This is a genomic window from Mycolicibacterium duvalii (assembly GCF_010726645.1).
GTDB lineage: Bacteria > Actinomycetota > Actinomycetes > Mycobacteriales > Mycobacteriaceae > Mycobacterium > Mycobacterium duvalii.
Genome location: NZ_AP022563.1, coordinates 5172035 through 5284477, shown reverse-complemented (window position 1 = coordinate 5284477; position 112443 = coordinate 5172035). Strand labels below are relative to the sequence as shown.

Here is a 112443-nt window from a genome sequence, read left to right as displayed (position 1 = left end):
GTGGCGGTCGCCCGCTCCACGGTGTCTACCTGTTGGCTCAACCCAGACGTCACGGGGTCAGTTTAGCCAGCATGCCGATGCGACTCAGGCCACACAGAACGCGTTGCCCTCCGGGTCATTGAGCACCACCCACTCGAACTCGGGCCCGAAGTTGTGCCGACCGGCTTCCTTCGCGCCCAGTTCGACCAGTCGTGCCACCTCAGCTTCCCGGTCCTCGGCGTGAAAATCCAGGTGCACGCGGTTCTTGCCCGGCGTCGGATCGGGCACCCGCTGAAATCCCAGACTGGGGTCGCCGTCGCGCACCACCATCACGAACTCCCCTGGCGCGACAGCGTTCACGTCGCCGCCGAGGGCCGTGGCCCACCAGTCGGCGAGGCGGTCGGGATCGACACAATCGAAGGTCACCATCTCGGTTCTCAGCGGCATGGCTCGACCCTAGATCAGGCCGGTGACAGGAACGCCGCAAGCGCTGCCGAATAGGCCGCGACATCGGCCGCGCCCATCACCTCGCGCGCCGAGTGCATGGCGAGCTGCGCGGCGCCGACGTCGACGGTGGGGATGCCGGTGCGCGCCGCGGTCATCGGCCCGACGGTGGAGCCGCAGGGCAGGTCGGCGCGGTGTTCGTAGCGCTGCAGCGGGACCCCGGCTTGCTCGCAGGCCAGCGCGAACGCCGCGGCGGTGCGTCCGTCGGTCGCGTACCGGAGATTGGGCTGCACTTTGAGCACCGGCCCGCCGTTGACCTCGATGAGGTGACCCGGCTCGTGACGGTCCGGGTAGTTCGGGTGGGTGGCGTGGGCCATGTCGCCCGAGGCCACCATCGACGTCGCCAGCCGGCGCAGGAAGTCCTCGCGCCCGCCGCCGGCGGCCAGGGTGATGCGTTCCAGCACGGTCAGCAGCAGATCCGACTGGGCGCCGTGGTCGGACTGCGAGCCGACCTCCTCGTGGTCGAACAGCACCAGCACCGGTACGACCCTGGTGTCTGCGCCCGCTGCCAGGAAGGCCGCCAGCCCGGCGTAGCAGGTGGCCTGGTTGTCCAGCCGCGGGGCGCTGACCAGTTCGTTGTCGACACCGGCCAGCCGCGACGGCGTGAGGTCGTGGGTCATCAGGTCGAACCCGAGCACCGCGTCGGCGTCCACGCCCGCCCGCTCGGCGACGGACGCGAGGAAGGAGCGGCTGCCGCTGCCGACGCCCCAGACGGCGTTGACGTGGCGCTGCGGGTTCAGCTCGACGGCCTTGCGGTCCTCGGCGAGGTGGATGGCCAGCTGGGGCACCCGCAGGACCGGGTCGTCGACGCGGACCAGGATGTGCCGGACCGTGTTTCCGTCGCGGACCGACAACCGCCCACTGATTCCGAGGTCGCGGTCCAGCCACGAATTCAGCCACGCCCCGCCGTAGGGCTGCAGCGCGACCACCTGCCATCCCGACACGAACCGGTCCGGATGTTGCTTGACCCGCAGGTTCGGGCTGTCGGTGTGGGCTCCGACGATCCGAAACGGCGCCGTGGTGTCGGCACCGCCGCGCCAGGCGATCAGCGAGCCGGCACGGACCGCAAAGAAGTCGCCCGCCCCCGGCCACGGATCGCTCTCGGAGAGTTCGGTGAACCCGGCGGCCCGCAGGCGATCAGCGGCCGTGGCGACGGCATGAAACGGCGACGGCGATGCGTCGATGAACTCACAGAGCTGCTGCGCGGTGGCCGACATAATTTTCCATCATCGCCGATCAGCCGCGGCGCGGCTCAGCCCGGGGCCACCAGTCGTCTGGCCGCCCGGCCGTCGGTGAGCTCGACCCGATGGTCGGGGTGTTTCCAGTAGAACTGCATCAGTTCGCGCAGCGCCAGACCGCCCGGGGTATACCAGTCGGAGGTCAGCGTCCTCGTCCGGCCGTCGGCCGTCTTCACATAAGTGCTACCGGCCATCTGCAAAAAGTTCTCCTGGCGTGGCTGGTCCGACAACTCGGTCAGTTCGTCCCATCGGCGCTCGACGCGGGAGTAGGGGTCGACGTGCTCGACGCCATCAGGGGTGAGCCGCAGGTAGCCCATCCCGCGATGGCGGGCGATCCGCGCCAGGCTGGGCACTCCGATCACCACACCGATGGCACCGGCCAGCGCGAACCATTTCTGGTCGGCGACGCCTGGAAGCGCCACCGCGCCGACCGCCGCGCCGACCGCATAGAGCAGCAGGGTGGCGAAGGCGACCACGGCCCCCGTCATGGACAGTCGGTCCACCTTCAGGTCCGGCCGCAGAACCGTTCCGGTGGAGTCATACTCGATTCTCGGCCGGACGCTGCCGGTCGCCAGGATCACCCGCATCGCGAGACCTGCGAACGCGAACACCGCGAATCCCGCGACCACCAGCATGGATGGGTAGCGGCCCTGCTCGAAGAGCTTGAGAACCCAGACGATGCTGAACACTCCGAGCCCACCGAACAACAGAGCCACCGCGGCGACCGACGTCCTGGGTTTCATCTCGGGCACAACACCTCCCCTACCACCGAACCGACGTATCCGAACGCCCACGAACCGCCCAGGCTGCCGACGAACGCGCCGACCGGACCGAATAATGCACCACCCGCCGCTGCCGTCGCGATACCGCCCACCGTGCTGTACACGCCCGAGACACCGGCCACGCATGCGTCGTGCAGTGTCTCCGCGGAGACCATGTTGTAGGCCATCGTCGCCACACCGATCGCCGGCCCACCCCACTTGGCGCCGGTCTTGACCTTGTCCAGCTCTGCCGCGGTCAAGGCCGGTATCCCTTGACCGGCCTTGGTTTCCAGACCTGACAGCGCGCCCCCGACCAGCGTCGGGAAGGGGTCGGTGAAGAACTCGTCGGGCAACGGGCTCTCCCGCCCGTCGGCGGTGATGCAACTTCCGGTGCGCACACCGTCGGCCGTCTCGCTCATCGTGACAGTGGTGCCGTCGGACCAGTGCACGCTTGTCTTCACACCGCCGTCGTCGAGCGGGGTGGTCATGGTGTCCGAGATCCAGTTGCCGTGCTTGTCGGTATGCAGGACCCGCGTGGTCCCCGGCGGATAGACCTGCTGGCTCGGCAGCCCCTGATCGATGTACTCGGTGGCGACCTGGGTGCTGCCGTCCATCATCGTGTATGTCGTGACCCGGTTGCCGGTGAGGTCCTCGGTGTCGGTGATCTCGCGGACAGTGGTGGCCATGTCCTCGGCGCGGGCGACCTCCTGGAACTGTTCGCCCTCGGCGGTGGCGGGGCTGGGCACCTCGTCGACCGGGGCCGGGCCGGGCGCAACAGGCCCGGCGAGGTCGGAGTTGATGCCCTCCTCGGCCACGGTGGTGACGATCTTCATCGACGTGGTGTCGTCGGCCTGATCCACGGCTATCACGAGTGGGTTCAGTTCACCCTGGGCGATCTGCGCCAATATCTCCAGCTCGGCCACACGCTCGGCGGACATGCCCGCCGGGTCGATCAGCACCACCCATTGGTCGGTGACGTTCAACGGTCCGCTGTCGATCTGGGCTGCCATGGCGAGCGCGGCAGTCCGTGCCGTGCTGATGGCGCCGCTGCCGTCGGACAGCGCCGATGCAACCGCTTCGGCGTAGGTTTTGAAGGCTGACGATCGGTCAGTCGCCCGGCTGAACATGCCGGCGGCAGCGCGGTGGGCCGCCCCCTCCCATCCCCCGGTGCGGGGCATGCGATCGATCCGGTCGTCGAGGTCTCGGACGGCCTGGTAGACGGCCGCTCCCGCTGCCTGGATCGCCGCCGCAGCGGGCACCAACGACTCAGGGTTCCAGCTCTGCAGCCGAGAACGGGTGGGCAGCATGTCAGAACAACTTCGTGAACTGGCCTGCCAGGCTCTCGTCGGTCACCTCGTACCGGTCCCCCGCGCCGCGCACTGCGTCACCCATGGCGAAGATGTCGCCGAGCAGATCCGCTGCGATCCTGCCCAGCCGCTCGCCCACCTGCCGGGTCGCCCACTGCGTCGACGAACCCGGCAGCCCGTCGGCCGCCGTGGTGGCGGTGTGTCCGACGTCCAGACCGTTCAGCGCGCCCGCGGCAGCCTCCACCTGAGCGGCAAATGCCCGCAGCACATCCGGATCAACCAGCACACAGGAAACCTAACAGCGGCGCCGGAGGGGTCAGGACACCAAAACTGCGTCCAGCGCCGAGTAGAAGATGCCCAGGCCGTCGTCGGACGGACCGGTCAGCGGCTCGGTGGCATGCTCGGGGTGCGGCATCAGCCCGACGACGCGCCCGTTGGCCGAGCTGATCCCGGCGATGTCGCGCATCGAGCCGTTGAGGTTCTCCCGGTAGCGGAACACCACCCGGCCCTCGCCCTCCAGTTCGTCGAGCACGCGCTCGTCGGCGACGTAGCGGCCCTCACCGGACTTCAGCGGCACCAGCAGGTCGGCACCCTGCTCGTAGCGCGACGTCCACGCCGTCGTGTTGGCGGCCACCTCCAGCCAGGTGTCGCGGCAGATGAAGTGCAGCCCGACGTTGCGGGTCAGCGCGCCCGGCAGCAGGCCGGCCTCGCAGAGCACCTGGAAACCGTTGCAGATCCCGAGCACCGGCATGCCGCGTTGCGCGGCGGCGACCACCTCGCCCATCACCGGTGCGAACTTCGCGATGGCCCCGGCGCGCAGATAGTCGCCGTAGGAGAATCCGCCCGGAACCACGACCGCGTCGACCCCTTTGAGGTCGGCGTCGGCGTGCCAGAGGCTCACCGCCTCGCCACCGGCCAGCCGTACCGCGCGGGCGGCGTCGATGTCGTCCAGCGTCCCCGGAAATGTGATGACGCCCACGCGAGCGCTCACGCGTCGCCCCCCTCGCGGGTGATGGTCCAGTCTTCGATCACCGTGTTCGCCAGCAGCGACTCCGCGATCTCGGCCAGCTGGTCATCGCTGAGATCACCGTCGACTTCAAGCTCAAAGCGCTTGCCCTGCCGGACATCTGAGATGCCGTCGAAACCCAGCCGCGTGAGCGCGCCGACGATCGCCTGCCCCTGCGGATCCAGAATCTCGGCCTTCGGCATGACGTGTACCACCACTGTTGCCACGGCGACACTCTACCTGCGCGACAATGCGATCATGCAGCTCACTCACTTCGGCCACTCCTGCCTGCTGGCGAGCTTTCCCGGCGAATCGGGCGCCGGCACTGACCCTGGCACGACCGTGCTGTTCGACCCCGGGATCTTCAGTCACGGCTTCGAGGGGATCACCGGTCTGTCCGCGATCCTGATCACCCATCAACACCCCGATCACGCCGACCCGCAGCGGCTGCCCGCCCTGGTCGAGGCGAATCCGCAGGCGGCCTTGTACGCCGATCCGCAGACCGCGGCGCAGCTCGGCCGACCGTGGCAGGCGGTCCACGTCGGTGACGAACTGTCCATCGGGCACCTGACCGTGCGCGGTGCGGGCGGTCGGCACGCCGTGATCCACCCGGAACTCCCCGAGATCGACAATATCTCGTATCTGATCGGCGACGGCCGGCACCCGGCGAAGCTGATGCACCCGGGCGACGCGTTGTTCGTCCCCGGCGAACCGGTGGACGTGCTGGCCACCCCGGCCGCCGCGCCGTGGCTCAAGATCTCCGAGGCGGTGGACTATCTGCGTGCGGTGGCCCCGGCCCACGCGGTGCCGATCCACCAGGGCATCATCGCCGAGGCCGCCCGGCCGATCTTCTACGGCCGGCTGACCGAGATGACCGACACCGACTTCCAGGTGCTCGAACCGGAGTCGGCGACCGGTTTCTGAGCTCAGCCCACGTCGCGGGCCGCCGCCCGCCCGGCCGCGCGTCCCGAGAACACGCACCCGCCGAGGAATGTCCCCTCCAGTGAGCGGTAGCCGTGCAGGCCGCCCCCGCCGAACCCGGCGGCCTCGCCGGCGGCGTACAGACCGGGCAGCACCGAACCGTCGGCCCGCAGCGCCCGGGAGTCGAGATCGGTTTCCAAGCCGCCCAACGACTTTCGGGTCAAGATGTGCAACTTGACAGCGATGAGCGGGCCGGCCTTCGGCTCGGTGAGCCGGTGCGGCGCGACCACCCGGCTGATGCGGTCGGGCAGGTAGTTGCGGGCCGCGCGGACCGCGGTGATTTGGCTGTCCTTGGTGAACCGGTTGACCACCTCGCGGTCGCGGGCGGTCACCTCGGCTTCGACGACGGCGTAGTCCACGGGTTCGGTGTCGGGAACGGCGTTCATCGCGGTCACCAGGTCGCGCAGAGTGTTCGCGCTGACGAAGTCGACGCCCCTGTCGACGAACGCGTGCACCGGTGCGGGGCCGTTGCGGGACCGGTCGAGCACCCCGCGAAGACTGCGGCCGGTCAGGTCGGGGTTCTGTTCCTGCCCCGACAGCCCGAACTCCTTGTCGATGATCCGCTTGTTCAACACGAACCAGGTGTAGTCATGCCCGGTCCGCGCGATGTACTCCAGAGTGCCGAGCGTGTCGAAGCCGGGGTACAGCGGTGCGGGCAGGCGCTTGCCGTTGGCGTCGAGCCACAGCGACGACGGACCCGGCAGGATCCGGATGCCGTGCCGCGGCCAGATCGGGTCGTAGTTGGTGATGCCCTCGGTGTAGTGCCACATCCGGTCGCTGTTGATGACGTGCGCGCCCGCGGCCTCGGAGATCCCCAACATACGGCCGTCGACGTGCGCGGGCACGCCGCTGAGCAACTGCTCGGGCACGCGTCCCATCCGGGCCGGCCAGTTCTTGCGGACCAGGTCGTGGTTGCCGCCGATGCCGCCGCTGGCCACGATCACCGCCTGCGCGCGCAGCTCGAAGTCGCCGGCCACCTCGCGCGAGGACGCGACACCACGGGGCTCGGCACTGGGCTGCAGCACCGCACCGCGGACCCCGACGACCGCGCCGTTCTCGGTGAGCAGCTCGTCGACGCGGTGCCGGTGCGCGAACCGCACCCCCGGCCGGCCCGACAGGCGCCGCGCGAAGATGTCGACCAGCGCGGGCCCGGTGCCCCAGGTGATGTGAAACCGCGGCACCGAGTTGCCGTGCCCGCGCGCGTCGTACCCCCCGCGCTCGGCCCAGCCGACCAGCGCGAAGGTCTGCAGCCCGCGGTCGCGCAGCCAGCGTCGCTTCTCCCCGGCGGCGAAGTCGACATAGGCCTGGGCCCATTGCCGCGGCCAGTGGTCTTCGGCCCGATCGAATCCGGCGGTGCCCAACCAATCCTGCAGCGCCAGCTCGTGGCTGTCTCGGATGCCCAGACGACGTTGCTCGGGACTGTCGACGAAGAACAGGCCGCCGAACGACCAGTAGGCCTGACCGCCGATGTTCGCAGCGTTCTCCTGATCGACGATCAGGACGCTGCGGCCCCGGTCGGCGAGCTCGCACGCTGCGACCAGACCCGCCAGACCAGCACCGACCACGATGACATCAGCATCCGCCATCCCGCCAATGTAGTCCCGATTCCCGCGGCAGACCCCTACGCGGCAGCCGTCAGCTCAGGCCGGTCCCGCCACCGGTACACGGTGGGGGTGCAGCCGTGCATCAGTGCCAGGTCGACCGCGTCGAGCATCGCCTGCCGGGGTCCTGGCCGCCGCAGGTGGCGGGCGGCCACCGCGACCCGGACGACACCGCGCCGCCGTGCCGTGCGTTCGGCGGCCAGCACCAGCGTGCGACACCACCAGGGCTCGGCCAGGAATCCTTCGCCGATGCCGAGCACCCTGGCCCGCACCGCCTGCCCTCGGACCAGGTCGACCACCTCGTGCAGCCCCGCCGAGAGACGGAACCCGTTGCGACGCAATGCGGTCGCAGTCCCGTCGGAGCTGTTCCACTTGGGCCCGGCGAACAGACGGGTACGCAGCCCCAGGTGGTCGAGCACCCGGTCGGCGGCCATCAGACGCAGGTTCGCTTCGTGCGCAGGCGAAGTCGCCGCGCCCTCGAAGCCGTGCAGCACGATCGCGTCGCCGTCCCCGCGACGGTGGGTCAGCCAGTCGACGGTGCGTGGGTCGTGGTCGAGGCGATAGCCGTTCTTCCGGCGCGGCGCCACCAGAAGCGATGCGGGGACTCCGCGACCGGCCAGCAGACCCCGGAACGCGCTGACCTCGTCGAGCGTGCGGTTGTCGATACCCGAGATCGAGACGATCAGTTGTCCTGGCACACCGGCAGTGTCGCAGCCGCAAGTGTCGCCGAGGTGACGGACACGACGCCCGCAGGTGTACGTCGGCTAACGGGGCAGGACGGCTTCGATGGCCGAGATCACCTCGGGGGTGTCGGGTTCGGTGCGCGGGCGAAATCGCTTGGCTACGGTGCCGTCGGGGGCGACGAGGAACTTCTCGAAGTTCCACTGCACGTCGCCGGCCTGACCGCTGTCGTCGGCGGTCTCGGTGAGCTGCGTGTAGAGGGGGTGGCGGTCGGCGCCGTTGACGTCGGTCTTGGCCAGCAGCGGGAACGTCACCCCGTAGCTGGTGGAACAGAACGTCTGGATCTCTTCGGCGGTGCCGGGCTCCTGTCCCATGAACTGGTTGCACGGCACGCCGATCACCGTCAGTCCGCGGTCGCGGTAATCCTTGGCGAGTTGTTCGAGCGCCGAGTACTGCGGCGTCAGTCCACACTTGGAGGCCACGTTGACCACCAGCGCCGCACCGCCGGGGGCCAGCTCGGCCAACGTGGTGGCGTTGCCGTCGAGGGTGGTCAGCGGGATGTCGGTCAGCGCGGTATCGGTCATGGCACCGAACGCTACCGGGCGCCCGGTTCGGTGAACAGCATCCGGGCGACGCGCCGCGCAGTGTCCACCGGGTCGGCATCCCCGCCGACCACACCGTTGAGGTAGAGCATCACGAAGCCGTGTACCAGCGACCACGCGGCCAGACCCGCGGCTTGCGGGTCGTCGGCGGCGCGGGGGTCGTCCAGCGTCGCAACCCCAGCGGAGAGCTCGATGCCGGCGGCGGCACGCGCTTCGAGCAGCTCAGGGTCATCGGGATTGACCAGGGAACGGTTGAACATCACCGCATAGTGTCCGGGATTGGCGGTCGCGAAGCCTACGTAAGCTAAGGCTGCGGCGCTGAATTCCGGTCGCGCGGCGGCCAGCGCCGCGGCGAGCATCCGCCAGCCCTGCGCGGCCAGCGCGGTGAACAATCCGCGGCGATCGGTGAAATGGTGCGCCGGTGCGGCATGCGAAACACCTGCCGCACGGGCCAGTTCGCGCAAGGAAACGCCGTCTGCCCCGCGCTCGGCGACCAACGTCGCCGCCCGCGCCAGGATCACGGCCTTCAGATCGCCGTGGTGGTAACTGTCTCTGGCCATCGGACTAGCCGTCGCCGGAATCGGCCTTGGTCACGTCGAGCAGCCAGGCGTACTGGAAGGCGGTTTCCTTCCACCGCTCGTAGCGGCCGCTAATTCCGCCGTGCCCGGCGTTCATCTCGGTCTTGAGCAATACCTTGGCGCCATCGTCCGGGCTCTGCTGCACATGCCGCAGTGCGGCAACCCATTTCGCCGGCTCGACGTAGTACACGCGGGTATCGTTGAGCGACGTCATCGCCAGAATCGCGGGATAGTCGCGAGTGTCGACGTTCTCGTACGGCGAGTAGGACTTCATGTAGCGGTAGACCTCGGGGTCGTCGAGCGGGTTGCCCCACTCGTCCCACTCGGTGACCGTCAGCGGCAGTGACGGATCCAGGATGGTCGTGAGCGGGTCGACGAACGGCACCGCCGCGAGCACCCCGGCGAACAGGTCGGGTGCCATGTTGGTGACCGCACCGACCAGCAGCCCGCCGGCGCTACCGCCGTAGGCGGCCAGCCTGTCGGGCCGGGTGACCCCGGTATCGACGAGATGCCTTCCCACGGCGATGAAGTCGGTGAAGCTGTTGCGCTTCTCGAGCAGCTTGCCGTGCTCGTACCATGGCCGGCCGAGTTCTCCGCCGCCGCGGACGTGGGCGACGGCGAAGACCATGCCGCGGTCGAGCAGCGAGAGCCGGGCGATGGAGAACCGCGGGTCCTCGCACGATTCGTAGGCGCCGTACCCGTAGAGCAACATCGGCGCAGGCGCCTGCATGTCGGCACGGTGCACGATCGAGATCGGAACGCGTGCGCCGTCTTCGGCGATCGCCCAGTCCCGGCGCTCGATGTAGTCGTGCGGACTGTAGTCGCCCAGCACGGGTTGTTCCCGCAGCAGGGTGCGCTCCCCGGTAGCCAGGTCGAGGTCGTAGATGCGCACTGGTGTGACGAACGACGTCGCACCGATGCGCAGCTTGGGTGCGCTCCAGTTCGGATTGGCCGACAGACCCACCGACATCAGTTCCGAGTCGAACGTGATGTTGCGCATCGTGCCGTAGCCCGCACCGTCGACCGGCCAGAGCGCGATGCGCGGCAGTGCCTCGCTGCGGAAGCTGACCACCAGGTGGCCGTCGAATGCGTCCACCGAGTCCAAGCGGACATCATCGCGGTGTTCGATCAGCGTCCGGTGGGCGGTGGGGTCGTCGACGGGTGCGTCGACCAGCGTGAAGTTTTCGGCACCGTCGTTGTGCAGGATGAGGAACCGATCCTGCCCGCCGACCACCGCATGTTCGACCGCGTACTCGACGGATTCCCTTCGCTGCCAGATGGTTTGGAACGTCGCCTGCGGGTCCTCGGCAGGGCCGTAGCGCAGCTCCGAGGTCACCGCGCTGCCGGCGGCGATGATGATGTACTTGTTGCTGCGGGTGCGGCCCACCCCGACCCAGAATCGCTCGTCGGGTTCGTGGTAGACCCGTTCGTCGGAGTCCTGGGCGCCCAGACGATGTCGCCAGACGGTGTCAGGGCGCCACGCGTCGTCGACGGTGACGTAGTAGACGGTCGCGTTGTCGGCAGCCCACGTCACGCCGGCCCCGATTCCGGCGATCTCGTCGGGATACCGCTGCCCGGTACGCAGATCCTTGAAGCGCAGGGTGTAGCGTTCGTCGCCCTTGACGTCGACCGAGTAGGCCAGGATGTTGCCGTCGACGCTGACGCTGGCCGCACCGAGGGAGAAGAAGTCGTGTCCTTCGGCCTCGACGTTCTCGTCGAGCAGGATCTGCTCGCCGGGGATCTCGGTGTCCTCGTCGAGCTGCGGTGGTGTCCAGTCGTCGGGATCCTCGACCGGGCAACGGCATTGCACCCCGTACTGTTTGCCGGCGAAGCTGCGGCCGTAGTACCACCAGTCGCCCCGGCGGGTAGGCACCGACAGATCGGTCTCCTTGGTGCGGGCCTTGATCTCATCGAAGATCTGCTGTCGCAGCGGCGCCAGATCGGCCGTCACATGCTCGGTGTAGGCGTTCTCGGCCTCCAGGTAGTTCACCACGTCCTGGCTGGTCTTCTCGCGCAGCCACTCATAGTGGTCGACGAAGACGTCACCGTGGTGTTCGCGGCGGTGGCCGATCCGTTTGGCTACAGGGGCCTTCATGCGGGATCTCCGATCCAGTCGTCGAACCGTCGTCCGGAGATGCGTTCGTAGGCCTCGATATAGCGATCCCGGGTAGCCGCGACGATGTCAGCGGGCAGAGGTGGTGGAGGCTTTTCACCGGACCGGTCCCAACCGGAATCCGGGCCGGTCAACCAGTTGCGGACGAATTGCTTGTCGAAGCTGTTCTGCACGACCCCTTCGGTGTAGTCGTCGGCGGGCCAGTACCGGGACGAGTCGGGCGTGAACACCTCGTCGGCGAGCTTCAGTTCGCCATACGCGTCGAGACCGAATTCGAACTTGGTATCGGCGACGATGATGCCCTTGCTCAACGCATGCCCGGCACCCTTGGCATAGATCTGCAGCGTGCGCTCACGCAACTGCTGGGCACGGTGCGCTCCGACGAGGTCGACCACGTCGTCGAAGGAGATGTTGACGTCGTGCTCACCCAGGTCCGCCTTGGTGGCCGGGGTGAAAATCGGTTCGGCGAACCTGCTGGCCTCGACCAGTCCGGTCGGTAGCTCGATACCGCAGACCCTGCCGGTCTTCTCGTAGTCGAGCAGACCCGAGCCGGTGAGGTAGCCGCGCGCCACCGCCTCGACCGGAAGCATCTCCAACTGCTCCACGACCAAAGCGCGGCCGAGCAGGTCAGCCGGGATGCGTTCGTCGTCGGGCGGACCGGCCAGATGGTTGGGGGTCCCGAGCAGGTCGAAGAAGAACACGCTCATCGCCGTCAGGATGCGGCCCTTGTCCGGAATCTCGGATTCGAGGATGTGGTCGTAGGCCGAGATACGGTCGGACGCGATGAACAGCAGATGTCCGTCGTCGATGCGGTAGAGCTCTCGAACCTTGCCGCTGGCCACGTGTTGGTAGTCGGACAGATCGGGGCGCATCCGGCCAGCCTAACGGGGCCGTCCGAGCGGGCCGGTGTGCTGTGATCGAGGACATGAGATCGAGGTGGGTTCCGTACGCGTCGACGCCGGCCAGGCTGGTGTCGCAACTGGTCAGTGACATCGTGGTGGTGTTGTGGACGACGGTGTGGGTGTTCGTCGGGATGGCCGTGCACTCGGCGGTGGACACGATCGCCGACTTCGGGTTCCGGGTGGAAAGCGGCGCGAACGGCGTGGCGGGCAACCTGGACGACGCCGGCAACAGCGCCGACGACGTGCCACTGATCGGCGATGCCCTCGCCCGGCCGCTGGGCGCCGCCGGGGACGCGGCCCGTGAGATCGCCGGCGCCGGGCAGTCGCTGGGGGTGACCGCCGGATGGCTGGCGTGGCTGCTGGCACTGGCGGTGGCGGCCCCGCCGGTGCTGGCGCTGATGATGCCGTGGCTCTTCCTGCGCATCCGCTATTTCCGGCGCAAGTGGACGGCGGTGACGCTGGCTTCGACGCTGGCGGGTGAGCAGTTGTTGGCGTTGCGGGCACTGGCCAACCGGCCGCTGCCGAAGCTGGCCGCGATCAGCCCGGATCCGGTGGGGGCCTGGCGGGAGCAGGATCAGACCGCCATCCGCGGGTTGGCGGCGCTGGAGTTGCGGGCGTCCGGTATCCGCGCGGCGAACCTGCGCCGTGCGGCCTGACCATTACTTGAGCAGCCGCTTGAGCGACGTGCCGAACGGGTGCCGCGCGGTCACCGACCCGAAGCGCACCCGGCCCGCGACCACGACGTGCAGCCGCGACGACACCGGGCTGGTCGCCACCTTCACCGACGTCGAGGACGCGACGCCGGCCACACCGTTGAGATCGGCGGTCGCGCCGTCGGGCAGGATCAACTCGGTCGAGCTGAGGTAGTCGTCGAGATCGATGTGCACCACCGGGCTCTGCAGCAAGGCTGCCGTGAAATCCAGAGTCGTCGAACACATTCGGGTCCTCAGCCGCAAGCGTGGCGGCACGGTCCACTGGCCCTTGCGGGCGATGCTGGACATCCAGCTGCTCAGCACCTCCGGCGGGGTCTGGACGGGGTCACGCCGCACGTGCGGCAGGTCGGTGATCACCGTGTCGAGCTCACCGCGGGTGCGGGCGGCCAGAACGACGTCGACCCGCTCGGCGTACTCGTCGAGGCTCAACATCCCCTGTCCCACGGCGAGCTCCAGGATCCGGGTCACCGCCGCGCGGTCGGCGTCGGATGCGCGCATCTCGCTCATGGACTCACCTCCACGATCAGGTGCCGGATTCCCGTGTGCCGGTTGCTACGTGTCCATTCCACAGGTTCGGCCAAGCTCACCGACGCGTATCTGCCCAGCAGCTCCTCGAAGATCACCCGCAGCTCCAGGCGGGCCAGGTTCGCACCCAGGCAGTAGTGCACACCGTGCCCGAAGCCCAGATGCGGGTTGGGTTTCCGGGCGATGTCGAAGCGGTCCGCGTCGACGAAGACCGCCCCGTCGCGATTGGCCGACCCCTCCCAGACCAGCACCTTCTGTCCGGGCGCCACCGCGTGCCCGCCCAGCACCGCCGGCCGGGTCACGGTGCGCCGCTTGGACGGCGACGGTGAGGTCCAGCGCACCATCTCTTCGATGGCCGTCGGCAGCAGCCCGGGGTCGCCCCGCAACGCCCGCCACGCGGCGGGATTCTCGATCAGCGCAAGTAGTCCGCCGGCGATCGCATTGCGGGTGGTCTCGGCGCCGGCGCTGAACAACAGGTTGAAGAACAGGTAGCCCTCCAGATCCGACAGCGCAGGGTCGTCGGAATTCACCACGACCGACAGCATGTCGTCGGTCGGTTCGGCACGCTTGGCCGCGATCAGCTCCTGGCCGTAGGCGAACATCCGCGACCCGGCTTCCTCGACCGAGAGCCGGGTGATCGACGCTGTGCGTGATCCGCCGAAGTCGAAGCTGGGCTCGATGGCTTCGAACAGCCAATGCCGTTCGGCCTCGGGCACCCCCAGCAGGATGCAGATCATCTGCATCGGCACTTCGGCGGCGATGTCGGTGACGAAGTCGAAAGGTGTTCCCGCGTCGACGTCATCGAGCAGCCGGCCCACCCGGGCGCGCAGGTCGTCCTCGACCCGGCCGATCATCCGCGGGGTCAGCCCGGAGCTGACGAGTCGGCGCACGTCGGCGTGTCGCGGGTCGTCCATCATGTTCAGCAGTTGCCCGGCGATCGGCAGGTCCTGCAGCAGCGTGCCGCCGAAGGCCCGGTCCCCACCCGTCACCGACGAGTAGGTCTGCGGATCACGCAGCACGGCAAGGGTTTCAGCGTGACCGGCCACCGACCAGAACCCTTCGCCGTCGGGGGTGTGCTCGGTGGGCTCGTGCCAGTACACCGGCGCGAGTTCCCGGTGCAGGGCGAACAGGTCGTGCGGGAACCCGTCGGCGAAGTTGTCGAGATCGGTGAAATCGATCCGGCCCAGCTCCGCGATCGAAGTCACAGGATCGCGCCGGAGGTGTATCGGGCGGCGTCAGGGTGGCGGCCGAGCAGGTCGTCGACCGCGGCGACCACCCGGTCGACCTGGTCGCCGGCCGCGCCGGTGAACGCCTGCCGGTCGGCCAGCGCCGCGTCCAACGCGGGCCGGTCCAGCGGCAACCGCGGATCCCTGGCCAACCGATCGAGAAGATCGGGCTCGGCGCCGCGTTCGCGCATGTCCAGTGCGACGGCCACGGCGTGCTCCTTGATGACCTCATGGGCGGTCTCCCGGCCGACCCCGGCGCGCACCGCGGCGATCAAGATGCGGGTGGTGGCCAGGAACGGCAGATAACGATCGAGTTCCCGCTGGATCACCGCGGGGTAGGCGCCGAACTCGTCGAGGACGGTCAGGAATGTCTCGGTCTGCCCGTCGAGGGCGAAGAACGCGTCCGGCAGCGCGACGCGGCGCACCACCGAGCAGAACACGTCGCCCTCGTTCCACTGCGCGCCGGCCAGTTCGGCGGCCATCGACGCGTAGCCGCGCAGCACCACCTGCAGCCCGTTGACCCTTTCGCAGCTGCGGGTGTTCATCTTGTGCGGCATCGCCGAAGATCCGACCTGGCCGGGCGCGAAGCCCTCGGTGACCAACTCGTGGCCGGCCATCAGCCGGATGGTGTGCGCCAACGAGGACGGCCCCGCCCCGAGTTGGACCAGCGCAGAGACCACGTCGTGGTCCAGTGAGCGCGGGTAGACCTGGCCGACGCTGGTGAACATCTCGGTGAAGCCCAGGAACTGGGCCACCCGGCGCTCCAATTCGGCGAGGCGTTCGGTGTCGCCGTCGAACAGGTCGAGCATGTCCTGGGCGGTGCCCATCGGACCTTTGATCCCCCGCAGCGGGTAGCGGTCGATCAGCTCGATCACCCGGTGCAGCGCCACCAGGAGCTCCTCGGCCGCCGACGCGAACCTCTTGCCCAGCGTGGTGGCCTGCGCCGCGACGTTGTGACTGCGGCCGGCCATGACCAGGTCGCGGTAGAGCACGGCGCGCTCGGCCAGCCGTGCGACGACGGCGACCCCGTGGTCGCGGACCAGCTCCAGTGACCGGCGGATCTGCAGCTGCTCGACGTTTTCGGTCAGGTCACGGCTGGTCATGCCCTTGTGCACGTGCTCGTGCCCGGCCAGGGCGTTGAACTCCTCGATTCGCGCCTTGACGTCGTGGCGCGTCACCCGCTCTCGGGCCGAGATGGACGCCAGGTCGACGTCTTCCAGCACCCGCTCGTAGTCGTCGACGACACCGTCGGGCACGTCCACACCGAGCTCAGCCTGGGCTCTCAGCACCGCCAGCCACAGCCGCCGCTCGGCGACGACCTTGGCTTCCGGCGACCAGATCGCCGCCATCTCCTCACTGGCGTACCGGGTGGCCAGCACGTTGGGAATGCTCACGAACACACAGCCTACGAGGCGCGTCGGGCACAGTGGACACCGTGCACTTCATCGGTGTGGACCTGGCCTGGGGACAACGCAGACCCTCCGGGGTGGCGGTGGTCGATGACGCCGGCCGGCTGCTGCTGGCCACCGTCGCCACCGACGACGACAGCATCTGCGCCGCGCTTACGCCCTACGTGCAGGACGACTGCGTGGTCGGCTTCGATGCTCCGCTGATCGTGCGGAATCCGACCGGCCAGCGGCCCGCCGAGCGGGAGATCAACGCCGACTTCGCGCGCTTCCAGGCCGGGACGCATCCGTCCAACACCGGCCGACCCGAGTTTGCCGAAGGCACCCGGGCCGCGCGGCTGGCCGAAGCGCTCGACCTGGACATCGATGCCCGGTCGCCCACGCCGCGGCGAGCCCTCGAGGTGTACCCGCATGCGGCGACAGTGGCGTTGTTCCGGCTGGGCCGCACGCTGAAGTACAAGAGCAAGCCGGGCCGGGCTGTCGCCCAGATGCGCGCGGAGCTGCTGCGGCTGATGGAATTGGTCGAATCCCTGTCCAACGCCGACCCCGCGCTGCGGTGCAGTGTGAGCGAGGCCTGGGTGCGGCTGCGCCAGGCCGCCGAAAGCGCCACCCGGAAAAGCGAATTACGCCGGGTGGAGGACCCGGTCGACGCGGTGGTGTGTGCCTACGTGGCGATGTTCGCCGCGCGTCGGCCCGACGACGTGAGTTACTACGGCGACCGGGCGACCGGCTACATCGTCACCCCGGCATTGCCGGCCGATCTGGAGCCGGTACCGCCGGAGCCCACGCCGGGTGCGGTGCACGAGGCGGTGGCCACCTTCGCGGCGCGGCGCCCGCAGCTGGCCGAGGCGACCCGGCGGTACCTGACGGCGGTGACCGCTCTGCTCGACGACGCGGGCATCGACTACCTGAGCGTGACGGCGCGCACGAAGTCGGTGGCGTCGTTCGCGGCCAAGGCCGACCGCCACGTCGATGGCCGCCGTCTGTACACCGATCCGCTGTCGGAGATCACCGACCAGATCGGGCTGCGGGTGATCACATATCTGCGCGACGATGTCGCGGCGGTGGCCAACGTGCTGGCCGAGGAGATGCAGCTGCTCGACGACCGCGACATGGGTATGGAGACCGCCGCGGAGGGCCGCTGGGGATATGCGAGCAGGCACCTCCTGCTGGCGACCGGAGGGGAGCCGTGGCCCGCGTCGGTGCAGGTGCGCACGATCCTGCAACATGCCTGGGCGGAGTTCGAGCACGACGTGCGCTACAAGGGCTCGGTTCCCGAGGAGGACGCGCCGGATCTGAACCGCCGGTTCACGCTGGCCGCCGGTCTGCTCGAACTCGCCGATCGCGAGTTCTCGGCGATCCGGGAGCGGCTGCGCTCGACGACGCCGGCCGAACGGGCCCCGCAGAGTTCCGGCGCGCCGGGCATCGCGACGCCGGTGCTGGCCACCTACCTGGCCAATAGATTTCCCAGCGCCGGGTGGTCCCGCACCGAGCACTACGCGTGGATGGCCGGGCTGCTGCTCGATCTCGGCATCGACTCGACGGATGCGGTGGATGCGGTCCTCAGCGGCATCGACACCGATGTCGTCAACGCCGCGATGGACTACCGGTTCCCCGCCGGCGCGGTACGCCGCCTCGACGACGCACTACTGGCGGTGTTCGGGCCGCGATACATCGGTCTCGACGGCAACTCCCATCGGGTCTCGTTGCTGGAGAACCGGTTTGCCCGACTCACCGCCTCCCTGAACTCCTAATACGGTGGTGTGTTGTCGGGTTCGGTGAGGCCTTCGCCGTTGAGTCTGCGTAGGACGGTGAGGTAGCGGGTGTGGGCTTGGGCGCGGGTGAGTCGGCGTCGGGGCATCATGACGCCGCGTCGCTGGTCGGGGGTGGGGGTCGGGGGTGGGCCGTTGCTCCAGAGGGTGCCGGTGGGTGTGCACAGGGCGGGGAACAGCAGGGCGCTGCCGGGTTTGGTGAGGTAGGTGTGTCCGGTGGGGCTGGTCCATTCGACGGTGCCGTCGGGGTGTTGGCGGTCGTACCAGCCGTCGGGGCCGGTCCAGAACGTTTTCAGAAGATGGTGAAAGCGGCACAGGCACTTGAGGTTCGAGGCGTGGGTGGGTCCGCAGGGGTAGGGCACGGTGTGGTCGATGTCGGCGCGGGTGGCTGCGATGTCGCAGTGTGGGAAGCGGCAGGTCAGGTCGCGGCAGCGGATGAACTCGGCCAAAGCGCGTGAGGGCAGGTAGCGGGGTTCGGCGGGGCTGTCGCCGGGGTGGACGATCTCGCGGATGCGGGCGTTGTCGAGCAGCGGATGCAGCGCTGCGGGCGCGAGCACGCCCTTGCCGAACAGGAACGCCGGCTTGGCCGTAGGCGCGGGCGCCGGTGCGGGTGCGGGTGCGGGCTCAGGCACGACGTCGGGCTCAGCCTGTCCAGCCTCATCCCCGTCGGCATCGGCATCGGCCTTAGCCTCAGCCTCGGCATCGGCGGCGGGCTCAGCGGTGGTGGTGTCGGTGAGGACGTAGATGGTGGTGTTGGGTGCCGGGCGGGGGTGGCCGGCGGCGGCGCAGTCGGCCAGCCCGCAGCTGCAGGTCAGGGCGTCGAGGCCGTAGCCGATCGCGGCCAGGGCGTCGTTGCGGCGCTGCTCGAGTGTGCGCGGATCGGCCTCACAGACGGTGTGGGCGATGGTGTTGATGCGTTCGTGTAGCGCTGCGGCGTCCCCGGGGTGCATGCGCGCCCACATGCTGACCAATCCCACCGGATCAGACGGGCTGCCGAACTCCACAGCGCGGCCGGGGGTGTGGTCCTTGGCCGCGCGCAGCGCGCCCGGATCATGGGTGATGACCGTGGCGTCGATGGCCTGCTCGGTTTTGGTGCGCGACAACGCCCCCCAGAACCCGACCTGACGGGCCACCGCCTCGTCCACTGCGGCCATCGCACTCGGGTCGGTGATCAACTCGGTGCGGTAGACGATGGTGCGCACCAGCAGGTCACTGATCAGACCTTGGGCGAACAGGGCGGCCACCTTGGGTAGCCGGTCGCGCAGCGCCACCGCGCGGTGGGTCTGCACCAACGCCAGCGATTGGCTGATCCCCATCGCGGCGGCCAGCTCGGCGGCCACCGCGGCGTCGGGATCCAGCCACCAGCTGCTGCGCTCGGCCGCGCTGGCCAGCCCGGTGCGCCGGTCGAACAACTCGGCCAGCACCGCCAGCTTGCGGGCTGCGGCCATGTTCTCCGCCCGCGCGAAGTCACCGGCGGCGTCGATCAGCCCGGCCGCATCCAGCGACCCGACCACATCCACCCCCGGCATATCGAACATGTGTTCTATTGTGCCAACGCCCACCGACAATTGACTCCGCTAAACGGTTTCGGATGAGCCTGCTGGGTTGTCTTCCAATTGATTTGTCTCACCGGCGACGTGCGGGGAGCACGACCGACGGCCGCCCCTAATCCGGACCCGAGCCCAGGTGCGCCGGATCGGTGATGTGCCCGTCGCGGATACCGAGTTGACGGTTGATCGCCTGGGTCAGGAAGAACAGCAGGATCCCGATGACGACCAGTCCCCCGGCCACGATGTACTGCTGAGCGGGGCGGCCCGACAGCGGGGTCACCAGATACAGCGAGGCGAAGAATCCGATGACCGGCAGCGCCGTCGGCGTCCGGAAATGTCCGCCCTCCCGGCGCACGTCTCGTCGCAGCACCAACACCGCGACGTTGACCATCGCGAACACCGTCAGCAGCAGCAGGCTCGTGGTGCCGCCCAGCACCGCGATGGCGTTGCTGCTCGCGGCGGTGCTGACGTAGATGATCAACCCGAACGCGATGGCGGTGGTGAAGATGATGGCCACCCAAGGAGAACGGCGGGTCGGGTGCACATTGCCCAGCACCGGCGGCAGGACGTGCTGGCGGGCCATGCCGTAGATCAGTCGGCTGGCCATCAGCATGTTGATCAGCGCGGTGTTCGCCACCGCGAACATCGTGATGAACGGCAGGATCGCATCGATGGGCAGTCCGGGCGCGCCGGCCTTGACCACCTCGACGAGCGGGGTGTCACTGGCCTCGAGCACACCGACGGGCACCAATGCCACCGCGACGATGGAGATCAGCACGTAGACCACGCCGGCGATGCCCAAGCCGGACAACAGGATCTTCGGGAAGGTCCGGATCGGATCCTTGGTCTCCTCGGCCATGTTCACCGAGTCCTCGAAGCCCACCATTGCGAAGAAGGCCAGCGATGTCGCAGCCGTCACCGCCAGGAACGCGTTCTTCTCGTCCTCGGTCTCGAACGCGACCACCCGGGAGAAGTCGATGTCGGTGCCGCGGGTGAAGGCCCAGAAGCCGACCATCACCACGACCACCAGGCCGGTGATCTCGATGATGGTCAGGACGACGTTGAGCTTGACGCTCTCGCCGACACCGCGGTAGTTGATCGCGGCCAGCGCCGCCATGAAGCCCAACGCCAGCAGGGCGACGCCGACCTTCGACGTCTCGATCCCCGTGCCCTCGTAGAAGTTGGCCGCAAAGGCTCTGGAAGCCGTTGAGGCCGAGGTGATTCCCGAACACATCACAATGAACGCGACCAGAAAGGTGACGAAGTGGACGCCGAAAGCCTTGTGCGCGTAGAGCGCTGCGCCGGCGGCCTGGGGGTACTTGGTGACCAGCTCCAGGTAGCTGAACGCGGTGATCGTGGCGATGGCGAACGCGACCAGGAACGGCAGCCACGCGGCCCCTCCGACCTCACCGGCCACGTCACCGACCAGCGCGTAGACACCGGTGCCGAGGATGTCGCCGACGACGAACAGCAGCAGCAAGCCGGGACCCATCACCCGTTTCAATTGCGGCTGCTCGCTCCGCCCGCTCGCATCGGCCACCGATTCCCCCATCACGCCTCCCAGGTCGTTTCGCGTCGCACTAGTGGAATGGTGCGAGCACGTCGATGACGTCGATCAACGTGGCTCTGGCCGTCTCGCGTGGCCCGGTACCGTCGCCGACCATCGCCGCAACCACGGCGCCGTCGACGGCACACACTAATGCGGTCAGCATGTCGGCGCGCACCGAGCGCCCCGATCTCTCCACCACTTCGACCACGGCATCGGTGCGTTGCTTGAGAATCCGCCGCTGGATATCGCGCAAACTCGGCTGTCGAGCACACGCGATGTAGCGCTCGTACCGGGAAACCAACAGTTCGGTGGCGCGCTCCGGGCTGTCACCGACAAGCAGATCGACCAGGATGTCGGCGGTCGATTCGGCTCCGCGCCGCCGCCGCGACAACGCGGAGACCCGGTCTTTGAGCTGCTGGGCTTCACGCAGTCCGATGAGTTCGACGGCACTGGCGATCAATTCGTCCAGCGAAGAAAAGTAGTAGGTCGTGGAGGCCAGCGGCAGCCCGGCCCGACGCGCCACCGCGCGGTGCCGGACGGCGTCGAAACCACCCTCGCACAGCAGATCAGCAGCGGCGCTGACCAGCGCATATCGTCGACGCTCCCCTTTGGGAGTGACCGCTGCCGTCACATTGAGCATGGTGCCAGTCGGGGGCGGTCGGCATCGGGCTTTCGGCAATTCACCCACGCACTGCCTGGCCGCGCGGCTGGCATGATGACCGCCATGCCGATGCTGTGCCGCCGAGAACTCCTGTCCCTCGGTCTGCGGGTCGGTCTGGGTGCCGTGGCCGCCGCGGCGGTGACGGCCCCGCCGGCGGCTGCCGCACCCGCACCGACCTTCGCCTCCGGTGCGTTCCCCTCCGCGGCCCGCGGCGGCGTCGGCACCGGGTGGATGCTCGCGCGGCCACCCGGGCAGGACCGGCCGCTGCGCCCGGTGATCCTGCTGCACGGCAAGGACTCCACCGCCGCGGGCGTGATGTCGATGGGTGTCGAGCAGTTTCTCGCCGACGCCGTCGCCGCCGGATTGCCCCCGTTCGCGATGGCCGCCGTCGACGGCGGCAACGGGTACTGGCACCGCCGTGCCTCCGGTGACGACCCGGCCGCGATGGTGCTCGACGAGTTCCTGCCGCTGTTGGCCGACCAGGGCCTGGACACCTCGCGGGTGGCGTTTCTGGGCTGGTCGATGGGCGGCTACGGCGCGATGCTGCTGGGATCGCGGCTGGGCGCTGCCCGCACCGCGGCGATCTGCGCCGTCAGCCCGGCGTTGTGGACATCGCCGGCAGCAGCCGCCCCAGGTGCGTTCGACGGCGCGCAGGACTACGCCGCCAACAGCGTGTGGGGACTGGCCGAACTCGACCGCATACCGCTGCGCATCGACTGCGGCGACGACGACCCGTTCGCCGGCGCCACACGACAGTTCATCGATCAGCTGGCAACGCCACCGGCCGGCGGCTTCTCCCCCGGCGGGCACAACAGCGGGTACTGGTCCTCACAGCTGACATCGCAGATGAGCTGGATCGCGCCGCTACTGACCGCCTAGGCCGATCGCGCCGTCTGCCGCGGCCTGCCCGATGTCGCGGCGAAAGTGCCCGCCGGGCAAACGGATACCGTCGATGGTGGCGTAGGCACTGCGCCGGGCTTCGGCCAGATCCGCGCCGGTGCCCACCACCGACAGCACCCGTCCGCCGGAGGACACCAGCGCGCCGTCGTCGCGGCGCGCGGTCCCGGCGTGCAGCACCCCGTCGCGATCCGCGCCGGCGATGACGTCGCCGACCCGGGGACGGCCCGGATAGTTCTCGGCGGCCAGCACCACCGTCACGGCGGACCCGTCGCGCCACTGCAGCGGCGCTATGCCGGCCAGGTGCCCGGTGGCGGCGGCCAGCAGCACCTGCCCCAGCGGGGACTCCAGGAGCGCCAACACCGCCTGGGTCTCGGGATCGCCGAAGCGGCAGTTGAACTCGACGACCGCGGGACCGTCTGCGGTGATGGCCAGCCCGGCGTAGAGCAGACCGCTGAACGGGCAGTCGCGTCGGACGAGTTCGGACGCAACAGGTTTGACGATCTCGTCGACGATGCGCGCGGTCATGCCGGCAGACAGCCACGGCAGGGGCGTGTAGGCCCCCATGCCGCCGGTGTTTGGGCCGGTGTCGCCGTCGCCGACGCGCTTGAAGTCCTGCGCGGGCAGCAGCGGCACCACCGTCTCGCCGTCGACGACGCAGAACAGGGACACCTCCGGTCCGTCGAGGAACGATTCCAGCAGCACCGGGTGCCCCGCTTCGAGCAGGCCGGCAGCATGCGCCCTCGCGGCGTCACGGTCCGCACTGACCACCACGCCCTTGCCGGCGGCCAGCCCGTCGTCCTTGACCACCCACGCACGTTGGCCCGCGGCAGGCCCGAACCGGTCGAGTGCCGCGTCGAGGTGGGCGGGGTTGTCCACGATCTCGCTGCCGGCGGTCCGCACCCCGGCGGCGGTCATCACATCTTTGGCGAACGCCTTGGACCCTTCGATGCGCGCCGCGTCGCGGGTCGGCCCGAAGCAGGCGATCCCGGCGGCGCGCACCGCGTCGGCCACGCCGAGCACCAGGGGCACCTCGGGGCCGATGACGACGAGGTCGGCACCGACCCGTTGAGCCAGAGCGGTCACCGCGTCGCCGGAGGTGACGTCCACGTCGTACTGATCGGCGACGGCTGCGGTTCCGGCGTTGCCGGGCGCCACCGACAGGCCGTCGACCTGCGGGTCGCGCCGCAATGCCAGCAGCAGCGCATGTTCACGGGCTCCGGATCCGATTACCAGGACGTGCACAGGTGCACACCTTATCGGCTGTCGCCCCAGACCCCCGGACCATACACCTTGCTGTCAGAGTGTATGGTCATGGTGAGTGCTGTACGTCACACCCCGGGAGGACGCCATGACGACCCAGAGTTGCCCGTTCCTACCGAACGGCTACGACTTCACCGACCCGGACGTGCTGCTGCACGGCATCCCGGTCGCCGAGTTCGCCCAGCTACGTAAGACCGCACCGGTGTGGTGGAACGAGCAGGGCGAGTCGATCTTCGACGACGGCGGGTACTGGGTGATCTCGCGGCACGAGGACATCAAGGACATCTCCCGCAACAGCGCGCTGTGGTCCACCAACGCCAAAGGCGCGGTGATGCGGCTACCCGAGGGCGTCACCGCCGAGCAGTTGGATCTGACGAAAGCGCTGTTGATCAACCACGACGCGCCCGAGCACACCCGCCTGCGCAAGATCGTCTCGCGACTGTTCACGCCGCGGGCCATCGCGGGCATGGAGGCCAAGCTGGCGGGCGCCGCCCGTGACATCGTGGCCGCCGCGGCGGCGAAGGACTCCGGCAACTTCGTGGACGATGTCGCGATGATGCTGCCGTTGCAGGCGATCGCCGACCTGATCGGCGTGCCCGAGGCCGACCGGGAGAAGTTGTTCCACTGGACCAACTGCATCATGAACACCGACGACCCGGACTTCGATTCCGACCCCACGGTGGCCAACGCCGAGTTGATGGGCTACGCGTACGCGATGGCCGAGCAGCGGCGCCGCTGTCCGGCCGACGACATCGTGACCCGCCTGGTCCAGGCCGGCAGCGACGAGGAGGGCGGCGATGCGCTGGGCGAGGTCGAGTTCGCGTTCTTCGTGATCCTCCTCGCGGTGGCCGGCAACGAGACCACCCGCAACGCAATGACCCACGGCATGAACGCGTTTCTCGAAAACCCGGATCAATGGGAGCTTTTCAAGCGCGAGCGGCCCGATACCGCCGTCGACGAGATCATCCGCTGGGCCACCCCGGTGCACTGCTTCCAGCGCACCGCACTCGACGACGTCGAGATCGGCGGGGTGACCATCGCCAAGGGTCAGCGGGCGGGGCTCTTCTACAGTTCGGCGAACTTCGACGAGGACGTCTTCGACCGGCCCTTCCAGTTCGACATCCTGCGCAATCCGAACCCGCACCTGGCGTTCGGCGGCAACGGGGCGCACTTCTGCATCGGCGCCAATCTGGCCCGGATGGAGATCAAGTTGATGTTCGACGAGATCGCCGACCAGATTCCCGACATTCGCAAGCTGGGCGAACCGCAGCGGCTGCGGTCCGGGTGGATCAACGGCGTGAAGGACCTGCAGGTCGCCTACCACTAGAGTGCCTTCGTGCGCACTCATGGTTGGTCCGGGGCCAAGCCTGCCTCGGACGAGGAGGCCGTGGCGCGCATCCTGACCGCTGCCGGCCAGGTCATCGAGGACCACGGCGCGGACTTCAGCATCAGCGATGTGGCACGCGTCGTCGGAGTCACCCGTCAGACCGTCTATCGGTACTTTCCGAGCACCGAGGCGCTGTTGGTGGCGGCCGCGGTGCACGCGGTGGACGGCTTCCTGGACCGCCTGGCGGCCCACCTCGCCGGGGTGCACGACCCAGCCGAGGCGGTGACCGAAGCGGTCGCGACGGCGTTGGAGTGGCTGCCCCGGGAGAAGTACATGGGGCTGCTCGTGGTTCCCGGCCGCGCCCGGCACGTCGAATCCGTCACCTCCGATGTGGCGCTGCGGTTCGCCCGCACCATGGTCGACCGCCTCGACGTCGACTGGAACGAGGCAGGCCTGCGTGGCGACGATCTCGATCAACTGGCCGAGCATCTGTTGCGCATCATCCAGTCGTTCGTGCTCGATCCGGGCCGACCACCGCGCGACGGCGACGCACTGCGTGCGTATCTGCGCCGGTGGGTCGGCGACACAGTGAAAACCGACCGCGAAGGACGTGAGCAATGACGGTATTGGACCAGTTCCGCCTCGACGACAAAGTCGTCATCATCACCGGTGCCTCCTCGGGCCTCGGGGTGTCGTTCGCCGAAGCCTGCGCGCAAGCCGGCGCCGACGTCGTACTGGCCGCGCGTCGCGCCGACAAGCTCACCGATACGGCCGCGCTGGTCGAGCAGGCGGGTCGGCGCTGTTTGACGGTGCCGACCGATGTCGCCGATCCGGCACAGTGCACCGCGTTGGCCGAGGCCGCGATGAAGGAGTTCGGGCACGTCGACGTGCTGGTCAACAACGCCGGCGTGGGCACCGCGGTCCCGGCGCTGCGGGAATCTCCGGAGCAGTTCGAGAAGGTCATCGACATCAACCTGAACGGTTCTTATTGGGTTGCGCAGGCCTGTGGGCGCGTCATGGCGCCCGGCAGTTCGATCGTCAACATCGCCAGCATCCTGGGCATCACCACCGCGGGACTGCCCCAGGCCGCCTACGCCGCTTCAAAGGCCGCCGTGATCGGCTTGACGCGGGACCTGGCCCAGCAGTGGGGGCACCGAAAAGGTATCCGGGTCAACGCGATCGCGCCCGGGTTCTTCGAATCCGAGATGACCGATGAATATGCGCCGGGTTACATCGAGCGCATGCTGGAGGAGCGCGTCGTCCTCAAGCGCGTGGGCGCGCCGGCGGAGCTGTCGGCGACGTTGGTCTGGCTCGCCTCGGCCGCCGGCGGCTACGTCTGCGGGCAGACGATCGTCGTCGACGGCGGCGTGACCATCACCTAGAGCACCGTCACCTAGAGCACCGTCAGCGGCAACGACTTACGGTCCTGGAATTCCCAGGAGGCTCCGCCGCTGACCTTGGTCACCGAGACCTCGGGCAGTTCCGCTGCCGCCGTGTCGGTTTCGCCGAACCGCACGGTCCAGTCGGTCTCGGTTCCGGCCACCTCGGCGCGCAGATGCGGGTCGACGGCTGCGGCGATGGCCTGCAATGGAAGGTCGGCGACCGGGGACACGAGCGAGATCCAGGCACCGTCCTCGTGCGCCGGCGAGCGCCGCACGTGGATGTATCCGGGGTCGATGCCGGCGTGCACATAAGCCGCGGGGTTGAGCAGCGGGTGCAGTTCGAGTACCCGTAACGCTCCGGCGGGTCCGTCGGGCAGGTCGAGTGCCTTGTGGATTCGTTCGGCCGCGACTCCGGCGATGCCGATCAGTTGCTTGGTCCGGATCGAATCAGCCAGCGCTGCATCATCTTTGGCGCGGGCCTGGACCGCCAGGTTGAACGACAGCACCAGCAGGTGCATCTGCAGGCACACTTCGTCGGCGATACGTACCAGCGCCGAATGGGAGAATGCACCGAAATCCAGATCGGACAGCAGCGGGCCCGAGTAGTCGGCCATGCCGTCATCGTTCGGGTCGATCGGCGCGAGCTCGGTGTTATAGGCGCGGCTGGCGCCCACGATGTCGAGCTGGGGAATGAATCCGACCTCCGGGTGGGACTCGTCGATGGTCACCGTCCACCGGCAATGCGGGTGGCGGTCGGCGGGGTTACGGGGCGGCCGGTGGACGGGCCGCACCTGACACCTGCGGTTGGTCGCCAGCGCGGTGGCGTCGAAGGTCGGGTCTTCGATGTCGTGGCACATGCCGCGGACGTAGTCCTCGCCCATCGGCTCGACGTCGAGCAGCGCGCCACAGTGGTCGAGGTGGAACTCACCGTGCCAGCGGTCGTGCACGGTGTAGCGGAAGTCCATGAACTGCGGCGGAGCGCCGATATCCAGCTGCAGCCCTTTGAAGATGGTGATGACGTCGACGCCTTCGTAGTTCAGCGCCTTCTGCATCCGCTTCGTGTAGAGCGGGCTGGAGCCGGCCCACTCCTCGATGGCGATCTGCAGCATCTCCTCGCGCCCGAAGCTGGAGATACACCAGGCCATTCCGGAGCGGTCGATGAGCTGGCCGATCAGCAGCAACTCGGGGACCAGCGTCGCGAGCTCGCCGCGCGACAGCGCGGCGTACCTACTCATCATGGACCGTGCCTCCGGAGTGCATCCGGACCGCGGCATTGACGTTGGCCCGCTTGTCTTCGGCCGTGTCCTTCCCCGCGCCTTTCTCCGCAGCCTTCTGCCGCTGCTTGGCCACCTTCGAGACGGCCCCGTCGAGCTTGGAGCCCAGCGGGAAGCCGAGATAGTGGGTCAGGAAGACGGCCATCTCCTTGAGCTCGGAGACGGTGAGCTCCTCGTTGGCCAACGCGGCGTTGATCTGGATCTCGGCCAGGTCCGAGTTGCCCAGCGCGGTCACGGCGGTCAGGGTGAGCATCCGCTTGTCGCGCATCGACAGTCCGGGGCGGGTCCAGATGGTTCCGAAGAGGTGTTCCACCGTGAGGTCGAAGTACGGGTCGCCCTGGATGTCGGGCATCTCCCAGCCGTACACCTCGTTCATCTTCTCGAGGCCTTTGCGGCGCACGTCATCCATCGCGACTACTCCTTCGTGCTCGACGAGGTGTGGGGCACACCGAGTCCGGCGGCCAGGTCCCGCAGGGCGATCTCGGCAAGCGGCAGCGCTACGCCGGTGGCTTCGCCTAGTCCGAGTGCGAGTTTGAGATCCTTTTCGGCCAGGCCTCGGGTGTGGACGAACATGTCGTACAGGAAGTGGTCGGGCTCCAGGGGTTTCATGTCGTCGCGCACCATGATCGCGCCCGGTCCGCCGCTCTGCGCGTCGCTGTGGCGCACCACCCGTCCCAACTTCTGCAGGTCGATCCCTGCCGCCTCGGCCAGCCTCATCGCTTCGCATGCCGCCGTGAAGCCGATGAACGTCAACATGTTGCGTGCCAGCTTCATCCGGGTGCCAGCTCCGGGCTCGCCGGCCCGGACCACCAGCGACGCCCACTGCTTGAAGACCGGCTTGACCAACTCGTAGGCCTCGTCGTCCGCACCGACCATCACCGCGAGTTCACCCTTGTCGGCGGCGCCGGCGCCGCCGCTGACCGGGGCGTCGACAATGTGGATACCGTTGGGCCGCACCTGCTCGGCCAACTCGCCGGCGGTCTCGGGTTCGATCGTGGAGTGGATGGCGATGACGGTGCCCGGCTTGGCATGCGCCGCGAGCTCGCCGACGACGTCGCGCACCTGCGCATCGTTGAGCACGGTGACGCTGATGACGTCGGCGGTGGCGACATCAGCCACGCTGTCGGCGAGTGTCGCCCCCAGCTCGGCCAGCGGTGCCATCGCCTCGGCCCGCACATCGAACACCATCAGCCCACCGGGCCAGTCGGCCAGGCGTCTGGCCATCGGGGCGCCCTGGTTACCCAATCCGATGTAGCCGAGCTTGATGTCGGTCATCTGATGATCTGTCCGCCGTCGACGTTGAAGATCTGGCCGGTGATCCATTTGGCCTGATCGGAGAGCAGGAACAGCAGCATTCCCACGAGGTCCTCGGGCTCCCCCATGCGCGAGAGCGGAATTCCCTTGACGATCTCGGCGACCATCTCCTGCGGCGTGGTGGTGCGGTTGGCCTCGGTGTCGATGGGTCCCGGTGCGATCGCGTTGACGCGGATGTTCTGACCACCCAGCTCGGTGGCCAGCTGCTGGGTAAGGCCGTTGATCCCGACCTTGGCCAGCCCATAGAAGTTGGAGTAGAGCCACGCCGCGGTCGACGACTGGTTGACGATCGCGCCGCCACCCCGCTTGGCCATCTTCCTGTATACCGCTCGGGTACACACCAGCGCACCGTCGAGGTTCACGCTCATGAACTTCTTGTAGTACTCCCAGTCGACGGTGATCAGGAAGTCGAGCTTCATCCCGCCGAAGATCGCCGCATTGTTGACCAGGTAGTCGATCCCGCCGAACTCCGAGAGTGTCTGCGCAGCCATCTCTTTGGCAGAGTCGGGTTCGCTGACGTCCACGCGGACGGCCAGCGCGTTGCCGCCCTCGCCCGTGATGCCGTCGGCCACCTTCTGCGCGCCGTCGAGGTTGATGTCGGCGACGACGACGGCGGCCCCCTCACGGGCGAGCGCCTCGGCGTACGCCTGCCCGATGCCGCCGCCGGCACCGGTGACGATGGCCACCTTGTCCTTGAACTGATCTCCGTAAAGCCCCATTGCTATCCTCTCGTGCCGCCGAGTGTCGAGTTGTTGCACGCTTTTCGTCGGTAAGCGAGCCAAAACTCAACGTTCGGCGGGTTGGTCATTGTGCTGCCGTCGCGATCGCCTTGATCTCGAGGTACTCCTCGAAACCGGCGAGGCCCATCTCCCGGCCGATGCCGGATTGTTTGTAACCGCCGAACGGCATGTCCGCCGAATACCACACGCCGCCGTTGATGTTGACCGTGCCGACCCGCAGCCGGGCCGCGACGGCGTTGGCGCGATCGAGGTCCGGGGAGAAGACCGTGCCCGAGAGCCCGTACGGCGAGTCGTTGGCGATGCGCACCGCGTCGTCGTCGCCGTCGTGGGCGATCACGGTCAGTACCGGCCCGAAGATCTCCTCGCGCGAGACTTTGGCCGAGTTGTCCAGTCCGGCGATGACGGTGGGCTCGATGAAAAATCCGGTATCCCGGTCGGCCGGCCGACCGCCACCACAGGCGAACCGGCCGCCCTCGGCGATCGCCGAATCCAGGTAGCCCTGCACCCGGTCGCGCTGTCGCTCCGAGATCAACGGCCCGCAGATGGTTCCCGGGTCTGTCGGGTCCCCCGGCTTCAGCCCGGCCATGGTGGCCGCCGCGGCTTCCACGGCCTCGTCGTACCGGTCGCGCGGGACGACCAGCCGGGTGGTGATGGCACAGCCCTGACCGGCATGCATCGACACGGTGAAGCCCGCCATCGAGCAGGCGCCGGCCAGGTCGGCATCGTCGAGGACCAGGAATGCCGACTTACCGCCCAATTCGAGGAAGACCTTCTTCAGCGTCGCAGATCCGTCGGCCATCACCGCACGGCCGGTCGCCGTCGATCCGGTGAACGAAACCATGTCCACCCGAGGATCTTTCGACAACAGCGCACCCACACCGTGGTCGCTGGAGGTGACGATGTTCAGCACGCCGGCCGGGATGTCGGTGTGCTCACTGGCGAGTTCGCCGAGCACCGCGGCCGCCCACGGAGTGTCGGGTGCGGGCTTGAGCACCAGCGTGTTTCCGGCGGCCAGCGCCGGTCCGATCTTGGCGAGGTTGATCTGGTGCGGAAAATTCCACGGTGTGATCGCGCCGACCACCCCGACGGCTTCGCGGGCGATGCTGCGCCGGGTCTTGATGCCCATCGGCGAGGCGGTCCCGAGGTCGGTCGTCCACGGGTAGGACTCCGCGGTGTCGGCGCAGAAGCTCAGATCCTCCACCGGCCCTTCGAGCTGGGCCGCCGAGGTCAACATGCGGGGCGCGCCCACCTCGGCCATGGTCAGTTCGCGCAGCTCTTCGACGTGGTCCCGCATCGCCTGCTGGAGCTGGCGGATGCAGCGCACCCGCAGCTCGACGTCGGTCGACCAGTCGGTTTCGTCGAAGGCCCGCCGCGCGGCATCGATGGCCGCACTCATATCCGCGGTATCGGCGTCGGCGGCCACGCCGAGCGTTTCCTCGGTGGCGGGGTTGACGGTGGCGAAGGTCCCCGCACCGCCGGCGACGAGCTTGCCGTCGATGTACAGCTTGCTCTCACGATCGGCCAGGATTGCCATCCGACCTCCTGTTCTGGTTCTGGACAGCTGTCTGACTGGATTCCTTGAACCATAGCCCCCTACCCGAGACACAGGCAAGGACAGCCCGGTCCGGACCAGCCAATGCAGCACTATGAAAGGCGATTTCGCGGCCTCGCTTGCCGACGGCGACCCACTTCGGATACGTTGGACATGTGTCCAATGAAGCTGTTGCCGCCGTCACAGAGCAGGCACGGCAGACGCCGCGTAACCGCAGGCAGGAAGAGACCTTCCGCAAGGTGCTGGCCGCGGGCCAGGAAATGCTGCGCGAGACGTCGTACGCCGATCTGACGGTGCGGGCGGTCGCGGCACGCGCGAAGGTCGCCCCGGCGACGGCGTACACCTACTTCTCGTCGAAGAACCACCTGATCGCCGAGATCTACCTGAGCCTGGTGCAGCAGGTCGCGTACTACACCGACGTCAACGACAGCACGGTGGACCGGGTGGAGAAGACGCTGCGCAGCATGGCGCTCACGGTGGCCGATGAACCCGAGGTCGCGGCGGCGTGCACCACGGCGCTGCTGTCCGGCAACGATGCTGCGGTGCGGGCTGTCCGGGACCGGATCGGCGGCGAGATCCACCGACGCATCCGGGCTGCGGTCGGCCCCGACGCCGACCCGCGCACCCTGGCCGCGCTGGAGATGACCTTCTTCGGAGCGTTGGTCAACGCCGGCAGCGGCGTCTACACCTACCACCAGATCGCCGACCGCCTCAGCTACGTGGTCGGTCTCATCGTAGGAGACGACAGATAATGACGCTGAGCGAAGTGACGTTGGACCCCTACGACTACGACTTCCACGAGGATCCGTACCCGTACTATCAGCGGCTGCGCGACGAGGCGCCGCTGTACCGCAACGAGGAACTGGGTTTCTGGGCGTTGTCGCGGCACGCCGATGTGTTGCAGGGATTTCGCAACAGTTCGACGCTGTCGAACAAGTTCGGGGTGTCGCTGGACCCGGCGTCACGCGGCCCGCACGCGTCGAAGACCATGTCGTTCTTGGCCATGGACGACCCGGACCATCTGCGATTGCGGACCTTGGTGTCGAAGGGGTTCACGCCGCGGCGCATCCGGGAACTCGAACCGCGCGTCACCGAGATCGCCGTGGCTCACCTGGACACGATGTTGGAGAGCGCCGACGCAACCGTGGACTATGTCGACGAGTTCGCCGGCAAGCTGCCGATGGATGTCATCTCCGAGTTGATGGGCGTGCCGGAGGCCGATCGCGTTCAGGTCCGGGCCTGGGCGGATGCGGTGATGCACCGCGAGGAAGGCGTCACCGACGTTCCCGCCACGGCCATCGAAGCGTCGATCAACCTGTTCGTCTATTACCAGGAGATGGTCGCCGAGCGCCGCAAGAAGCTCACCGACGACCTGACCTCGGCGCTGCTGGAAGCCGAGATCGACGGCGACCGGCTGACCGACGACGAGATCATCGGTTTCATGTTCCTGATGGTGATCGCCGGGAACGAGACCACCACCAAACTCCTTGCCAATGCCGCTTTCTGGGGGCACCGAAACCCCGACCAGCTCACCCCGGTGTACGCCGACCTGGACCGGGTGTCCCTGTGGGTCGAGGAGACGCTGCGCTATGACACCTCGAGCCAGATCCTGGCGCGCACGGTCTCGGGCGAGCTGACGCTCTACGACACCCGCATCCCCGAAGGCGATGTGGTGCTGTTACTTCCGGGTTCGGCGCACCGTGACGAGCGCGCCTTCGAGAACCCCGACCAGTACCTCATCGGTCGCGAGATCGGCTCCAAACTCATGAGTTTCGGCAGTGGCGCCCACTTCTGCCTCGGCGCGCACCTGGCACGCATGGAGGCCCGGGTGGCGCTGACCGAGTTGTTCAAGCGAATCCGCGGATACGAGGTCGACGAGGCCAACGCCGTCCGCGTTCACTCCAGCAATGTCCGCGGGTTCGCTCATCTTCCGATTTCGGTGTCCCGCCGATGACGCCCGTGTCCGTCCAGAACCGCTGAAAGATTCTCTGATGCCCCGTTTTGACCCCCTGCCCGACCGGCGGCCCACCCTGGTCGCCGGCGCCTCGTCCGGAATCGGCGAGGCCACCGCGATCGAGATGGCGTCGCGCGGCTTTCCGGTCGCGCTCGGCGCCCGCCGCGTCGAGAAGTGCCAGGAGACTGTCGACAAGATTCGCGCCGACGGCGGTGAGGCCATTGCGGTGCACCTCGACGTCACCGATCCGCAGTCGGTGAAAGCCGCGGTGGCGGAGACGACGTCGCAACTCGGCGACATCGAGATCCTGGTCGCCGGGGCCGGTGACACCTACTTCGGCAAGTTGGACGCGATCAGCACCGAGGATTTCGAATCGCAGGTCCAGATCCACCTGATCGGTGCCAACCGCGTCGCCCGCGCCGTGATATCCGGAATGATCGAACGCCGGCGCGGGGATCTGATCTTCGTCGGATCCGATGTGGCGCTGCGGCAGCGGCCCCACATGGGTGCTTACGGGGCCGCCAAAGCGGGCCTGGTCGCGATGGTCACCAACTACCAGATGGAGCTCGAGGGCACCGGGGTCCGCGCATCGATCGTGCACCCGGGACCGACCAAGACCTCGATGGGCTGGAGCCTGCCGGCCGAGTTGATCGGGCCCGCGCTCGAGGACTGGGCCAAGTGGGGCCAGGCCCGCCACGACTATTTCCTGCGTGCCGCCGACCTGGCCCGCGCCATCACCTTCGTGGCCGAGACCCCGCGCGGCGGGTTCATCGCGAGCATGGAACTGCAGCCCGAGGCTCCGCTTGCGACGGTCACCGACCGCCAACAACTGAAGGTCGACGAGGAGGCGCTCAAGTCATGACCGCGATCAAGGAAGTGCAGCGGGTATCCGGTGGCGACGAGGAACACGGCCACCTCGAGGAGTTCCGCACCGACCCGATCGGTCTGATGAAACGGGTCCGCGAGGAGTGCGGGGACGTCGGCTGGTTCCAGCTCGCCGGCAAGCAGGTGGTGTTGCTCTCGGGCGCCGAGGCCAACGAGTTCTTCTTCCGGTCCACTGACAGCGAACTCAACCAGGCCGAGGCCTACCCGTTCATGACGCCGATCTTCGGGGAGGGCGTGGTTTTCGACGCCGACCCCGAACGCCGCGCCGAGATGCTGCACAACACCGCGCTGCGCGGCGAGCAGATGAAGGGCCACGCCGCCACCATCGAGGCCGAGGTCCGCAAGATGATCGCCGACTGGGGCGACGAAGGCGAGATCGAGCTGCTGGACTTCTTCTCCGAGCTGACGATCTACACCTCCACCGCGTGCCTGATCGGGCTGAAGTTCCGCGACCAGTTGGATTCGCGTTTCGCCAACTACTACCACCTCCTCGAGCGCGGTACCGACCCGCTCTGCTACGTCGACCCGTACCTGCCGATCGAGAGCTTCCGCATCCGCGACGAGGCCCGGGCCAGCCTGGTCGAGTTGGTCCAGGAGGTCATGCACGGGCGAATCGCCAACCCGCCCAGCGACAAGAGCGATCGCGACCTGCTCGACGTGCTGGTGTCGGTCAAGGACGACGACGGCAACCCGCGGTTCTCGGCCGACGAGGTCACCGGCATGTTCATCTCGTTGATGTTCGCCGGGCACCACACCAGCTCGGGCACCTCGTCCTGGACGCTGATCGAGTTGCTGCGGCACCCGGAGTTCTACGCCAAGGTCCAGCAGGAGCTCGATGACCTGTACGCAGACGGCCAGGAGGTGAGTTTCCATGCGCTGCGCCAGATCCCCCATCTGGACAATGCGCTCAAAGAGACGCTCCGCCTGCACCCACCGCTGATCATCCTGATGCGGGTGGCCCAGGACGAGTTCGAGGTCGCCGGGTATCCGATCCACAAGGGCCAGATGGTCGCGGCTTCTCCGGCCATCTCCAACCGGATTCCCGAGGACTTTCCCGAGCCGGACGCGTTCGACCCCGACCGCTACGAGAAACCGCGCCAGGAAGATCTGATCAACCGCTGGACCTGGATTCCGTTCGGAGCCGGCAAGCACCGCTGCGTCGGTGCCGCATTCGCGCAGATGCAGATCAAGGCGATCTTCTCGGTGCTTCTGCGCGAGTACGAGTTCGAGATGGCGCAGCCGCCCGAGAGCTATCGCAACGACCACTCGAAGATGGTCGTGCAGCTGGCACGGCCGGCGAAGGTGACGTACCGCAAACGGGTGAAAGACTGACGGGTTTTTCTGAAATGGGCTGCTACCGCATTGAACTCGACGAGGATCTGTGCCAGGGCCACGCCATGTGCGAGCTCGAAGCCCCCGAGGTGTTCCGAGTGCCCAAGCGCGGGGTCGTCGAGATCCTCGACCCGGAACCTGCCGACGAACTGCGCGCAGCCGTGGAACTGGCCGTCGACATGTGCCCGACCCGGGCACTGTCCATCACAGAAAAGGAATGACTATGGCAACCCGTGAGCAACTCGAGGACTGGGTCGAACGCTGGCTCAAGGCCAACCAGGACGCCGAAGCTGCCGGTGACTGGAAGCCGCTCGCGGAGTTCTACACCGACGATGCCACCTACGGCTGGAACATCGGCCCCAAGGAAGACGTCATGTGCGTCAATAAGGACGAGATCCGCGACATCGCTCTCGGCCTGGAGATGGAGGGCCTGGAGAACTGGGTGTACGAGTACCAGAAGGTGCTGATCGACGAGAAGCAGAACGAGATCGTCGGCTTCTGGAAGCAGATCGCCAACAAGAGCGACGGCACCCGCGATGAGATCTACGGCATCGGCGGCAGCTGGTTCCGCCTCGACGACCAACTGCTCATCGAGTGGCAGCGCGACTTCTTCGACTTCGGTCACGTGGCGAAGGGGTACGCCAAGCTCATCGAGTCCGGCGACCTGACCCCGGCCATGCAGAAGCGCATCGAACGGTCGCTGGCCGGGGAGAAACTGCCCGGGTACTACCCGCTCGGCGAGGCCCCCGTCCCGATCTGGTGAGCACACCACCAAGCGGTTGCTTGGGGGGCTTGTGATGTGGCTAACTAGAGCCTCTAGTCTGGTCACCAGAGGCTCTAGTCGAAAGCAGGAGATATGAAGACCAAAGGCGCTCTGATCTGGGAGTTCAACCAGCCGTGGTCGATCGAGGAGATCGAGATCGGCGACCCCGTCAAGGACGAGGTCAAGATCCAGATGGAAGCCTCGGGCATGTGCCATTCGGACCACCATCTGGTCACCGGAGACATCCCGATGGCGGGCTTCCCGGTCCTCGGCGGCCACGAGGGCGCCGGCATCGTCACCGAGGTCGGACCGGGTGTCGAGGGCCTCGAGCCCGGTGACCACGTGGTGCTGTCCTTCATCCCGTCGTGCGGGTCGTGCCCGTCCTGTCAGGCCGGCATGCGCAACCTGTGCGACCTGGGCGCGATGCTGCTGCAGGGCACCGCGGTGTCGGACAACACCCACCGCATCCACGCGGTCAAGGACGGCACCCCGGTCATCCCGATGACCCTGCTCGGCACCTTCAGCCCGTACATGGTCGTGCACAAGAGCTCGGTGGTGAAGATCGATCCGTCCATCCCGTTCGAGGTGGCCTGCCTCGTCGGCTGCGGTGTGACCACCGGCTACGGGTCGGCGGTTCGCAGCGCTGACGTCCGTCCGGGCGACGACGTCGTCATCGCCGGCATCGGCGGCGTCGGCATGGGCGCGTTGCAGGGGGCCCTCAACGCCGGCGCCCGCAACATCTTCGCGATCGACCCGGTCGAGTGGAAGCGCGACCAGGCGCTGAAGTTCGGCGCGACCCACGCCTACCCGGACATCGTCAGCGCGATGATGGGCGTCGGCGAGATCACCCAGGGCCGGATGGCGTCGAAGACCATCATCACGACCGGCGAGCTCAAGGGCGAGGAGATCGACAACTACCTCAACATCACGGCCAAGGGCGGTACGTGTGTGGTCACCGCCGTGGCCAACATGGCCAGCTCGGACGTGACGCTGAATCTGTCGATGCTGACGCTGCTGCAGAAGAACCTGCAGGGCACCATCTTCGGTGGCGGCAACCCGCACTTCGACATCCCGCAGCTGCTGTCGATGTACAAGGCCGGCAGGCTCAACCTCGACGACATGGTGACCCGGCAGTACAAGCTCGAGCAGATCAACGAGGGCTACCGGGACATGCTGGACGGCAAGAACATCCGCGGAGTCATCCGCTACACCGACGCCGACCGGTAACTCCTGTGACCGACACGGCGCAACTGAGCCCGGTGGTCGCGGCGTCACGGAATTCGTGGCGCTGCGTCCAAACCGGTGACCGCGAGGGCTGGCTGGCCCTGATGAGCGACGAGATCGTCATCGAGGACCCGATCGGTGAGGCCGTCACCAACCCCGACGGCACCGGCGTGCGCGGCAAGGAGGCCGTGGCGGCGTTCTATGACGCCAACATCGGCCCCAACCAGTTGCGGGTGACCTGCGAGGAGACGTTCCCGTCGAGCAGTCCGACGGAGATTGCCTACATCCTGGTACTGGAAACCACGTTCCCGAACGGCTTCGTGGCGACGGTGCGGGGCGTGTTCACCTACCGCGTCAACGACGAGGGCCTGATCACCAATCTGCGCGGCTACTGGAACATGGACGCGATGACGTTCAGCCAGCCCGACGGTGACCAGTAGCGACCTGCTGTCCGGCCGGGGTGCGGTCGTCGTCGGCGGCACCCGCGGAATCGGTCGCGCAGTCGCTGAACTGCTGGCCGCCCGAGGTGCCGGTGTGGTGGTCAACGGACGCGACGCCGACGCGGCCCGGGAAGCGGCCGAACGCATTCCGGGTGCGGTCGCCCATCCCGGATCCCCGTCGGAGCCCGCGGTCGCCGACGCCCTGATCGACGCCTGCGTCGGGGCGTTCGGTTCCATCGACATCCTGGTCAACTGCGCCGGCACCGCCGAGCCGGCCGGTTCGTCGATCCTCAACGTCACCACCGCGCAGTTCCAGGAACTTCTGAACGCCCACCTGGGCACGGTCTTCCAGACCTGTCGGGCAGCGGCACCGCGGATGGTGCGGCAGGGTTCCGGCGCGATCGTGAACACCAGTTCCTTTGCGTTCCTGGGAGATTACGGCGGCACCGGATATCCCGCCGGCAAAGGCGCGGTGAACAGCCTGACCCTGGCGATCGCCGCCGAACTCGCCGAGCACGGTGTGCGTGCCAACGTGGTGTGTCCCGGCGCCAAGACGCGGCTGTCCTCCGGAGCGGAGTACGAGGCGCACATCGCCGCGCTGCACCGACGCGGCCTGCTCGACGACGTCAGCTACCAGGGAGCGCGCGACGCCGCCCCGCCGGAGTACGCAGCCCCGACGTACACCTACCTGGTCAGCGATCTCGCCCGACACGTGACCGGTCAGATCTTCATCGCCGCCGGGGGTTTCGTCGGCCGTTTCGACCGGCAGACCCCGTCGCTCGTGGCCTACCGCAGTCACGACGACCAACCGCCGTGGACTGCCGAGGAGATCGCGGCCCAGGTCGGGTGAGCGCCGCTATTTGAGCATGCTGCCGGCGTCGACGGTGACCGGCAGACCCGTGATGTACCGGGCCTCGTCGGAGGCCAGGAACAGCACGGCGTTGCTGATGTCGACGGGCTCGACCCAGCCGACCGGCAGCACGTGCATGAACTGCGCGGCCACCGCCAGATCGTCGGGACCCGGGTTCTCCAGGTCGGGCCGGAACAGTTTCATCGTGCCTTCGTTCATGAACAGCGGCGTGTTCACGTTGGTCGGGCAGACCGCGTTGACCCGGATCGAGTGCTGGCCGAGTTCGACGGCGAAGGTGCGCATCAGGCCGATCACGCCGTGCTTGGCGGCGATGTAATGACCAGTGTGCGGATACGGCTTGAGCCCGCCGACCGAGCTCGTCAGAATGATAGATCCACCGCGTCCACCGGAAAGCAGATGCGGGACTGCAGCTTTAACCGACTTCCAGACGCCGGAGAGGTTGACGTCGATCATGTCGGTCCAGTCTTCTTCACTGGTGCGGTCCAGTGTCTGCCCGCCGTTGCCGATTCCGGCGTTGGCCACCACGATGTCGAGCCGGCCCAGGTGCTCCACGCCGGAGTCGACCGCGTTCTTGACGGCCGCGAAGTCGCGCACGTCGACCTCGGTAGCGACGATCCGCCGGCCCGTGCCCTTCACCAGGTCGACGGTCTGTGCCAGATCGTCCGGTGTGGCCGGCGGAATCTCGGTGTTGCTGCTGATCGGCCCGCAGACGTCGATCGCGATGATGTCCGCGCCCTCTTCGGCCAGGCGCACCGCATGGCTGCGCCCCTGCCCACGCGCCGCGCCCGTGATGAACGCGACCTTGCCGTCGACCCGACCACCCATATGCCACCTCACATCCAGCCCGACATCGACCGTTTGGTCGATCGATCAGGAGCGTGACACCGATCACCGAAGCTGTCAACCGTGGGTCGAGGAACCCAGCTGTCCGAGCAGGCGGTCGACGTAGGCGCGCATCTCGTCGTGGCCGAGGGTGACACCGACGGCGCTCTCGTTGCACAGGCTTCGGGCGATCTGGGCGATCAGCATCGAGATCACCACGGGCGGATGCTGTTGCAGATCAACGCCGTTGGCGCGCAGCGCGACCGTGACGGCTGCGGTCTCGATGTCGCGTACCCGCTCGGCGTAAGCCCTCAGCTCGACGCGGATCGCCTTGCGATGATTGGCCAGCGCCATGAACTCGGTGTTCAGCCCGGTCCGCTGGGCTTCGCTGTTGATCAGCCACAGCGCTCGCAGCGGATCGTCATTGGTCAGCGCCTTGCGCATGTGCTCGAGAGAGCTCTCCGCCCCGGTGCGCAGTACCTCGACGAACAAGTCGTCCATGGTCGGGAAGTAGTAGTAGACCAACGCCTGCTTGACGCCGGCCTCGGCGGCCACCCGCCGCGATGTCGCTGCGGCGTAACCCTCGTCGCGCATGACCTTCGCCGTGGCCTCGATGAGTCGCCGGCGTGCGTTGTTGCTTGACCGTGCCTCAGCCACCGTGGTAAGCATGGCGCAGTCTAGCAGCCTGATCGATCGATCAGGCAAGCGAAAGGACGGCTGCTCTGATGACCGACCTCGCATCGGTGGATTTCTTCTCCGACTACGCGCTGAGCCAGGATCCCTACGCCTACTGGGACAGCCTGCGCGAGCAGAACCCGGTGTACCGCGAACCGCACTACGGTGTCGTCGCCGTCACCGGATATCAGGAAGTCCTGGCCGCATTCAAGGACCATGACTCGTTCTCTGCGGTCAACGCGATCGGCGGGCCGTTCCCGCCGCTGCCGTTCATCCCGGAAGGGGATGACATCACCGAGCAGATCGAGGCGCACCGGCACCTGTTCCCGATCTACGAGCACATGGTGGTGATGGACCCGCCCGCCCATGAGCGGGCCCGGTCGCTGTTGAACAAGCTGTTGACGCCGCGGCGCCTCAAGGAGAACGAGGAATTCATGTGGCAGTTGGTCGACAGCCAGATCGACCGGGTGATCGGGAATGGCCGCTGCGAGTTCCTGTCGGAGTACGCCAAACCCTTTGCCACATCGGCGATCATCGACCTGCTGGGCGTCCCGGAGCAGGACCGGCCGGAGTTCCTGGCGGCTCTGGGCGCCGAGCAGCCGGACGGCGCGCGGGTGGGTGCACTCGACGGGGAGCCGGTGGGGTCGGACCCGCTGCAGTACCTCGACGACAAGTTCGCCGGCTATCTCGCCGAGCGCCGTCACGAGCCGCGCGGTGACGTGCTCTCGGGGATGGCGACCGCGGTGTACCCCGACGGTTCGACGCCCGAACTCATCGAGGTGGTCAAGCCCGCGACGTTCCTGTTCGCGGCGGGCCAGGAGACCGTCACCAAGCTGTTGAGCGCGGCCATCAAGACACTCGCCGAACAGCCTGAGCACCAGCGGCTTCTGCGTGAGCATCCGGACCGGATCCCGACGTTCATCGAAGAGTCGCTGCGGATGCACTCCCCCACCAAGGTGGACTTCCGGTTGGTGCGCAAGACCACCACGCTCGGTGGCGTGCACCTGAAGGCGGGGACCATCGTGATGTTGTGCCTCGGTGCAGCCAACAGGGATCCGCGCAAGTTCGACGATCCCCACACCTTCCGCCCGGAACGCGGCAACGTCCGCGAGCACATCGCGTTCGGCCGGGGCATCCACACCTGCGCGGGGGCGCCGCTGGCCCGGGTCGAGGGGCAGATCACCGTGCGGCGGTGGCTGGACCGCACCACCGAGATCCATCTCGACGAATCGGTGCACGGGCCCGCCGGAGCGCATCGCTTCGCCTACGACCCGACCTTCCTGCTACGGGGTCTGACCGAGTTGCAGATCGAATTCACCGCTGCCGGATGACATCTCGACGCGTCCTGATCACCGGCGCGGGCCAGGGCGTCGGCCGCGGGCTGGCGCTGGCGTTCGCGGAAGCCGGCGCCGAGGTCGTGGTCAACGATCTGCACCGGCAACGCGCCGAGCTGGTGGCCGACGAGATCGAGGCCGCCGGCGGCGCGGCGGTGCCGGTGGCGTTCGACGTGTGCGACTACGAGGCCGTGGTCGCCGCGGTCGCGCAGGCGGGTCCCGTCGACGTGCTGATCAACAACGCGGGCAACGCCGGCGCCGACGGTTTCGGCGGCCGGGCCATGTTCGCCGAGACCGACCCGGCGGATTGGGAGTCGTTTCTTCGCGTCAATCTCTACGGCGTGCTGCACTGCACCCGGGCCGTCCTGCCCGCCATGATCGCCAACGCGTGGGGCCGCATCCTGACCGTGGTCTCCGATGCCGGCCGCACCGGTGACCGCGGCGGGGCGGTCTACGGAGCCGCCAAGGCGGGCGCCGCAGGGCTGACGCGGTCCGTGGCGCTGGAGAACGGCCGGTTCAACATCACCGCCAACAACATCTCGCTCGGGACGATGCGGACCCCGTTGACCGAGCCGCTGTGGGCGCAGGCAGCCGAGTCACCACAGGCCAAGGAGATCCTGCGCAACTACGCGATCCGGCGGCCCGGTGTACCCGAAGACGTCGCCGAACTGGCCCTGATGCTCGCCGGGGAGGGCGGCTCGTGGATCACCGGCCAGACGATCTGCGTCAACGGCGGGTATTCGTTCGGGTTGTGACGCAGGGTTATTCGGGTGTACGCCACCGGTTCACATACGCATCGCGATCAGCGCCGGCGGGTCGGCGGCGTGCAATCATCGCCTCCTCCCGTTTGACGACCGAGCGCATCGTCAAGACGGTCAGCACCACCATGAGGATGGCGGGCACCGCAGACAACGGCGAGTTCAACAGCAGCTGACTCAATTCATAGGCATCCATGTGAGCACTTCGTAGCGACGGGCCCCTTGGATGGGACCGGTGCGGCCTGGAATGCTCGACGGCATGGCGACCGTTTTCACCAAGATCATCAACCGCGAGCTGCCCGGGCGCTTCGTCTACGAGGACGACGAGATCGTCGCGTTCCTGACCATCCAGCCGATGACCCAGGGGCACACCCTGGTGGTGCCGCGCGCCGAGATCGACAACTGGCAGGACATCGAGCCCGCGGTGTTCGCCCGCGTCATGCAGGTGTCCCAGCTGATCGGCAAGGCCGTCTGCAAGGCCTTCGACACCGAGCGGTCAGGCGTCATCATCGCCGGTCTGGAGGTGCCGCATCTGCACGTGCACGTCTTCCCGGCCCGGCATCTGTCGGACTTCGGGTTCGCCAACGTCGACCCGAACCCGACGCCGGAGTCGCTGGACGAGGCGCAGGCCAGGATCAAGGCCGCGCTAGCCGAGCTGACCTGAGCCGACGGGAACCGACGTCGGCGAGCTGGAATCCTTGATGCGGGGCAGCGTCACCCGGAACGTGCTGCCCTGACCGGGCGCGGTGGTGACGCTGACCCGTCCGCCGTGCGCCCAGACCAGCGAGTCGACTATGGACAGACCCAACCCCGTCCCACCGCTGGTCCGGGCTCGCGACGAGTCCGCCCGGTAGAACCGCTCGAACACGCGGTGCGCGTCCTCGGCACTCATCCCGGGCCCCTCGTCGCGGACCTCGAGGATCGCCGCGTCGTCCTCGGTGCCGACCCGAACGGTGACCGCGGCGGTCGCGGGCGTGTGCTGCAGCGCGTTGGCCACCAGGTTCGACAACACCTGCCGCAGCCGTGCCTCGTCGCCGAGCACCTCCGGGGTGCCGGGTCCGTCGAACACGTCCACGCGGATGGGGCGGTTCGGCGCCACGGACTGCGCGTCGTGCACGGCGTCGGTGGCCAACGTCAGGAGATCCACCCGGTGCTGCTCGAGGGGTCGCGCGGCATCCAGCCGGGCCAGCAGCAGTAGATCCTCGACGAGCAAACCCATTCGGCGCGACTCGCTTTCGATGCGACTCATCAGCATCTCGACGTCACGGGCGGCGCCCTGGCGGTACAACTCGGCGAAGCCGCGGATGGTGGTCAACGGTGTGCGAAGCTCGTGGCTGGCGTCGGTGATGAACCGCCGCATCCGGTCCTCGGAGGTCCGCGCCTGCTGCGCTGAGGCTTCCGACGACGCCAGCGCCCGTTGGATCTGGGCCAGCATCCCGTTGAGCGCCAGGGACAGTCGGCCGACCTCAGTGCGGGGGTCGCGTTCGGGAACGCGACGGTTCAGCTGTCCCGACGCGATCGCCGCGGCGGTCTGTTCGACCTCGGCCAGCGGGCGCAGGCTGCGGTGCACCACCGCGTAGGCCAGGACGCCGAGCACCGACAACACCGCCACCCCGATGCCCACCTGGGCGTAGACCAGCGAGCGCATCGTGGAGTTCACGTCGGCCAGATCCATGGCGACCGTCGTCAGCTCGCCGCCCGTGCCGCGCACCGTCATCGCGCGCCAGTGCAACTCGGGATGGTCCACCGAGCCCACGGTGACCGGCGCCCGACCGACGTCATTGCCGGGCAGGTCGGGCTCGGCCGAGCGGTCGTTGATCGCGACCCAGACCCGTCCCTCCGGGTCGACGGCGCGCACGTAGAAGTCCGACGGCGGGCGCGCCGGGTTCGGGTCCTCGATCGGGGTCCGCAGGGATTGCGCCGGCACCTGGGCCCAGCCCTGGGACGCGTCGAGCAGGGCGGCGTCGACCCGGTTCATCAGGCTGTGCTGCATGATCGTGGTGACCGCGACGCCCGAGGCGAGAAGCCCGCACGCCACCAGGAGCAGGGTGGCGGCCACCAGCGCCACCCGCAGCGGAATTCCCCGCCCGCGGCTCACTTCGGTTCGCGCAACACGTAGCCGACGCCACGCAGGGTGTGCAGCAACCGCTTGTCACCGGTGTCGATCTTGCGGCGCAGGTAGGAGACGTAGGACTCGACGACGTTGACGTCTCCGCCGAAGTCGTAGCGCCACACGTGGTCGAGGATCTTCGGCTTGGACAGCACCGTGCCGGCATTGACGATGAAGTAGCGCAGCAGCGTGAACTCGGTCGGCGAGAGCGCGACCGGCTCACCGGCCTTCCACACCTCGTGGGTGTCCTCGTCGAGTTCGATATCGGCGAAGGTCAGCCGTGAGGTCCGGGGGTCGGGGCTGGTCCGGCCGGACCGGCGCAGGATGACCCGCAACCGGGCCACCACCTCTTCCAGGCTGAACGGCTTGGTCACGTAGTCGTCGCCACCCAGCGTGAGACCGGCGATCTTGTCCTGCAGCGAGTCGCGCGCGGTCAGGAACAGTGCCGGTGCGTCGATGCCGTCGGCGCGCAACCGCCGCAGCAGCCCGAACCCGTCCATGCCGGGCATCATCACGTCGAGGATGATCGCGTCGGGGCGCACTTCGCGGGCCTTGTCGAGCGCCGCGTGCCCGTTCGTCGCGGTGTGCACCTCGAAACCCTGGAACTTCAAACTGACCGACAGCAGCTCGACGATGTTGGCCTCGTCGTCCACGACGAGGACGCGGGCATCGGGAACGCTGTCCTGGATCGGCATCGCCATCACTCCAGTGTCGTCGCGACGCCTGCGTGATTTCTGGAAGTTGGCTGTGCAGTTCCTGTGAGTCGACCTTGCACTGTCCATAGACTGGGGTGATGGACCTCGCCAAATCGCTCACCGACCTCGCGTTCGCGCCGGTGCGCGTGGGGCTGGCCGTCGCCGATGCCGGGATCGGGATGGCCACCAGTGCCCTGGATGTGGCACACCGGACGGTGAACGACAACGGGATGGCGCAACGGCCGACGTCGTTGGCGCAGATGCTGGGCATGCAGGAAGCGGTGGAACGGGCCAACCGGCTGGCCCGGCTGATGGACGAGGACCAGCCGCTGGGGCGCGCGCTGGCGCCGGGCGGCCCGCTGGATCGGCTGCTGCAACCGGGCGGCGTCGTCGACCGCATCACCGCCCCCGGCGGGGTGCTCGACCGGCTCACCGAAGAGGACGGCGGGTTGATGCGGGCCATCGAGCCCGGCGGTCTGGTCGATCAGCTGCTCGAAGAGGAAGGCCTGGTCGAAAGGTTGCTCGCCGAGGACGGTCTGGCCGACCGGCTGTTCGCCGACGGCGGCCTGGTTGAGAAGCTGACCGCACGCAACGGCCCGCTCGAGCAGCTCGCCGACGTCGCCGACACACTCAACCGGCTGGCCCCGGGCCTGGAGGCCCTCGAGCCGACCATCGAAGCGCTGCGGGAGGCGGTGATCGTGCTGAGCCAGGTGGTCAACCCGCTGAGCAACATCGCCGACCGGATTCCGCTGCCCGGCCGCCGGCTGCGCAGCCGAACCACCATCCGGCCGGTCTCCTCCCAGCGGGTTATCGATACCGGCGAGTGAGTCGATAGGATCTGGCACGTGCCGCCGCATGGCGGCCGGATACGCCTCCTTAGCTCAGTGGTAGAGCACCTGCCTTGTAAGCAGGATGTCGTCAGTTCAATCCTGACAGGAGGCTCGATCGCCAGGCCGATTGTCGGACGCTCGTCATAAGTTCCGAGCATGAGACAGTGCCGCGGCTGCGGCCAGGTAATGGTGAAGCGCAGCCAGAAAATCTACTGCAGCAACGCGTGTCAGGCGACACATCGGCGAACTACCGCGACGGAACGTTGGCTGCAGTCGGGCGAAGCCTGGGTCGACAGCCGACGAATTCACTACATCCGTCAGTTCCTGGCCGCGGCTCAGTCAGGTTGTTGTGCAATCTGCGGCAGGACCAATGTCTGGCTGGATCAGCCCCTTGCCTTCGTCGTCGACCACATCGATGGCGACCCGTCGAACAATCGACGGGAAAACCTCCGGCTCATCTGTCCGAACTGCGACTCCCAGCTGCCGACGTACAAGGGGCGCAACCGTGGCAAGGGTCGGTATTACCGTCGGCAGCGCTACGCCAACGGTCAGTCCTTCTGAGGTCGGGCACTAGTAGCGTCGACGCCATGGCTGAAGCTGGACTGTGGGTGGCGTGGGGCGTCCCGACCCCGGGACGGGAACGCAAGGCGCTGGCCCTGCTGATCGAGACGCAGGACTATCTGTCGGGGCTGACCGAGCAGGGGCGGATCGAGCGCTTCGACCGGGTGGTGCTCAAGCCGCAAAACATCGAACTGGGCGGGTTCATCCTCATCCAGGGCTCCAACGCGCAGATCGACGAGCTTCGCCGGGACGAGTCGTTCACGGTGTGGCTCAACCGCGTGCAACTGGTCGCCGACCAGGTCGGCATCGTCGACGCCTGGCTCGGTGACGGGATAGCCGAGGCCGTCGAACTCTACGAGAAGGCGCTGGAGACGCTCGAGTAGCTGCCGGCCGGTGTTTGCTGATGTTCGCCCCGTTCCGGCGCCTCCGCCTATATAGGTGTAGGTCACGGTAACGAAACGAATTTTGTGACGATTTAACCTTTTGCTCAGTCTGTCCCCTCGGTGCGATTGAATACTCACCGAGTCGGGAGACGCACAAAGGTTGGATCAAAGGGGTTTCATGGGTGCCGCAGCCTATGTCGGCCGGGTCGGCGGGTTGGCCGTCGCGCTGGGCGTCGGATCAGCAGTATTTGCAGGACACGGCGTGGCAGCCGCCGACGACACCGACTCGTCGGGCTCGCGTTCGTCGTCCTCAGCAACCACAGGTGGCAGCGAGAGCACCGGATCGGAACGCACCCGCCGCAACGAACGAACCACCGGTGAGCGGACGTCGTCGACGACCGACGCCGATCAGGACGGCGGTGCAGACGCCGAGCTCGACATCGAGTTGCCGGTCGACGACACGGCCGACGAGGCCGACGAAATCGTCTCCGACGAACCCGAGGCCCGCCCCGAGCGTCGGCGGGCAGCCGAGGCCACCACGTCCGAATCCACGGTGACCCCACCGGAGAAGACCCGGCGCACCGTCGACGCCGACGTCGCGGCGACCACACCCGCCGACGACCAGACCACCGAAGAATCCGCCGACGATCCAGCGGTCGCGCCGAAGGAGCCGACCAAGGTCGCGGTGTTCGCCTCGGCGACCGAGTTGGCCGAGGCCAGCACCGCCCGCTTCTCCCCCGACCTCACCGAGACGGACCTGTCGACGCCCGACGAGCAAACCGAGACCCGCAGGCCCAGCCTCGTCACCGCCGTCGTCAACGTCGTGCACAGCATGCTGGACTGGGCCCGCCAGCGCGCCGACGCGGACCCGGCCAGTTCCCCGCAGCCGCCGTTCCTGTGGGCACTGATGTCCTTCGCCCGCCGGGAACTGGAGAACCTGTTCGCCACCCGGAGCACGCTCAGCGCGGTCGACAAGGAGGCCCGCACCACCACCACCAGTCTCGCGCCGGCCGCCGAGGATCCCAGCGACGCGGCGGTATGGGTGCCGCCGTACTCCCCGTGGCTCAACCCTCAGGTGAGCCGCTCCACGAACTTCGTCAGCTGGGTCACCGGCAAGTACGTCTACAGCGACCGGCGGATGGCCAACACGGTGGCACGCTACGGCGTGTACGGCACCGACGTCGGGGTCATGTGGGACAACGGCATGAAGGACGACCCCGACACGCCGTACAACGAGAGCCAGGTGCTGATCGCCGTCGGCGACACCTTCAGCGGCCCGAACATGCAGGGCGGCTGGCGCTACAACACGTTGTTTCGCAGCGCCGACCGGGTGCTCTCCGACGGCATCGACATCCCCAACGGTGAGTGGAAGAACGGCAACATGTTCGGCGGCGCACCGCTGTCCGGCGAGTTCTATGCGCGGCCGATCATCAATCGGCCGTACTGGCTGCCCAACTCGGTCACCCTGATCCCGACCGCCGGGATCTCGGTGGAGACGCCCGACACGGAGTTCGGCGTCACGCAGTACGTCAGCTTCATGTCGGTGTCGCGGTGGGGATCGGCCGGGCGCTGGACCACGAACTACTCGGCGATCGCGTACTCGACCGACAACGGCGAGAACTTCACGATCGCACCGCAGAGCGTGCGCTACAACTCGATCTTCAGCGGTAACCGCAACTTCCAGCAGTCCGCGTTCGTCAAGGGCGACGACGGCTACGTCTACATGTACGGCACCCCCAACGGTCGCCAGGGTGCGGCCTACCTCGCCCGTGTCGCGCCCGAGGACATCCTCAACGCGTCGAAATACGAGTACTTCAAGAAGGAGTCGAGAGGCTGGTTCGGGACCTCGCCGGCCCGCTGGACCAGCAGCTCGTCGTCGGCCTCGGCGATCATCGGCAAGGACGGCGGCGCGTGCGGGGCCACCAAACCCGGCAACAGCGTCAGCGAAATGTCGGTGCAGTACAACGAGTATCTGGGCAAGTACATCGTGCTCTACGGCGACCAGTTCAACAACATCGTGATGCGCACCTCCGACACCCCCGAGGGGCAGTGGTCGGATGTGACGGTCCTGATGGGTCAGCAGAGCGGCGGCATCTACGCACCGATGCTGCACCCCTGGTCCCCGTCGACGAACGGCACCGGCTCCGAGCTGTACTGGAACCTGTCGCTGTGGTCGGACTACAACATCATGCTGATGCGTACCGACCTCGACAAGCTCTGAGGCGAAAGCGGGCTCCCGGCAGCGGCATACACTCACGCTCGTGCGTGACGTTCTCGACGAGCTCCTTGCGGTCTGGCGATCCGGCGGCACCGCCGGGCTGTCGACCGTGGTGCGCACCATGTCCTCGGCACCCCGCGAGCCCGGCGCCGCGATGGTGGTCGCGCCCGACGGCAGCGTCGCCGGATCGGTCTCGGGCGGCTGTGTCGAGGGTGCGGTGTACGAGACCGCCACCGACGTCGTCACGAGCGGGACACCGGAGTTGCAGCGCTACGGCGTCAGCGACGACGACGCCTTCTCGATCGGACTGACGTGCGGCGGCACCATCGACATCTTCACAGAACCGGTGTCCCGCAATACTTTTCCACAGCTTCAGGCCGTGGCCGACGACATCGCTGCCCATCGCGCTGTCGCGGTGGCTACCGTCATCGTGCACCCGGACGCGCGCCGGCTCGGCCACCGGCTGATCATCACGCCTGATTCGGTCGACGGCTCCGTGGGTTCACCGCGTGCCGACGCCGCCGTGCTCGACGACGCCCGCGGACTGCTGGCCGCCGGCCGCTCGGCGGTGCTGACCTACGGACCCGACGGCCAGCGCCAGGACGCGGGCATGGAGGTGTTCGTCGCCAGTCACGCGCCGCGGCCGCGCATGCTGGTGTTCGGTGCGATCGACTTCGCCTCGGCGCTGGCCCAGCAGGGCGCGTTCCTGGGTTACCGGGTAACGGTGTGCGACGCCCGGCCGGTCTTCGCCACCGCCGCGCGCTTCCCGGCCGCCGAGGACGTGGTCGTCGACTGGCCGCACCGCTACCTCACCGAACAGGCCGAGCAGGGTGCCATCGACGAGCGCACCGCGATCTGCGTGCTCACCCACGACCCCAAGTTCGACGTGCCGGTGCTGCAGGTCGCGTTGCGGCTGACCGGGCCCTCCGTGCCGGGCTACATCGGCGTGATGGGCTCGCGGCGCACCCACGACGACCGCATCGACCGCCTCAAGGAGGCCGGGGTGACCGAGGCTGAACTGGCGCGGCTGGCCAGCCCGATCGGCTTGGACCTGGGCGCGCGCACGCCGGAGGAGACCGCGGTGTCCATTGCGGCAGAGATCATCGCGCGGCGCTGGGGTGGCCGGGGCGAGCCGCTGTCGCGGACCGCGGGGCGCATCCACCACGAGGCATGAACCCGCGTGAGACACAAGTGGTGGAAATGTCGCTCTCGGATGCGATAACGTCACTCTTCAAGTCCTGAGGAGAGTGATCGAAGTGACCGACACCGCCGTCGAGTCCGTCACCGCGCGCTATGCCGGCCGGCGCATGGAACGCGTCGAAGACAGCCGCCTTCTCACTGGTCACGGCTCGTTCGTCGACGACATCAACCGCCCGGGCATGCTGCACGCCTGCTTCGTCCGCAGCCCGTTCGCGCGGGCCAGGATCGTGGGTTTCGACGCGTCCGCCGCGCTGGCGCACCCCGGCGTGCACGCCGTGCTCACCGCCGCCGACATCAACCCCGAGGTCCGGGAAGCCTGGCACGCGGTGGCCGGCAAGGACGTGCCCGACACACCTCGCCCTCCGCTGGCCGAAGGCGAGGTGCGCTTCGTCGGTGACCCGATCGCCGTCGTCATCGCCGAGAACCGCTACGTCGCCGAGGACGCCCTCGAACTGATCGACGTGGACTACGAACCGCTGCCGGCCGTCGCCGATTTCACCCGCGCGGTGGAGCTGGCCGAGACCGGCGCGGTGGTGCACGACGCCTACCCCGACAACCGCGCCGGCGGTATGGGCGGCGCGCCGCCGGACGAGGAGACGTTCGCCAATGCCGCCTACGTCGCCGCGGCGCACGTGTACCAGCAGATTCACGCACCGGTGCCGATCGAGACGCGCGGCCTGGTGGTCGAATGGCAGGCTGCGCCAGGCGAATTGACGGTCTGGGCGTCCACCCAGACTCCGCACGAATTGCGCGCGTTCGCTGCGCGGCTGCTGGGCATCCCCGCGCAGAAGGTCCGCGTGATCATGCGCGACACCGGAGGCGGCTTCGGTCAGAAGGTCGTACCGATGCGCGAGGACATGTGCATCCTGCTCGCCGCGCGCACGGTGTCGGCACCGCTGAAGTGGATCGAGGACCGACGGGAGAATCTGATGTCGGCGGGACAGGCCCGCCACGTCGACGGCGACGTGCGGATGGCCTTCGACGCCGACGGCAACATCCTGGCCGCCGACATCGACTTCATCCAGGATGTGGGCGCCTACCCCACCCCGTATCCGGTGCTCACGACCGCGGCGATCGGCATGTTCTTCCCCGGGCCCTACCGGGTGCCGAAGTCGAGCTTCAACTACCAGACGATCTTCTCCAACACCGCCGGCCTGGCCGCCTACCGCGGGCCGTGGCAGTACGAGACCCTCACGCGCGAGATCCTGCTCGACATCGCCGCGCGCGAGATGGGCGTCGACCCGCTGGAGTTGCGGCAGCGCAACATCCTGCGCCGCGACGAGATGCCGTACGTCAACCCCAACGGCATGCCCTATGACCATGTCGCCCCTGCCGACACCCTCGACCAGGCGGTCAAGATCCTCGACCACGAGGGCTTCCGCCGCGAACAGGCCGATGCGCTGGAAGAAGGCCGCTATCTGGGGCTGGGTTACTCCGCCTACATCGAGCCCACCGGCGCGGCCACCGGGCACCTGGCCACCGAGGGCGCCACGATCCGGATGGAGTCCACCGGCAAGATCAACGTCTACGTCAACGGCGGGTCGACCGGCAACAGCCTGGAGACCACCGTGGTGCAGCTGACCGCCGACGCCCTCGGCGCCGACATCGACGACGTGTCGACCATCCAGGGCGACACCGCGGTGACCCCCTACGGCGCGGGCACCCAAGGCAGCCGTAGCGGGCCGATGACCGCCGGTGCGGTCAACGAGGCCGCCGCGATCCTGCGCACCCAGATTCTCGCGATCGCCGCCAACCTGCTCGGCGCGGATGCCGACGACCTCGAACTGCGCGGGTCACGCGCCACGGTGCGCACCGACCCCGACCGCTCCGTCAGCTTCGCCGACATCGCCTACCGGTCCTATTACGAGCCGGCGATGCTGGCCGGCACCTCGCCGACGCTGGAGGCCACGGCCCGGTTCAACTCCGAGGCGATGATCCACTGGGCCAACGCCACTCATGCCTGCACCTGCGAGGTCGACATCAAGACCGGGCACGTCACGCTGACCCGCTACATCGTCAGCGAGGACGTCGGCCCGATGATCAACCCCAACGTGGTGGAGGGCCAGATCGCCGGCGGCACCGTGCAGGGCATCGGCGGCGCACTGCTCGAAGAGATGAACTACGACGACGACGGCAACCCCCTGTCGTCGACGTTCGTCGACTACCTGCTGCCCACCGCCACCGAGGTCCCGGCCATCGAGTACGGCCACGTCGAGATCCCGGGCCCCGGAGTCGGGGGCTACAAGGGCTGCGGAGAGGGCGGCGCGATCGGCTCGACCCCGGCGGTCATCAACGCGATCAACGACGCACTCGCCCCGTTGGGCGTCACCATCACCCGGCTGCCGGCGACCCCGGCCTCGATCGTCGAGGCGATCCGGAACAGCCAAGAACAAGCGACCAAGTAGAGGACGAACAGTGGAGCTAGTCAACGAGTTTCGCGTTCCCGTGCCCGCAGCGACGGCATGGGAGGTGCTGACCGACGTGCAGCGGGTGGCCCCCTGCATCCCGGGGGCCCAGCTGCTGTCGGTCGACGGCGACGACTTCACCGGGGCCGTCAAGGTCAAGGTCGGTCCCATCACGGTGTCCTACCAGGGCGAGGCGACGTTCACCGAGAAGGACGAGACCGCTCAGCGAGTGGTGATCAAGGCCAACGGCAAGGAGACCCGCGGCAGCGGGAACGCCTCAGCGCTGGTGACCGCACAGCTCAAGGACGAAGGTGACGCCACCGGCGTCGTCATCACCACCGACCTGACCATCTCCGGCAAGGCCGCACAGTTCGGACGTGGCGTGCTGTCCGATGTGGCCGGCAACCTCATCGCGCAGTTCGCCCAGCGGTTGGAGGCGGACGTGCTCGGCGGTGCCGCGCCGCGCTCCGCGCCGTCCGCCGAGGCCCAGACCGCCGCGCCGGCCGCGCAGATGGCCGATGACTCTGTCGATCTGTTCAAAGTCGTCGCGCTGCCGATCGCGAAGCGCTACGCACCGGTGGCGGCCGGGGTGGCTGCCGGCCTGGCGGTCGGTTTCCTGTTGGGGCGTCGTCGCCGCACCCAGACCCCTCCGGCGCTCGACGACCTGGTCGCTGCGCTGTCGCGGCTGATGTCATGAAGCCCGCGTCGTTCGCCTATCACCGTCCGGACACTCTCGCCGAGGCCGCCGAGCTGCTCGGCAACCTCGGCGACGACGCCAAGGTGCTGGCCGGCGGTCAGAGCCTGGTGCCGATGCTCAACATGCGGCTCACCCATTTCGAGAATCTCATCGACATCTCCCGCGTCGATGAACTGTGCGGCATCGACCTGGTCGACGGCGCGGTGCGCGTCGGGGCGACGACCTCCCATGCGCTGGTCGGCCTGGACGACGAGGTGGCCGATTCGGCGCCGCTGCTGACCATGGCCACCCCGCACATCGGTCACTTCCAGATCCGAACTCGGGGCACACTCGGCGGAGCCATCGCCCACGCCGACCCGGCAGCCGAATATGCCGCCGTCGCACTGGCACTCGATGCCGAGATGGAGGCGACCTCGTCCCGCGGCACCCGTACGGTACCCGCCGCCGACTTCTTCACCGGTCTCTGGGAGAACTCGCTGGCCGCCGATGAGATCCTCAGTGCGGTGCGCTTCCCGGTGTGGCAGGGCAGATGCGGTTACGCCGTCGAGGAGTTCGCACGCCGACACGGCGATTTCGCCATCGCCGGCGCTGTCGTGGCCGTCGAACTCGACGACTCCTCCCGAGTCGCGCGGTGCGGGATCGGCCTGCTCGGGCTGGGGTCGACACCGCTACGCGGCACGGCCGCCGAGGACGCAGTGCGTGGCCGCGCCGCCGCCGAACTCGACGAGGACGCGCTCGACGAGATCGGCCGAGTGGCGATGGATGCCATCGACGACATCCCCGCCGACCTGCAGGGCTCGGCGACCTACCGGGCCCGGGTCGGTTCGACCATGGTGGCGCGGGCGCTGACCAGGGCGCTGGCGTCGGCTCGCTCCCAGACACGAGGAAGCTGAGATGCACGAGACCCCTGTCGAGATGACCGTGAACGGCCACGCCGTCCGTCACGTCGTGGAACCGCGGCTGACGCTGGCCGACTACCTGCGTGAGAAGTGCGGGCTGACCGGAACGCATCTGGGGTGCGAGCACGGCGCCTGTGGTGCGTGCACGGTGCTGCTCGACGGCCAGGCGGTGCGCTCGTGCCTGATCTTCGCCGTGCAGGTCGACGGTCAGGAGGTCACGACGGTCGAGGGCGTCGGCGGCGAGGACGGCTCGCTGTCACCGGTGCAGGCCGCGCTGCGCGAGTGCCACGGTCTGCAATGTGGTTTCTGCACACCGGGTTTCGTCACCAGCATCACCGCGCTGCTGCAAGAGAACCCGTCCCCCTCCGACGAGGATATTCGCGAGGGCCTGTCGGGCAACTTCTGCCGGTGCACGGGATACCAGGGCATCATCAGCGCGGTGAAGCGCGCAGCCGGGGTGAATAATCCGACTGCATGAGGATCGGTTTCGTCGGGCTGGGCAACATGGGTGCGGCGATGGCCGCGAATCTGCTGGCCGCCGGCCATGAGCTGACGGTCTACAACAGATCCCCGGACAAGGTCGGCCCCCTCACCGCCCGCGGTGCGATCGCGGCCGCCTCACCCGCCCAGGCGTGCGACGCCGACGTCGTCGTCACCATGCTCGCCGACGACACCGCCACCGAGGCGGTCACGTTCGGCGAATCGGGCATCATCGAGTCGCTGCGCCACGGCGCCATCCATGTCTCCTGCAGCACCATCAGCGTCGCTTTGTCACAGCGGCTGGCCGACGCGCATACCGCGGCGGGCCAGGTCTTCGTCGCCGCACCGGTCTTCGGCAGACCCGAGGCCGCCACGGCGGCGAAGCTCTTCGTGGTGGCGGCCGGTCCGGCCCCGGCGATGGAGGCACTGGCGCCGCTGTTCGACGCGGTGGGGCAGCGGACCTTCGTGGTCTCCGACCGGGCCCGCATCGCTCACCTGGTCAAGTTGTCGGGCAACTTCCTGATCGCATCGGTGATCGAATCACTGGGCGAGGCAATGGCGTTGGTCGGCAAGGCCGGCGTCGACAAGCTCGAGTTCCTCGACCTGCTGACCTCCACCCTGTTCGACGCACCGGCCTACCGCACCTACGGCGGGCTGCTGGCACGCGAGGAGTTCGAGCCCGCCGGGTTCGCGGCGCGGCTCGGCCTCAAGGATGTCCGGCTGCTGCTGGCCGCCGCCGAGGACCTGCAGGTTCCCCTGCCCGTGGCCGGCCTGGTGCGCGACCGCTATCTCACGCTGCTCGCCGGTGGCGGCGGCGAGCTGGACTGGTCGGCGATGGGGGCGCTGGCGGCCTGGGAGGCCGGCGGTCCGAAACCGGGCGGCTGACCCGTCACTCCGGAACGACGCCGCGCAGACCGTCGGCGCCGAACACCGGCTCCAGCATCGACGAGAAGTCGGGTCCGCGGCGCAGCATCATGCCGCCGTCGACGTTGATCACCTGACCGGTGATGTAGCTCGACGCGTCGGACAGCAGGAACACCGCCGCGTCGGCGACGTCCTGCGCCTCACCGGGACGGGGCAGCGGGGTGGCCTCGGCGTAATCCCCGCTGACCTCCGGGGACATGAAGATCGCCGCCACCAGATCGGTGCGGATCAGGCCGGGCCGCAGACAGTTCACCCGCACCCACGACGGGCCGAGTTCGTCGGCGGCCAGCTTCATCAGGTGATCTACCGCAGCCTTGGACACCCCGTACGCACCGAACCACCGGTGGGTGTTGCTCGCCGCGATCGACGAGATGCCGACGAACGAACCGCCGCCACCGCGGACCATCTCCCGCGCCGAGTGCTTGAGCACATAAAAGGTTCCGTTGACGTTGAGGTCCAACAGGTTCCGCCAGGCCGCCGAATCGAGCTGCGGGATGGGGCCGATGGTGTCGCTGCCGCCGGCGCAGTTCACCACACCGTAGAGCCGCCCGGTCCACGCCGTCGCCGCCGCGACCGCCCGGATCACGTCGTCCTCGTCGGTGATGTCCCCGGCCTCGAACCGCACCGCGCCACCACTGTCACCGGCCGCGGAGGTGATCTCGTCGGCCGCGGCAGCCAGCTTGTCGGCCGTGCGGCCCATCAGCATCGCGTTGCCGCCGGCGGCGACGACCGCCTCCGCGACGGCCTTGCCGATGCCGCTGCCACCGCCGGTGACCAGAATCGTCCTGTCCGACAACGAGATCTGCACCCACTGCTCCTTCGATGAGCTGACTGGAACCGGTTCTAGTTATACGTCACGGCTCGTCGCGGCGGGCCAGCTTCGGCGCGCCGAGCGTGCGCCAGTCCGGCACGTTGGGGGGCAGGCCCACCGGGTAGCGGTTCTCGTTGTAGGCCGCCCAGTGCGCGTGGCCGAGCTCATGGATGTGGAACGCGTGACGCAGGGCCTCGGTGAAACCCATCGCGTCGCTGGCGGCATTGACCGAATCCTTGACCAACAGCGCGGCCATCGTGGGCCGGTCGGCGATCCGTCGGGCGAACTCGAGTGTCTTGTCCTCCAGTTGTTCGCGCGGGAAGATCTTGGACACCATGCCGAGGCGGTGCGCCTCGTCGGCGTCGATGGAATCCCCGGTGAGCAGCAGCTCCTTGGCCTTTCGCGGGCCGAACTCCCACGGGTGCGCGTAGTACTCGACGCCGGGCATGCCCATCCGCACGCCGACCACGTCGCTGAACCGCGCGTCGTCGGCAGCCACGATCAGATCGCAGGCCCAGATCAACATCAGCGCCGCGGAGATCGCGTTGCCCTGAACCTGGGCGATGGTGATCTTGCGCAGGTCGCGCCACCGGCAGGTGTTCTCGAAGAAGTAGTGCCACTCCTGCAGGTAGGTCTTCTCCGCGATCGCCGGCCGGGTCGCACCGTTGGAGCGGAACGTCGGATGCTGGTCCGGCCCCGGCGCGCGCTCGGCCAGCGCGGCCTCCGACCCGAGGTCGTGTCCGGCGGAGAAGTTCTTGCCGCGCGCAGCCAGGATGACCACCCGCACCTCGTCGTCGGCTTCGGCGCGGGCGAAGGCCTCGTCGAGCTGTACCAGCAGAGTCCGCGACTGCGCGTTCTGCGCATCGGGCCGGTTCAGCCAGATCCGCGCGATCCGTCCCTCGTCGAGGGTTTCGTAGGTCACCTGCTCCGGAGTTGCCACGTCGGCCACATTACGGCCCCCGGTGTATCGGCCGACACACCGGCTGAGTACTCACCTGCAGTGACTAGAGTTGTCTCATGCCAGCGAAATCTGATCCTGCCGACCTCGGCGACGTCGAACCGATCGCCGACAGCACCGAACGCCAGGCCCGCCGCGTGGTCGCCGCCTACGCCACCGACGCCGACGAGTGCCGGGTGTTCCTGTCGATGCTCGGCATCGGACCGGCGAAGCTCGACGCGTAATGACGTCGGCGGGCGGTCCCGAGGTCCGCTCCGGGGCCGACTTTGTCGTGGTGGCCAACCGGCTGCCGATCGACATGGTGCGTCGGCCCGACGGCACTGTCGAGTGGAAACGCAGCCCGGGCGGCCTGGTCACCGCCTTGGAGCCGCTGCTGCGCCGCCGTCGCGGTGCCTGGATCGGCTGGGCCGGCGTCCCGCACGATCCGGACGACCCCGACGCCGAAGAACCCATCGAGGACGGTGATCTGTACCTCGTCCCGGTGCGGTTGTCGGCCGACGACGTCGCGCAGTACTACGAGGGGTTCTCCAACGCGACGCTGTGGCCGCTGTATCACGACGTCATCGTCAAACCCACCTACCACCGGAAATGGTGGGACCGCTATGTCGAGGTGAACCGCCGCTTCGCCGAGGCCACCGCGGCCACGGCTGCCGAGGGCGCCACGGTGTGGGTGCAGGACTACCAGCTGCAGCTGGTGCCGAAGATGCTGCGGATGCTGCGACCGGACCTGACCATCGGCTTCTTCCTGCACATCCCCTTTCCCCCGGTCGAGCTGTTCATGCAGATGCCGTGGCGCAGCGAGATCATCGAAGGGCTGCTGGGCGCCGATCTGGTGGGCTTCCACCTGCCCGGTGGCGCACAGAACTTCCTGATCCTGGCCCGCCGGCTGCTGGGCGCCAACACGACGCGCGCGTCGGTCGGGGTGCGGTCGCGCTTCGGCGAGGTGCAGCACGGCTTCCGCACGGTCAAGGTCGGCGCCTTCCCGATCTCGATCGATTCCACCGATCTCGACCAGCAAGCCCGCAGCCGCGCCATCCGGCAGCGCGCCAAGGAGCTGCGCGCCGAGCTGGGTAAACCCCGCAAGATCCTGCTCGGAGTGGACCGGCTGGACTACACCAAGGGCATTGACGTGCGGCTGAATGCGTTCGCCGAGCTGCTCGAGGAGGGCCGCGTCGACCGCGAGGACACCGTGTTGGTGCAGCTGGCCACGCCCAGCCGGGAACGCGTCGAGAGCTACATCGTCATGCGCGAGGACATCGAGCGCCAGGTCGGGCACATCAACGGCGAGTTCGGCGAGGTCGGTCACCCGGTGGTGCATTACCTGCACCGCCCGATCCCGCGGGAGGATCTGGTGGCGTTCTTCGTCGCCGCCGACGTCATGCTGGTGACGCCGCTGCGCGACGGCATGAACCTGGTCGCCAAGGAGTATGTGGCGTGCCGCAGCGACCTCGGGGGTGCGCTGGTGCTCAGCGAGTTCACCGGCGCGGCCGCCGAGCTGCGCCAGGCCTACCTGGCCAACCCGCACGATCTCGACGGGGTCAAGAACGCGATCGAGTCGGCGCTGAACCAGACCCCCGAAGAGGGCCGGCGACGGATGCGCGCGCTGCGCCGGCAGGTGCTGGCCCACGACGTGGACCGCTGGGCCCGAGCCTTCCTCGACGCCCTGGCCAAACAGGACTGACTCAGATCGGCGTGATGTGGTCGATCAGCCACTTCCCGTCGATCTTCTGGTAGTCGACCCGTAGCCGGCTGCCGTCGTAGACGGGTTTGCCGGCCTTCTCCGTGACCGTGCGGTTCATGTACACCATCACCGAGGCGGCGGTGCGCTCGGCGTCCAGCACCCCTGCCCCGACCACGTTGGCCTGGCTGACCAGCTGGCGTTCGCGCGCCTGCGGGATGATCTCATTGGTGGTGCGTTCGATGAACTCGTCGCGGTACTCGGGCGTCAGGAACTGGTACACCTCGGTGAAGTTGGTCTCCACCGTCTGGTAGTCGAAGCCGAAGACCCGCGGGATCTGTTCACGCGCAAGCGGGGTGACCTCGTCGCGGGCGGACTGCTCACCGTTGCGCTGCACCGCGTCCCAGTACAGTGAGCCGCCCACCGCGGCGAGCGCGACCACGGCCGTGCCCAGCAGCACCGCGACCGATCCGATCAGCCTGGCTGTCCACTTACCCATCAGTTGCCGCCGTCGGGGTACTTGACGTCGTAACCGGTCATGTGGCCGTTGTCGTCCTCGTGCACCGTGATGCGCAGCCGGTAGGGCTGCGATGGCGCGTTGGTGCCGTCGAGGTCGGTCACCGTCACCCGGACCGACACCAGGACCTCTGCGTTGTTCGCGATCTCGTCGACGCTCTCCAGCGCGGCACCGTTGATGACCGCTTCGGAGTTGGCCATGGTGCTGCGGAAGATCGCCTTGAGGTTGTCGACGTTGTTGTTCTGACTGAGCATGTCCCGCAGCGGGCCGCTGGTGCTGTCGACGAACCTGTCCACGCTCTGGTCGATGTTGTCCTGGTTGTAGCTGAACATGTTCACCACGACCTGTGATGCGGTGTCGACGAACCGCTGCTCCCGCTGCGCGACGGCTTCGTCGGCGCGCTGCTGGACCAGCATCGCGAACACCCCCCACGACAGGACGGCCAGCAGGATGACCGCCGCGGCCAGCGATGCGAGCAGCACGGCCCGCCGGTTGGGCGTCCGGCGCGGCGGCGGCCCGGGCCGGCTGACCGGCCGGGCAGCCACGGTGCCGACCGGGACGTTGACCGTCGCCGCCGCGCCCGCGGCCGGGCCCGCCGCGCGGGACGCCTTACGGCGCTGCCGCCCTGGGGGTTTGGTCGCCAGGCCTGTGGCCGACGGTTGACTGCTCACTACACCTGCTCCGGAGACAACATCAGATCTACCCAATTCTCGGCCGGCGCTTGCTTGGCCAGGCCCGGGGCGAAGACGCCGGTACCGCCCTGCGGATCGACGAACACGCCGGTGTTCTCATCATAGGTGGCCACTGAGGTCCCGCTGGCCAGCGCCGCCTCGGCGGGCAGCGGTCCGGGCGCCGGTGCTGGTGCCGGTGCCGGAGCTGGCGCCGGCGCCGGCGCCGGTGGGGTCCGGCCGTAGGGCGGCACCACGTGGTCGGGCGGCGAGAAGTACGGCCACGGCGGCGGGATGCCCGGCTCGACGGGCGGCACCGGCAGCGGGTAGGGCGCGTGCGGCGCCGGTCCGGGTCCGGGCGGCACACCCGGCGGCAACTGCACCACCGGCGGCCCGGGATCGGGATCCACCTGCGGCGGGATCATCGGGAACTTGTTCGGCGGCAGGATGTTGCGGCCGTCCTCGATCGGGGTGCCGACCGGTACCGGCGGCCCGCGCCACGGGTTCGACCCGATGGGCACGTACCCCTTCGGGTCGCGGCAGAGCTGGATCGTCGGTGCGCGCTTGCCCGGGTACTCCATGCAGGGGTAGTTGCGCGCGCCGCGGACCACGCTGGGGTCGTTGTGCGGCACCTTGCAGTACATGTCGGTGGGCAGTTCGCGCACCGTGGTGTCGGCCGGCGACCGGATCTGGGTCGGGGGGATGAAGCCGACCGAGCACGGCGGCGGATCCCCCAGATCGATCTTGAAGTCGAGCTTGCCGCCCTCGTCTGTCGGCACCCCACCGCCGACGGTGAGCAGCGCGGCGAACAGGGCGGGGAAGATCACCAGCGCCTGTTCGATCGACTTGTGGTAGATCACGCCGATGCGGCCGAAGTTGGCCAGGTTGGCCGCCAGCATCGGGAACGACGGCCGGATCCCGGTGAAGGTCTCGTTGGCCACCTCGATCGTGCCGGGTGCGGTCTGCAGGGTGGTGCGCAGCTGCGGATCGGCGTTGGCGACCTCGGTGGTCAGCCGCGCCAACCCGTCGGCCAGCGACCGGATGTCGTCGCCGCTGCGGATCTGAGCGGCCAGCAACGGACCGGCCTGGTCGATGAGCTGCTCGACCGGCTGGTAGTTGGCGTTGGCCTCGTCGACCAGCAGCCGGGCCGACTCGATCATCCGCGCCAGCTCGGGGCCCGACCCGTTGAATGCCGCGAACGACTCGCGCAGCAGATCCTGCAACCGGGTGTTGCCGATGCTGTTGACCAGTGCGTCGGCGCTGTCGAGCAGTCCCGAGATGTCCTGTCCGATCTCGGTGCGGTCCAGCCCGATGTCGGCTCCGTCGGCCAGCATCTGCTCCGAGGCATCCTCGGGCGGCACGAGGTCGATGTACTGCTCACCGATCGCGGACATGCTCTTGACGGTGGCGGTCACATTCGCCGGCACCGGGGTGCCGTTGTTCAGACGCATCCGCGCCACCACGCTGTCATCGGACAGCGCGACCGACTCCACCCGCCCGACGGTCACGCCCCGGTAGGTGACGTTGGCGTTCTCGTAGATGCCGCCGCCCGCTTCGAAATTCGCCGACACGTTGTAGACGCCGATCCCCAGCGCGGCCGGCACCTGCAGATAGAACAGCGCCGTGGCACCGACGGTGATGACCGTGACCAGCGCGAAGATGCTCAGCTGGATGCGGGTCAGACGATCGATCATCGCGGTGGCTCCCCTCCGGCCGGTCCCGGCGGGATCTTGAACGGGTCGGCAGCCTGGCCGGACAGGTTGGCCATGGACCCGATCAGGAAGTCGGGCGGGTTGATGATCTCGTCCATGCGTTTCATGTTCGGGTCGAGGCCCAGCGACGTGGTGAACACCGATTCGCCGATCCGCCGCAGGGTCAGGTCGAACGTGGTGAACACGTTGAGGTAGTCACCGCGGACGGCGCGTTTGATGTTCTTGCTGACGAACGGGAAGGTCGGCAACAGCTGCAGGTCCTTGACCAGCTCCGACCGGTTCTCGCTGAGCGCCTTGATCACCGGATAGAGGCTGACCAGGTCGGCGGCGAAGTCGTCCTTGGTCTGCGAGAGCATCCGCGACGCGACGTTGGCGAAACTGCGCAGGGCGGTGAACGTCTCGACGATGCTGGCCCGGTTGTTGTTGAGCACCTCCAGCGCGCCCGGCAGCGTGTCGAGCGTGCGGCCCAGGCTGTCCCGGCTGCGGGCCAGGATCCCGGCGAAGCGGTTCAGACCGTCGGCGGCGGCGATGATGTCGTCGGTCTGCTCCTGCAGCGACGCGGTCAGTTCGGCCAGCCGCGGGATCAGGTCGGTGAAGCGGTCCCGGCGACCGGCGACGGCCGCGTACGCCTCGTCGGTGATGTCCTGCAGTGCGCCGAGGTTGCCCTTGTTGACCACCACCCCCAGGGAGGACAGCACCTCTTCGGTGGTCGGGTAGCGGCCGGCGCGGTCGATCGGGATGCGCGAACCGTCACCGAGCCGGCCCACCGGCCGCTCGCCGACGGGGGCGGCCAGCTCGATGTGCTGGGAACCCAGCAGCGAGGTCTGCGCGACCTGGACCTCCGAGTTCTCGGGCAGGTTCACGTTGCCCTCGATCGACAGTTGCACCGCCGCGTAGAACGTGCCGTCGGCACGTTGGACCGCGTCGATCCCCGAGACGCTGCCCACGGTGACGTCGTCGACCATCACCGGTGAGTTCTGCGGCAGGGTGGCGACGTCGGGCAGCTCGACGGTGACGTCGAACGATCCGGGCCCGTGCCCGGCGGTGCCGGGCATGTTCAGCGAGTTCAGACCGCCGAACTGGCAGCCGGCCAGCAGCGCCGCGCCGCTGCCGATGGCGACGGCGCGCACCGACCAGCGCGTGAGTGTGCGCGCGCTCATCGCGGTCCCTCCCCGGCTGGCAGCGGCCCCGGTCCCGGCGCGGCGCCGGGCTGGCCGTGCGCGGAGTCGGCCACGGGCGCAGCCGCGTCGGTCTTGGGCAGGAAGAACGTGCTCAGATCGGCGTCGATCGGCACCTCCGGCGGGGTCACCCCGGGCGCGTTCTGCCACTGCAGGTAGGGCACCGGTGTCTTCGCCTTCGCCTCGGTCGCCGGGGTGTCGTAGATGATCTGACCCTTGTAGGCGGTGATGCTGTTGATCGGGTGGAACATCACCGGCGGGTAGTTCATCGTGATGCGCTTGAGCACCGGGCCCATCCGCTGCCGGCAGATCTCGGCGCGCTTGTAGTTGTCGGTCGACATCGCCGCATCGAACGTGCCGCCACAGATGAACTGGACCGGGTTGGCGAAGTTGGGCAGCGACAGCACGCCACCGACGGTGCCCTGGGCCGGGTTGTAGATGTTGTAGAAGTTCGCCAGGCCGTTGGGGGTCACGTGCAGGATCTGCTCGATGTCGTCGCTGTGCTCGGTGAGCAGGTTGGTGAAGTCGGTCAGCCGGTTGACCTGACCGATGAGCGCCTCGTTGTGCTCACCGAGGAAGCCGCGGACGTCCCCGAGGGCCTGGTTGAGCGTTCCGAGGGTCTGGTCGAGCCCGACCGTGCTGTCGGCGAGCACCTGCGACACCGACGCCACGTGGTTGGAGAACTGCACGATCTGTTCGTTGCTGTTCGACAGCGCATCGACGAGCACCTGCAGATTCCGGATCGTGCCGAAGATGTCGGTGCGTGAGTCGCCGAGACGCCCGGCGGTCTGCGACAGCTCGCGCAGCGCCTGCCGGAACGAGTCGCCGTTGCCGTCGAACGTGTCGGCGGCCTGGTTGACGAACGAGGCGATCGGGCCCTGCACATCGCCCGCCTGCGGCCCGAGCTCCTGCGCCAGTTCCGTCAGCTGCTCTTTGACCTCGTCCCACTCGACCGGCACCGCGGTCCTGTCGAGCCCGATGGTGGCGCCGTCGGCCATCGCCTCACCGCCGGTGTAGGCGGGAGTGAGCTGAATGAACCTCGCCGACACCAGATTCGGCGCGACGATGAGAGCCTTGGCATCGGCGGGCAGCTGCACCCCGTGGTCGAGTGTCATCGTGATCCGCACATCGGAGGCGCGCGGGTCGATGGAGTCGATCTTGCCGACCGGGACGCCGACGATGCGCACGTCGTCGCCGGGATACAGCCCGACCGCGCTGGTGAAGTACGCGACGATCTTGGTGCCGCTGCGCGTGGGCCAGACCAGGAAGACCCCGACGGCGAGCACGACGACGAGCAGCAGTGCCAGCGAGGCGCGTACCGCGCGGCTGCGTGTGTTGATCTTCTCGGTGATACTCATGGCGACTTCGGCCTGATGATGAGCCGCTCGGAGATGTATCCGCGCAGCATGTCGGAAAGGCTGTCCGGCAACTTGCCGGGCTGGAAGTAGAAGTCCAGCAGCACCTCGGCGATGGGTGCCGGCGGCAGACCGTACAGGTTGATCTGGAAGCCCGGCGCCGAGCCGACGACCTCGCCGAGCGCGGTGGCATACGGCGGCAGCCGACGCAGCGCCTCACCGATGTGCTCGCGGCGTTCGAGCAGGTTGTCCATCACCAGGTTCAGCTTCTCCAGCGCGGGCCCGAACTCGCGACGGTTGTCTGCGACGAACCCGGAAAGCTGTTCGGAGACATCGTCGATGCCGGCGATGAGGTTCGACAGCGCCTGGCGCCGCTCGTCGAGCGCGGCGAAGAGCAGGTTTCCGTCGGTGATCAACTGGTTCACCTGACCGGATCGGGCCGCCAGCGTGTCCGAGACCCGCTTGGCGTGGCCGAGCAGTTGCGCGAGTGCCTCGTCACGCTTGTTGAGGGTGCGCGACAGGTCGGCGATACCGTCGAGCGCGCCGCGCAGCTGCGGTGTCGCGTCGCGCAGCGAAGCGGTCAGCGTCTGCAACGCCTGCTCGAGTTGGGGCTTGTCCAGCGCGGCGGTGTTGCCGCCCAGATCCTGCAGTGCGGTGTTGAGCGTGTACGGAGTGGTGGTGCGGCCCAACGGGATCACCGTCGACGAACCGCCACCCTTGGGTGTCACCGACAGCGACTTCTCCCCCAGCACGGTGTCGGTCTTGATCGCGACCAGCGATTGGTCACCGACGGTGATGTCGCGCTTGACGGTGAAGGTGACCTTGGCGGCGTCGCCGGCCAGCGCCACGTCTTTGACAGTGCCCACGGGGATGCCCGAGACGTTGACGTCATTGCCGGGGGTGATGCCGCCGGCGTCGGAAAAGTAGGCCTCGTACGTCTTGCCCTGCGGGAAGAACGGCAGGCTGGTGTAGCCGAAGGCCACGATCACCAGACACGCCACCAGCACGATGCCGAAGATGCCGGTGCGCAACGGATTCGAGTCGTCGGCCTTAGCCATCCTCCGAGCACCTCCCCTTCGACGGGTCCGGCGGACCGCCGAACGGAACCAGGATGTCGCTGCCCGCGGGGCCGTTGATCTTCAGCCGGGTCGAACAGTAGAAGATGTTGAAGAACGAACCGTAGGCCCCCAAAGCGTTGAGCCGCAGGTAATTCTCCGCGAGCGGTTCGATGACCTCGTTGACCTCGGCCTTGCGGTCGTCGAGCTCGGTGGCCAGCGGTCGCAGCTGCTCGATGACGCCCTGCAGCGGTCGGCGCGAGCTCTTCAGCATCTCGGTCAGGTCGTTCTCCGCGGTGGCCAGAGGGCCGATCGCGCCGGCGATCGGGTCGCGACCCTCGCTGAGGCCCGTGATCAGCTGCTGCAGCCGATCGACGCTGGCGTCGAACTCGGCGCCCTTCTCGTCGACGGTGGCCAGCACGATGTTGAGGTTGTCGATCACCTCGCCGATCAGCTGGTCGCGGGCGGCCAGGTTCTGGCTGAACGCACTGGTGCTGGCCAGCATGCTCGACAGCGCGCCCCCCTGGCCCTGCAGCAATTCGATGACCGCCCCGGACAGTTCGTTGACCTTCGACCCGTCGAGGCCCTTGACCACCGGGCGCAGCCCGCCCAACAGCGCGTCCAGATCGAGTGCCGGCGCGGTGTTCTCCTTCGGGATCATCCCCCCGGGCGGCAGCTTACGTAATTCTCCCGGGCCCGAGGTGATCTCAAGGTAGCGGTCGCCGACGAGATTCTCGTACCGGACCGCCGCGCGGGTCGAGGTGTAGAGCTGATAGCGCTCGTCGATGTCGAAGCTGACGTCGACGGTGTTGTCCGGGTTGAGCGTGACGTCTTTGACCGAGCCGACTGGAACCCCGGCGATGCGCACGTCCTGACCGGACTTCAGCCGCGAGGCCTCGGAGAAAGTGGCGCGGAAGGAGTTGCTCGAGGCGAACCGGAACTCGCCGAACACGACGATCAGCATCGCCGCGACCAACAACATCACCACGGTGAACACCGAGACACTGATCAGGTTGCGCCGGTCAGACATCAGAAATCATCCCGTTCCGCGAACGCCCCGTTGAACAGGAACTGCAGCGTCGACGGCGCGTCGAACTGCAACTCGGTGTTCGGCTGATAGGGGACGTAGGCGTTGTCGGTGACCAGGAACGGCGCACGGTACCACGAACCGCCGTACTGCTTGGACGGCATGTTCGGCAGACCGCGGCAGTTGGGGCCGCCGGTCGCGTTGACGATCGGCAGGCTCTCGGGATAGGTGTAGGCCGGCGAGCCGGGCAGGAAGTTCGACGAGACGAACAGACCCGGCCGGGTGCCGCCGATGATCGGGCCGAAGCGGTCGATGGCCAGGTCGATCGCCTGCAGCAGGCAGGGATACTGCGGCGAGTAGTCGCCGAGCACCTTCAACGGGACCCGCAGCCGCTGGATCGCCGCGATGTAGTCGTCGGCGCCCGGCTCCAGGGTCGCGGTGCCGTTGTTGGCCAGCCCGGTGGCCGCCAGGAGCGTGGTGGTCAGGTTGTCCTGCTCATCGACCACCGTGGTGGCGATCGCCGGCGCGTTGTCGAGGATGCGGGCCAGATCAGGTCCCGCGTCGCCGTAGATGTCGGCGACGACCGCGGTCTGGCGGATGTCCTCGCGCAAGGTCGGCAGCTTCGGATTGAGCTGCGCGAGATAGTAGTTCAGGCCGGCGATCAGCTCGCCGAGATCCTCGCCGTTGCCGCGCAGCCCCTCGGCGAGCGCCGAGACCGTGGCGTTGAGGTTGATCGGGTCGATCTTCTCGAGCAGGTCGGTCAGGTCCTGGAACAGCGTGTTGACTTCCAGCTGCACGTCCTGAGCGGCGACCTCGGCGCCGGGCTGCAGCGCGCGACCGGTGCTCTCCTCCGGGGGCAGGAACTCCACCGACTTGGCACCGAAGATCGTGGTGCCGCCGATGCGCACCCCGGCGTTGGCGGGGATGTAGCCCAGGTCGGAGCGGTTGATCGCGAGCGTGAGCTTGGCGTCGCGGCCTGCGTACTCGATCGACTCGACCTTGCCGACCTGGATGCCGCGGTACTTGACCTTCGCATCCTGTTCCATCACCAGCCCGGCCCGCGGCGAGAGCACGGTGATCTTGTCGGTCGGCGTGAACGCCGCGGTGTAGGACAGGTAGGTGAACACGGCCGCGGCGAGCACCACTGCAGCCAGGATCGCCGCAGCGATCCTCACATGGCTGCGCTTGGCGTCACCGTCGGACATCGTCTTTGTTCCTTGCCCTTTCGCTTATCCGGAGAGGTTGAAGTTGCCGGACGCGCCGTAGACGGCGAGCGAGATGAACAGCACGATCGTCACCACCACGATCAGTGACGTGCGCACGGCCTGACCGACCGCGATGCCCACGCCGACCGGGCCACCGGAGGCGTTGTAGCCGTAGTAGGTGTGCACCAGCATCACCGCCACGGCCATCACGATGGCCTGCAGGAAGGACCACAGCAGGTCACTCGGTATCAGGAACGTGTTGAAGTAGTGGTCGTACAGGCCGGCCGACTGCCCGTTGATGTAGACGGTGGTGAAACGCGCGGCGAAGAACGCGGCGAGCACCGACAGCGCGTACAACGGCACGATCGCGATCAGCCCGGCGATGATCCGGGTGGACACCAGGTACGAAACCGCGTGCACGGCCATCGCTTCCACGGCGTCGATCTCCTCGGCCACGCGCATAGCGCCCAACTGTGCCGTGGCGCCGGCCCCGATGGTGGCCGCCAGCGCGATGCCGGCGATGACCGGCGCGACGATGCGCACGTTGAGGAACGCCGACAAGAAGCCGGTCAGCGCTTCGATGCCGATGTTGCCCAGCGAGGAGTAGCCCTGCACCGCGATGACGCCGCCGGAGGCCAGCGTCATGAAAGCCGCCACCCCGACCGTGCCGCCGATCATGATCAATGCGCCGGTGCCCATGGACATCTCGGCGATCAGCCGGATGGTCTCCTTGCGGTACCTGGTGGCCGCGTTGGGGATGTAGCGGAAAGTCTCGCCGTAGAACAGCGCCTGCTCGCCGATCGAGTCGACGACTCTGGGCACCCCGCGCAGCATCCTGCGCAGGCGAAGGGTGGCGTCGTAGCTCATGCGTCCAGCACCCGCACGCCGACCGCGGTCATCAGCACGTTGATGACGAAAAGACAGATGAAGGCATAGACCACGGTCTCGTTGACGGCGTTGCCGACACCCTTCGGGCCGCCCTTCACGGTCAGACCGCGGTAGCAGCCCACCAATCCGGCCACCACGCCGAACAGCAGTGCCTTGATCTCGGCGAGGATCAACTCGGGCAGGCCGGTCAGCACGGTCAGTCCGTTGATGAACGCGCCCGGGTTGACCCCCTGCAGGAACACCGAGAACACATAACCGCCCGACAGGCCGATCAGGCAGACCAACCCGTTGAGCAACAGCGCCACGAACGTCGAGGCGAGCACGCGCGGCACCACCAGGCGCTGGATGGGATCGATGCCCAGCACTCGCATCGCGTCGATCTCCTCGCGGATGGTGCGCGCACCGAGGTCGGCGCAGATGGCCGTGGCTCCGGCACCGGCCACGACGAGCACCGTGACCACCGGACCGAGCTGGGTGATGGTGCCGAATGCGGTCCCGGCGCCGGAGAGGTCGGCCGCACCGATCTCGCGCAGCAGGATGTTCAGCGTGAACGCCACCAGCACGGTGAACGGAATCGCGACCAACAGCGTCGGGACCAGCGAGACGCGCGCGATCATCCAGGTCTGATCCAGGAACTCGCGGAACTGAAAGGGACGACGGAAGGCTTTGACGAAGGTGTCCAGGGACATTTCGACGAACCCGCCCACGGCCCGCGCAGGCGCCGCAAGCTGTTCGATCAAGTCGACTCCGTTCCTTGGGGACGGGGCACCGGGGACCCGGCCGTGGCGAACAACCGCAAAACGTCCGCCCGCGCCGCCTCCCCGCCCTGGTCAGATACGTTGCTCCTGGTGAGCCGGATCATACTAACTAGAACGTGTTCGCGGTGTCAAAGCTGGCTAATGTGACGTAAGTTGTTATGTTTGCGCACGTCAAAGCAACTGTGACCCAGGTCATTCTAGAACGTGTTCTAGTAGAGTGCGGCGCTGCGGCGCCCCCGTGGTCAGTTCGGGTCACCCAGCCCCATGGCCGCGGAGAAATTCCGCTCGGGGTCGCGGTCAGCAAAGTAGTCCGCCAAGGTCTCCGACAGCAGTGTCGGATCCCAGATGTCCCCGTCGGCGGTGAATTGCCGCTCGGCCGTCGGCGCCGCGAGCAGGGTCACGGTCGGACCATAGACGATGAACAGCTGTCCGTTGACGGCTTCACTGGCCGGTGACGCCAGATAGTGCACGAGATTGACGACGTGCTCCGGGGACAGCGGGTCGACCGCGCCTTCCGGCAGGTCCGGCGCGTCGCCGAAAACGCCGGCGGTCATCGCGGTGCGGGCTCGCGGCGCGATGGCGTTGGCCCGCACGCCGAAGCGATGCAGCGCACGCGCGGCCGACAGGGTCAGCGCGGTGATACCGGCCTTGGCCGCTCCGTAGTTGGGCTGGCCCACCGGTCCGGACAGACCGGCCTCCGATGAGGTGTTGATGATCCGGCCGTAGACCTGACCATCGCCCTCTTTGGCCTTGCTCCGCCAGTACGTCGCGGCATTGCGGGTCAACAGGAAGTGGCCCCGCAGATGCACCGCGATGACCGCGTCCCACTCCTCGTCGGTCATGTTGAACAGGATGCGGTCACGCGTGATACCGGCGTTGTTGACGACGATGTTCAGACCACCGAGCCCATCAGCGGTCTCGACCAACTCGTCGGCGGTGCTGCGCGCACTGATGTCGCCGGCCACCGCGACGCCCTTGGCGCCGGCCGCGGAGATCTCGTCGAGCACGTCGGAGGCGTCCAACGCCGATGCGATGTCGTTGACCACCACGGTTGCGCCGGAACGGGCCAACCCCACGGCCTCGGCTCGGCCGAGGCCCGCGGCGGCACCGGTGACGACCGCGACGCGGCCGGACAGATCAGTGTGACTCAATTTACGAATACCTCTAGTCGCGGCGGATCAGGGCAGCTCGGGGGCACTCATTGACGGCCTGTTCGGCCAGCGCCTCCTGGTCGGCGGGCACCGGGTCGGCCTTGACGACGGCGTAGTCCTCGTCGTCGAGGTCGAACAGGTCCGGGGCGATTCCGACGCACACCGCGTTGCCCTCGCAGCGGTCGCGGTCGACTTCCACTCGCATGAGTTCCTCCTGTCGGTCCTTCGCTGATGGTCCGAGCTCGGTGGTCAGTGTCGCACCACCCTGGACCCCAAGACTAGAACGTGTTACAACCGGGGAACCGCCGAGGTGTGCGTTGACAGCTCGGACGGCACCTTCGGACCAGGCTGGCAGACAAGTGAGGACGGCGCGATGCGAATCGGCTACACCCCTGAACAGGAGGAGCTACGCCGCGAGTTGCGCGCGTATTTCGCCAAGCTGATGACTCCCGAACGCGCGGAGGCGCTGGCGAGTAACGACGGCGAGGTCGGCCGCGGCAACGTCTACCGCGAGACCGTCGCGCAGATGGGCAAGGACGGCTGGCTGACGCTGTCGTGGCCCGAGGAGTTCGGCGGTCAGGCGCGCCCGCCGATGGACGGGCTGATCTTCAACGACGAGGCCGCGATCGCCAACGTCCCCGTGCCGTTCCTGACCATCAACAGCGTGGCGCCGACGATCATGGCGTTCGGCACCGAAGAACAGAAGAAGTTCTTCCTGCCGCGCATTGCCTCAGGAGATCTGCACTTCTCGATCGGCTACTCCGAGCCCGGCGCGGGCACCGACCTGGCGGCGCTGCGCACCACCGCGGTGCGCGACGGCGACGAGTACGTCATCAACGGCCAGAAGATGTGGACGTCGCTGATCGCCTACGCCGACTACGTATGGCTGGCCGTGCGCACCAATCCGGAAGCCAAAAAGCACCGGGGCATTTCGATGCTCATCGTGCCCACGACCGCGGACGGCTTCTCCTGGACGCCGGTGCACACGATGTCGGGCGTGGACACCAGCGCGACCTACTACCAGGACGTTCGGGTCCCGGTTTCCAACCTGGTCGGGGAGGAGAACGCCGGCTGGAAGCTGGTCACCAACCAGCTCAACCACGAACGCGTCGCGTTGGTGTCGGCGCAGCCGATCTTCGTCGCCCTCGACGGGGTCCGGGAGTGGGCGCAGAACACCAAGGACGTGCACGGTAAGCGGCTCATCGATGCGCAGTGGGTGCAGCTGAATCTGGCGCGCGTGCACGCCAAGGCCGAAGTTCTCAAGTTGATCAACTGGGAGCTGGCCTCCACCGAAGCCGCACCGTCGCCGGCCGACGCGTCGGCGGCCAAGGTGTTCGGCACCGAGTTGGCCACCGAGGCCTACCGGTTGCTGATGGAGGTGCTGGGCAGCGCCGCCACGCTGCGCCCCGATTCGAAGGGCGCGCTGTTGCGGGGGCGGGTGGAGCGGATGCACCGGTCCTGCCTGATCCTGACGTTCGGTGGCGGCACCAACGAGATCCAACGCGACATCATCGGCATGGTCGCGCTCGGCCTGCCCCGCGTGAACCGCTGAGAAGGAGACCGCACATGGACTTTTCGTCAACCGAGGCCGCCGAGGATCTCGGCGGGTTGGTGCGCACCATCACCGAATCGGTGTGCACGCCGGAGCATCAGCGCGAGCTCGACGGGCTCGAGCAACGCGTGGACCGTGCGCTGTGGGGCAAGCTGGTCGACGCTGACATCCTGTCGGCCGCGGCTCCGGAGTCGTTGGGCGGCGGTGGATTCGGTCTGCTCGAACAGATCGCGGTCCTGGTCGCACTGGGCCGGCAGATGGCCGCGGTGCCCTACCTGGAATCGGCGGTGGTCGGCGCCGGAGCGGTGGCCGAGTTCGGTCTGGAGCCGCTGGCGCAACAGTGGGCGGCCCCGGCGATCAGGGGCGAGAAGATCCTGACGGTGGCGCTCGACGCGGATATGGGTGACGGCCCGGTGCGGGCCAACGCCGGCACCGGCGGCGGCTTCCGGCTGACCGGGGCGCGCACCCAGGTGCCCTATGGTCCGGTCGCCGACGCGTTCCTCGTCCCCGCCGAAACCGACGCCGGGCTGCGCGTCTTCGTCATCGCCGCCGACGACCCGGGGGTGAGCGTCGAGGCCCTCGCGGTCACCGGCCGCACCAGCGTGGGCCACGTGACGCTGTCCGACGTCGAAGTCGGCGGCGACCGGGTGCTCGCCGCCGGCGATCCGGCGCTGACCTGGGTGCGGACCCGCCTGTCGCTGGGCCGCAGCGCTTACCAGCTCGGCGTGGTGGAACGCGCCCTGGAGCTGACCGCGGCCTATGCCCGCGAGCGCGAGCAGTTCGACCGGCCGATCGGCAGCTTCCAGGCGGTGTCGTCGCGCCTTGCCGACGGCTACATCGACGTCAAAGCACTGCGGATGACGGTCACCCAGGCTGCGTGGCGACTGTCGGAGGGCCTGCCGGCCGACGTCGACGTCGACACCGCAGCGTTCTGGGCGGCCGAGGCCGGCCATCGCGTGTCCCACACCGCGGTTCACGTCCACGGCGGCGTCGGCATCGACATCGACCACCCCGTGCACCGGTATTTCCTGGCGGCCAAGCAGACCGAGTTCGCGATCGGCAGCGCCACCGGGGCGCTGCTGCGCATCGGCGCCGAGCTGGCCGATACGCCGGCCTGACGGGCGAGTGTCCGCACCGACCGTCTCGTCGTTGCTGACGCCGCTGGCCGATGTCGACGACCGGGGTGTCAGCTTCGTCGACGGTGACACGCTCACGTGGTCGTCGTGGCGCGACCACATCCGCGACGGCGCCGCGCTCGCGGCGGTGCTGCGGGCGCGGCTCGATCCCGGTAGACCCCCGCATGTCGGTGTGCTGCTGGGCAACACGCCGTTCTTCGGCACCGTTCTGGTCGCGGCCGCGCTGTCGGGAATCGTGCCGGTCGGGCTGAACCCGACCCGTCGCGGGGCGGCCTTGTTGCGGGATGTCCGGCACGCCGACTGCCAATTCGTGCTGGCCGACACCGACGTCACGCCGGCCGGCTGCGACGTCATCACCGTCGAATCTGCCGAGTTCGCAGCAGAACTCGCTGATCAGCGCGACGCGCCCGTGGAGTTCCGCGGCGCGCACCCCGATGACCTGTTCATGTTGATCTTCACCTCGGGCACCAGCGGTGACCCGAAGGCGGTGCGCTGCACCCACGAGAAGGTCGCGTCGCCGGGTGTGATGCTCGCCGAACGGTTCGGCCTGGGCCCGTCCGACACCTGTTACCTGTCGATGCCGCTGTTCCACTCCAACGCGATCATGGCCGGCTGGGCGCCGGCGGTGGCCGCCGGCGCATCGATCGCGCTGCGCCGGCGGTTCTCAGCGTCGCAGTTCTTCGCGGATGTGCGGCGCTTCGGCGCGACCTACGCCAACTACGTGGGTAAGCCACTGTCCTACGTGCTGGCCACCCCCGAGCGTCCCGACGATGCCGACAACCCGCTGCGGATCGCGTACGGCAACGAGGGCGCTCCGCGCGACCTGGTCCGCTTCGCGGAGCGCTTCGACGTCCGGGTCGTCGACGGGTTCGGTTCCAGCGAGGGCGGGGTCGCGATTGCGCGCACTCCCGACACACCCGAGACCGCCCTGGGCCCGCTGGCCAACGGAGTCACCATCGTCGATGTCGAGACCGGTGCCGAATGCCCGCCCGGAGTGGTCGGCGAATTGGTGAACACCGCAGGGCCGGGCCAGTTCCGCGGCTACTACCGCGATCCCGAGGCCGAGGCCGACCGGATGCGTGACGGCGTCTACCACAGCGGAGACCTGGCCTACCGCGACGAAAACGGGTTCGCGTACTTCGCGGGCCGCCTCGGCGACTGGATGCGGGTCGACGGCGAGAATCTCGGCACCGCGCCCATCGAACGGATCCTGCTGCGTCACCCCGAGATCACCGAGGTGGCTGTCTACCCGATCCCCGATCCCGCGGTGGGTGACCGCGTGATGGCCGCAGTCGTACTTCGCGACGGTGCGCAGTTCTCCGCCGACGACTTCACCGAATTCCTCTCCGCACAGGACGATCTCGGTGAGAAGCAATGGCCGTCGTTCATCCGGGTGAGCGCCGTCCTGCCTCGCACCGAGACGTTCAAGGTGATCAAGCGCCAACTCACCGCCGAAGCCACCGCGTGCAGCGACCCCGTCCACCGGATCCGGCGGCCGTGACACCGCGCCGTGCGGACATCGCCGCGATGCTGCTCGACCGGGTGGGCGACGAGCACCCCGGTCTGCGAACGCGCGAGCAGACCTGGACATGGAACGAGGTCGTCGGCGAGTCGGCGGCGCGCGCCGCGCTGGCCACCACTCTGCGCGACCAGACGTTCTCCGGCGCGCCGTTTCACATCGGTGTTCTGCTGCCCAATGTCGCCGACTTCGTCTTCTGGCTCGGTGGCGCCGCGCTGGCCGGGGCCGCCGTCGTCGGGCTGAATCCGACACGCGGCGCAGCCGACCTGGCCGCCGACATCCGCCACGCCGACTGCGCGCTGATCGTCACCGACGGCGCGGGCGCACAGCGGTTGTCGACACTTGACCACGGCCTGCCGCCGACACGCATCCTGCGCATCGATGACCCTGGCTACCGTGCGGCGCTGCGGAGTCACCGCGCAGGACCGGCTCGCGCCGAGGGTGTCGGTCCCGGCACGTTGCTGCTGTTGTTGTTCACCTCGGGTACCACCGGAACGTCGAAAGCGGTCAAGTGCAGCCAGGGCCGCTTGGCCGCCATCGCCTATGCGGCCACCGACAAATACGGTCACCACCGCGATGACGTCGACTACTGCTGCATGCCGCTGTTTCACGGCAACGCGATCATGGCGCTGTGGGCGCCCGCACTGGCCAACGGTGCCACCGTGTGCCTGACACCGACCTTCTCGGCGTCCCAATTCCTGCCCGACGTCCGCGCTTTCGGCGCGACGTTCTTCACGTACGTCGGCAAGGCGCTGGCCTACCTGATGGCCACCCCGGAGCGTTCCGATGATGCCGTGAACAGCCTGACCCGGGGTTTCGGCACCGAGGCCTCCCCCGATGACCAGCGCGAGTTCCGTCGCCGGTTCGGTGCGGAGCTGTTCGAGGGCTACGGCTCCAGCGAGGGCGGCGCGGTTGCGGTCCCGGACCCGTCGGCCCCGCCCACGGCGCTGGGCCGGCCCGCCCACCCCGGTGTCGTGATCGTGGACCCACAGACCCTGCAGCGCTGTCCCCCGGCGGTTCTCGACGACCGCGGCCGGGTGCTCAACGCCGACGAAGCCGTCGGCGAGATCGTCGACCAGCGCGGCGCGGCCAACTTCGAGGGCTATTACAAGAACGAGATCGCCGACGCAGAACGCGTCCGCAACGGCTGGTACTGGTCCGGGGATCTCGGCTACCTCGACGGCGACGGCTTCCTGTACTTCGCGGGCCGGCGCGGTGACTGGATGCGAGTCGACGGCGAGAACCTGTCCGCGCTGACCGTCGAACGCGTGCTGCGCCGCCATCGGGCGGTGATCGCCACAGCGGTGTACGGCGTGCCCGACCCCCGCTCGGGGGACCAGGTGATGGCCGCCGTGGAGGTGGCCGACCCGCAGAATTTCGACGTCGGCGAGTTCGCGGCTTTTCTCGTCGACCAGCAGGACCTGGGCCGCAAGAGCTTTCCGCGCCTGTTGCGGGTGTCGGCACGCTTGCCGGCCACCGGTTCCAACAAGGTGCTCAAACGGGATCTGCAGGCCCAGCGTTGGCACACCGACGAGCCGGTGTATCACTGGGCCGGCCGGGGGCGCCCGCGGTACTCCCTGCTGAGCGACCAGGACCGAGCGGCGCTGGATGCCGAATTCGGCACGTACGGAAGGCAACACCATGCCCGACTGGGATGAGACCACCGACGTGCTGGTCGCCGGCTCCGGTGCCGGCGGTGTCACCGGGGCCTACACGGCGGCGCGAGAAGGGCTCGACGTCGTGCTCATCGAGGCCACCGAGAAGTTCGGCGGCACCACGGCCTATTCCGGCGGGGGCGGTATGTGGTTCCCGGCCAATCCCGTCCTGCTGCGCGCCGGGACGGACGACACCCTCGACGATGCGCTGGAGTACTACCGCGCAGTGGTCGGTGACCGCACGCCGGCCGCCCTGCAGGAAACCTATGTGCGCAGCGGCGCGCCGCTGGTCGAATACCTGGAGGCCGACGAACAGATCAAGTTCACGCTGCTGCCGTGGCCCGACTACTTCGGCAAGGCGCCCAAGGCGCGCGCCGACGGGATGCGGCACATCGCAGCCAAGCCGATCAAGGTGGCCGCGGCACCGCACCTACGCGACCTGATTCGCGGCCCACTGGACACCGATCGGCTCGGCAGCCCGACGCCGGAGGACTACTTCGTCGGGGGCCGAGCACTGATCGCCCGCTTCCTGATCGCCCTGCAGCGGTACCCGCACGCGCGCACCGAACTGGGCACGACGTTGATTGAATTGGTGCTCGACGACGGCAGGGTCGTCGGCGCGGTCGCCGAGACCGACGGTCAGCGTCGATCGATCCGGGCCACCCGCGGTGTGCTGCTGGCCGCCGGCGGGTTCGAGCACAACGACCAGATGCGGGACCGCTACGGGGTACCCGGTTCTTCCCGGGACACCATGGGCCCGAGCGGGAATCGCGGCTTGGCGCACCTGGCGGCGATGGCGGTGGGCGGCGATGTCGATCTGATGGACCAGGCATGGTGGTCACCGGGTCTGATGCATCCCGACGGCACCGCCGCGTTTGCGTTGTGGTTCACCGGCGGCCTATTCGTCGACGACAGCGGTCGCCGGTTCGTCAACGAGTCCGCGGCTTACGACCGACTCGGGCGCGGCGTGCTGGACGCAATCGGGCGCGGCGACGTCACGCTGCCGTACTGGATGGTCTACGACGACCACGATGACGGTGTCCCGCCGGTGCAGGCCACCAACGTCTCGATGGTGGAACCGCAGGCCTACCGGACCGCCGGGCTGTGGCGTTCTGCCGGCACCCTGGAGGAGCTGGCCGCCGCGATCGGCGTCCCGCCGCTCAATCTGGCCGACACCGTCGCGCGCTTCAACGAATTCGCCCGCCGTGGCGTCGACGAAGACTTCGGACGCGGTGACGAACCGTACGACCGGGCGTTCTCCGGCGGGGCGTCCCCGCTGCGTCCGATCGAGCAGCCGCCGTTTCACGCGGCCGCCTTCGGCGTCTCGGACCTGGGCACCAAAGGCGGTCTGCGCACCGATTCGGCTGCCCGGGTGCTCGACGCGGAGGACACTGTGATTCCCGGACTGTACGCCGCCGGAAACACCATGGCAGCGCCCAGCGGGACCACCTACCCCGGCGGCGGCAATCCGATCGGCACCAGCATGGTGTTCAGCCACCTGGCAGTGCTGGACATGAAGAAAGGCTCGCGATGACCCAGAACGGCCTACGGGAGATCGACCTCGGTCCGGCCATGACGCGCTTCGCCCGCGGCTGGCACTGCCTGGGACTGGCGGAGTCCTTCCGTGACGGTCAGACGCACGGCATCTCGGCGTTCGGTACCAAACTCGTGGTCTTCGCCGACTCCAGCGGCGCCCTCAAGGTGCTCGACGGGTACTGCCGACACATGGGCGGCGATCTGTCACGCGGCACGATCAAGGGCGACTCGGTCGCGTGCCCGTTCCACGACTGGCGTTGGGGCGGCGACGGCAGATGCACATTGGTCCCCTACGCCAAACGCACGCCGCGGATGGCCCGTACCAGGGCGTGGCTGACCGCCGAGATCAACGGCCAACTGCTGGTGTGGAACGACCCCGAGGGTAACGTGCCGGCACCCGAGTTGATGCCGCCGATGATCGAGGGCTACGACGAGGGCCGGTGGTCACCGTGGCAGTGGAGCTCAATCCTGATCGAGGGCGCTCATTGTCGCGAGATCGTGGACAACAACGTCGACATGGCGCACTTCTTCTATATCCATCACGCCTATCCCACGTACTTCAAGAACGTCATCGAAGGGCACATGGCCAGCCAGTACATGGAGTCCAAGCCGCGACCGGATGCCGTCGCCGATCCGGACAAACTCTGGGACGGAACGTATCTGCGGTCCGAGGCGACGTACTTCGGTCCCGCGTACATGATCAACTGGCTGCACAACGACCTCGCGCCGGACTTCACCGTCGAGGTGGCACTGATCAACTGCCACTACCCCGTGACCCACAACTCGTTCATGTTGCAGTGGGGGGTGGCCGTGCAGGAGATGCCGGGGCTTCCGGCCGACAAGGCCGCCAAGCTGGCCGGGGCGATGAACAAGAGCTTCGGCGAGGGATTTCTCGAGGACGTCGAGATCTGGAAGAACAAGTCGCCGATCGAGAATCCGCTGCTGACCGAGGAGGACGGTCCGGTCTACCAGCACCGGCGCTGGTATCAGCAGTTCTATGTCGACGCCGCCGAGGTCACCCCCGACATGACCGACCGGTTCGAGCAGGAGGTCGACACCACCCATGCCAACGATCTCTGGCAGCAGGAGGTCGAGCAGAACCTGGCGGCGCGGCGGTAACCGGCAGCGCTCAGCCCCCGCGGATGCCGTCGAGGCGCTTGGTGGCCTCCTCGAAACCGCTGACCAACTCGGCGATGATGTCGGCGACCGGACGGATCTCGTTCATGCGGCCGACGATCTGGCCGACGGGCATCGCCACGGTGGTCGGATCGGTCGACTCGCTCATCCGTTGGTGAGCCTCGCTGACCAGGATGTTCTGCAGCGGCATCGGCAGCGGTTGCGGGGCACCCTCGGCGTCCCACGCATCCGTCCAGCGACTCTTGAGCAACCGGGCCGGCTTGCCGGTGTAGATCCGCCGGCGCACCGTGTCGGCGGAGGTGGCGTTGAGCATGGCCTCCTGGATCACCGAACGGCCCGACTCCAACCGCACGCCGAGGTCGTACTCGGCCGAGGTCAGGAACGCCGAGCCCATCCAGACGCCCTGCGCGCCGAGCGCCAGCGCGGCCGCGACCTGGCGGCCGGTGCCGATGCCGCCCGCGGCCAGCACCGGCGCCTTACCGTCCAGTGCATCGACGATCTCCGGCCACAACACCATCGACCCGATCTCACCGGTGTGGCCGCCGGCCTCGTGGCCCTGCGCGACGACGATGTCGACACCGTTCTCGACATGGCGCAGCGCATGTTTGGGCGACCCGGCCAGCGCCGCAACCGGCACACCGGCCGCGTGCGCCTGATCGATGACGTCCTTGGGCGGCGAACCCAGCGCATTGGCGATCAGCTTGATCGGGTGCTTCAGCGCCACCTCGACGTGGCTGCGCGCCACCGAATGCAGCCACCCCAGAACGCCTTCCGAGCGGGCCTCGTCCTCAGGCAGTGGCGGCACCCCGAGATCGGCGAGGGTCTTGTCGACGAACTCACGGTGTTCGGCGGGGATCAGCTTGTTGATGTCGACCGAGGTGCCCTCGGTCGGCACCTTGGCCGGCATCACGATGTCGACACCGTAGGGCTTGCCGTCGGTGTTGGCGTCCATCCACTGCAGGACGTTTTCCAGGTCATCTGCGTCGTTGAAACGCACGCAGCCGAGCACCCCGAGCCCGCCGGCCCGGCTGACCGCGGCGGCCACCTTCTCCGACGGGGTGAACACGAAGATCGGATATTCGATGCCGAAGCGTTCGCACAGTTCGGTTTTCATGCTATTTCTCCCCGTCGCTTCGCTCGCCCCGCCATCACTTCGCCCCCGCATGGCTGGCATGTGCGTCGTCGGCGGGCCGCTCCTCGGTGGTGTCCTTGGCCCAGCGGTAGTCCGGCTTGCCGGCCGGCGTGCGGTGGATCTCGTCGACCCACCAGATCTTGCGCGGCACCTTGTAGCCGGCGATCTCCTGACGCACGTAGGCGTCCAGATCGGCCAGGCTCGGATTGGTGCCGGGGCGGCGGTGCACGACAGCCGCGACGCACTGCCCGTAGCGCTCGTCGGGTACACCGACCACCAGCGCATCGAACACATCGGGGTGGCCCTTCAGCGCGGCCTCCACCTCTTCGGGGTAGATCTTCTCGCCACCGCTGTTGATCGACTGCGAACCGCGTCCCAGCATCGTCACGGTGCCGTCGGCCTCCACCTCGGCGTAGTCGCCGGGGATCGCGTAGCGGACTCCGTTGTAGGTGCGGAAGGTCTCGGCGGTCTTCTTCTCGTCCTTGTAGTAACCGACCGGGATGTGGCCGCGCTTGGCGAGAATGCCGCGCACGCCCGAGCCGGGCTTGACCTCGTTGCCGTCCTCGTCGAGCACCACGGTGTTCTTGTCGATCGTCACGCGCGGCCCGCCGGTGTGGGACTCGCCTTTGGCGACGATGCTGGTGCCGCCGAAACCGGTCTCCGAGGACCCGATGGAGTCGGTGATGACGCGGTTGGGCAGCAACTCGAGGAACTTCTCCTTGATGCTGGTAGAGAACAGCGCCGCGGTGCTGGCGAGCAGGAACAGGCTCGACAGGTCGTAGCTGTTGCCCTCCTCCTGATGGGCCAGCAGCGCGTCGAGCAGCGGACGGCCCATCGCGTCGCCGGTGAAGAACAACAGGTTCACCTTGTGCTTCTCGACGGTGTCCCAGACCTCCTCGGGGTCGAACTCCGGCACCAGTACCGTCGTCTGCCCGGAGAACAGCGCCATCCAGGTGGCCGACTGTGTGGCGCCGTGGATCATCGGCGGTATCGGGTACCGCACCATCGGCCCGCTCTCGACCGCCTGCTTGGCCAGCCCGTACTCGTCGGCGATGGGCTCGCCGGTGGCGAAGTCGGTGCCGCCGAACAACACTCGGTAGATGTCCTCGTGGCGCCACATGACCCCTTTGGGGAACCCGGTGGTGCCGCCGGTGTAGAGCAGGTAGATGTCGTCCTCGCTGCGCGGACCGAAGTCGCGTTCCGGCGAGCCCTGCGCCAGCGCGGAGTAGAACTCGACGCCGCCGTAGCGCTCGAAGTCGTCATCGCTGCCGTCCTCGACCACCAGGATGGTCCTGACCTTGGGGGTCTCGGGCAGCACGTTGGCCACCCGGTCGGCGTAGCGACGCTCATGCACCAGCGCCACCATGTCGGAGTTGTCGAACAGGTACTTCAGCTCGCCTTCGACGTAGCGGAAGTTGACGTTGACCAGGATGGCGCCGGCCTTGACGATGCCGAGCATCGCGATGACGATCTCGATGCGGTTGCGGCAGTAGAGGCCGACTTTGTCGTCCTTCTTGACCCCCTGCTCGAGCAGGTAGTGGGCCAGCCGGTTGGCCTTCTCCTCCAACTCGGCGTAGGTGAGGGTCTCGTCACCCGAGATGAGGGCGACACGGTCAGGCACGGCGTCGATGGCGTGCTCGGCAAGATCGGCGATGTTCAGAGCCACAGCTCTAAACTAGAACGTGTTACATTTTCAGACAAGTCTGGAGCATCGACGCTGGAAGGCGGATCAATTCGTGAGCGACGAACAAAACCCGGAAAAGGGTCCCGATGCACTCGTCGAACAGCGCGGACACACCCTGATCGTCACGATGAACCGGCCGGAAAAGCGCAACGCACTCTCCGCCGAGATGATGCAGATCATGGTCGAGGCCTGGGACCGCGTCGACTCCGATCCCGAGATCCGCAGCTGCATCCTGACCGGCGCGGGCGGTGCGTTCTGTGCGGGCATGGACCTCAAGAAGGCCGACAGCCAATCCCCGGGCGACTCGTTCAAGGGCGGGTTCGATCCGACCAGGATCCCGGCGCTGCTCAAGGGCCGGCGGCTGACCAAACCGCTGATCGCCGCGGTCGAGGGCGCCGCAATCGCCGGCGGCACCGAGATCCTGCAGGGCACCGATATCCGCGTCGCGGGCGAGAGCGCGAAGTTCGGCGTGTCGGAGGCGAAGTGGAGCCTCTACCCGATGGGTGGATCGGCGGTCCGGCTGGTCCGCCAGATCCCCTACACCGTCGCCTGCGACATCCTGCTCACCGGCCGCCACATCAGTGCAGCCGAGGCCAAGGAGTTCGGTCTGATCGGGCACGTGGTCCCCGACGGGCAGGCGCTGACGAAGGCGCTCGAGATCGCCGAGGTCATCAACGGCAACGGCCCACTCGCGGTGCAGGCGATCCTCAAAACCATTCGGGAGACCGAGGGCATGCACGAGGAAGAGGCTTTCAAGCCCGACACCGCCAACGGCATTCCGGTGTTCCTCTCCGAGGACTCCAAGGAAGGCCCCAAAGCGTTCTTGGAGAAACGCAAGCCGGTCTGGAAGCTGAAGTAGAGCGAGCGGAGAAAACGGCTAGAGCACCTTCGCGGTCGGGGTGAACACCACCGGCATCGACTCCAGCCCGGACACGAAGTTGGCCGGCCGCAACGGCAGCCTGGTCTCGTCGGCCAACCGGAGGTCGGGCAGGCGCGCCAGCACCTTGGTCAGCATGATCTTCAGCTCCAGCCGGGCCAGCTGGTTGCCCAGGCAGAAGTGCGTGCCGAACCCGAAAGCCAGGTGGCTGTTCGGATTCCGGTGGATGTCGAACTCGTCGGGGTTGTCGAACGCGGCCTCGTCGAAGTTCGCCGACTCGAACATCAGCATGATCTTCTCGCCGGATTTCAGTGCGGTGCCGTGGAACTCGGTGTCCGCGGTCAGGGTGCGGCACATGTTCTTCACCGGTGAGGTCCAGCGCAGCATCTCCTCGATGGCGCCCGGGAGCAGTTCTTCGGGGGTTGCCACCAGCTGTTGCCACTGATCCTGATGGCGCAACAGCTGCTCGCTGCCGCCGGAGAGTGTGTGCCGGGTGGTCTCGTCGCCACCGATGAGGATCAGCAAGGTCTCGAAGACGATCTCGTCGTCGGACATCCGCTGACCCTCGACCTCGGAATTGCACAGCACCGAGAACAAGTCGTCGCGCGGGTTGGCGCGCCGGTCGGCGATGACCTCCATGGTGAAGGCGGTGTACGCCGCGAAGGTGTCCATCAGCATCTTGATGGCGGCCTCGTCGACATGGGAGCTCAGCCCGCACACCAGGTTGTCCGACCACTCCAGCAGCTTCTCGCGCTCCTCGGGCAGCACGCCGAGCATGTCGCCGATCACCGCCATCGGCAACGGCGCGGCGATGTCGCGGACGAAATCGCACTCGCCGCGCTCGCACACCGCGTCGATCAGCGTGTCGCACAGCGTCTCGATCGACGGCAGCCGGTCCATCACGCGCTTGCGGGTGAAGCCGGCGTTGACGAGCTTGCGCCGCAACAGGTGCGCCGGGTCGTCCATGTCGATCATGTAGGGCATGCCGGGCTGGTCCGGCCGGATGCCGCCGGTGCTGGAGAACAGCTCGGGGTTGCGCTCGGCGTCGAGCACCGCTTGATACGTGGTGGCGGCGGCCTGTCCGTTGCGGTCGCGGAACACCGGCTGGTTGGCCCGCATCCACTTGTAGGCGGCGCGCGCGGCGGTGCCGTCGGCGTAGAACCGGCCGTCGGCGAGGTCGACGTCGAGGCCGGCGGCGGGGGTGGTGGTCGTCATCGCTCTCCTACGATTCGGGCGTCGCTGAACGTCATGTCGACGTTGGCCGCCGAGCTGGACACCAGTGCACGTCTGGGCAAGCCTAGAGAAGCCAGCTCGGCCGCGTAGGGGTGTTCGCCGAGCCGGAGGTGGACTCCTCCCGGCCGGTAGCGCACGCCGGAGAGCACCATCCGCCCCGGCGTCTCGCGCACCACGCCGTCGAGGCACGAATAGGTCGAGTGCACCTGCGGGCGCGCGGCCAGTGCCCCCGGAATCGGCAGCCCGGGCGCGAAATCCATGGCGAGGACGAACTTTCCGTCGATCGTCACGTCGAACCCGAAGGTGCGTCCGCCGCGGACGCTGGCCGGACTGTCCGCTCCGCGGACGACGAAGTCGGCCATCACCTTCGGATAACCCCAGATCGTCCGTCCGGCCTCCAGCGTGAACGGCTGGTCCACCGGCAGATGGTGGACGAACGCTCCGGCCGACTGCAGCGCCTTCATCCCGCCGGCATCGGGATCGTCCGGCGGGTTGACCATCACATTGGTGCCGTACTCGTAGTACTGCCCGAGGTCGGTGTCCTCGTAGCGCATCAGCATCAGGACGACCATCGCGCGCCGACGGCCACGGCCGAAGCGGCACACCCGCAGACCGCTGTAGTCGATCATCCGCTGGGCCGCATCGGCGTCGACGGCGAACATCGCGGTGTGCTGATGAGCGGTGCGGACCCGAACCGGCATGGTCAGCACCGTGCCGGCGATGGTGTGCTGAGAGGGCGTTACGTCGGTCACAGCCCAAATCTAGAACGCGTTCTAGACAGACTGCAAGAAAGTGTCTACGCCGAGGCCGACACCAACCCGGCGAGGTCCCGGATCTGCTCGGGCGAACGTGCGCCGACGACCATCATGGTCACCCCGGAGGCTTCCCAGGCCTTGATCTGTTCCTGCACGTAGGCGAGGTCGCCGACGATCGCCGAGTCGTCGACCAGCTCGTCGGGAATCACCTTGGCCGCCTCATCTTTGCGGTCGCTGCGGAAGAGGCGGGTGACGTCGTCGACGACCTCGGCGTATCCCATCCGGCGGTACACGTCGGCGTGGAAGTTGGTGTCCTCGGCTCCCATGCCACCCATGTAGAGCGCCAGGTGCGGCTTCATCAGCTCCATGATCTCGGCGCGGTCCTCGGTGACGACCACCTGGGCGGTCGCGCAGATCTCGAACGTCTCCCGGGTGTGCCGCGCACCCGGACGGGCGAACCCCTCGTCGAGCCATTCGTTGTACATGGTGGCAATGCGCGGCGAGTAGAAGATCGGCAGCCAGCCGTCGCAGATCTCCGCGGCCAGCGCGACGTTCTTCGGGCCTTCCGCGCCCAGCATCACCGGGATGTCGGCGCGCAGCGGATGGGTGATCGGCTTGAGGTTCTTGCCCAGCCCGGTGGTGCCTTCCCCGGTCAGCGGGAGCGGGTAGTGCGGTCCGTCGCTGCGCACCGGCGCCTCCCGGGCCCACACCTGGCGCAGGATGTCGACGTACTCGCGCGTGCGGGCCAGCGGTTTACCGAACTTGGCGCCGTACCAGCCCTCGACGACCTGCGGACCCGACACCCCCAGGCCCAGGATGTGGCGCCCGCCCGACAGGTGATCGAGGGTCAGCGCCGCCATCGCGCATGCCGTGGGCGTCCGCGCCGACAACTGGACCACCGACGTGCCCAACCGCATCCGGGTGGTCTCTCTGCCCCACCACGCCAGCGGGGTGTAGGCATCCGATCCCCACGCCTCGGCGGTGAACACCGTGTCGAAGCCGGCGTCCTCGGCCGTGGCGACCAGTTCGGCGTGGTTCGCCGGAGGCTGCGCGCCCCAGTAACCCAACTGCAAGCCCAACTTCACGGCGTTACCTCCAGACCCGTTCTTGAATCCATTCTTAGAACCTGTTCTACTCGATGCCGTGACCACCAGCCAAAGCAGCCCGGTGCAGATCGATCCCCATGAACCGCCTCTTTCCGCGCCGCTGAAGCTCGCCTTCGACTACACCCGTTCGGTCGGCCCCCTGCTGTCCGAGTTCTTCACCGCGCTGCGGGAGCGCCGCATCGTCGGGGTCCGCGGATCCGACGGCCGAGTGCTGGTGCCGCCGGCCGAGTTCGACCCCGTCTCCTGGGAGCGGTTGAGCGAGATCGTACCGGTGGCCAGTGTCGGCACCGTGGTGTCGTGGACGTGGCAGCCCGAGCCGCTGGAAGGGCAGCCGCTCGATCGTCCCTTCGCGTGGGCGCTGATCACCCTCGACGGCGCCGACACCCCGATGCTGCACGCCGTTGATGTGGGTGCTGCCGGTTCCTCGGAATCCATCAGCACCGGCGCGCGGGTGCACGCGCATTGGGTCGACGAACCTGTCGGCGCGATCACCGACATCGCGTACTTCGCGTTGGGTGACCAGCCCGAGGACGTCCCGGCGCCGCCCGAAGGGCTGGACCCGGTGACCATGCTGGTGGTGCCGAGCTGGATCGAGATCCAGCACACCGCATCCCAGCCCGAGAGCGCGTTCCTGCGGGCCCTGGAACAGGGCAAGCTGCTCGGCGCGCGGTCGGGCTCGGACGGCAAGGTGTACTTCCCGCCCAAAGAGGCCAACCCGGCCACCGGTCAGCCGCTCGACCAGTTCGTCGAGCTGTCCGACAAGGGCACGGTGACAACATTCGCGATCATCAACATCCCGTTCGCCGGCCAGCGCATCAAGCCGCCCTACGTCGCGGCGTACGTACTGCTCGACGGCGCCGACATCCCTGTGCTGCACCTGGTGTCCGACATCGACGCCGAGCAGGTCCGGATGGGCATGCGCGTGCAGGCGGTGTGGAAGCCCCAAGACCAGTGGGGTCTGGGCATCGACAACATCGAGTACTTCCGGCCGACGGGCGAGCCCGACGCCGACTACGACACGTACAAGCATCACCTGTAGAGGCAGGCAACGATCCATGGCTTCGGAAAATTCAGTTGCAGTGGTCGGGTTCGCGCACGCACCGCACGTGCGCCGCACCGACGGCACCACCAACGGCGTCGAGATGTTGATGCCGTGCTTCAAGTCGATCTACGACGACCTCGGAATCACCAAGGGCGACATCGGTTTCTGGTGCTCGGGGTCTTCTGACTACCTTGCCGGGCGTGCCTTTTCCTTCATCTCGGCGATCGACTCGATCGGCGCGGTGCCGCCGATCAACGAGTCGCACGTGGAGATGGACGCGGCGTGGGCGCTCTACGAGGCCTACATCAAGATCCTGACCGGCGAGGTCCAGACCGCGCTGGTCTACGGCTTCGGCAAGTCCTCGGCGGGCACCCTGCGGCGGGTGCTGGCGTTGCAGACCGACCCCTACACCGTCGCACCGCTGTGGCCGGACTCGGTGAGCATGGCCGGGTTGCAGGCCCGCTTCGGGCTCGATTCCGGCACCTGGACGGCTGAGCAGATGGCGCAGGTCGCCCTCGACTCCCAGGCCGCCGCCCCCCGGGTGGACCGGCTGCAGTCCGGCAGCACTGTCGAGGAACTGCTCGGGCAGCCCTATTTCGCAGAACCGTTGCGCCGCCACGACATCGCACCGATCACCGACGGCGCGTCGGCGATCGTGCTGGCCGCCGGGGACCGGGCCCGCGAGTTGCGGGAGCGCCCAGCCTGGATCAGCGGCATCGAGCACCGCATCGAGACGCCCGTGTTGGGCGCCCGCGATCTGACGACGTCGCCGTCGACAGCGGCCTCGGCGCAGGCGGCGACCGGCGGGGACACCTCCTCGATCGAGATCGCCGAGTTGTACGCGCCGTTCAGCCATCAGCAGCTGATCCTCACCGAAGCCATCGGCCTGCCCGACAGCACCACGATCAATCCGTCGGGCGGTGCGCTCGCGGCCAACCCGATGTTCTCGGCGGGGCTGGAACGCATCGGTTTCGCGGCCCGCCACATCTTCGAGGGCAACGCGTCACGGGTGCTGGCCCATGCGACGAGTGGTCCTGCGCTGCAACAGAATCTGGTCGCCGTGTTGGAGGGCAAGTAATGGCAAAGAAGCTCGCGGCGGTGCTGGGCACCGGGCAGACCAAGTACGTCGCCAAGCGCACCGACGTCTCGATGAACGGATTGGTCCGCGAGGCCATCGACCGAGCGCTCGAAGACGCCGGCGTCACGCTGGCCGACATCGACGCCGTCGTCGTCGGCAAGGCTCCGGACTTCTTCGAGGGCGTGATGATGCCCGAACTGTTCATGGCCGACGCCACCGGAGCGACCGGTAAGCCCCTGATCCGCGTGCACACTGCCGGGTCGGTGGGCGGATCGACGGCAGTGGTGGCGGCCAGCCTGGTGCAGGCCGGCAAGTACCGCCGGGTGCTGACGATGGCCTGGGAAAAGCAGTCCGAATCGAATGCCATGTGGGCGTTGAGCATTCCGGTGCCGTTCACCAAGCCCGTCGGCGCGGGCGCCGGCGGCTATTTCGCCCCGCACGTGCGCGCCTACATCCGGCGGTCGGGCGCACCGACGCACATCGGTGCGATGGTCGCGGTCAAGGACCGCCTCAACGCGGTGAAGAACCCGCTGGCCCATCTGCACCAGCCCGACATCACGCTGGAGAAGGTGATGTCGTCGCCGATGCTGTGGGATCCGATCCGCTACGACGAGACCTGCCCGTCCTCCGACGGCGCCGCGGCCATGGTGATCGGCGACGAGGCCAGCGCCGACGCCCGGGTGGCCGACGGCCACGCGGTGGCATGGATCAACGCGACCGCGCTGCGCACCGAACCGTTGGCCTACGCGGGTCGCGACCAAGTCAACCCGCAGGCCAGCCGCGACGCCGCGGCCGCTCTGTGGAAGGCCGCAGGCATCTCCAGCCCGATCGACGAGATCGACGTCGCCGAGGTGTACGTCCCGTTCTCGTGGTACGAGCCGATGTGGCTGGAGAGCCTGGGATTCGCCCCCGAGGGCGAGGGCTGGAAGCTCACCGAGGCCGGCGAGACCGCCATCGGCGGACGCATCCCGTTCAACCCGTCGGGCGGGGTGCTCTCGTCGAATCCGATCGGGGCGTCGGGCATGATCCGCTTCGCCGAGTCCGCCATCCAGGTGATGGGCAAGGCCGGCGAACACCAGGTTCCGGGGGCCCGCAAGGCTCTGGGCCACGCCTACGGCGGTGGCGCGCAGTACTACTCGATGTGGGTGGTCAGCACGGACAAGCCGGCGTCCCCCTAGCGCCGGCCGGGCAGGCAGCCGCGCCAGACGGTCTGCACCAGCCGGGTGATCGCGTCGTCGTCGAGCGGCGACATCCCGAGCACCAGCCGGTAGTACGGCGGGGACACCAGCGCGTCGACGACGCCTTCGACGTCGCTGTCGGATGCGAGTTCACCGCGAGCGACCGCCTCGCGCACGATCTCGTTGACAGCGGCCCGGCGCGGCACGATCCATTGCGCCAGCACCGCGCGTTCGATGGCGTGGTCGGATGCGGACGCGGCAATCACATTGCGCAGCAGAGGACCCACCGCCGGATCGGTCAGCAGCGCATTCAGTGCGGTGACGTGGTGAATGACCGCCTCGACAGAGGTGCTCCCCGCCGGTCGGGTGATCGAGTCCCGCACCGCGTCGAGCAGTCCCTCCAGCACGATGGCCGACGCCGATGGCCACCACTTGTAGATCGTCGTGCGGCTGACCTCGGCTCGGCGCGCGATCGCGTCCACCGTGGCCGCCGCCGGCCCGCCGGCCAGCGCGAGTTCGGCGGCGGCACTGAGCACGGCCGCCCGGACGGCCTCGCTGCGGGGGCGTCCGCGACGGCCTGACGAGCCGGTCTGGACCACGATGTCAGCTTATGGCTGCGCCGCGCCGGCATTCCCAGGCCGCCACGAGCAGGCACAGCGCGGCGGCGAGCGCGCCGAGGACGAACATCGTGGGATAGCCGGCCGAGCGCTCCAGGACGGACAGTGCCGCGGGCACCGCGAAGCCGAGGTAACTCAGGCTGTAGAACACGGCCGTCATCCCGGCCAGGTCGTCAGGTCCCGCGATGCGCTGGATCTCCTGCAACCCGGCCAGCAGGGCCAGCCCGTAACCGGCTCCCAACGCCGCGGCCGCCCCGAGCGCCGCCCACACCGTCAACGCGGACGCGGCCAACGCGGCCGCCAGCATGCCGACGACCAGCAACCCCAGCGCGATGACGACGCCGCGGGGGCCGTCGGCGCCCAGCCTGGGCCCGAGCCGCTGCACCGCGAACCCGACACCGAGCGTCACCACACACATCAGCGCGGAGAACGCGATCGGCGCCGTCGACACGCGGTCGGACATCAGCGCGGGCAACACCGCGTAGGCCGTCGCGCCCGCCCCGAACACCCACGGGGCGACCGGCACGACGACAAAGGCAAAGCGGCGCTGCGCCGCCCGCGCGACGACGAGGTTCGCCCGCCACGGCCGGGCGGGGGCGCCAGGGGCCCGGGTCTCCGGGGCCGCCGTCAGGAACAGCGCAGCGGCCAGGGCCGTCGCGATGTTGACGGCGTACGGGGTCACCGTCGGCGCCGGTGCCCACTCGGCGAGCATGCCCGCGGCGCCGGCACCCAGGCCGAAGCCGCCGGTCAGGCTCATCGCGGCACGGCGGGCGCCGGCGTCGCCGCCGGCCAACGGCGTGCTGGACAGCTCCTTGAGCCAGCTTCCGCCCACGGCCATTGCCAGCCCGAGGGCCAGCCCGCTGAACACCCGGCCGATGCCCAGCACCAACGCGGACTGGGCGCCGAACGCCAGAATCGCCGAGCCGACCGCGGCCAGCACCGGCGCGGGCAGCATCAGCGGCCGGCGCCCGACGCGGTCGGACAGCGGGCCGCCCATCAGCAGCGCCGGCACGATGCCGATGACGTACGCGAACAGCAGCAGGTCGACTGTCAGCCCGGAGAACCCGCCGTCGGTTCGGTACATCACCAGCAGCGGCGTGAACTCGTTGCCGCCCCATGCGATGGCGAACATCGCGGCCGCGACGGCGACCCACTGCCCTCCCGTCCGCACCGGGGCCGGTGGAGCAGACGATGGCGCACTAATACTGAACACTTTGTCCACTATATATGTGGCCCGCGATCGGGTATGCGTCACCAGGAGCGGCGAAGGCGAGATTTCTGCGCTGGTGACAAAGGTCAATTGCGCCGGCGGGGCGGAAAACTGTAACGTGTTCTAGTTAGAAGCCGAAAGTTGGGAGGCCCGAGGTGAGCACCGAGACCGGGATTCGTGAAATTGACACCGGCACGCTGCCCGACCGGTATGCCCGCGGATGGCACTGCCTGGGCCCGGTGAAGAACTTCACCGACGGCAAGCCGCACGGCATCGAGATCTTCGGCACCATGCTGGTGGTCTTCGCCGACTCCAACGGCGAGCTCAACGTCCTCGACGGTTACTGCCGACACATGGGCGGCAACCTCGCGCAGGGCACGATCAAGGGCGACGAGGTGGCCTGCCCGTTCCACGACTGGCGCTGGGGCGGCGACGGCAAGTGCAAGCTGGTGCCGTACGCCAAGCGGACCCCGCGCATGGCGCGCACGCGCGCCTGGCACACCGACGTGCGCGGCGGCCTATTGTTCGTCTGGCACGACCACGAGGGCAATCCACCCCAGCCCGAGGTCCGGATCCCGGACATCCCGCAATTCGCCAGTGGCGAATGGACGGACTGGAAGTGGAACTCGATGCTCATCGAGGGCTCCAACTGCCGCGAGATCATCGACAACGTCACCGACATGGCGCACTTCTTCTACATCCACTACGGATTGCCGACGTACTTCAAGAACGTCTTCGAGGGACACATCGCCAGCCAGTACCTGCACAACGTGGGCCGCCCCGACGTCAACGACATGGGCACCGCCTACGGAGACGCGTCGCTGGACTCCGAGGCCAGCTACTTCGGCCCGTCCTTCATGATCAACTGGCTGCACAACACCTACGGCGACTTCAAGGCCGAGTCGATCCTGATCAACTGCCACTACCCCGTGACCCAGGATTCGTTCATGCTGCAGTGGGGCGTCATCGTCGAGAAGCCCCAGGGCCTCGACGACAAGACCTCCCAGAAGCTGGCTGACGCTTTCACCGACGGTGTCAGCAAGGGATTCCTGCAAGACGTCGAGATCTGGAAGCACAAGACGCGCATCGACAACCCCCTTCTGGTCGAGGAAGACGGTGCGGTCTACCAGATGCGCCGTTGGTACCAGCAGTTCTATGTCGACGTCGCCGACGTCACCCCGGAGATGACCGACCGCTTCGAGATGGAGGTCGACACCACCGCCGCCGTGGAGAAGTGGAACGTGGAAGTGGAAGAGAACCTGAAAGCCCGACAGGCCGAGACGCAGTCGACCTGAGGACCGATGTGATGGACTCCCGACCCGATGTCGACAGGATCGCGAAGTCGATGCTGCTGCTGCACGGCGGCCACGACGACGATCACGACCATCACGGCAGCACCGACGGCGCGGGGCGCGGAGGCTGGAGCAAAGCCCCGGATTTCGCGTCGAACCCGGATCGGGCCGCCGCGGTCCGGGAGGCGTCACAGCGCGACCGGGAACGCTATCTGACCGCCGGGCTGGTCACCGTCGACTGCCGCTACTGCCATGTCGCGGTACGGGTCAAGAAGCTGGGGCCGGCCCACACCTCGGTGCAGTGGAGCAGCGACGCCACCGCGCGCTGCGCGCACTTCGCCGAGATCCGGGAGGCCGGTGGGGACCCGGCCAGGGAGCGGGCGTGTCCACGGCTGACCGACAGCATCAAGCACGCCGTCGCCGAAGGCTGCCTGGAAGAGCACTCGAGCGCACCGTCGCCCGGCGACGGTGCAGCCGAGCCGTCTACAGATCCTTGAACCGCTCCTTGACCTGTTCGTCGGTCAGTCCGTAGTCGGCCAGCGAGTAGGTGTGCTTCGGCGCGCGCGGCCCCTTCTTGCTGTCCTCATGTGTCTTAGCCACCGATTCCCGTGCCGCATCGGTGAAGTCGATGCCGAACGACCGATAGATGTCCTCGACGGCGCCGACCGGGTCCTTGATCAGGGTGAAGTAGTCGAGGTCATAGAACTGCGCGGGATCGTGTTCGGCGCGTTCGGCATTGAACAGCTCCAGTCCGCGCGACCAGGTTTCCATCGAGTCGGCGCCGATGACCTCGCCGGTGAATGTGTTCGACCAGCCTTCGGTGGTGTGCTGAGCCAGCGAGCACATCGACGCCATGATCGTCTCCACCGGCCGGTGACACTGCACGACCAGCGCGTCGGGATAGGTGGCGAAGAGCGCGTCGAGCGCGAACAGGTGACTGGGATTCTTGAGCACCCAGCGCTTGTCCGCGTCGTTGAGGCCGATCAGCTGCAGGTTGCGCCGGTGCCGCTGATACGGCTTCGTCCAGTCTTGCCGCGCCAGCCACTGTGAGTAGGTCGGGACGTGGGCCAACGTCTCGTAGGACACCGAGTGCAGCGATTGCCGCAACAGCTGCCAGCATTCCTCCACCTCGTCGGCGGTCATGAAATGCAATCCCGTGTAGTCCGGGTTCTCCTCGTGCGCCTTGGTGAACTGCGCGTCGAGCTGTTGGAAAACCGGGTTCTGCGACCAGGTTTCGCGCGGAGGTCGGGGCTGCGGGAACTCAGCCAGCCACAACTCCAACCCCTGATGCCGCGGGTCGGCCGCCAGCAGGCGGTGCACGGCGGTGGTACCGGTGCGCGGCAGCCCGGTCACGAAGATCGGCCGCTCGATCGGCACATCGGCGTGTTCGGGATACTGCTTGAACGCGGCCTCTGACACCAGGCGCGCGACCAAGGCGTTACGGACGAAGAAGCGGTGCATCTTGCTGCCGAACTCGGTCAGATCGGCATCGCGCTGGAACGATTCGAGCAGGACCGCCAACGCCTCCCGGTAGTTGTCGTCATCGGAACCGAAATCGTCGAGACCGCAGGCCTTGGTCGCCGACGCGTGCAGGTCCTCGACGGTGCCCACGTTGGTCCGGCCGTTCGCTGCACTCATCAGGCTTTGTACTCCCCACAGTTGACGTCGAGGGTCTGGCCGGTGATGCCACTGGACAGGTCGCTGGCCAGGAACAGGATCGCGGAGGCGACCTCGTCCTCGGTGGGCAGGCGTTTGAGATCGGACGCGGCTGCGGTGGCCTGGTAGATCTCCTCGACGGTGGTGCCGTACTTGCCGGCCTGGTGGGTGAAGTAGGACTCCAACGTCCCGCCCCAGATATAGCCGGGTGCAACGGAATTCACCCGGATACCCTGCTCCCCCAGCTCGGTGGCAAGCGATTGCGACATCGCCAGCAGCGCGGACTTGGCCATCTTGTAGGCGCCGTACTTGGCCTGCGAATGCCGGATCACCATCGAGTTCACATTGACCACGGAGCCGTTGGTGTCGGCCAGTGCCGGGGTGAAACCCTGGATCAACCGCAGCGCCCCGAACACCGTCAGCTCGATGGCTTCACGCATGTGCTCAAGGGTGGTGTCGGCCAGGGGCTTCATCGACGGGACACGGAAGGCGTTGTTGATCAGCACGTCGACCCGGCCGAACGTGTCGGTGGCCTTCTGTACGAGGTTCGCGACCTGCGCGTCGTCGGTGATGTCGGTGCCCACCGAGAGCGCGCGCCGGCCCAGACCCTCGACCTGCGCCGCCACGTCGGTGAGCCGATCGACCGTGCGCGCGGCCAGCACCACGTCCGCGCCGGCTGCCGCGCATCTGCGCGCCAGGGTGGTGCCCAGCGCCGGCCCGACGCCGCTGATCACCACCACCTTGTTCTCCAGCAACGGCAACGTCGATACGGTCTGCGTCATCCTAGCCCACCATCCTGTGTCCGATTTGGAACTGTCGCAGGGCAATTCGTTCACGCCACGCTTCCGCGCCGATCTTGTTGTCCTGGTGGTACGGAAGCGCGTCGGCGACGCGGTCGGCGTCGATGACCTGCACGGTGGGGCCGTCGGCCTCGGTCATCTCGCGCGACACCCGCTGCCAGCGGAACTGCAGATAGCCCTTGCGGTGGCCCAGGGTCTCGATCCAGTTGGCGACCCCCGGGTTGGTGTCGGAGACGACCATGCGGATCATGCCGTCCGGATCCGCTTGGGCCTGCGTGCCGTTCAGTGAGGTCTGGTGGTTGATGTAGTCCAGCGAGATGTACCAGAGGCTGCCCAGCTGGAAGCCCATGTAGGGAGCGTCGGACACGGGCACGGTGATCACCATCGCCTCGTGGGGGGCGAGATCGAAGTGCCCGACCGATGAGTACTGGGTGGCCAGGCCGCCGGGCGTGAGCCTTGGTGCGACCATCGTGTTGACCGGCAGATTGTCGTAGAACCACTGGGGAAACTGCAGCCAGGTCTTGACCCGTTGCACCAGTTGCTTTCCGGCTGTGGCGTAGCGCTTCTCCAACAGCTCGCGGGTGAGCGGAGGCGGCGCGGTACCGGCGGTGTCGGTGCGAGCGATGGCGAAGGTGCCACGTTGGGCGGACCAGTCGTTGTACACCTCGCGGATGACCAGCTGGGAGGGCACCTCGGGCGTGAACCGCCATTCGAAAGTGCCGTCGGCGCCGATGTCGAGCTTGCGATCGTCGAACGCCGTCTCGCTGTCGGGAACGACTTCGTCGGTGTATTCACCGCCGAGCAGCTGAAAGCTGACGTCGGTGGTGGTACCGCGCCGGCCGGTGACGACGTACTCGTGGCCGGGCAGGACCCGGGTGCCGAAGTACAGCGTGTCGGGATTGTCCAGACCCATCTTGGTGAACGGACCGGTGCCACTGTGCAGGAACGGGTGATCCCGGTCGTAGTCGAACGCGACATGCGTGCAGGCCGCGATGCAGCCGGCCAGGTACTGCAACCCTTCCAGCAGGTCGGCTTCGGATTCGATGAACGGCGCGGCGGCGACGAGCTTCTCGGACTCGGCGATGGCATCGGCCAGCGGCTGTGAGAACACAGTCAAGAAACTAGAACCTGTTCCATCATGAGTCAATATATCGACCACAATGTTCCAAATATGAACCGCAGGGGTAGGGTGGGCACCGTGTCCGGACGCGCGTCACCCCCGACCGACCGTGTGGTTCGCATCCTGGATTTCCTCGCCGGTCATCCGCGGGACCGCTTCGGGGTGTCCGAACTGGCTCGGCGGGTGGAACTGAGCAAGCCCACATGCCTGGGGATCGTGACCGCGCTGACCGAGGCGGGCTACCTGGTGCGCGACCCGGGCGACAAGACGTATCGGTTGGGACCGTCACTGATCACCCTCGGCCACCGGGCCCAGGAGTCGATGCGCGTCAGTCCCGCCGCCCGCGACCAGTTGCGACTGCTGTCCTCGCGTTTCGGTGCGACGGCGGCGCTCTCGGCCGTCATCGACGACCGCATCACTCTGCTGGATCTGGCCGCCCCACCCGGAGCGCGGCCCGGGGTCGAGGTGGGCCAGAGTTATCCGTTCGCGCCGCCGGTCGGGCTGATGTTCGTGCTCTGGGACGACGAGGCCGAACGGGAATGGCTGCGTAAGCCGCCCACCATTCCGCTGCGCACCGATTCCGAACGACTCAAGCGGGTTGTCGCCTGCTGCCGCGCCGACGGTTATCTGGTGGAGCGGCAGACTCCCGGGGGGCGGCGCTTGTACTCCCTGATGGCGGGGATGCCCACCGATCTGCCCGACGAGTTACGGGCGTTGCTGGGTGAATTGGTCTCCGATATCGGCGAACGGGTGTACCTGCGCGACGAGAACACCGGACGCAGACGACATGACATCAGCGTCATCTCCGCGCCGGTCTTCGACCACTACCGCCGGCAGGTCATGGTCGCCTCCATGCAGGTCGGGAAACCGTTGACCGACAACGAGATCACCGAACGGGCGCGCGCGGTGGTGGCCACCGCAGACGCCGTCACCCGGCAACTGGGGGGCAGCGCACCCGAGCGGTGACGATCACCGGGTGCGGCGTCCGTCTTCAGACGCGCGTCCCTTCGGGCGTCCAGGTGGCGGGCAGGCTGTTGATGCCGTTGATGAAGTTGGCCACCTGGAAGTTGGGTTCGGTGGCGGTGATGTCCGGGATGCGGGTGTAGACCTCGGTGAGAAGCGACCGCAACATGGTGCGCGCCAGCGCGGCGCCCAGGCAGAAGTGCGGACCGCCGCCGCCGAATGCCAAGTGGGGGTTGGACTTACGGGTGATGTCGAAGGTCATCGGGTCTTCGAACACGTCCTCGTCACGGTTGGCCGAGATGTACCACAGCACCACCTTGTCGCCGGCTTTGATCTCCTTGTCCCGGATCGTGACGTCCTGGGTCGCGGTGCGCCGCATGTGCAGCAGCGGCGATCCCCACCGCAGCACCTCCTCGACAGCCGCATCGATCCGTCCGCCGATGTCGGCAACCAGCAGGTCGCGCTGCGCGGGGAATTGCGAGAACGCGTAGATCGCCTGCGCCGACGCATGTCTGGTGGTGTCGTTGGCCGCGACCGCCAGCAGCGTGAAGAACGCCTTGAGCTCGTCGTCGGTCATCTTCTCGCCGTCGAACTCGGCCTGCACCATCCAGGACAGCAGATCGTCGCCGGGGTTGGCACGACGTTCGGGCAGCAGGGTGGTGACCGTCTCGTGCAGGTCCATCACGGCCCCGGCGAACAGCTCGATCGCGGTCAAGTCACCACGGACCTCGGGGTCGGTCCACCCCAGGGTGCGCTGCGCTGCGCTGATGGTCTTCTCGTGGATCTCACCGGGCGGGAGGCCGAAGAAGCTGCCGAAGATACGGCCCGGCAGTTTGACCGACACCAGCTCGACGAAGTCACCTTCGCCCAGATGGGACATCTCGCTGACCAGGTCGCGCGCGTGCCCTTGGATCCAGCTCTGCAGCCGGCGCATGTTGCGCGGCTTGAACGCATCCAGCGTGATCCCGCGCAGCTGCGTGTGACGCGGGGCGTCCATCGCGATGAACGACTGCGACATCATCAGGATCTCCCGCGGGAAGTCCTCCATCGTGATGCCCTGCGCCGACGAGAAGATCTCGGGATGACGACTGGCGAAGCGGATGTCCTCGTGCTTGGTCAGCGACCAGAACCCCCTGAGGTTCTGCTCGGGCGGCAGCAGATCGGAGTCGGCGGGCCGGCTCCAGGCCACCGGATTCTCGCGGCGCAGCACCTCGAACGCCGCGTCGCGCTCGGCGGGCGGCTTGGTCCAGAACTCGCGTGCACTGAGGTCGATGTGACCGTGGGTGGTCTCAGGGAACGTCTGTGGAGACGTCTCGGGAAGCGTCGTCATCGGGTTCATGTCCTTCCGGCCTCGGCCGCGGGTGGGCCGGCTCACTGGGCGGTATGCGGTCAGTCTCGGGCCGGCCCAGCGGGAACGCGCCTGCCGTACGGGCCAACCCACGGCCTGCGCGGGCCAGTTGGGGAAGTGATGCGGGTCAGGAGACCGGGACGGTGAACGACGCTGCGAGACCACCCTCGTCACGGAGAGAGAATCGCAGCGTGCCACCGAGAGCGTCGACGATCTGGGCCACGATCCACAACCCCAGACCCGCGGTGCCGCGCCGGTCGGACAGGCTGACGAATTTGCCGGTCAGGTCGCCAGCGCGGCGGGCGGGACACCGGGACCGCTGTCGAGCACCGCGACACGCAGGTCACCGCCGGCACGTTCGCACACCACCTCGATGGGCAGGTCGCGGCCGTGCCGGGCCGCGTTCTCCAACAGATTGGTCAGCACGCGCCGCAGGCCCTGGGCGTCGACCAGGACCGCCGACACATCACCGGTGGTCGCCATCTGCAGCCGTGGCGGCGCCAACCCCACGGCGTGGGCGGCTTCGGCGGTCAGTTCGGCCACGTCGACGCGACGCACGCGGCCGGAGGAGAAGGCTGGTTGTCGACTCAGATTCACGTCGGACAGCGCGTCGAGCATCTCGCTCAGATGTCGAGTGTGGCGTCCGGCGAGTTCGACGGCTGCGTCCCGGTCGGTCACCGGCATCGGCGTGGCGGTGTCGGAGAGTGCGCCGACCAACGCGTCCAGCGACGCCACCGGGGTGCGGAACTCGTGCAGCAGGACCTGCAACCCCTCCTGCTGCGCCTCGTAGGACCGCAGCAGGCGCGCACGCAGGTCCCGTTCCTCCTGGGCGGCGGCGTGTTCGGCCTCGGCTTCGACCAGCGCATCGACCCGGGAACGATGTTCACGTTCGATCAGCACCGCCAGCCCACCGCCCAACACGGCGATGAACACCATGTACAAGGCCCACCACAACCCCTGCGTCGACGCTTCCAGCGCCACGCCGTCCACCGTCGTCCACACCACCACGCCGGCATAGGCGGTCCCCAAAAGCACTGCCAGGATCAGGCATTCGACGAAGGTCAGCCGGGCGGCCGACGCGATCACCGCGAGCGCGAGCACGGCCACCACGGGGCTGGCGGCTCCGCCGGTCAGCCCGATCAAGGTCAGGGTGAACAGTGCGTCGAGCACTGCGACCGGCCATGCGAACCGTGTTCGCCGGACCTCGTAGCGCGGGTGCGCCATGAGCACCACCGCATATCCCAGCGCGGCGGCGAGCACCACCGCCAGCGCTACGGGGTACCGGCGCACCCACTCCGGACCGGTGGCGACCAGCACCACGATGGACAGCACCACTGCAGCGCGGACGGCCACGACGACCCGGGCCAGACCGTAGTTGTCGCCGGCGGGTACCACGAGCGCTCTGAGTCGATGCGACCCGTTCACGGGCCCGAGACTAGACCCGCGCATTACGATCCAGCGGGTGACCCGCACGCCGGGGGCCCGACCGTATGTCGTGGTGATCGTCGATGACCACGAACTGTTCGCCGAGGGCCTCGAGTTGCTCCTGACCCGGGACTGGGGCGAGCAGTTCGTCATCGGGGGCCGCACCACATTCGTCGAGGAGGCCGCCGAGCTGGCCACGTCCTGCGACGCCGACCTGGCCATCGTGGACCTGTCGATGCCCCCGCTGGGAGGCGTCGCCGCGATCCGCCACCTCAAAGCGCGTCATCCACGCACCCGGGTGCTGGCGCTGTCGGGCACCGGCGACATGGCGCTCGCGGAGGATGCGCTGCGCGCGGGTGCGGACGGGTTCCTGTCGAAAACGGTGCGCCCGGACGCGCTGGTCGGGCCGCTGACCACGATCGCCGCCGGCCTGCGCGTGGTCGATCCCGCGCTGCTCGACGCCTTGTTGTCCGCCACCCGCAAACCGTCGGGCACTGTGTTGACGTCGCTGACCCCGGCCGAGATCAAGCTCTGGGTGCTGGTGTCGACCGGAATGGAGACCGCCGACATCGCCGCGCGGATGGTGGTGTCCGAACGCACCGCCAAGCGGATGGTGGCTTCACTGCTGAACAAGCTCGGGGTCGGCAACCGGATCGCCGCAGCCGCACTGGCCGGCCGCAGCGGGATCCTCGACGACGGCACCGCCGGTTGAGCGTGGCGCGTCAGGCCTCGACCCGCAGGGCCTGCGCCGGGCACATCGCCGCGGCGCGGATCACCGCGTCGTGCTGATCAGCGGGGGGCTGCGGCTCGAGCAACACGACCTGGTCGGCACCGTCGGGCAGATCGAACACGTCGGGTGCGGCCATCAGGCACTGACCGTGTCCTTCGCAGAGGTCGTAGTCGACGGTGATGCGCATGCTTCCTCCAGCGGCACTCGGCATAACCCGAGTATGGTGCCGCCGAGGGGCACGCCGGCAGGACTGCACGCGCCAAACATGGCCTGCGCGTGCCAAGGTCATGCGCGCCTGCGCAGGGTGACCGGCAGGCCGTCGGCGGGAGTCGGCCCGGTGCCCCACGTCATCAGCGGTGTGTACCCGAGCGGCACCTCCCAGTCGAAGTGCCGCAGCAGCTGATGCATGACCGCCTTGACGTTCATGTCCGCGAACTGTTGGCCGAGGCATTTGTGGACACCGCCGCCGAAGGGCGCGAACGCGTACCGGTGCACCGGCCGTGCGTCCGCCCCGTCGAGGAACCGGCCCGGGTCGAACCGATCCGGGTCCGGCCACCAGTCGGCCAGCCGCATGGAGGCGTAGACGTTGATCGCCAGTTGGCTTTTGCGCGGGATGAAGTGGCCGGCGATCTCGGTGTCGGTGATCGCCTGCCGGAACAGCGTGCCCGCCGGCGCGTACATCCGCAGGATCTCGTCGAAGGCGGCGTCGAGCAGCGGGTAGCCGCTGTCGAGATCTGCCAGCGTCAGCTCGTCGTTGGGGCTGTCCATCGCCTCTTCGCGTAAGCGGTACTGCCAGTCGGGGTTTCGCCCGAGTTCGTAGACCAGCATGGAGATCGCGATCGCGCTGGTGTCGTGCGCGGCCATCAACAGGAAGATCATGTGGTTGACGATGTCGGTGTCGCTGAACCGCTCGCCGTTGTCGGCGCGGCTGCGGCACAGCATCGAAAACAGATCGGTGCCCTCGCCCACGCGCCGCGCCGAGACCTGCCTGGCGAAGTAACGTTCCAGGCGTTCCCTGGCTCGTAGGCCGCGCGCCCACGCGCCGCCGGGCACGTCGGCGCGGATCATCGCCTGGCCGCCGCAGACCGTGTCGTGGAAGTCGGCCGCGAGCTGATCGGATTCCGCACCCAGAGTAGCGCCGACGAAGACCTCGGCGGCTTGATCGAGCAGCAGATGCTTGACCGAGGTGTAGAACGGAAAGTTCGGGGACGCAGGCCAGCCGGTGACCGTCCGACGGATGCCGGGGCGCATCAGCGCGAGGTAGCCGTCCAATGCGCTACGGGTGAACGCCTGCTGCATGATGCGCCGGTGGTCCCGGTGCTCGTCGAAGTCGAGCAGCATGATGCCGCGATGAAAGAACGGCCCGATCACCGGCGCCCACCCGCGAGTGCTGGAGAATGCCTTGTCCTTGTTGATCCACACGGTCTCGAGAGCCTCGGGACCCAGCAGCGACACGATGCGGAAGCCGACGCCGCCGGCCCAGGACACCGGTCCGAACCGCTCATATCGGCGACGGGCGAATTCGAGTGGGTCCACCAACGAACTCAGGATATGTCCGATGACGGGAAACCCGTAGTTGCCCAACACCGGTTTGAGCCCCGACCCTGCCGGCGGCTGGGCCAGGGCGTGCGCACGGCTGGGGAAGCGCTCGGTGATGCCGGCCGCCATCGTCTGCAGCCGCAGTTTCGCCTCCCCGGTGCGGACGGGTGTCGTCATTGGCCGATCCGGTCCAGGTAGCGCCGGCGCGCGGATTCGTCGTAGTGCCCCGGCGGTTGCCGCAATGTGGCGAGCTGCTTCAGCCGTTGCAGCAATGGCTCCGGCGTCACCTCCTCGATCAGTCCCATCGGCGCCAGCCAACGGGGGACGGTGATCTCGCCGCGCGCGTGCCGTGCACTGTCGGCAATCGCGCGGGCGATGTCCTCCGGTTCACGGGTGGGCAGGAGGTCCAGCGCCACCCCGGCGGTGAGTTCGGTGTGCACGGCGGTCGGCATCACGGTGCTCACGGTGACTGCGCTGGAGGCGATCTCGGCCCGCACCGCCCGGGACAGGGCCGCCACGGCATATTTGGTGGCGCAGTACACCGACATTCCCGGGGTGGTCACCTTGGCGGCCATCGAAGCGATGTTGACGATGTGTCCGCGTTCACGTTCGAGCATGCCGGGCAGAAACGTGTGCATGCCGTTGATGACGCCGAGCAGGTTGATCGTGACTTCCCGGTGGTACAGCTCCAGCTTCGTGTCGGCGAAGGGCCCCATGATCTGAATGCCGGCGTTGTTGACCAACATGTCCGGCGGACCGGCCGCGCTGACGGTGGCGTGGAAGGCAGCCATGCTCACCGGGTCGGTGACGTCGAGCTGCACTGGGCAGGCGCCGATCTCGCGACCCGCGCGCTGCGCCTCGTCGATGTCGACGTCACCGATGAACACGCGTGCGCCGCGGCGCACCAGTTCGGCGGCAGTCGCCCTGCCGATGCCGCGGGCTCCTCCCGTCACCCCCGCGACAGCACCCTCCAGGCTGATCATGCCCGCTCGTCGCTGAACTCGCGGAGCGCGAAATAGGCGATCAGCCGTACCTCGCCGCTGGGCATCGTCAGCAGGGCGCGTCCGAGATAGAGCCTCGGAAGCAACTCGACGATCTCGTCGCGGGTGCGCTTGATCGGGAAGGTGCGAACGCTCGGGTTGCGATATTCCGAAGGTGAATAGTCCAGCGCACGAACGGCATTGAAGGGCTCGGCCGCAGCGGTGTCGATCTTGTGGGTGAAGCCGTATCCGAGCACCTCAGACCCCACACGGCGAAGGCCGCCGTACAACGGTGCGACTGCCCGCAGCGTGTACTTTCCCAGGGGACTCAGCCGATTGAAGCCCGTCCCCGACTCGTGGTCGAAGGTCTTGCCCCGCCACGTCGGGTCGATCTTCATCAGCGGGTTGGCCAGATGGGCCTCTGGAATGCCGAAGAGCTTCCCGACGATCAGCCCCTCCATCGCGCCGTACGGACCGTCGGGGGCCTCGCCGCGGGCGAACAATTCCGCCAGTTGGTCGTGGCGGGCCCGATCTCCGAGCTCACGGAGATAGTCCCACCCGAGGCGGCGGGCCAAAGCGGGTGAGTGAGCGGCCAGCTCGCGAAGTTCTGCGAGCACGGACGCCCCGGTGCGGTGTGGCTCGGAATGCGGTGATGCGGGCTGCTGCGCGATCGATGTGCTCAACTGTGCGTTCCTCACATTTTGGTACGAGTTCGTGCCAGATAATCTGGTACTGAACCGTGCCAGACTGGTGTGGTGGTGTCAAGGCTCGATTGCCCCGGCCGGGACCCCGGGTGCGACGATCGTCGGGTGACCGAGACTTCGGGACGCAGTTATGGCGGTCTGACCGCCGACTCGCGCCGCCTTCAGCGGCGAGCCCGTCTGCTCGAGACCGCCATCGACGCCATCGCCGTCAATGAATGGCGGGCCTTCACCGTCGATCGACTGTGCGCCGGCGCCGGCCTGAACAAGCGTTACTTCTACGAGAGTTTCGCCAGCCTCGACGAGGTGGCCACGGCCGTCGTCGACACGATTGCCGACGAAGTCCGGACCGCCACGATGGGTGCTATCGCAGAGACTGCGGCAGAACCACTCGAGCAACAGGCCAGGGCTGCGGTGACGGCCTTGGTACGCACACTGGTCGACGACCCCAGGCGTGGACGGATCCTGCTCGGCGGGGTGGCGAGTTCGCCGGTCCTGCATGACCATCGCGAAGCGGTGATGCAAGGCTTGACGGCGGTCCTGGTCGGTCATGCGCGCACGATTCACGACGTCGAACTGGAGAAGGACCCGCTGGCCAAGGTGGCGCCCGCGTTCATCGTCGGCGGAACAGCCGACGCGATCCTGGCCTACCTCGACGGCCGCGCCGACATCTCGGTCGAGGACCTCGTCACCTGCCTGACCACACTGTGGCTCATCACCGGCAATGGCGCGGCGGAAGTGGCACGACTGCGTAAGCGTTAGCTCGTCGCCGCCAGCACGAACGGCAACACCTCGGAGGCCCCGCCGGCACGCAGTTCACGTGCGGCCATCGTCAGCGTCCAGCCGGTGTCGGTGACGTCGTCGACCAGCAGCACCGGCCCGTCGCAGTCGATGATCGGCTGCTGGAATGCGCCATGCAGCCCGGCGACGCGGTAGGCGGAGTTCGCCGCCGTGACCGGCCGATGGTCGACCGCGTAGGCCAGGGTCCCCAGGTTCGCCAGCCGCCCGAGCTGGGCGAGCCGCGTCGCCATCGATGAGATCAGCAGCGGGTGGGTCTGCGAGTCCAGCCCCATCACCGCGACCGGTCGGCTCGCCCAGTCCCAGACTTTGAGGACGGCGACGGCAGCGTCGACGACCTCGTCGGGGACTTCCTGATCGGGCTCGGCCAGCAAGCGCCGCAGGCGGGCCCCCCAGCCCAGGTCGGTGAGCCGGCCGATCGCACGCCCGGCGCTGGCGGCGTCGCTGATCCTGCCGGACAGCTCCAGACCGAGCGCGCCGAGGCCCGACGGCCATTGTTTGCGGGGCGCGACCTCGACTCCGGGCCGGCGCAACCGTTGCGCGGTGGCCGTCAGCGTCGCCTCGTCGACGGTCGCCGAATAGTGGTCGCCCGTGCAGTTGTCGCAGCGTCCACAACGCTCGCCCGCGCTGAGCTCGGGGTCGTCGAGCTGGGCCCGCAGAAACGCCATCCGGCATTCGTCGGTGTCCTGGTAGTCCAGCATGGCTTGCTGTTCGCGCCGGCGCGCCTGGTCGAGGGCGCGGTAGCGCGGTTCGTCGTAGCGCCACGGTTGCCCGGTGGCCAGCCAACCGCCTTTCACCCGCCGCACGGCGCCGTCCACGTCGAGCACCTTGAGCACCATCTCCAGCCGGGACCGGGTCAGATCGACCCGGGCCTCCAACGCCGGCGTGGACTGTGGCCGGTCCACGTCGAGAGCGGCGAGTACGTTGCGGACCAGGGGTTCCGGCGGGAAAGCGACCGAGGCGAAGTAGCGCCAGACCTCCTGATCCTCAGTGCCGGGCAGCAGGATCACCTCGGCGCGCGCGGTGGCCCTGCCGGCGCGACCGACCTGCTGGTAATAGGCGATCGGCGACGACGGCGCGCCCAGGTGCACCACGAAGCCGAGATCTGGTTTGTCGAAACCCATTCCGAGCGCTGACGTGGCGACCAGCGCCTTGACCCGGTTGTCAAGCAGGTCGGCTTCGAGTTGTTCGCGTTCGGTGGTGTCGGTGGCTCCGGTGTATGCGGCGACGGTGTGGCCGCGTTCCCGCAGCAAGCCGGCAACGTCGTGCGCCTGGGCCACCGTCAGGGTGTAGACGATTCCGCTTCCGGGCAGCGAATCCAGTTGCCCGGCAAGCCATGCCGCCCGCTGTGCGGGAGTCCCGGCCTTGACCACCGACAGTCGCAGCGACTCGCGGTCCAGACCGCCGCGCAGCACCACCGTGTCCCCACCGCCGACCTCGAGCTGAGCGGCGATGTCACTGACCACTCTGTCGTTGGCGGTCGCCGTGGTGGCCAGCACCGGTATCCCCGACCCGAGGTCGGCGACCAGAGTTCGGATCCGGCGGTAATCGGGGCGGAAATCGTGGCCCCAGTCCGACACGCAATGGGCTTCGTCGACGACCACCAGTCCGGCATCGCTGGCCAGGGCGGGCAGAACGTTGTCCCGGAAATCAGGGTTGTTCAGACGCTCCGGGCTGACGAGCAGCACGTCGAGTTCGCCGTCGGTGACCCGAGCGTGTACGGCATTCCACTCGGTGACGTTCCCGGAGTTGATGGTCGCGGCCTTGACGCCGGCGCGTTCCGCCGCCGCGACTTGGTTGCGCATCAAGGCCAACAGCGGGGACACGATGATCGTCGGCCCCAGGCCCGCCGCACGGAGCAATTTGGCGGCGATGAAGTAGACCGCCGACTTGCCCCAGCCGGTGCGCTGCACGACCAGCGCACGGCGGCGCTGCACCACCAGCGCCTCGATGGCCGTCCACTGGTCGTCGCGCAGGTGCGCGGCCGGGCCGGCCAGCTGTTCGAGGAGCGCCTGGGCCTCGGTTCTCGTTGCCATCAGCCCATCGTGCCCGCCGGGTCCGACGGACCTAGTGCACGACGAGCCAGATGGCCACGAAGTGACAGGCCGCGGCGGCTGTGGTGAAGGCGTGGAAGAACTCGTGGTGGCCGAACGTCTCGGGCCACGGATTGGGCCATCGCGCGCCGTAGAGGATCGCACCGATGTTGTAGAGGGCCGCGCCCGCGACGAGCAGTCCCACCACGGTGATCCCGGCACCATCGAGCAGCGTGCCGGCGAACCACAACGCCACGTAGCCCAAGAGCAAATAGAGCGCCACCCCCACCCACCGCGGGGCCACCGGCCAGCACACCTTCAGCACCACACCGGCGGCTGCGCCTGTCCACACGATCGTGAGCAGTTCGGCACCGGTCTGCGGTTCCATCGTCAGCACTGCCAGCGGGGTGTAGCAGGCCGCGATGAACGCGAAGATCATCGAGTGGTCCAGCCGCATCATCCACTTCGCGGCCGGCGCCGAGGACCACCGCACCCGGTGGTAGGTGGCACTGACCGTGAACATGGCCACCACCGACGTGGCGTAGACCAAAGCCGCCCAGCCCGCCTGCGGAGACGTGGACCGCCATGCGCTCGCGACCAGCGCGGTACCCGCGATCAGGGCGGCAACCGCCGAGCAGAGGTGTATCCACCCCCGGGCGCGCGGAGTGACCGCCTCGACGACGTGGGACTCGCTCAGACGCTCTCCCACGTTGTGGATGGGCCGCGTCACAGGCATGCGGCAACCGCCGCGATCACACGGCAGCCAGCGTGAGCCTACCTGCGCACCGGCAGCAGACCGGGGTCGCCATGCCGACGGGCCCGTTCGGTCAGCCGACCGGGGTGGGCGGCGCTGTCGGCTCCGCGGGCGGGGTCTGCGCGGGCGACTCGGCGGCCCCGCTGCTGAAGCTCCAGACGGCCTGCGCCACCGGCGTCGGAGTCAGATCCAGGTTGCACTGCGTGTTCACGGTGCCAACCGGCTGGTAGATGTCGGTGAGCGCCTGCCGCACCTGGGGGTTCTCCTCGAGATACGCCTGGTAGGCGGTCTGCGCCTGCTCCTGCGGCTGCGCCGAGATGCCCGACAGCGCATCGTTGACCTGCGGGTTGGCCGTCAGGTAGGCGCCTTCAGCCGCGACGGCTGTGCTCACCGTGCCGGCCACACCGGCCGCGGAGCAGTCAGGCGAGGTCTCCGGCTGCGCGTTGGACACCGGTGCGACGATCGCCGCCGAACCGAAGGCCAGCAGCCCACCGGCGAAAACGCCGAACAGACCCCGGCGCACGTTCGTTGCGGACGGGTTCATCGAAATCACTCCTTCGCTGTGCGATCAGACGGTCGCAACGTGATGCCTAGCCGGTCGACATGCTCGCCAAACACGTGCGTGGTCAGGACCACAGGGGCGTAAGGAGCTAGGTCGCCTGGGTTGCGGCGGTTTCCTGCTCGCGTTTGATCTCCAGCGCGATGTCGATGAGCTGGTCTTCCTGACCGCCGATGAGCTTGCGCTGCCCGGCGCGATGCAGCAGCTGGTGCGCGGGCACGCCGTAACGCTCGGACTGCCGAATCGCGTGCTTGAGGAAGCTGGAGTAGACCCCCGAGTACCCCATGATCAGTGCATTGCGGTCGAGCAGGCACTCGGCGGGCATGGCCGGGGCGACGACCTCCTCGGCCGCGTCGGCGATGTCGAAGAAGTCGATCCCGGTCTTGACACCGATCTTGTCGAACACGCCGATGAGCGCCTCGACGGGGGCGTTGCCGGCACCGGCACCGAACCGGCGGCAGGAGCCGTCGATCTGCTTGGCTCCGGCGCGTACCGCCTCGATCGAGTTCGCCACGCCCAGGCCGAGGTTCTCGTGCCCGTGAAAGCCGACCTGCGCGTCGTCGCCGAGTTCGGTGACGAGCGCCTGAACTCGATCGCGGACACCTTCGAGCACCAGCGCACCGGCGGAATCGACGACGTAGACGCACTGGCAGCCGGCGTCGGCCATGATGCGCGCCTGCTTGGCCAGCTTCTCGGGGGGGATGGTGTGGCTCATCATCAGGAAGCCGACGGTTTCCAGGCCGAGTTCGCGCGCCAAGCCGAAGTGCTGGATCGACACGTCGGCCTCGGTGCAGTGGGTGGCGATGCGGCAGATCGACCCGCCGTTGTTCTGCGCTTCCTTGATGTCCTCCTTGGTGCCGACCCCCGGCAACATCAGGAAAGCGATCTTGGACTCTTTGGCCGTCGCGGCGGCGAGTTTGATCAGCTCCTGCTCGGGGGTCTTGGAGAACCCGTAGTTGAAGCTGGAACCGCCGAGGCCGTCGCCGTGAGTGACCTCGATGACCGGCACCCCGGCCGCGTCCAGCGCGGCGACGATGGCGCCGACCTCGTCCTTGGTGAACTGGTGGCGCTTGTGATGCGACCCGTCCCGCAGTGACGTGTCGGTCATCCGGACGTCCCAGATCGGGTTGAAGTAGATGTCCTCGGTCCCACTCATGCTTGCGCTCCTGCCTGCACCGCGGCGACGCGATCCTTGGCTATCTCTTCGCCCACCTTCGCCGCGGCTGCGGTCATGATGTCCAGATTTCCAGCGTAGGGCGGCAGGTAGTCGCCCGCACCCTCCACTTCCACGAACACGGTCACCACGTGGTTGCCGCCGTTGACCACCGACGGCTCGTCGAACTGCGGTTCGTTGAGCAGTCGGTACCCGGGCACGTAGGTCTGCACCTCGGCGACCACGTCCTTGATGGACTGGGTGATCGCGGCGTGGTCGGCGTCCTCCGGGATCGCGCAGAAGATGGTGTCGCGCATGATCATCGGCGGCTCGGCCGGGTTGAGGATGATGATGGCCTTGCCGCGCTTGGCCCCGCCGATCACCTCGACACCGGCGCTGGTGGTCTTGGTGAACTCGTCGATGTTGGCGCGCGTGCCAGGACCGGCCGACGCCGACGACACCGACGCCACGATCTCGGCGTAGGGCACCTCCACCACCCGCGACACGGCGTAGACCATCGGGATGGTGGCCTGTCCGCCGCAGGTCACCATGTTGACGTTCGGGGCGTCGAGGTGTTCGCGCAGGTTGGCCGGGGGGATCACCCCCGGGCCGATTGCGGCCGGGGTCAGATCGATGGCCCGGATACCCGCCTCGGCGTACCGGGGGGCGGCGTCGCGGTGCACGTAGGCGCTGGTCGCCTCGAACACCATGTCGGGCTTCTCCGACTGTGCGAGCAGCCAGTCCACGCCTTCGTGCGACGTCTCCAGGCCGAGCTTGCGGGCCCGCGCCAGACCTTCACTGTCTGGGTCGATGCCGATCATCCACCGGGGTTCGAGCCACTCCGAGCGCAGCAGCTTGTAGAGCAGGTCGGTGCTGATGTTGCCGGACCCGACGATCGCGACGGAAGCCTTTTTGGCCGTAGACATTGCTGGTCCTCTATCGGTTATTCGAAACTGAGCTGTACTGAACCTAAACCGCTGAACTCGGCGACGAAATGGCTGCCGGGCGGTGCATCTATCGCACGGGTGCACGACCCCGGCAGCACGATGTCGCCGGCTTTCAACCGGACACCGAATTGGTCGACCTTGCGGGCCAGCCACGCCACCGCGGTGACCGGGTTGCCCAGCACCGCGTCGCTGCGTCCCTCGGCCACCACCTCGCCGTTGTTGCTCAGCACCGCATCGATCGCCCGGATATTTACGTCCTTGGGCGACACCCGCGCCTCCCCGAGCACCCACCCCGCCGACGAGGCGTTGTCGGCGATGGTGTCGCAGAGCTTGATCTGCCAGTTGGTGATCCGCGTGTCGATGAGCTCGATGGCGGGGCAGAACGCTGCCGTCGCGGCCAGTACGTCGTCTTCGGTGCAGCCGGCCCCGGGCAAATCGTCGGCGAGGACGAAGCCGACCTCGACCTCGACCCGCGGATACAGATATCGCCCGGCCTTGACTGGAACGTCTTGGAAGACCTGCATGTCGTCGAGCAGATGGCCGTAGTCGGGCTCGTCGACGTTCATCATCTTCTGCATGGCCTCCGAGGAGAGGCCGACCTTGTGGCCGACGACCCGCGCGCCTTCGGCCACCTTCTGGCGGATGTTGATCAACTGGATCTCGTAAGCGTCGACCACGTCGATGTCGGGATGCGCATCGGTCAGCGGAGCGATCGGCTCCCGGCTGCGTTCGGCCTGCGCCAAGTCGGCGGCAAGTTGCTCACGGACCTCGGAACTGAGCATCTAGATGAAGTCCCCTCGTTTCGTCGACCGGCACAGTTGTGGGTCGGCCGGGCAATTCTATAACGTGTTCTACATGACGGAGCAGGAGTATGACGTCGTCGTGGTCGGCAGCGGCGCCGCGGGCATGGTCGCCGCCCTCACCGCCGCCCACCAGGGACTCTCGACGATAGTCGTTGAGAAGGCCCCGCACTACGGTGGTTCCACTGCGCGGTCAGGTGGCGGCGTGTGGATTCCGAACAACGAGGTGCTGCGGCGCGACGGGGTCGAGGACACCCGCGAGGCCGCCCGGACCTACCTGCACTCGATCATCGGCGACGTGGTCCCGGCCGAGAAGATCGACACCTACCTCGACCGCGGCCCGGAGATGCTGTCCTTCGTCCTGAAGAACTCGCCGCTGAAGTTGTGCTGGGTGCCGAACTACGCCGACTACTACCCCGAGACGCCCGGCGGCAAGGCCACCGGCCGCTCAGTGGAACCGAAGCCGTTCGACGCCAACAAGCTGGGACCAGATCTTGCCGGCCTGGAGCCGCCGTACGGCAAGGTCCCGTTGAACATGGTGGTGATGCAGCAGGACTATGTGCGACTCAACCAGCTCAAGCGTCATCCGCGCGGCCTGCTCCGCAGCCTCAAGGTCGGCGCCCGCACGGTATGGGCCAACACGACGCGGAAGAACCTGGTGGGCATGGGCCGCGCGTTGATCGCCCCGCTGCGCATCGCGCTGCGCGACGCCGGGGTCCCAGTCCTGCTCAACACCGCGCTGACCGACCTCTACGTCGAGGGCGGCGTGGTGCGCGGTGTCTACGTGCGTGACACGACCGCGGGCGAGGCGGCTGAGCCGCAACTGATCCGGGCGCGCCGCGGGGTGATCCTGGGCAGTGGCGGCTTCGAACACAACGAGCAGATGCGGGTGAAGTACCAGCGTGCCCCGATCACCACCGAGTGGACGGTCGGCGCGGTGGCCAACACCGGCGACGGCATCGTCGCCGCCGAAAAGCTCGGCGCGGCACTGGATGTCATGGAAGACGCGTGGTGGGGGCCCACGGTTCCGCTGGTCGGCGCGCCGTGGTTCGCACTGTCGGAGCGCAATTCGCCCGGCTCGATCATCGTCAACATGAACGGCAAGCGCTTCATGAACGAGTCGATGCCCTACGTCGAGGCGTGCCACCAAATGTACGGCGGCCAGTACGGGCAGGGACCCGGGCCGGGTGAGAACATCCCGGCCTGGCTGGTCTTCGACCAGCAGTACCGGGACCGCTACATCTTCGCGGGACTGCAGCCGGGACAGCGCATTCCGAAGAAGTGGCTGGAGTCGGGCGTGATCGTCAAGGCCGACACCCTCGACGAGCTGGCGGCGAAGACAGGACTGCCGGCCGACGCGTTCAAGGCCACGGTGCAGCGATTCAACGGATTCGCCCGCTCCGGGGTGGACGAGGATTTCAAGCGGGGCGAGAGCGCCTACGACCGCTACTACGGCGACCCGACCAACAAACCCAACCCGAACCTCGGCGAGATCAGCCACGGGCCGTTCTACGCCGCGAAGATGGTGCCGGGCGACCTCGGAACCAAGGGTGGCATCGTCACCGATGTGCAC

General features: G+C 68.0%; 114 protein-coding genes and 1 tRNA gene (2 of these 115 only partly in view). 48 read left to right on the top strand and 67 right to left on the bottom strand.

Annotated elements, in window-relative coordinates:
* The 8 genes in view from purL to purS are tightly spaced (at most 35 nt apart) and all read right to left on the bottom strand, a layout consistent with a single transcriptional unit that may run on beyond the window.
* A protein-coding gene (purL, locus tag G6N31_RS25100) for a phosphoribosylformylglycinamidine synthase subunit PurL (protein ID WP_098001807.1) crosses the window boundary here: on the bottom strand, positions 1-53 show its 5' portion. 2266 nt of this gene lie to the left of the window's left edge; only the first 53 of its 2319 coding nucleotides appear in the window; its start codon is at positions 51-53; its stop codon lies off the left edge, out of view.
* Positions 54-84: 31 nt separating this feature from the next.
* Positions 85-426, bottom strand: a complete 342-nt coding sequence (locus G6N31_RS25095; protein ID WP_098001808.1) for a VOC family protein — start codon at positions 424-426, stop codon at positions 85-87.
* Positions 427-440: 14 nt separating this feature from the next.
* On the bottom strand, positions 441-1700 hold the full coding sequence (locus G6N31_RS25090; protein ID WP_098001809.1) for a M18 family aminopeptidase: 1260 nt from the start codon (positions 1698-1700) through the stop codon (positions 441-443).
* A gap of 35 nt (positions 1701-1735) precedes the next feature.
* The gene (locus G6N31_RS25085; RefSeq protein ID WP_098001810.1) at positions 1736-2473 is read right to left on the bottom strand and encodes a hypothetical protein; all 738 of its coding nucleotides are present in this window, start codon (positions 2471-2473) and stop codon (positions 1736-1738) included.
* Positions 2461-3789 carry a hypothetical protein gene (locus tag G6N31_RS25080; protein ID WP_098001811.1) on the bottom strand — a complete coding sequence of 443 codons (1329 nt, stop codon included), beginning with the start codon at positions 3787-3789 and terminating at the stop codon, positions 2461-2463. Before G6N31_RS25080 ends, G6N31_RS25085 begins: the two co-directional genes overlap by 13 nt.
* A gap of 1 nt (position 3790) precedes the next feature.
* Positions 3791-4075, bottom strand: a complete 285-nt coding sequence (locus G6N31_RS25075) for a type VII secretion target (RefSeq protein ID WP_098001812.1) — start codon at positions 4073-4075, stop codon at positions 3791-3793.
* Between the two features lie 30 nt (positions 4076-4105).
* Entirely contained in the window at positions 4106-4780 is a 675-nt protein-coding gene (purQ, locus tag G6N31_RS25070; protein WP_098001813.1) for a phosphoribosylformylglycinamidine synthase subunit PurQ, read from the bottom strand.
* Positions 4777-5022, bottom strand: coding sequence for a phosphoribosylformylglycinamidine synthase subunit PurS (gene purS / locus G6N31_RS25065; protein WP_098001814.1), 246 nt, complete (start codon positions 5020-5022; stop codon positions 4777-4779). The genes purQ and purS overlap by 4 nt, the downstream gene beginning before the upstream one ends.
* A 31-nt stretch (positions 5023-5053) precedes the next feature.
* Between purS and G6N31_RS25060 the strand changes: the two genes are divergently transcribed.
* Complete coding sequence (locus tag G6N31_RS25060) at positions 5054-5719, top strand: MBL fold metallo-hydrolase (protein WP_098001841.1); 666 nt, start codon at positions 5054-5056, stop codon at positions 5717-5719.
* Between the two features lie 2 nt (positions 5720-5721).
* Here G6N31_RS25060 and G6N31_RS25055 read toward each other — a convergent pair whose 3' ends face one another.
* The 6 genes from G6N31_RS25055 to G6N31_RS25030 form a co-directional block, all read right to left on the bottom strand.
* Positions 5722-7362, bottom strand: a complete 1641-nt coding sequence (locus G6N31_RS25055; protein WP_098001815.1) for an FAD-binding dehydrogenase — start codon at positions 7360-7362, stop codon at positions 5722-5724.
* Between the two features lie 35 nt (positions 7363-7397).
* A complete protein-coding gene (locus G6N31_RS25050) occupies positions 7398-8075 on the bottom strand; it encodes a DUF2334 domain-containing protein (protein WP_098001816.1) in 678 nt (225 codons plus the stop codon).
* 66 nt (positions 8076-8141) lie between these two features.
* Positions 8142-8642, bottom strand: coding sequence for a glutathione peroxidase (locus G6N31_RS25045; protein ID WP_098001817.1), 501 nt, complete (start codon positions 8640-8642; stop codon positions 8142-8144).
* Positions 8643-8653: 11 nt separating this feature from the next.
* Positions 8654-9220, bottom strand: a complete 567-nt coding sequence (locus G6N31_RS25040) for a TetR/AcrR family transcriptional regulator (RefSeq protein WP_098001818.1) — start codon at positions 9218-9220, stop codon at positions 8654-8656.
* A 4-nt stretch (positions 9221-9224) separates the two neighbouring features.
* The gene (locus G6N31_RS25035) at positions 9225-11333 is read right to left on the bottom strand and encodes a S9 family peptidase (protein ID WP_098001819.1); all 2109 of its coding nucleotides are present in this window, start codon (positions 11331-11333) and stop codon (positions 9225-9227) included.
* Complete coding sequence (locus tag G6N31_RS25030) at positions 11330-12223, bottom strand: phosphoribosylaminoimidazolesuccinocarboxamide synthase (protein WP_098001820.1); 894 nt, start codon at positions 12221-12223, stop codon at positions 11330-11332. Before G6N31_RS25030 ends, G6N31_RS25035 begins: the two co-directional genes overlap by 4 nt.
* Before the next feature lie 53 nt (positions 12224-12276).
* Between G6N31_RS25030 and G6N31_RS25025 the strand changes: the two genes are divergently transcribed.
* Complete coding sequence (locus G6N31_RS25025) at positions 12277-12909, top strand: hypothetical protein (RefSeq protein ID WP_098001842.1); 633 nt, start codon at positions 12277-12279, stop codon at positions 12907-12909.
* A gap of 3 nt (positions 12910-12912) precedes the next feature.
* Here the strand turns inward: G6N31_RS25025 and G6N31_RS25020 are convergent, their stop codons facing one another.
* Genes G6N31_RS25020 through purB form a run of 3 tightly spaced genes read right to left on the bottom strand, consistent with a single transcriptional unit; the run spans position 12913 to position 16111 of the window.
* Positions 12913-13473: a DUF1707 SHOCT-like domain-containing protein gene (locus tag G6N31_RS25020; RefSeq protein ID WP_098001821.1), complete on the bottom strand. Its 561-nt coding sequence runs from the start codon at positions 13471-13473 to the stop codon at positions 12913-12915.
* Entirely contained in the window at positions 13470-14696 is a 1227-nt protein-coding gene (locus G6N31_RS25015; protein ID WP_098001822.1) for a cytochrome P450, read from the bottom strand. The genes G6N31_RS25020 and G6N31_RS25015 overlap by 4 nt, the downstream gene beginning before the upstream one ends.
* On the bottom strand, positions 14693-16111 hold the full coding sequence (gene purB / locus G6N31_RS25010) for an adenylosuccinate lyase (RefSeq protein WP_098001843.1): 1419 nt from the start codon (positions 16109-16111) through the stop codon (positions 14693-14695). Before purB ends, G6N31_RS25015 begins: the two co-directional genes overlap by 4 nt.
* Positions 16112-16152: 41 nt before the next feature.
* Between purB and relZ the strand changes: the two genes are divergently transcribed.
* Positions 16153-17877, top strand: a complete 1725-nt coding sequence (relZ, locus tag G6N31_RS25005; RefSeq protein WP_098001844.1) for a bifunctional ribonuclease/(p)ppGpp synthase — start codon at positions 16153-16155, stop codon at positions 17875-17877.
* Here relZ and G6N31_RS25000 read toward each other — a convergent pair.
* The 3 genes from G6N31_RS25000 to G6N31_RS24990 all read right to left on the bottom strand — a co-directional run bounded on the left by G6N31_RS25000 (position 17874) and on the right by G6N31_RS24990 (position 21634).
* The gene (locus G6N31_RS25000; protein ID WP_163722372.1) at positions 17874-19433 is read right to left on the bottom strand and encodes an HNH endonuclease signature motif containing protein; all 1560 of its coding nucleotides are present in this window, start codon (positions 19431-19433) and stop codon (positions 17874-17876) included. The two genes, relZ and G6N31_RS25000, sit on opposite strands and share 4 nt — an antisense overlap.
* 127 nt (positions 19434-19560) lie before the next feature.
* On the bottom strand, positions 19561-20997 hold the full coding sequence (locus G6N31_RS24995) for an APC family permease (protein WP_098003142.1): 1437 nt from the start codon (positions 20995-20997) through the stop codon (positions 19561-19563).
* 28 nt (positions 20998-21025) lie between these two features.
* Entirely contained in the window at positions 21026-21634 is a 609-nt protein-coding gene (locus G6N31_RS24990; protein WP_098003143.1) for a TetR/AcrR family transcriptional regulator, read from the bottom strand.
* Between the two features lie 72 nt (positions 21635-21706).
* Here G6N31_RS24990 and G6N31_RS24985 point away from each other — a divergent pair, with 72 nt between their 5' ends.
* On the top strand, positions 21707-22534 hold the full coding sequence (locus G6N31_RS24985; protein ID WP_179964238.1) for an alpha/beta hydrolase: 828 nt from the start codon (positions 21707-21709) through the stop codon (positions 22532-22534).
* Here G6N31_RS24985 and purD read toward each other — a convergent pair.
* A complete protein-coding gene (gene purD, locus G6N31_RS24980; protein WP_098003144.1) occupies positions 22520-23797 on the bottom strand; it encodes a phosphoribosylamine--glycine ligase in 1278 nt (425 codons plus the stop codon). The two genes, G6N31_RS24985 and purD, sit on opposite strands and share 15 nt — an antisense overlap.
* Before the next feature lie 106 nt (positions 23798-23903).
* On the opposite strand from purD, the gene G6N31_RS24975 reads away from it, so the two are divergent.
* The 3 genes from G6N31_RS24975 to G6N31_RS24965 are packed head-to-tail and all read left to right on the top strand — an operon-like array spanning position 23904 to position 26524.
* Positions 23904-25142: a cytochrome P450 gene (locus G6N31_RS24975; RefSeq protein WP_098003267.1), complete on the top strand. Its 1239-nt coding sequence runs from the start codon at positions 23904-23906 to the stop codon at positions 25140-25142.
* Between the two features lie 9 nt (positions 25143-25151).
* On the top strand, positions 25152-25763 hold the full coding sequence (locus G6N31_RS24970) for a TetR/AcrR family transcriptional regulator (RefSeq protein WP_098003145.1): 612 nt from the start codon (positions 25152-25154) through the stop codon (positions 25761-25763).
* Positions 25760-26524: an SDR family NAD(P)-dependent oxidoreductase gene (locus G6N31_RS24965; RefSeq protein WP_098003146.1), complete on the top strand. Its 765-nt coding sequence runs from the start codon at positions 25760-25762 to the stop codon at positions 26522-26524. Before G6N31_RS24970 ends, G6N31_RS24965 begins: the two co-directional genes overlap by 4 nt.
* Before the next feature lie 11 nt (positions 26525-26535).
* Here the strand turns inward: G6N31_RS24965 and G6N31_RS24960 are convergent, their stop codons facing one another.
* The 5 genes from G6N31_RS24960 to G6N31_RS24940 form a co-directional block, all read right to left on the bottom strand.
* Complete coding sequence (locus G6N31_RS24960; protein WP_098003147.1) at positions 26536-27762, bottom strand: hypothetical protein; 1227 nt, start codon at positions 27760-27762, stop codon at positions 26536-26538.
* Complete coding sequence (locus G6N31_RS24955) at positions 27752-28207, bottom strand: carboxymuconolactone decarboxylase family protein (protein ID WP_098003148.1); 456 nt, start codon at positions 28205-28207, stop codon at positions 27752-27754. The genes G6N31_RS24960 and G6N31_RS24955 overlap by 11 nt, the downstream gene beginning before the upstream one ends.
* Positions 28208-28212: 5 nt before the next feature.
* Positions 28213-29073: an NAD(P)-dependent oxidoreductase gene (locus G6N31_RS24950; RefSeq protein ID WP_098003149.1), complete on the bottom strand. Its 861-nt coding sequence runs from the start codon at positions 29071-29073 to the stop codon at positions 28213-28215.
* A complete protein-coding gene (locus G6N31_RS24945; protein ID WP_098003150.1) occupies positions 29070-29831 on the bottom strand; it encodes an SDR family oxidoreductase in 762 nt (253 codons plus the stop codon). The genes G6N31_RS24950 and G6N31_RS24945 overlap by 4 nt, the downstream gene beginning before the upstream one ends.
* A gap of 85 nt (positions 29832-29916) precedes the next feature.
* The gene (locus G6N31_RS24940) at positions 29917-31386 is read right to left on the bottom strand and encodes an aldehyde dehydrogenase (protein WP_098003151.1); all 1470 of its coding nucleotides are present in this window, start codon (positions 31384-31386) and stop codon (positions 29917-29919) included.
* 173 nt (positions 31387-31559) lie between these two features.
* Here G6N31_RS24940 and G6N31_RS24935 point away from each other — a divergent pair, with 173 nt between their 5' ends.
* From G6N31_RS24935 to G6N31_RS24895, 9 genes are all read left to right on the top strand, one after another.
* The gene (locus tag G6N31_RS24935) at positions 31560-32156 is read left to right on the top strand and encodes a TetR/AcrR family transcriptional regulator (protein ID WP_098003152.1); all 597 of its coding nucleotides are present in this window, start codon (positions 31560-31562) and stop codon (positions 32154-32156) included.
* Entirely contained in the window at positions 32156-33358 is a 1203-nt protein-coding gene (locus G6N31_RS24930; protein WP_098003153.1) for a cytochrome P450, read from the top strand. Before G6N31_RS24935 ends, G6N31_RS24930 begins: the two co-directional genes overlap by 1 nt.
* Before the next feature lie 37 nt (positions 33359-33395).
* Entirely contained in the window at positions 33396-34220 is an 825-nt protein-coding gene (locus tag G6N31_RS24925) for an SDR family oxidoreductase (RefSeq protein WP_098003154.1), read from the top strand.
* Entirely contained in the window at positions 34217-35575 is a 1359-nt protein-coding gene (locus G6N31_RS24920) for a lanosterol 14-alpha demethylase (protein ID WP_098003155.1), read from the top strand. The genes G6N31_RS24925 and G6N31_RS24920 overlap by 4 nt, the downstream gene beginning before the upstream one ends.
* 14 nt (positions 35576-35589) lie before the next feature.
* Positions 35590-35796 (top strand): ferredoxin Fdx, encoded by a 207-nt coding sequence (locus tag G6N31_RS24915; protein WP_098003156.1) that lies wholly within the window; start codon positions 35590-35592, stop codon positions 35794-35796.
* 2 nt (positions 35797-35798) lie between these two features.
* Positions 35799-36338, top strand: a complete 540-nt coding sequence (locus G6N31_RS24910; RefSeq protein WP_098003157.1) for a nuclear transport factor 2-like protein — start codon at positions 35799-35801, stop codon at positions 36336-36338.
* Positions 36339-36431: 93 nt separating this feature from the next.
* A complete protein-coding gene (locus G6N31_RS24905) occupies positions 36432-37565 on the top strand; it encodes an NDMA-dependent alcohol dehydrogenase (RefSeq protein ID WP_098003158.1) in 1134 nt (377 codons plus the stop codon).
* Positions 37566-37570: 5 nt separating this feature from the next.
* Positions 37571-38002 (top strand): nuclear transport factor 2 family protein, encoded by a 432-nt coding sequence (locus G6N31_RS24900; protein ID WP_098003159.1) that lies wholly within the window; start codon positions 37571-37573, stop codon positions 38000-38002.
* Positions 37992-38852, top strand: a complete 861-nt coding sequence (locus G6N31_RS24895) for an SDR family NAD(P)-dependent oxidoreductase (RefSeq protein ID WP_234815276.1) — start codon at positions 37992-37994, stop codon at positions 38850-38852. Before G6N31_RS24900 ends, G6N31_RS24895 begins: the two co-directional genes overlap by 11 nt.
* 6 nt (positions 38853-38858) lie before the next feature.
* Here the strand turns inward: G6N31_RS24895 and G6N31_RS24890 are convergent, their stop codons facing one another.
* Both G6N31_RS24890 and G6N31_RS24885 read right to left on the bottom strand, forming a co-directional pair.
* The gene (locus tag G6N31_RS24890; protein WP_098003160.1) at positions 38859-39698 is read right to left on the bottom strand and encodes a mycofactocin-coupled SDR family oxidoreductase; all 840 of its coding nucleotides are present in this window, start codon (positions 39696-39698) and stop codon (positions 38859-38861) included.
* Between the two features lie 75 nt (positions 39699-39773).
* Complete coding sequence (locus tag G6N31_RS24885; RefSeq protein ID WP_098003161.1) at positions 39774-40364, bottom strand: TetR/AcrR family transcriptional regulator; 591 nt, start codon at positions 40362-40364, stop codon at positions 39774-39776.
* Positions 40365-40420: 56 nt separating this feature from the next.
* Here G6N31_RS24885 and G6N31_RS24880 point away from each other — a divergent pair, with 56 nt between their 5' ends.
* Both G6N31_RS24880 and G6N31_RS24875 read left to right on the top strand, forming a co-directional pair.
* Positions 40421-41701 (top strand): cytochrome P450, encoded by a 1281-nt coding sequence (locus G6N31_RS24880; RefSeq protein WP_098003162.1) that lies wholly within the window; start codon positions 40421-40423, stop codon positions 41699-41701.
* Positions 41698-42459, top strand: coding sequence for an SDR family NAD(P)-dependent oxidoreductase (locus tag G6N31_RS24875; RefSeq protein ID WP_098003163.1), 762 nt, complete (start codon positions 41698-41700; stop codon positions 42457-42459). The genes G6N31_RS24880 and G6N31_RS24875 overlap by 4 nt, the downstream gene beginning before the upstream one ends.
* Positions 42460-42466: 7 nt before the next feature.
* On the opposite strand, the gene G6N31_RS24870 is transcribed toward G6N31_RS24875, so the two are convergent.
* On the bottom strand, positions 42467-42658 hold the full coding sequence (locus tag G6N31_RS24870; protein WP_098003164.1) for a hypothetical protein: 192 nt from the start codon (positions 42656-42658) through the stop codon (positions 42467-42469).
* A 63-nt stretch (positions 42659-42721) separates the two neighbouring features.
* On the opposite strand from G6N31_RS24870, the gene G6N31_RS24865 reads away from it, so the two are divergent.
* Complete coding sequence (locus G6N31_RS24865) at positions 42722-43126, top strand: HIT family protein (protein ID WP_163722370.1); 405 nt, start codon at positions 42722-42724, stop codon at positions 43124-43126.
* On the opposite strand, the gene G6N31_RS24860 is transcribed toward G6N31_RS24865, so the two are convergent.
* Both G6N31_RS24860 and G6N31_RS24855 read right to left on the bottom strand, forming a co-directional pair.
* Positions 43109-44560 carry a sensor histidine kinase gene (locus G6N31_RS24860; RefSeq protein WP_098003166.1) on the bottom strand — a complete coding sequence of 484 codons (1452 nt, stop codon included), beginning with the start codon at positions 44558-44560 and terminating at the stop codon, positions 43109-43111. The genes G6N31_RS24865 and G6N31_RS24860 overlap by 18 nt on opposite strands.
* On the bottom strand, positions 44557-45273 hold the full coding sequence (locus tag G6N31_RS24855; protein ID WP_098003167.1) for a response regulator transcription factor: 717 nt from the start codon (positions 45271-45273) through the stop codon (positions 44557-44559). Before G6N31_RS24855 ends, G6N31_RS24860 begins: the two co-directional genes overlap by 4 nt.
* A 92-nt stretch (positions 45274-45365) precedes the next feature.
* On the opposite strand from G6N31_RS24855, the gene G6N31_RS24850 reads away from it, so the two are divergent.
* From G6N31_RS24850 to G6N31_RS24800, 11 genes are all read left to right on the top strand, one after another.
* Entirely contained in the window at positions 45366-46094 is a 729-nt protein-coding gene (locus G6N31_RS24850; protein ID WP_098003168.1) for an MlaD family protein, read from the top strand.
* A 43-nt stretch (positions 46095-46137) separates the two neighbouring features.
* Positions 46138-46209 (top strand) — tRNA-Thr (locus G6N31_RS24845).
* 44 nt (positions 46210-46253) lie between these two features.
* Positions 46254-46658 (top strand): HNH endonuclease, encoded by a 405-nt coding sequence (locus tag G6N31_RS24840; protein WP_098003169.1) that lies wholly within the window; start codon positions 46254-46256, stop codon positions 46656-46658.
* A 26-nt stretch (positions 46659-46684) separates the two neighbouring features.
* On the top strand, positions 46685-47041 hold the full coding sequence (locus tag G6N31_RS24835) for a hypothetical protein (protein WP_098003170.1): 357 nt from the start codon (positions 46685-46687) through the stop codon (positions 47039-47041).
* 178 nt (positions 47042-47219) lie between these two features.
* The gene (locus G6N31_RS24830; protein ID WP_098003171.1) at positions 47220-49262 is read left to right on the top strand and encodes a glycoside hydrolase family 183 protein; all 2043 of its coding nucleotides are present in this window, start codon (positions 47220-47222) and stop codon (positions 49260-49262) included.
* A gap of 40 nt (positions 49263-49302) precedes the next feature.
* Positions 49303-50433, top strand: a complete 1131-nt coding sequence (locus tag G6N31_RS24825) for an XdhC family protein (RefSeq protein WP_098003172.1) — start codon at positions 49303-49305, stop codon at positions 50431-50433.
* A gap of 133 nt (positions 50434-50566) precedes the next feature.
* Positions 50567-52864, top strand: coding sequence for a xanthine dehydrogenase family protein molybdopterin-binding subunit (locus tag G6N31_RS24820; protein WP_163722501.1), 2298 nt, complete (start codon positions 50567-50569; stop codon positions 52862-52864).
* Between the two features lie 10 nt (positions 52865-52874).
* Complete coding sequence (locus G6N31_RS24815; RefSeq protein WP_098003173.1) at positions 52875-53561, top strand: SRPBCC family protein; 687 nt, start codon at positions 52875-52877, stop codon at positions 53559-53561.
* On the top strand, positions 53558-54454 hold the full coding sequence (locus tag G6N31_RS24810) for an FAD binding domain-containing protein (RefSeq protein ID WP_098003174.1): 897 nt from the start codon (positions 53558-53560) through the stop codon (positions 54452-54454). Before G6N31_RS24815 ends, G6N31_RS24810 begins: the two co-directional genes overlap by 4 nt.
* Before the next feature lies 1 nt (position 54455).
* Positions 54456-54938 (top strand): (2Fe-2S)-binding protein, encoded by a 483-nt coding sequence (locus G6N31_RS24805; RefSeq protein WP_098003175.1) that lies wholly within the window; start codon positions 54456-54458, stop codon positions 54936-54938.
* Complete coding sequence (locus tag G6N31_RS24800) at positions 54935-55825, top strand: NAD(P)-dependent oxidoreductase (RefSeq protein WP_098003176.1); 891 nt, start codon at positions 54935-54937, stop codon at positions 55823-55825. The genes G6N31_RS24805 and G6N31_RS24800 overlap by 4 nt, the downstream gene beginning before the upstream one ends.
* A 4-nt stretch (positions 55826-55829) precedes the next feature.
* On the opposite strand, the gene G6N31_RS24795 is transcribed toward G6N31_RS24800, so the two are convergent.
* On the bottom strand, positions 55830-56672 hold the full coding sequence (locus G6N31_RS24795) for an SDR family oxidoreductase (protein ID WP_098003177.1): 843 nt from the start codon (positions 56670-56672) through the stop codon (positions 55830-55832).
* 46 nt (positions 56673-56718) lie between these two features.
* The gene (locus tag G6N31_RS24790; protein ID WP_098003270.1) at positions 56719-57615 is read right to left on the bottom strand and encodes an enoyl-CoA hydratase; all 897 of its coding nucleotides are present in this window, start codon (positions 57613-57615) and stop codon (positions 56719-56721) included.
* A 77-nt stretch (positions 57616-57692) separates the two neighbouring features.
* Between G6N31_RS24790 and G6N31_RS27100 the strand changes: the two genes are divergently transcribed.
* Positions 57693-57857 carry a hypothetical protein gene (locus G6N31_RS27100; RefSeq protein WP_098003178.1) on the top strand — a complete coding sequence of 55 codons (165 nt, stop codon included), beginning with the start codon at positions 57693-57695 and terminating at the stop codon, positions 57855-57857.
* Complete coding sequence (locus G6N31_RS24785) at positions 57857-59314, top strand: alpha,alpha-trehalose-phosphate synthase (UDP-forming) (protein ID WP_098003179.1); 1458 nt, start codon at positions 57857-57859, stop codon at positions 59312-59314. The genes G6N31_RS27100 and G6N31_RS24785 overlap by 1 nt, the downstream gene beginning before the upstream one ends.
* A gap of 1 nt (position 59315) precedes the next feature.
* On the opposite strand, the gene G6N31_RS24780 is transcribed toward G6N31_RS24785, so the two are convergent.
* The 12 genes from G6N31_RS24780 to G6N31_RS24725 form a co-directional block, all read right to left on the bottom strand.
* Positions 59316-59810: a mammalian cell entry protein gene (locus G6N31_RS24780; RefSeq protein ID WP_098003180.1), complete on the bottom strand. Its 495-nt coding sequence runs from the start codon at positions 59808-59810 to the stop codon at positions 59316-59318.
* Positions 59810-60499: an Rv1363c family protein gene (locus tag G6N31_RS24775; RefSeq protein ID WP_098003181.1), complete on the bottom strand. Its 690-nt coding sequence runs from the start codon at positions 60497-60499 to the stop codon at positions 59810-59812. Before G6N31_RS24775 ends, G6N31_RS24780 begins: the two co-directional genes overlap by 1 nt.
* Positions 60499-62190 (bottom strand): MCE family protein, encoded by a 1692-nt coding sequence (locus G6N31_RS24770; protein WP_098003182.1) that lies wholly within the window; start codon positions 62188-62190, stop codon positions 60499-60501. Before G6N31_RS24770 ends, G6N31_RS24775 begins: the two co-directional genes overlap by 1 nt.
* Positions 62187-63368, bottom strand: coding sequence for an MCE family protein (locus G6N31_RS24765; protein ID WP_163722368.1), 1182 nt, complete (start codon positions 63366-63368; stop codon positions 62187-62189). Before G6N31_RS24765 ends, G6N31_RS24770 begins: the two co-directional genes overlap by 4 nt.
* Complete coding sequence (locus tag G6N31_RS24760; protein WP_098003183.1) at positions 63365-64744, bottom strand: MCE family protein; 1380 nt, start codon at positions 64742-64744, stop codon at positions 63365-63367. Before G6N31_RS24760 ends, G6N31_RS24765 begins: the two co-directional genes overlap by 4 nt.
* Positions 64741-65799: a virulence factor Mce family protein gene (locus tag G6N31_RS24755; protein ID WP_098003184.1), complete on the bottom strand. Its 1059-nt coding sequence runs from the start codon at positions 65797-65799 to the stop codon at positions 64741-64743. Before G6N31_RS24755 ends, G6N31_RS24760 begins: the two co-directional genes overlap by 4 nt.
* Positions 65792-66826, bottom strand: a complete 1035-nt coding sequence (locus tag G6N31_RS24750) for an MCE family protein (protein WP_098003185.1) — start codon at positions 66824-66826, stop codon at positions 65792-65794. Before G6N31_RS24750 ends, G6N31_RS24755 begins: the two co-directional genes overlap by 8 nt.
* Positions 66826-68028, bottom strand: coding sequence for an MCE family protein (locus tag G6N31_RS24745; protein WP_098003186.1), 1203 nt, complete (start codon positions 68026-68028; stop codon positions 66826-66828). The genes G6N31_RS24750 and G6N31_RS24745 overlap by 1 nt, the downstream gene beginning before the upstream one ends.
* 24 nt (positions 68029-68052) lie before the next feature.
* On the bottom strand, positions 68053-68895 hold the full coding sequence (locus G6N31_RS24740; RefSeq protein ID WP_098003187.1) for an MlaE family ABC transporter permease: 843 nt from the start codon (positions 68893-68895) through the stop codon (positions 68053-68055).
* On the bottom strand, positions 68892-69656 hold the full coding sequence (locus G6N31_RS24735; protein ID WP_098003188.1) for an MlaE family ABC transporter permease: 765 nt from the start codon (positions 69654-69656) through the stop codon (positions 68892-68894). Before G6N31_RS24735 ends, G6N31_RS24740 begins: the two co-directional genes overlap by 4 nt.
* A gap of 260 nt (positions 69657-69916) precedes the next feature.
* On the bottom strand, positions 69917-70825 hold the full coding sequence (locus G6N31_RS24730) for a 3-oxoacyl-ACP reductase (protein WP_179964237.1): 909 nt from the start codon (positions 70823-70825) through the stop codon (positions 69917-69919).
* A gap of 13 nt (positions 70826-70838) precedes the next feature.
* Positions 70839-71030 (bottom strand): ferredoxin, encoded by a 192-nt coding sequence (locus G6N31_RS24725; protein ID WP_098003190.1) that lies wholly within the window; start codon positions 71028-71030, stop codon positions 70839-70841.
* A 168-nt stretch (positions 71031-71198) separates the two neighbouring features.
* On the opposite strand from G6N31_RS24725, the gene G6N31_RS24720 reads away from it, so the two are divergent.
* The 6 genes from G6N31_RS24720 to G6N31_RS24695 are packed head-to-tail and all read left to right on the top strand — an operon-like array spanning position 71199 to position 79342.
* The gene (locus tag G6N31_RS24720) at positions 71199-72377 is read left to right on the top strand and encodes an acyl-CoA dehydrogenase family protein (RefSeq protein WP_098003191.1); all 1179 of its coding nucleotides are present in this window, start codon (positions 71199-71201) and stop codon (positions 72375-72377) included.
* 14 nt (positions 72378-72391) lie between these two features.
* Complete coding sequence (locus tag G6N31_RS24715; RefSeq protein WP_098003192.1) at positions 72392-73495, top strand: acyl-CoA dehydrogenase family protein; 1104 nt, start codon at positions 72392-72394, stop codon at positions 73493-73495.
* 7 nt (positions 73496-73502) lie between these two features.
* The gene (gene fadD17 / locus G6N31_RS24710; protein WP_098003193.1) at positions 73503-75014 is read left to right on the top strand and encodes a long-chain-fatty-acid--CoA ligase FadD17; all 1512 of its coding nucleotides are present in this window, start codon (positions 73503-73505) and stop codon (positions 75012-75014) included.
* A 26-nt stretch (positions 75015-75040) separates the two neighbouring features.
* Positions 75041-76690: a steroid-22-oyl-CoA synthetase gene (casI, locus tag G6N31_RS24705; RefSeq protein WP_207763448.1), complete on the top strand. Its 1650-nt coding sequence runs from the start codon at positions 75041-75043 to the stop codon at positions 76688-76690.
* Entirely contained in the window at positions 76674-78221 is a 1548-nt protein-coding gene (locus tag G6N31_RS24700) for an FAD-binding protein (protein ID WP_163722366.1), read from the top strand. Before casI ends, G6N31_RS24700 begins: the two co-directional genes overlap by 17 nt.
* The gene (locus tag G6N31_RS24695; protein ID WP_098003195.1) at positions 78218-79342 is read left to right on the top strand and encodes a 3-ketosteroid-9-alpha-monooxygenase, oxygenase component; all 1125 of its coding nucleotides are present in this window, start codon (positions 78218-78220) and stop codon (positions 79340-79342) included. The genes G6N31_RS24700 and G6N31_RS24695 overlap by 4 nt, the downstream gene beginning before the upstream one ends.
* A 10-nt stretch (positions 79343-79352) precedes the next feature.
* Here the strand turns inward: G6N31_RS24695 and G6N31_RS24690 are convergent, their stop codons facing one another.
* Together G6N31_RS24690 and G6N31_RS24685 are read right to left on the bottom strand one after the other, a co-directional pair.
* The gene (locus tag G6N31_RS24690; protein ID WP_098003196.1) at positions 79353-80474 is read right to left on the bottom strand and encodes an NAD(P)H-dependent flavin oxidoreductase; all 1122 of its coding nucleotides are present in this window, start codon (positions 80472-80474) and stop codon (positions 79353-79355) included.
* Between the two features lie 34 nt (positions 80475-80508).
* Positions 80509-82158, bottom strand: a complete 1650-nt coding sequence (locus G6N31_RS24685) for a medium/long-chain-fatty-acid--CoA/3-oxocholest-4-en-26-oate--CoA ligase (RefSeq protein WP_098003197.1) — start codon at positions 82156-82158, stop codon at positions 80509-80511.
* A 70-nt stretch (positions 82159-82228) separates the two neighbouring features.
* Between G6N31_RS24685 and G6N31_RS24680 the strand changes: the two genes are divergently transcribed.
* Positions 82229-83035 carry a crotonase/enoyl-CoA hydratase family protein gene (locus tag G6N31_RS24680; protein WP_098003198.1) on the top strand — a complete coding sequence of 269 codons (807 nt, stop codon included), beginning with the start codon at positions 82229-82231 and terminating at the stop codon, positions 83033-83035.
* Positions 83036-83053: 18 nt separating this feature from the next.
* Here the strand turns inward: G6N31_RS24680 and G6N31_RS24675 are convergent, their stop codons facing one another.
* The 3 genes from G6N31_RS24675 to G6N31_RS24665 form a co-directional block, all read right to left on the bottom strand.
* A complete protein-coding gene (locus tag G6N31_RS24675; RefSeq protein WP_098003199.1) occupies positions 83054-84268 on the bottom strand; it encodes a cytochrome P450 in 1215 nt (404 codons plus the stop codon).
* Positions 84265-84987 (bottom strand): acetoacetate decarboxylase family protein, encoded by a 723-nt coding sequence (locus G6N31_RS24670; RefSeq protein ID WP_098003273.1) that lies wholly within the window; start codon positions 84985-84987, stop codon positions 84265-84267. Before G6N31_RS24670 ends, G6N31_RS24675 begins: the two co-directional genes overlap by 4 nt.
* Positions 84988-85082: 95 nt before the next feature.
* Entirely contained in the window at positions 85083-86126 is a 1044-nt protein-coding gene (locus G6N31_RS24665) for an LLM class F420-dependent oxidoreductase (RefSeq protein ID WP_098003200.1), read from the bottom strand.
* A gap of 58 nt (positions 86127-86184) precedes the next feature.
* Between G6N31_RS24665 and G6N31_RS24660 the strand changes: the two genes are divergently transcribed.
* The 3 genes from G6N31_RS24660 to G6N31_RS24650 are packed head-to-tail and all read left to right on the top strand — an operon-like array spanning position 86185 to position 89445.
* Positions 86185-87186, top strand: coding sequence for a Zn-ribbon domain-containing OB-fold protein (locus tag G6N31_RS24660; RefSeq protein ID WP_179964236.1), 1002 nt, complete (start codon positions 86185-86187; stop codon positions 87184-87186).
* Between the two features lie 16 nt (positions 87187-87202).
* Entirely contained in the window at positions 87203-88267 is a 1065-nt protein-coding gene (locus G6N31_RS24655; protein WP_098003201.1) for a thiolase family protein, read from the top strand.
* Positions 88267-89445, top strand: coding sequence for a thiolase family protein (locus tag G6N31_RS24650; RefSeq protein WP_098003202.1), 1179 nt, complete (start codon positions 88267-88269; stop codon positions 89443-89445). Before G6N31_RS24655 ends, G6N31_RS24650 begins: the two co-directional genes overlap by 1 nt.
* Here G6N31_RS24650 and G6N31_RS24645 read toward each other — a convergent pair.
* A complete protein-coding gene (locus G6N31_RS24645) occupies positions 89442-90044 on the bottom strand; it encodes a TetR-like C-terminal domain-containing protein (protein WP_098003203.1) in 603 nt (200 codons plus the stop codon). The two genes, G6N31_RS24650 and G6N31_RS24645, sit on opposite strands and share 4 nt — an antisense overlap.
* A gap of 4 nt (positions 90045-90048) precedes the next feature.
* The gene (locus G6N31_RS24640) at positions 90049-91194 is read right to left on the bottom strand and encodes an MFS transporter (protein ID WP_098003275.1); all 1146 of its coding nucleotides are present in this window, start codon (positions 91192-91194) and stop codon (positions 90049-90051) included.
* A gap of 233 nt (positions 91195-91427) precedes the next feature.
* Here G6N31_RS24640 and G6N31_RS24635 point away from each other — a divergent pair, with 233 nt between their 5' ends.
* Both G6N31_RS24635 and G6N31_RS24630 read left to right on the top strand, forming a co-directional pair.
* On the top strand, positions 91428-92567 hold the full coding sequence (locus G6N31_RS24635) for a 3-ketosteroid-9-alpha-monooxygenase, oxygenase component (protein WP_098003204.1): 1140 nt from the start codon (positions 91428-91430) through the stop codon (positions 92565-92567).
* A gap of 11 nt (positions 92568-92578) precedes the next feature.
* Positions 92579-93061 carry a hypothetical protein gene (locus G6N31_RS24630; protein ID WP_098003205.1) on the top strand — a complete coding sequence of 161 codons (483 nt, stop codon included), beginning with the start codon at positions 92579-92581 and terminating at the stop codon, positions 93059-93061.
* Here the strand turns inward: G6N31_RS24630 and G6N31_RS24625 are convergent.
* From G6N31_RS24625 to G6N31_RS24615, 3 genes are read right to left on the bottom strand one after another with little or no spacing between them, the layout of a single operon-like run.
* Positions 93048-94202: a sulfotransferase family protein gene (locus tag G6N31_RS24625; protein ID WP_098003206.1), complete on the bottom strand. Its 1155-nt coding sequence runs from the start codon at positions 94200-94202 to the stop codon at positions 93048-93050. The two genes, G6N31_RS24630 and G6N31_RS24625, sit on opposite strands and share 14 nt — an antisense overlap.
* A complete protein-coding gene (locus tag G6N31_RS24620; RefSeq protein ID WP_098003207.1) occupies positions 94202-95002 on the bottom strand; it encodes an SDR family oxidoreductase in 801 nt (266 codons plus the stop codon). The genes G6N31_RS24625 and G6N31_RS24620 overlap by 1 nt, the downstream gene beginning before the upstream one ends.
* 1 nt (position 95003) lies before the next feature.
* A complete protein-coding gene (locus tag G6N31_RS24615) occupies positions 95004-96131 on the bottom strand; it encodes a hypothetical protein (protein WP_098003208.1) in 1128 nt (375 codons plus the stop codon).
* Positions 96132-96191: 60 nt separating this feature from the next.
* On the opposite strand from G6N31_RS24615, the gene G6N31_RS24610 reads away from it, so the two are divergent.
* The gene (locus tag G6N31_RS24610; protein ID WP_098003209.1) at positions 96192-97106 is read left to right on the top strand and encodes an IclR family transcriptional regulator; all 915 of its coding nucleotides are present in this window, start codon (positions 96192-96194) and stop codon (positions 97104-97106) included.
* A 25-nt stretch (positions 97107-97131) separates the two neighbouring features.
* On the opposite strand, the gene G6N31_RS24605 is transcribed toward G6N31_RS24610, so the two are convergent.
* Both G6N31_RS24605 and G6N31_RS24600 read right to left on the bottom strand, forming a co-directional pair.
* On the bottom strand, positions 97132-98433 hold the full coding sequence (locus tag G6N31_RS24605) for a cytochrome P450 (RefSeq protein ID WP_098003276.1): 1302 nt from the start codon (positions 98431-98433) through the stop codon (positions 97132-97134).
* Between the two features lie 300 nt (positions 98434-98733).
* Positions 98734-99876 carry a sensor histidine kinase gene (locus G6N31_RS24600; protein WP_234815277.1) on the bottom strand — a complete coding sequence of 381 codons (1143 nt, stop codon included), beginning with the start codon at positions 99874-99876 and terminating at the stop codon, positions 98734-98736.
* A 73-nt stretch (positions 99877-99949) separates the two neighbouring features.
* Here G6N31_RS24600 and G6N31_RS24595 point away from each other — a divergent pair, with 73 nt between their 5' ends.
* Complete coding sequence (locus G6N31_RS24595) at positions 99950-100588, top strand: response regulator (RefSeq protein ID WP_098003277.1); 639 nt, start codon at positions 99950-99952, stop codon at positions 100586-100588.
* A 10-nt stretch (positions 100589-100598) separates the two neighbouring features.
* On the opposite strand, the gene G6N31_RS24590 is transcribed toward G6N31_RS24595, so the two are convergent.
* The 4 genes from G6N31_RS24590 to G6N31_RS24575 all read right to left on the bottom strand — a co-directional run bounded on the left by G6N31_RS24590 (position 100599) and on the right by G6N31_RS24575 (position 103808).
* Positions 100599-100793 (bottom strand): ferredoxin, encoded by a 195-nt coding sequence (locus G6N31_RS24590; protein ID WP_098003210.1) that lies wholly within the window; start codon positions 100791-100793, stop codon positions 100599-100601.
* A 98-nt stretch (positions 100794-100891) separates the two neighbouring features.
* The gene (locus tag G6N31_RS24585) at positions 100892-102322 is read right to left on the bottom strand and encodes a cytochrome P450 (RefSeq protein WP_098003211.1); all 1431 of its coding nucleotides are present in this window, start codon (positions 102320-102322) and stop codon (positions 100892-100894) included.
* A complete protein-coding gene (locus G6N31_RS24580; protein WP_098003212.1) occupies positions 102319-103128 on the bottom strand; it encodes an SDR family NAD(P)-dependent oxidoreductase in 810 nt (269 codons plus the stop codon). Before G6N31_RS24580 ends, G6N31_RS24585 begins: the two co-directional genes overlap by 4 nt.
* Complete coding sequence (locus G6N31_RS24575; RefSeq protein WP_276057242.1) at positions 103125-103808, bottom strand: hypothetical protein; 684 nt, start codon at positions 103806-103808, stop codon at positions 103125-103127. Before G6N31_RS24575 ends, G6N31_RS24580 begins: the two co-directional genes overlap by 4 nt.
* Positions 103809-103934: 126 nt before the next feature.
* On the opposite strand from G6N31_RS24575, the gene G6N31_RS24570 reads away from it, so the two are divergent.
* A complete protein-coding gene (locus tag G6N31_RS24570) occupies positions 103935-104588 on the top strand; it encodes a TetR/AcrR family transcriptional regulator (protein WP_098003213.1) in 654 nt (217 codons plus the stop codon).
* Here G6N31_RS24570 and G6N31_RS24565 read toward each other — a convergent pair.
* The 6 genes from G6N31_RS24565 to G6N31_RS24540 all read right to left on the bottom strand — a co-directional run bounded on the left by G6N31_RS24565 (position 104585) and on the right by G6N31_RS24540 (position 110852).
* On the bottom strand, positions 104585-106660 hold the full coding sequence (locus G6N31_RS24565; protein WP_098003214.1) for a RecQ family ATP-dependent DNA helicase: 2076 nt from the start codon (positions 106658-106660) through the stop codon (positions 104585-104587). The genes G6N31_RS24570 and G6N31_RS24565 overlap by 4 nt on opposite strands.
* 31 nt (positions 106661-106691) lie before the next feature.
* Positions 106692-107393, bottom strand: a complete 702-nt coding sequence (gene trhA, locus G6N31_RS24560) for a PAQR family membrane homeostasis protein TrhA (RefSeq protein WP_098003215.1) — start codon at positions 107391-107393, stop codon at positions 106692-106694.
* A gap of 91 nt (positions 107394-107484) precedes the next feature.
* The gene (locus G6N31_RS24555) at positions 107485-107955 is read right to left on the bottom strand and encodes a heme-binding protein (RefSeq protein WP_098003216.1); all 471 of its coding nucleotides are present in this window, start codon (positions 107953-107955) and stop codon (positions 107485-107487) included.
* A gap of 106 nt (positions 107956-108061) precedes the next feature.
* On the bottom strand, positions 108062-109126 hold the full coding sequence (dmpG, locus tag G6N31_RS24550) for a 4-hydroxy-2-oxovalerate aldolase (protein WP_098003217.1): 1065 nt from the start codon (positions 109124-109126) through the stop codon (positions 108062-108064).
* Complete coding sequence (locus G6N31_RS24545; RefSeq protein WP_098003218.1) at positions 109123-110049, bottom strand: acetaldehyde dehydrogenase (acetylating); 927 nt, start codon at positions 110047-110049, stop codon at positions 109123-109125. The genes dmpG and G6N31_RS24545 overlap by 4 nt, the downstream gene beginning before the upstream one ends.
* A gap of 17 nt (positions 110050-110066) precedes the next feature.
* Entirely contained in the window at positions 110067-110852 is a 786-nt protein-coding gene (locus G6N31_RS24540) for a 2-keto-4-pentenoate hydratase (protein ID WP_098003219.1), read from the bottom strand.
* A 73-nt stretch (positions 110853-110925) separates the two neighbouring features.
* On the opposite strand from G6N31_RS24540, the gene kstD reads away from it, so the two are divergent.
* On the top strand, positions 110926-112443 hold the 5' portion of the coding sequence (gene kstD / locus G6N31_RS24535) for a 3-oxosteroid 1-dehydrogenase (RefSeq protein ID WP_098003279.1). 165 nt of this gene lie beyond the right edge of the window; only the first 1518 of its 1683 coding nucleotides appear in the window; it begins with the start codon at positions 110926-110928; the stop codon falls past the right edge of the window.

Excerpts from the sequence above, each read along its gene's own strand:
- G6N31_RS24930 (WP_098003153.1), top strand. The coding sequence starts at position 32,156 with ATGACGCTGAGCGAAGTGACGTTGGACCCCTACGACTACGACTTCCAC.
- G6N31_RS25000 (WP_163722372.1), bottom strand. The coding sequence starts at position 19,433 with ATGTTCGATATGCCGGGGGTGGATGTGGTCGGGTCGCTGGATGCGGCC.
- G6N31_RS24755 (WP_098003184.1), bottom strand. The coding sequence starts at position 65,799 with ATGGCTAAGGCCGACGACTCGAATCCGTTGCGCACCGGCATCTTCGGC.
- G6N31_RS24780 (WP_098003180.1), bottom strand. The coding sequence starts at position 59,810 with ATGGGTAAGTGGACAGCCAGGCTGATCGGATCGGTCGCGGTGCTGCTG.
- G6N31_RS24985 (WP_179964238.1), top strand. The coding sequence starts at position 21,707 with ATGATGACCGCCATGCCGATGCTGTGCCGCCGAGAACTCCTGTCCCTC.
- G6N31_RS24590 (WP_098003210.1), bottom strand. The coding sequence starts at position 100,793 with ATGCGCATCACCGTCGACTACGACCTCTGCGAAGGACACGGTCAGTGC.
- G6N31_RS25080 (WP_098001811.1), bottom strand. The coding sequence starts at position 3,789 with ATGCTGCCCACCCGTTCTCGGCTGCAGAGCTGGAACCCTGAGTCGTTG.
- G6N31_RS24675 (WP_098003199.1), bottom strand. The coding sequence starts at position 84,268 with ATGACGACCACCACCCCCGCCGCCGGCCTCGACGTCGACCTCGCCGAC.
- G6N31_RS24975 (WP_098003267.1), top strand. The coding sequence starts at position 23,904 with ATGACGACCCAGAGTTGCCCGTTCCTACCGAACGGCTACGACTTCACC.
- G6N31_RS24925 (WP_098003154.1), top strand. The coding sequence starts at position 33,396 with ATGCCCCGTTTTGACCCCCTGCCCGACCGGCGGCCCACCCTGGTCGCC.
- G6N31_RS24650 (WP_098003202.1), top strand. The coding sequence starts at position 88,267 with ATGGCAAAGAAGCTCGCGGCGGTGCTGGGCACCGGGCAGACCAAGTAC.
- G6N31_RS24640 (WP_098003275.1), bottom strand. The coding sequence starts at position 91,194 with ATGTTCGCCATCGCATGGGGCGGCAACGAGTTCACGCCGCTGCTGGTG.
- G6N31_RS25035 (WP_098001819.1), bottom strand. The coding sequence starts at position 11,333 with ATGAAGGCCCCTGTAGCCAAACGGATCGGCCACCGCCGCGAACACCAC.
- G6N31_RS24745 (WP_098003186.1), bottom strand. The coding sequence starts at position 68,028 with ATGTCCGACGGTGACGCCAAGCGCAGCCATGTGAGGATCGCTGCGGCG.
- G6N31_RS24965 (WP_098003146.1), top strand. The coding sequence starts at position 25,760 with ATGACGGTATTGGACCAGTTCCGCCTCGACGACAAAGTCGTCATCATC.
- G6N31_RS24545 (WP_098003218.1), bottom strand. The coding sequence starts at position 110,049 with ATGTCTACGGCCAAAAAGGCTTCCGTCGCGATCGTCGGGTCCGGCAAC.
- G6N31_RS24695 (WP_098003195.1), top strand. The coding sequence starts at position 78,218 with ATGACCCAGAACGGCCTACGGGAGATCGACCTCGGTCCGGCCATGACG.
- G6N31_RS24800 (WP_098003176.1), top strand. The coding sequence starts at position 54,935 with ATGAGGATCGGTTTCGTCGGGCTGGGCAACATGGGTGCGGCGATGGCC.
- G6N31_RS24720 (WP_098003191.1), top strand. The coding sequence starts at position 71,199 with ATGCGAATCGGCTACACCCCTGAACAGGAGGAGCTACGCCGCGAGTTG.
- dmpG (WP_098003217.1), bottom strand. The coding sequence starts at position 109,126 with ATGAGTGGGACCGAGGACATCTACTTCAACCCGATCTGGGACGTCCGG.
- G6N31_RS25095 (WP_098001808.1), bottom strand. The coding sequence starts at position 426 with ATGCCGCTGAGAACCGAGATGGTGACCTTCGATTGTGTCGATCCCGAC.
- G6N31_RS25020 (WP_098001821.1), bottom strand. The coding sequence starts at position 13,473 with ATGAGCGAGATGCGCGCATCCGACGCCGACCGCGCGGCGGTGACCCGG.
- G6N31_RS25090 (WP_098001809.1), bottom strand. The coding sequence starts at position 1,700 with ATGTCGGCCACCGCGCAGCAGCTCTGTGAGTTCATCGACGCATCGCCG.
- trhA (WP_098003215.1), bottom strand. The coding sequence starts at position 107,393 with ATGCCTGTGACGCGGCCCATCCACAACGTGGGAGAGCGTCTGAGCGAG.
- G6N31_RS24880 (WP_098003162.1), top strand. The coding sequence starts at position 40,421 with ATGACCGACCTCGCATCGGTGGATTTCTTCTCCGACTACGCGCTGAGC.
- G6N31_RS24995 (WP_098003142.1), bottom strand. The coding sequence starts at position 20,997 with ATGGGGGAATCGGTGGCCGATGCGAGCGGGCGGAGCGAGCAGCCGCAA.
- G6N31_RS25040 (WP_098001818.1), bottom strand. The coding sequence starts at position 9,220 with ATGGCCAGAGACAGTTACCACCACGGCGATCTGAAGGCCGTGATCCTG.
- G6N31_RS24835 (WP_098003170.1), top strand. The coding sequence starts at position 46,685 with ATGGCTGAAGCTGGACTGTGGGTGGCGTGGGGCGTCCCGACCCCGGGA.
- G6N31_RS24655 (WP_098003201.1), top strand. The coding sequence starts at position 87,203 with ATGGCTTCGGAAAATTCAGTTGCAGTGGTCGGGTTCGCGCACGCACCG.
- G6N31_RS24750 (WP_098003185.1), bottom strand. The coding sequence starts at position 66,826 with ATGTCTGACCGGCGCAACCTGATCAGTGTCTCGGTGTTCACCGTGGTG.
- G6N31_RS24865 (WP_163722370.1), top strand. The coding sequence starts at position 42,722 with ATGGCGACCGTTTTCACCAAGATCATCAACCGCGAGCTGCCCGGGCGC.
- G6N31_RS25060 (WP_098001841.1), top strand. The coding sequence starts at position 5,054 with ATGCAGCTCACTCACTTCGGCCACTCCTGCCTGCTGGCGAGCTTTCCC.
- G6N31_RS24960 (WP_098003147.1), bottom strand. The coding sequence starts at position 27,762 with ATGATGAGTAGGTACGCCGCGCTGTCGCGCGGCGAGCTCGCGACGCTG.
- G6N31_RS24605 (WP_098003276.1), bottom strand. The coding sequence starts at position 98,433 with ATGACGACGCTTCCCGAGACGTCTCCACAGACGTTCCCTGAGACCACC.
- G6N31_RS24855 (WP_098003167.1), bottom strand. The coding sequence starts at position 45,273 with ATGGCGATGCCGATCCAGGACAGCGTTCCCGATGCCCGCGTCCTCGTC.
- G6N31_RS24850 (WP_098003168.1), top strand. The coding sequence starts at position 45,366 with ATGGACCTCGCCAAATCGCTCACCGACCTCGCGTTCGCGCCGGTGCGC.
- G6N31_RS24990 (WP_098003143.1), bottom strand. The coding sequence starts at position 21,634 with ATGCTCAATGTGACGGCAGCGGTCACTCCCAAAGGGGAGCGTCGACGA.
- G6N31_RS24625 (WP_098003206.1), bottom strand. The coding sequence starts at position 94,202 with ATGAGTGCAGCGAACGGCCGGACCAACGTGGGCACCGTCGAGGACCTG.
- G6N31_RS24910 (WP_098003157.1), top strand. The coding sequence starts at position 35,799 with ATGGCAACCCGTGAGCAACTCGAGGACTGGGTCGAACGCTGGCTCAAG.
- G6N31_RS24585 (WP_098003211.1), bottom strand. The coding sequence starts at position 102,322 with ATGACGACACCCGTCCGCACCGGGGAGGCGAAACTGCGGCTGCAGACG.
- G6N31_RS27100 (WP_098003178.1), top strand. The coding sequence starts at position 57,693 with ATGCCAGCGAAATCTGATCCTGCCGACCTCGGCGACGTCGAACCGATC.
- G6N31_RS24885 (WP_098003161.1), bottom strand. The coding sequence starts at position 40,364 with ATGCTTACCACGGTGGCTGAGGCACGGTCAAGCAACAACGCACGCCGG.
- G6N31_RS24770 (WP_098003182.1), bottom strand. The coding sequence starts at position 62,190 with ATGATCGATCGTCTGACCCGCATCCAGCTGAGCATCTTCGCGCTGGTC.
- G6N31_RS24760 (WP_098003183.1), bottom strand. The coding sequence starts at position 64,744 with ATGAGTATCACCGAGAAGATCAACACACGCAGCCGCGCGGTACGCGCC.
- G6N31_RS24955 (WP_098003148.1), bottom strand. The coding sequence starts at position 28,207 with ATGGATGACGTGCGCCGCAAAGGCCTCGAGAAGATGAACGAGGTGTAC.
- G6N31_RS24785 (WP_098003179.1), top strand. The coding sequence starts at position 57,857 with ATGACGTCGGCGGGCGGTCCCGAGGTCCGCTCCGGGGCCGACTTTGTC.
- G6N31_RS24610 (WP_098003209.1), top strand. The coding sequence starts at position 96,192 with ATGAACCGCAGGGGTAGGGTGGGCACCGTGTCCGGACGCGCGTCACCC.
- G6N31_RS24580 (WP_098003212.1), bottom strand. The coding sequence starts at position 103,128 with ATGATCAGCCTGGAGGGTGCTGTCGCGGGGGTGACGGGAGGAGCCCGC.
- G6N31_RS24810 (WP_098003174.1), top strand. The coding sequence starts at position 53,558 with ATGAAGCCCGCGTCGTTCGCCTATCACCGTCCGGACACTCTCGCCGAG.
- G6N31_RS24700 (WP_163722366.1), top strand. The coding sequence starts at position 76,674 with ATGCCCGACTGGGATGAGACCACCGACGTGCTGGTCGCCGGCTCCGGT.
- G6N31_RS24620 (WP_098003207.1), bottom strand. The coding sequence starts at position 95,002 with ATGACGCAGACCGTATCGACGTTGCCGTTGCTGGAGAACAAGGTGGTG.
- G6N31_RS24870 (WP_098003164.1), bottom strand. The coding sequence starts at position 42,658 with ATGGATGCCTATGAATTGAGTCAGCTGCTGTTGAACTCGCCGTTGTCT.
- G6N31_RS24875 (WP_098003163.1), top strand. The coding sequence starts at position 41,698 with ATGACATCTCGACGCGTCCTGATCACCGGCGCGGGCCAGGGCGTCGGC.
- G6N31_RS24540 (WP_098003219.1), bottom strand. The coding sequence starts at position 110,852 with ATGCTCAGTTCCGAGGTCCGTGAGCAACTTGCCGCCGACTTGGCGCAG.
- G6N31_RS24840 (WP_098003169.1), top strand. The coding sequence starts at position 46,254 with ATGAGACAGTGCCGCGGCTGCGGCCAGGTAATGGTGAAGCGCAGCCAG.
- G6N31_RS24915 (WP_098003156.1), top strand. The coding sequence starts at position 35,590 with ATGGGCTGCTACCGCATTGAACTCGACGAGGATCTGTGCCAGGGCCAC.
- G6N31_RS24630 (WP_098003205.1), top strand. The coding sequence starts at position 92,579 with ATGGACTCCCGACCCGATGTCGACAGGATCGCGAAGTCGATGCTGCTG.
- G6N31_RS24725 (WP_098003190.1), bottom strand. The coding sequence starts at position 71,030 with ATGCGAGTGGAAGTCGACCGCGACCGCTGCGAGGGCAACGCGGTGTGC.
- G6N31_RS25055 (WP_098001815.1), bottom strand. The coding sequence starts at position 7,362 with ATGGCGGATGCTGATGTCATCGTGGTCGGTGCTGGTCTGGCGGGTCTG.
- G6N31_RS24920 (WP_098003155.1), top strand. The coding sequence starts at position 34,217 with ATGACCGCGATCAAGGAAGTGCAGCGGGTATCCGGTGGCGACGAGGAA.
- G6N31_RS25045 (WP_098001817.1), bottom strand. The coding sequence starts at position 8,642 with ATGACCGATACCGCGCTGACCGACATCCCGCTGACCACCCTCGACGGC.
- casI (WP_207763448.1), top strand. The coding sequence starts at position 75,041 with ATGCTGCTCGACCGGGTGGGCGACGAGCACCCCGGTCTGCGAACGCGC.
- G6N31_RS24905 (WP_098003158.1), top strand. The coding sequence starts at position 36,432 with ATGAAGACCAAAGGCGCTCTGATCTGGGAGTTCAACCAGCCGTGGTCG.
- G6N31_RS24740 (WP_098003187.1), bottom strand. The coding sequence starts at position 68,895 with ATGAGCTACGACGCCACCCTTCGCCTGCGCAGGATGCTGCGCGGGGTG.
- G6N31_RS24820 (WP_163722501.1), top strand. The coding sequence starts at position 50,567 with ATGGAACGCGTCGAAGACAGCCGCCTTCTCACTGGTCACGGCTCGTTC.
- G6N31_RS24715 (WP_098003192.1), top strand. The coding sequence starts at position 72,392 with ATGGACTTTTCGTCAACCGAGGCCGCCGAGGATCTCGGCGGGTTGGTG.
- G6N31_RS24945 (WP_098003150.1), bottom strand. The coding sequence starts at position 29,831 with ATGGGGCTTTACGGAGATCAGTTCAAGGACAAGGTGGCCATCGTCACC.
- G6N31_RS24940 (WP_098003151.1), bottom strand. The coding sequence starts at position 31,386 with ATGGCAATCCTGGCCGATCGTGAGAGCAAGCTGTACATCGACGGCAAG.
- G6N31_RS24670 (WP_098003273.1), bottom strand. The coding sequence starts at position 84,987 with ATGCCGGTTCGGGTCCGCACCGCTCATCAGCACACCGCGATGTTCGCC.
- G6N31_RS24805 (WP_098003175.1), top strand. The coding sequence starts at position 54,456 with ATGCACGAGACCCCTGTCGAGATGACCGTGAACGGCCACGCCGTCCGT.
- G6N31_RS24950 (WP_098003149.1), bottom strand. The coding sequence starts at position 29,073 with ATGACCGACATCAAGCTCGGCTACATCGGATTGGGTAACCAGGGCGCC.
- G6N31_RS24690 (WP_098003196.1), bottom strand. The coding sequence starts at position 80,474 with ATGAAAACCGAACTGTGCGAACGCTTCGGCATCGAATATCCGATCTTC.
- G6N31_RS24565 (WP_098003214.1), bottom strand. The coding sequence starts at position 106,660 with ATGGCAACGAGAACCGAGGCCCAGGCGCTCCTCGAACAGCTGGCCGGC.
- G6N31_RS24555 (WP_098003216.1), bottom strand. The coding sequence starts at position 107,955 with ATGAACCCGTCCGCAACGAACGTGCGCCGGGGTCTGTTCGGCGTTTTC.
- G6N31_RS24765 (WP_163722368.1), bottom strand. The coding sequence starts at position 63,368 with ATGAGCGCGCGCACACTCACGCGCTGGTCGGTGCGCGCCGTCGCCATC.
- G6N31_RS24830 (WP_098003171.1), top strand. The coding sequence starts at position 47,220 with ATGGGTGCCGCAGCCTATGTCGGCCGGGTCGGCGGGTTGGCCGTCGCG.
- G6N31_RS25030 (WP_098001820.1), bottom strand. The coding sequence starts at position 12,223 with ATGCGCCCCGATCTGTCCGACTACCAACACGTGGCCAGCGGCAAGGTT.
- G6N31_RS24890 (WP_098003160.1), bottom strand. The coding sequence starts at position 39,698 with ATGGGTGGTCGGGTCGACGGCAAGGTCGCGTTCATCACGGGCGCGGCG.
- G6N31_RS25025 (WP_098001842.1), top strand. The coding sequence starts at position 12,277 with ATGAGATCGAGGTGGGTTCCGTACGCGTCGACGCCGGCCAGGCTGGTG.